At 74.2% G+C, this 112,590-nt stretch carries 112 protein-coding genes, 3 tRNA genes, 3 pseudogenes and 2 riboswitches (1 of these 120 only partly in view); of the genes and pseudogenes, 71 read left to right on the top strand and 47 right to left on the bottom strand.

The features are described from left to right. Together AB1207_RS02810 and AB1207_RS02805 are read right to left on the bottom strand one after the other, a co-directional pair. Positions 1–45: the 5' end (the start) of a sugar phosphate isomerase/epimerase family protein gene (locus AB1207_RS02810; protein ID WP_367636270.1), read on the bottom strand. The gene continues 954 nt to the left of window position 1, outside the view; only the first 45 of its 999 coding nucleotides appear in the window; the start codon lies at positions 43–45; its stop codon lies off the left edge, out of view. Between the two features lie 42 nt (positions 46–87). After that, positions 88–1,305 carry a Gfo/Idh/MocA family protein gene (locus tag AB1207_RS02805; protein WP_367636269.1) on the bottom strand — a complete coding sequence of 406 codons (1,218 nt, stop codon included), beginning with the start codon at positions 1,303–1,305 and terminating at the stop codon, positions 88–90. A gap of 129 nt (positions 1,306–1,434) precedes the next feature. Here AB1207_RS02805 and AB1207_RS02800 point away from each other — a divergent pair, with 129 nt between their 5' ends. Together AB1207_RS02800 and AB1207_RS02795 are read left to right on the top strand one after the other, a co-directional pair. Next, positions 1,435–2,466, top strand: coding sequence for a LacI family DNA-binding transcriptional regulator (locus AB1207_RS02800; protein WP_367636268.1), 1,032 nt, complete (start codon positions 1,435–1,437; stop codon positions 2,464–2,466). Positions 2,467–2,491: 25 nt separating this feature from the next. Next, positions 2,492–2,878: a tautomerase family protein gene (locus tag AB1207_RS02795; protein ID WP_367636267.1), complete on the top strand. Its 387-nt coding sequence runs from the start codon at positions 2,492–2,494 to the stop codon at positions 2,876–2,878. Here AB1207_RS02795 and AB1207_RS02790 read toward each other — a convergent pair. Further along, positions 2,862–4,325: a methyl-accepting chemotaxis protein gene (locus AB1207_RS02790; protein WP_367636266.1), complete on the bottom strand. Its 1,464-nt coding sequence runs from the start codon at positions 4,323–4,325 to the stop codon at positions 2,862–2,864. The genes AB1207_RS02795 and AB1207_RS02790 overlap by 17 nt on opposite strands. Positions 4,326–4,453: 128 nt before the next feature. After that, positions 4,454–4,545, top strand: a riboswitch (glycine riboswitch). Position 4,546: 1 nt separating this feature from the next. Further along, positions 4,547–4,650: riboswitch (glycine riboswitch) on the top strand. 37 nt (positions 4,651–4,687) lie between these two features. On the opposite strand from AB1207_RS02790, the gene gcvT reads away from it, so the two are divergent. Together gcvT and AB1207_RS02780 are read left to right on the top strand one after the other, a co-directional pair. Further along, positions 4,688–5,815 (top strand): glycine cleavage system aminomethyltransferase GcvT, encoded by a 1,128-nt coding sequence (gcvT, locus tag AB1207_RS02785; protein ID WP_367636265.1) that lies wholly within the window; start codon positions 4,688–4,690, stop codon positions 5,813–5,815. 30 nt (positions 5,816–5,845) lie between these two features. Further along, a complete protein-coding gene (locus tag AB1207_RS02780) occupies positions 5,846–7,243 on the top strand; it encodes an L-serine ammonia-lyase (RefSeq protein WP_367636516.1) in 1,398 nt (465 codons plus the stop codon). On the opposite strand, the gene AB1207_RS02775 is transcribed toward AB1207_RS02780, so the two are convergent. Next, entirely contained in the window at positions 7,224–8,120 is an 897-nt protein-coding gene (locus AB1207_RS02775) for a LysR family transcriptional regulator (protein ID WP_367636264.1), read from the bottom strand. The two genes, AB1207_RS02780 and AB1207_RS02775, sit on opposite strands and share 20 nt — an antisense overlap. Positions 8,121–8,207: 87 nt before the next feature. Between AB1207_RS02775 and AB1207_RS02770 the strand changes: the two genes are divergently transcribed. The 5 genes from AB1207_RS02770 to purM are packed head-to-tail and all read left to right on the top strand — an operon-like array spanning position 8,208 to position 12,845. Next, on the top strand, positions 8,208–9,452 hold the full coding sequence (locus AB1207_RS02770; protein ID WP_367636263.1) for an MFS transporter: 1,245 nt from the start codon (positions 8,208–8,210) through the stop codon (positions 9,450–9,452). 4 nt (positions 9,453–9,456) lie between these two features. Beyond that, the gene (locus AB1207_RS02765; protein ID WP_367636262.1) at positions 9,457–9,843 is read left to right on the top strand and encodes a sterol carrier family protein; all 387 of its coding nucleotides are present in this window, start codon (positions 9,457–9,459) and stop codon (positions 9,841–9,843) included. 18 nt (positions 9,844–9,861) lie between these two features. Next, the gene (locus tag AB1207_RS02760; RefSeq protein ID WP_367636261.1) at positions 9,862–10,197 is read left to right on the top strand and encodes a hypothetical protein; all 336 of its coding nucleotides are present in this window, start codon (positions 9,862–9,864) and stop codon (positions 10,195–10,197) included. A 12-nt stretch (positions 10,198–10,209) separates the two neighbouring features. After that, entirely contained in the window at positions 10,210–11,760 is a 1,551-nt protein-coding gene (purF, locus tag AB1207_RS02755) for an amidophosphoribosyltransferase (protein WP_367636260.1), read from the top strand. After that, on the top strand, positions 11,757–12,845 hold the full coding sequence (gene purM / locus AB1207_RS02750) for a phosphoribosylformylglycinamidine cyclo-ligase (protein WP_367636259.1): 1,089 nt from the start codon (positions 11,757–11,759) through the stop codon (positions 12,843–12,845). The genes purF and purM overlap by 4 nt, the downstream gene beginning before the upstream one ends. Before the next feature lie 68 nt (positions 12,846–12,913). Here the strand turns inward: purM and AB1207_RS02745 are convergent, their stop codons facing one another. Beyond that, positions 12,914–13,171 (bottom strand): DUF3073 domain-containing protein, encoded by a 258-nt coding sequence (locus tag AB1207_RS02745; RefSeq protein ID WP_367636258.1) that lies wholly within the window; start codon positions 13,169–13,171, stop codon positions 12,914–12,916. Positions 13,172–13,353: 182 nt separating this feature from the next. Between AB1207_RS02745 and xylB the strand changes: the two are divergent. Then, positions 13,354–14,758, top strand: a pseudogene (xylB, locus tag AB1207_RS02740) (xylulokinase). Between the two features lie 3 nt (positions 14,759–14,761). Here xylB and AB1207_RS02735 read toward each other — a convergent pair. The 5 genes from AB1207_RS02735 to AB1207_RS02715 form a co-directional block, all read right to left on the bottom strand. Then, positions 14,762–15,064 (bottom strand): hypothetical protein, encoded by a 303-nt coding sequence (locus AB1207_RS02735; RefSeq protein ID WP_367636257.1) that lies wholly within the window; start codon positions 15,062–15,064, stop codon positions 14,762–14,764. Positions 15,065–15,146: 82 nt separating this feature from the next. Beyond that, positions 15,147–15,219 (bottom strand) — tRNA-Phe (locus AB1207_RS02730). A 30-nt stretch (positions 15,220–15,249) separates the two neighbouring features. After that, positions 15,250–15,323: transfer RNA gene (locus tag AB1207_RS02725), tRNA-Asp, on the bottom strand. 110 nt (positions 15,324–15,433) lie between these two features. Beyond that, a tRNA-Glu gene (locus AB1207_RS02720) sits at positions 15,434–15,506 on the bottom strand. A gap of 60 nt (positions 15,507–15,566) precedes the next feature. Then, the gene (locus tag AB1207_RS02715) at positions 15,567–16,676 is read right to left on the bottom strand and encodes a DNA topoisomerase IB (RefSeq protein WP_367636256.1); all 1,110 of its coding nucleotides are present in this window, start codon (positions 16,674–16,676) and stop codon (positions 15,567–15,569) included. A 57-nt stretch (positions 16,677–16,733) separates the two neighbouring features. Between AB1207_RS02715 and AB1207_RS02710 the strand changes: the two genes are divergently transcribed. Further along, complete coding sequence (locus AB1207_RS02710) at positions 16,734–17,777, top strand: PHP domain-containing protein (RefSeq protein WP_367636255.1); 1,044 nt, start codon at positions 16,734–16,736, stop codon at positions 17,775–17,777. Here the strand turns inward: AB1207_RS02710 and AB1207_RS02705 are convergent. Then, positions 17,713–18,591, bottom strand: a complete 879-nt coding sequence (locus AB1207_RS02705; RefSeq protein WP_367636254.1) for a helix-turn-helix domain-containing protein — start codon at positions 18,589–18,591, stop codon at positions 17,713–17,715. The two genes, AB1207_RS02710 and AB1207_RS02705, sit on opposite strands and share 65 nt — an antisense overlap. Before the next feature lie 113 nt (positions 18,592–18,704). Here AB1207_RS02705 and AB1207_RS02700 point away from each other — a divergent pair, with 113 nt between their 5' ends. Further along, a complete protein-coding gene (locus tag AB1207_RS02700; protein ID WP_367636253.1) occupies positions 18,705–19,400 on the top strand; it encodes an SDR family NAD(P)-dependent oxidoreductase in 696 nt (231 codons plus the stop codon). On the opposite strand, the gene AB1207_RS02695 is transcribed toward AB1207_RS02700, so the two are convergent. From AB1207_RS02695 to AB1207_RS02670, 6 genes are read right to left on the bottom strand one after another with little or no spacing between them, the layout of a single operon-like run. Then, positions 19,364–19,696 (bottom strand): hypothetical protein, encoded by a 333-nt coding sequence (locus AB1207_RS02695; RefSeq protein ID WP_367636252.1) that lies wholly within the window; start codon positions 19,694–19,696, stop codon positions 19,364–19,366. The two genes, AB1207_RS02700 and AB1207_RS02695, sit on opposite strands and share 37 nt — an antisense overlap. After that, positions 19,696–20,427: an SDR family oxidoreductase gene (locus AB1207_RS02690; protein ID WP_367636251.1), complete on the bottom strand. Its 732-nt coding sequence runs from the start codon at positions 20,425–20,427 to the stop codon at positions 19,696–19,698. The genes AB1207_RS02695 and AB1207_RS02690 overlap by 1 nt, the downstream gene beginning before the upstream one ends. Positions 20,428–20,437: 10 nt before the next feature. Then, positions 20,438–21,220 (bottom strand): SDR family NAD(P)-dependent oxidoreductase, encoded by a 783-nt coding sequence (locus AB1207_RS02685; RefSeq protein WP_367636250.1) that lies wholly within the window; start codon positions 21,218–21,220, stop codon positions 20,438–20,440. Then, positions 21,217–22,554: an MFS transporter gene (locus tag AB1207_RS02680; RefSeq protein ID WP_367636249.1), complete on the bottom strand. Its 1,338-nt coding sequence runs from the start codon at positions 22,552–22,554 to the stop codon at positions 21,217–21,219. Before AB1207_RS02680 ends, AB1207_RS02685 begins: the two co-directional genes overlap by 4 nt. Beyond that, positions 22,551–23,441, bottom strand: a complete 891-nt coding sequence (locus AB1207_RS02675; protein ID WP_367636248.1) for a polysaccharide deacetylase family protein — start codon at positions 23,439–23,441, stop codon at positions 22,551–22,553. The genes AB1207_RS02680 and AB1207_RS02675 overlap by 4 nt, the downstream gene beginning before the upstream one ends. A gap of 48 nt (positions 23,442–23,489) precedes the next feature. Beyond that, positions 23,490–24,461, bottom strand: coding sequence for an asparaginase (locus tag AB1207_RS02670; RefSeq protein ID WP_367636247.1), 972 nt, complete (start codon positions 24,459–24,461; stop codon positions 23,490–23,492). Positions 24,462–24,652: 191 nt separating this feature from the next. Here AB1207_RS02670 and AB1207_RS02665 point away from each other — a divergent pair, with 191 nt between their 5' ends. Then, positions 24,653–25,627 (top strand): LacI family DNA-binding transcriptional regulator, encoded by a 975-nt coding sequence (locus AB1207_RS02665; RefSeq protein ID WP_367636246.1) that lies wholly within the window; start codon positions 24,653–24,655, stop codon positions 25,625–25,627. Positions 25,628–25,654: 27 nt separating this feature from the next. On the opposite strand, the gene AB1207_RS02660 is transcribed toward AB1207_RS02665, so the two are convergent. Beyond that, a complete protein-coding gene (locus AB1207_RS02660; RefSeq protein WP_367636245.1) occupies positions 25,655–26,842 on the bottom strand; it encodes a phytanoyl-CoA dioxygenase family protein in 1,188 nt (395 codons plus the stop codon). A gap of 111 nt (positions 26,843–26,953) precedes the next feature. Here AB1207_RS02660 and AB1207_RS02655 point away from each other — a divergent pair, with 111 nt between their 5' ends. From AB1207_RS02655 to AB1207_RS02645, 3 genes are read left to right on the top strand one after another with little or no spacing between them, the layout of a single operon-like run. Then, positions 26,954–27,988: a LacI family DNA-binding transcriptional regulator gene (locus tag AB1207_RS02655; RefSeq protein ID WP_367636244.1), complete on the top strand. Its 1,035-nt coding sequence runs from the start codon at positions 26,954–26,956 to the stop codon at positions 27,986–27,988. Between the two features lie 39 nt (positions 27,989–28,027). Beyond that, entirely contained in the window at positions 28,028–28,684 is a 657-nt protein-coding gene (locus AB1207_RS02650; protein WP_367636243.1) for a MerR family transcriptional regulator, read from the top strand. Next, positions 28,681–29,625, top strand: coding sequence for a hypothetical protein (locus AB1207_RS02645; RefSeq protein WP_367636242.1), 945 nt, complete (start codon positions 28,681–28,683; stop codon positions 29,623–29,625). Before AB1207_RS02650 ends, AB1207_RS02645 begins: the two co-directional genes overlap by 4 nt. Here the strand turns inward: AB1207_RS02645 and AB1207_RS02640 are convergent. After that, positions 29,585–29,803: a hypothetical protein gene (locus AB1207_RS02640; protein ID WP_366174070.1), complete on the bottom strand. Its 219-nt coding sequence runs from the start codon at positions 29,801–29,803 to the stop codon at positions 29,585–29,587. The two genes, AB1207_RS02645 and AB1207_RS02640, sit on opposite strands and share 41 nt — an antisense overlap. 88 nt (positions 29,804–29,891) lie before the next feature. Between AB1207_RS02640 and AB1207_RS02635 the strand changes: the two genes are divergently transcribed. From AB1207_RS02635 to AB1207_RS02595, 9 genes are all read left to right on the top strand, one after another. Continuing rightward, positions 29,892–30,824 (top strand): LysR family transcriptional regulator, encoded by a 933-nt coding sequence (locus AB1207_RS02635; RefSeq protein ID WP_367636241.1) that lies wholly within the window; start codon positions 29,892–29,894, stop codon positions 30,822–30,824. 97 nt (positions 30,825–30,921) lie between these two features. After that, positions 30,922–32,145, top strand: a complete 1,224-nt coding sequence (locus AB1207_RS02630) for an MFS transporter (RefSeq protein ID WP_367636240.1) — start codon at positions 30,922–30,924, stop codon at positions 32,143–32,145. A 163-nt stretch (positions 32,146–32,308) separates the two neighbouring features. Next, positions 32,309–33,334 carry a VOC family protein gene (locus AB1207_RS02625; RefSeq protein WP_367636239.1) on the top strand — a complete coding sequence of 342 codons (1,026 nt, stop codon included), beginning with the start codon at positions 32,309–32,311 and terminating at the stop codon, positions 33,332–33,334. A 9-nt stretch (positions 33,335–33,343) separates the two neighbouring features. Further along, positions 33,344–34,522 carry an alpha/beta hydrolase family protein gene (locus AB1207_RS02620; protein ID WP_367636238.1) on the top strand — a complete coding sequence of 393 codons (1,179 nt, stop codon included), beginning with the start codon at positions 33,344–33,346 and terminating at the stop codon, positions 34,520–34,522. Next, complete coding sequence (locus AB1207_RS02615; RefSeq protein WP_367636237.1) at positions 34,519–35,511, top strand: cyclase family protein; 993 nt, start codon at positions 34,519–34,521, stop codon at positions 35,509–35,511. The genes AB1207_RS02620 and AB1207_RS02615 overlap by 4 nt, the downstream gene beginning before the upstream one ends. A 26-nt stretch (positions 35,512–35,537) precedes the next feature. Beyond that, positions 35,538–36,680, top strand: a complete 1,143-nt coding sequence (locus AB1207_RS02610; RefSeq protein ID WP_367636236.1) for an FAD-dependent monooxygenase — start codon at positions 35,538–35,540, stop codon at positions 36,678–36,680. Further along, entirely contained in the window at positions 36,677–37,681 is a 1,005-nt protein-coding gene (locus AB1207_RS02605) for a fumarylacetoacetate hydrolase family protein (RefSeq protein WP_367636235.1), read from the top strand. Before AB1207_RS02610 ends, AB1207_RS02605 begins: the two co-directional genes overlap by 4 nt. After that, on the top strand, positions 37,678–38,391 hold the full coding sequence (locus AB1207_RS02600) for a CoA transferase subunit A (protein WP_367636234.1): 714 nt from the start codon (positions 37,678–37,680) through the stop codon (positions 38,389–38,391). The genes AB1207_RS02605 and AB1207_RS02600 overlap by 4 nt, the downstream gene beginning before the upstream one ends. After that, a complete protein-coding gene (locus AB1207_RS02595; RefSeq protein ID WP_367636233.1) occupies positions 38,388–39,023 on the top strand; it encodes a CoA transferase subunit B in 636 nt (211 codons plus the stop codon). Before AB1207_RS02600 ends, AB1207_RS02595 begins: the two co-directional genes overlap by 4 nt. Before the next feature lie 3 nt (positions 39,024–39,026). Here the strand turns inward: AB1207_RS02595 and lplAB are convergent, their stop codons facing one another. From lplAB to AB1207_RS02580, 3 genes are all read right to left on the bottom strand, one after another. Beyond that, positions 39,027–40,076, bottom strand: a complete 1,050-nt coding sequence (gene lplAB, locus AB1207_RS02590; protein WP_367636232.1) for a lipoate-protein ligase LplAB — start codon at positions 40,074–40,076, stop codon at positions 39,027–39,029. Between the two features lie 133 nt (positions 40,077–40,209). Further along, positions 40,210–42,192: an acyl-CoA dehydrogenase family protein gene (locus AB1207_RS02585; protein WP_367636231.1), complete on the bottom strand. Its 1,983-nt coding sequence runs from the start codon at positions 42,190–42,192 to the stop codon at positions 40,210–40,212. After that, entirely contained in the window at positions 42,189–42,857 is a 669-nt protein-coding gene (locus AB1207_RS02580) for a TetR/AcrR family transcriptional regulator (RefSeq protein ID WP_367636230.1), read from the bottom strand. Before AB1207_RS02580 ends, AB1207_RS02585 begins: the two co-directional genes overlap by 4 nt. Positions 42,858–42,950: 93 nt before the next feature. On the opposite strand from AB1207_RS02580, the gene AB1207_RS02575 reads away from it, so the two are divergent. The 3 genes from AB1207_RS02575 to AB1207_RS02565 are packed head-to-tail and all read left to right on the top strand — an operon-like array spanning position 42,951 to position 46,383. Continuing rightward, entirely contained in the window at positions 42,951–44,192 is a 1,242-nt protein-coding gene (locus tag AB1207_RS02575; RefSeq protein ID WP_367636229.1) for an acetyl-CoA C-acetyltransferase, read from the top strand. Then, positions 44,192–45,511 (top strand): 3-oxoacyl-ACP reductase, encoded by a 1,320-nt coding sequence (locus AB1207_RS02570; protein ID WP_367636228.1) that lies wholly within the window; start codon positions 44,192–44,194, stop codon positions 45,509–45,511. Before AB1207_RS02575 ends, AB1207_RS02570 begins: the two co-directional genes overlap by 1 nt. After that, entirely contained in the window at positions 45,511–46,383 is an 873-nt protein-coding gene (locus AB1207_RS02565) for a MaoC family dehydratase (protein ID WP_367636515.1), read from the top strand. The genes AB1207_RS02570 and AB1207_RS02565 overlap by 1 nt, the downstream gene beginning before the upstream one ends. Here AB1207_RS02565 and AB1207_RS02560 read toward each other — a convergent pair. From AB1207_RS02560 to AB1207_RS02550, 3 genes are read right to left on the bottom strand one after another with little or no spacing between them, the layout of a single operon-like run. Then, complete coding sequence (locus AB1207_RS02560) at positions 46,361–47,038, bottom strand: LuxR C-terminal-related transcriptional regulator (RefSeq protein WP_367636227.1); 678 nt, start codon at positions 47,036–47,038, stop codon at positions 46,361–46,363. The two genes, AB1207_RS02565 and AB1207_RS02560, sit on opposite strands and share 23 nt — an antisense overlap. Beyond that, positions 47,035–48,267 (bottom strand): sensor histidine kinase, encoded by a 1,233-nt coding sequence (locus AB1207_RS02555; protein ID WP_367636226.1) that lies wholly within the window; start codon positions 48,265–48,267, stop codon positions 47,035–47,037. The genes AB1207_RS02560 and AB1207_RS02555 overlap by 4 nt, the downstream gene beginning before the upstream one ends. Positions 48,268–48,282: 15 nt before the next feature. Further along, on the bottom strand, positions 48,283–49,062 hold the full coding sequence (locus AB1207_RS02550; RefSeq protein WP_367636225.1) for a class I SAM-dependent methyltransferase: 780 nt from the start codon (positions 49,060–49,062) through the stop codon (positions 48,283–48,285). A 192-nt stretch (positions 49,063–49,254) separates the two neighbouring features. Between AB1207_RS02550 and AB1207_RS02545 the strand changes: the two are divergent. The 9 genes and pseudogenes from AB1207_RS02545 to AB1207_RS02505 form a co-directional block, all read left to right on the top strand. Further along, positions 49,255–50,127: pseudogene (locus AB1207_RS02545) on the top strand (alpha/beta-hydrolase family protein); the annotation flags it as partial. Between the two features lie 58 nt (positions 50,128–50,185). After that, on the top strand, positions 50,186–50,617 hold the full coding sequence (locus AB1207_RS02540; protein WP_367636224.1) for an alpha/beta-hydrolase family protein: 432 nt from the start codon (positions 50,186–50,188) through the stop codon (positions 50,615–50,617). A 90-nt stretch (positions 50,618–50,707) separates the two neighbouring features. Next, positions 50,708–51,613, top strand: a complete 906-nt coding sequence (locus AB1207_RS02535) for an ABC transporter ATP-binding protein (protein WP_367636223.1) — start codon at positions 50,708–50,710, stop codon at positions 51,611–51,613. Then, positions 51,613–52,440 carry an ABC transporter permease gene (locus AB1207_RS02530; RefSeq protein ID WP_367636222.1) on the top strand — a complete coding sequence of 276 codons (828 nt, stop codon included), beginning with the start codon at positions 51,613–51,615 and terminating at the stop codon, positions 52,438–52,440. Before AB1207_RS02535 ends, AB1207_RS02530 begins: the two co-directional genes overlap by 1 nt. Positions 52,441–52,463: 23 nt before the next feature. After that, on the top strand, positions 52,464–53,618 hold the full coding sequence (locus AB1207_RS02525) for a sensor histidine kinase (protein WP_367636221.1): 1,155 nt from the start codon (positions 52,464–52,466) through the stop codon (positions 53,616–53,618). Further along, entirely contained in the window at positions 53,615–54,253 is a 639-nt protein-coding gene (locus AB1207_RS02520) for a response regulator (RefSeq protein ID WP_367636220.1), read from the top strand. Before AB1207_RS02525 ends, AB1207_RS02520 begins: the two co-directional genes overlap by 4 nt. Beyond that, positions 54,253–55,002, top strand: a complete 750-nt coding sequence (gene dprE2, locus AB1207_RS02515) for a decaprenylphospho-beta-D-erythro-pentofuranosid-2-ulose 2-reductase (RefSeq protein ID WP_367636219.1) — start codon at positions 54,253–54,255, stop codon at positions 55,000–55,002. Before AB1207_RS02520 ends, dprE2 begins: the two co-directional genes overlap by 1 nt. A gap of 44 nt (positions 55,003–55,046) precedes the next feature. Beyond that, entirely contained in the window at positions 55,047–55,838 is a 792-nt protein-coding gene (locus tag AB1207_RS02510) for an SDR family NAD(P)-dependent oxidoreductase (protein ID WP_367636218.1), read from the top strand. A gap of 9 nt (positions 55,839–55,847) precedes the next feature. After that, on the top strand, positions 55,848–57,155 hold the full coding sequence (locus AB1207_RS02505; protein WP_367636217.1) for an MFS transporter: 1,308 nt from the start codon (positions 55,848–55,850) through the stop codon (positions 57,153–57,155). 7 nt (positions 57,156–57,162) lie between these two features. On the opposite strand, the gene AB1207_RS02500 is transcribed toward AB1207_RS02505, so the two are convergent. Next, positions 57,163–57,552, bottom strand: coding sequence for a tautomerase family protein (locus AB1207_RS02500; RefSeq protein WP_367636216.1), 390 nt, complete (start codon positions 57,550–57,552; stop codon positions 57,163–57,165). 4 nt (positions 57,553–57,556) lie between these two features. Next, positions 57,557–58,141, bottom strand: a complete 585-nt coding sequence (locus AB1207_RS02495) for a hypothetical protein (RefSeq protein WP_367636215.1) — start codon at positions 58,139–58,141, stop codon at positions 57,557–57,559. 67 nt (positions 58,142–58,208) lie between these two features. Between AB1207_RS02495 and AB1207_RS02490 the strand changes: the two are divergent. Further along, positions 58,209–58,406: pseudogene (locus AB1207_RS02490) on the top strand (MerR family DNA-binding transcriptional regulator); the annotation flags it as partial. Positions 58,407–58,479: 73 nt separating this feature from the next. Beyond that, positions 58,480–58,839 (top strand): VOC family protein, encoded by a 360-nt coding sequence (locus AB1207_RS02485; protein ID WP_367636214.1) that lies wholly within the window; start codon positions 58,480–58,482, stop codon positions 58,837–58,839. 4 nt (positions 58,840–58,843) lie between these two features. Here the strand turns inward: AB1207_RS02485 and AB1207_RS02480 are convergent, their stop codons facing one another. Continuing rightward, on the bottom strand, positions 58,844–59,293 hold the full coding sequence (locus AB1207_RS02480) for a MarR family winged helix-turn-helix transcriptional regulator (RefSeq protein ID WP_367636213.1): 450 nt from the start codon (positions 59,291–59,293) through the stop codon (positions 58,844–58,846). A gap of 68 nt (positions 59,294–59,361) precedes the next feature. Here AB1207_RS02480 and AB1207_RS02475 point away from each other — a divergent pair, with 68 nt between their 5' ends. Next, a complete protein-coding gene (locus AB1207_RS02475) occupies positions 59,362–59,730 on the top strand; it encodes a VOC family protein (protein ID WP_367636212.1) in 369 nt (122 codons plus the stop codon). A 32-nt stretch (positions 59,731–59,762) separates the two neighbouring features. Then, entirely contained in the window at positions 59,763–60,923 is a 1,161-nt protein-coding gene (locus AB1207_RS02470) for a winged helix DNA-binding domain-containing protein (protein ID WP_367636211.1), read from the top strand. Positions 60,924–60,938: 15 nt separating this feature from the next. Here AB1207_RS02470 and AB1207_RS02465 read toward each other — a convergent pair whose 3' ends face one another. After that, positions 60,939–61,556 (bottom strand): MBL fold metallo-hydrolase, encoded by a 618-nt coding sequence (locus AB1207_RS02465; RefSeq protein WP_367636210.1) that lies wholly within the window; start codon positions 61,554–61,556, stop codon positions 60,939–60,941. Between the two features lie 44 nt (positions 61,557–61,600). Further along, positions 61,601–61,837 (bottom strand): hypothetical protein, encoded by a 237-nt coding sequence (locus AB1207_RS02460; protein WP_367636209.1) that lies wholly within the window; start codon positions 61,835–61,837, stop codon positions 61,601–61,603. Between the two features lie 183 nt (positions 61,838–62,020). Between AB1207_RS02460 and AB1207_RS02455 the strand changes: the two genes are divergently transcribed. The 3 genes from AB1207_RS02455 (at position 62,021) to AB1207_RS02445 (ending at position 65,683) form a co-directional block, all read left to right on the top strand. Then, entirely contained in the window at positions 62,021–62,236 is a 216-nt protein-coding gene (locus tag AB1207_RS02455; protein WP_367636208.1) for a hypothetical protein, read from the top strand. A 65-nt stretch (positions 62,237–62,301) separates the two neighbouring features. Continuing rightward, the gene (locus AB1207_RS02450; RefSeq protein ID WP_367636207.1) at positions 62,302–65,187 is read left to right on the top strand and encodes a helix-turn-helix transcriptional regulator; all 2,886 of its coding nucleotides are present in this window, start codon (positions 62,302–62,304) and stop codon (positions 65,185–65,187) included. Between the two features lie 31 nt (positions 65,188–65,218). After that, entirely contained in the window at positions 65,219–65,683 is a 465-nt protein-coding gene (locus AB1207_RS02445) for a YbaK/EbsC family protein (RefSeq protein ID WP_367636206.1), read from the top strand. Between the two features lie 30 nt (positions 65,684–65,713). Here AB1207_RS02445 and argG read toward each other — a convergent pair whose 3' ends face one another. Then, entirely contained in the window at positions 65,714–67,126 is a 1,413-nt protein-coding gene (argG, locus tag AB1207_RS02440) for an argininosuccinate synthase (protein ID WP_367636205.1), read from the bottom strand. A gap of 70 nt (positions 67,127–67,196) precedes the next feature. Between argG and AB1207_RS02435 the strand changes: the two genes are divergently transcribed. Then, entirely contained in the window at positions 67,197–67,952 is a 756-nt protein-coding gene (locus AB1207_RS02435) for a class I SAM-dependent methyltransferase (RefSeq protein WP_367636204.1), read from the top strand. Here AB1207_RS02435 and AB1207_RS02430 read toward each other — a convergent pair. Both AB1207_RS02430 and AB1207_RS02425 read right to left on the bottom strand, forming a co-directional pair. Next, positions 67,930–69,273, bottom strand: coding sequence for an FAD-binding oxidoreductase (locus AB1207_RS02430; RefSeq protein WP_367636203.1), 1,344 nt, complete (start codon positions 69,271–69,273; stop codon positions 67,930–67,932). The genes AB1207_RS02435 and AB1207_RS02430 overlap by 23 nt on opposite strands. Then, positions 69,270–69,539, bottom strand: coding sequence for a helix-turn-helix domain-containing protein (locus AB1207_RS02425; protein WP_367636202.1), 270 nt, complete (start codon positions 69,537–69,539; stop codon positions 69,270–69,272). Before AB1207_RS02425 ends, AB1207_RS02430 begins: the two co-directional genes overlap by 4 nt. Before the next feature lie 42 nt (positions 69,540–69,581). On the opposite strand from AB1207_RS02425, the gene map reads away from it, so the two are divergent. From map to AB1207_RS02405, 4 genes are all read left to right on the top strand, one after another. Then, entirely contained in the window at positions 69,582–70,349 is a 768-nt protein-coding gene (map, locus tag AB1207_RS02420; RefSeq protein WP_367636201.1) for a type I methionyl aminopeptidase, read from the top strand. Next, the gene (locus AB1207_RS02415) at positions 70,346–71,362 is read left to right on the top strand and encodes a GNAT family N-acetyltransferase (protein ID WP_367636200.1); all 1,017 of its coding nucleotides are present in this window, start codon (positions 70,346–70,348) and stop codon (positions 71,360–71,362) included. Before map ends, AB1207_RS02415 begins: the two co-directional genes overlap by 4 nt. 43 nt (positions 71,363–71,405) lie before the next feature. Beyond that, a complete protein-coding gene (locus tag AB1207_RS02410; protein WP_367636199.1) occupies positions 71,406–71,927 on the top strand; it encodes a GNAT family N-acetyltransferase in 522 nt (173 codons plus the stop codon). Positions 71,928–72,000: 73 nt separating this feature from the next. Continuing rightward, on the top strand, positions 72,001–73,029 hold the full coding sequence (locus AB1207_RS02405) for a zinc-dependent alcohol dehydrogenase family protein (RefSeq protein ID WP_367636198.1): 1,029 nt from the start codon (positions 72,001–72,003) through the stop codon (positions 73,027–73,029). Here AB1207_RS02405 and AB1207_RS02400 read toward each other — a convergent pair. Then, a complete protein-coding gene (locus AB1207_RS02400) occupies positions 72,972–73,520 on the bottom strand; it encodes a P-loop nucleotide/nucleoside kinase family protein (protein ID WP_367636197.1) in 549 nt (182 codons plus the stop codon). The genes AB1207_RS02405 and AB1207_RS02400 overlap by 58 nt on opposite strands. A 92-nt stretch (positions 73,521–73,612) precedes the next feature. On the opposite strand from AB1207_RS02400, the gene AB1207_RS02395 reads away from it, so the two are divergent. Continuing rightward, complete coding sequence (locus tag AB1207_RS02395) at positions 73,613–74,500, top strand: cupin domain-containing protein (RefSeq protein WP_367636196.1); 888 nt, start codon at positions 73,613–73,615, stop codon at positions 74,498–74,500. On the opposite strand, the gene AB1207_RS02390 is transcribed toward AB1207_RS02395, so the two are convergent. After that, positions 74,440–75,333 (bottom strand): MurR/RpiR family transcriptional regulator, encoded by an 894-nt coding sequence (locus AB1207_RS02390; protein WP_367636195.1) that lies wholly within the window; start codon positions 75,331–75,333, stop codon positions 74,440–74,442. The two genes, AB1207_RS02395 and AB1207_RS02390, sit on opposite strands and share 61 nt — an antisense overlap. A gap of 94 nt (positions 75,334–75,427) precedes the next feature. Between AB1207_RS02390 and AB1207_RS02385 the strand changes: the two genes are divergently transcribed. Further along, a complete protein-coding gene (locus tag AB1207_RS02385; RefSeq protein WP_367636194.1) occupies positions 75,428–76,468 on the top strand; it encodes an SIS domain-containing protein in 1,041 nt (346 codons plus the stop codon). After that, positions 76,465–77,574 carry an N-acetylglucosamine-6-phosphate deacetylase gene (gene nagA, locus AB1207_RS02380; protein WP_367636193.1) on the top strand — a complete coding sequence of 370 codons (1,110 nt, stop codon included), beginning with the start codon at positions 76,465–76,467 and terminating at the stop codon, positions 77,572–77,574. The genes AB1207_RS02385 and nagA overlap by 4 nt, the downstream gene beginning before the upstream one ends. 86 nt (positions 77,575–77,660) lie before the next feature. Here the strand turns inward: nagA and AB1207_RS02375 are convergent, their stop codons facing one another. Beyond that, positions 77,661–79,205 (bottom strand): APC family permease, encoded by a 1,545-nt coding sequence (locus AB1207_RS02375; protein WP_367636192.1) that lies wholly within the window; start codon positions 79,203–79,205, stop codon positions 77,661–77,663. A 190-nt stretch (positions 79,206–79,395) separates the two neighbouring features. Between AB1207_RS02375 and AB1207_RS02370 the strand changes: the two genes are divergently transcribed. Continuing rightward, positions 79,396–81,381: a primary-amine oxidase gene (locus tag AB1207_RS02370; RefSeq protein ID WP_367636191.1), complete on the top strand. Its 1,986-nt coding sequence runs from the start codon at positions 79,396–79,398 to the stop codon at positions 81,379–81,381. Between the two features lie 52 nt (positions 81,382–81,433). Here the strand turns inward: AB1207_RS02370 and AB1207_RS02365 are convergent, their stop codons facing one another. Next, positions 81,434–82,843: an NAD(P)/FAD-dependent oxidoreductase gene (locus tag AB1207_RS02365; RefSeq protein WP_367636190.1), complete on the bottom strand. Its 1,410-nt coding sequence runs from the start codon at positions 82,841–82,843 to the stop codon at positions 81,434–81,436. 48 nt (positions 82,844–82,891) lie between these two features. Between AB1207_RS02365 and AB1207_RS02360 the strand changes: the two genes are divergently transcribed. From AB1207_RS02360 to AB1207_RS02320, 9 genes are all read left to right on the top strand, one after another. Continuing rightward, positions 82,892–83,359 (top strand): Lrp/AsnC family transcriptional regulator, encoded by a 468-nt coding sequence (locus AB1207_RS02360; RefSeq protein ID WP_367636189.1) that lies wholly within the window; start codon positions 82,892–82,894, stop codon positions 83,357–83,359. A gap of 74 nt (positions 83,360–83,433) precedes the next feature. Continuing rightward, positions 83,434–84,828, top strand: a complete 1,395-nt coding sequence (locus AB1207_RS02355) for an aspartate aminotransferase family protein (protein WP_367636188.1) — start codon at positions 83,434–83,436, stop codon at positions 84,826–84,828. Further along, a complete protein-coding gene (locus AB1207_RS02350; RefSeq protein ID WP_367636187.1) occupies positions 84,825–86,177 on the top strand; it encodes an NAD(P)/FAD-dependent oxidoreductase in 1,353 nt (450 codons plus the stop codon). The genes AB1207_RS02355 and AB1207_RS02350 overlap by 4 nt, the downstream gene beginning before the upstream one ends. Before the next feature lie 153 nt (positions 86,178–86,330). Beyond that, positions 86,331–88,019 (top strand): amidohydrolase, encoded by a 1,689-nt coding sequence (locus AB1207_RS02345; RefSeq protein WP_367636186.1) that lies wholly within the window; start codon positions 86,331–86,333, stop codon positions 88,017–88,019. Next, on the top strand, positions 88,016–89,161 hold the full coding sequence (locus AB1207_RS02340; protein WP_367636185.1) for an ABC transporter ATP-binding protein: 1,146 nt from the start codon (positions 88,016–88,018) through the stop codon (positions 89,159–89,161). Before AB1207_RS02345 ends, AB1207_RS02340 begins: the two co-directional genes overlap by 4 nt. Further along, positions 89,158–90,327 (top strand): polyamine ABC transporter substrate-binding protein, encoded by a 1,170-nt coding sequence (locus AB1207_RS02335; protein ID WP_367636184.1) that lies wholly within the window; start codon positions 89,158–89,160, stop codon positions 90,325–90,327. The genes AB1207_RS02340 and AB1207_RS02335 overlap by 4 nt, the downstream gene beginning before the upstream one ends. Beyond that, complete coding sequence (locus AB1207_RS02330; protein ID WP_367636183.1) at positions 90,327–91,211, top strand: ABC transporter permease; 885 nt, start codon at positions 90,327–90,329, stop codon at positions 91,209–91,211. Before AB1207_RS02335 ends, AB1207_RS02330 begins: the two co-directional genes overlap by 1 nt. Then, on the top strand, positions 91,208–92,092 hold the full coding sequence (locus tag AB1207_RS02325; protein WP_367636182.1) for an ABC transporter permease: 885 nt from the start codon (positions 91,208–91,210) through the stop codon (positions 92,090–92,092). Before AB1207_RS02330 ends, AB1207_RS02325 begins: the two co-directional genes overlap by 4 nt. Before the next feature lie 86 nt (positions 92,093–92,178). After that, on the top strand, positions 92,179–92,982 hold the full coding sequence (locus AB1207_RS02320) for a hypothetical protein (RefSeq protein WP_367636181.1): 804 nt from the start codon (positions 92,179–92,181) through the stop codon (positions 92,980–92,982). On the opposite strand, the gene AB1207_RS02315 is transcribed toward AB1207_RS02320, so the two are convergent. Next, on the bottom strand, positions 92,960–93,745 hold the full coding sequence (locus AB1207_RS02315; RefSeq protein WP_367636180.1) for an SDR family NAD(P)-dependent oxidoreductase: 786 nt from the start codon (positions 93,743–93,745) through the stop codon (positions 92,960–92,962). The two genes, AB1207_RS02320 and AB1207_RS02315, sit on opposite strands and share 23 nt — an antisense overlap. A 101-nt stretch (positions 93,746–93,846) precedes the next feature. On the opposite strand from AB1207_RS02315, the gene AB1207_RS02310 reads away from it, so the two are divergent. Beyond that, a complete protein-coding gene (locus AB1207_RS02310; RefSeq protein ID WP_367636179.1) occupies positions 93,847–94,704 on the top strand; it encodes a helix-turn-helix transcriptional regulator in 858 nt (285 codons plus the stop codon). A gap of 95 nt (positions 94,705–94,799) precedes the next feature. Next, positions 94,800–96,170, top strand: a complete 1,371-nt coding sequence (locus tag AB1207_RS02305) for an MFS transporter (protein WP_367636178.1) — start codon at positions 94,800–94,802, stop codon at positions 96,168–96,170. Positions 96,171–96,178: 8 nt separating this feature from the next. Here AB1207_RS02305 and AB1207_RS02300 read toward each other — a convergent pair whose 3' ends face one another. Next, positions 96,179–96,727 carry a TetR/AcrR family transcriptional regulator gene (locus tag AB1207_RS02300; protein ID WP_367636177.1) on the bottom strand — a complete coding sequence of 183 codons (549 nt, stop codon included), beginning with the start codon at positions 96,725–96,727 and terminating at the stop codon, positions 96,179–96,181. 106 nt (positions 96,728–96,833) lie between these two features. Here AB1207_RS02300 and AB1207_RS02295 point away from each other — a divergent pair, with 106 nt between their 5' ends. Further along, positions 96,834–98,063: an MFS transporter gene (locus AB1207_RS02295; RefSeq protein WP_367636176.1), complete on the top strand. Its 1,230-nt coding sequence runs from the start codon at positions 96,834–96,836 to the stop codon at positions 98,061–98,063. Positions 98,064–98,463: 400 nt separating this feature from the next. Here AB1207_RS02295 and AB1207_RS02290 read toward each other — a convergent pair whose 3' ends face one another. Together AB1207_RS02290 and AB1207_RS02285 are read right to left on the bottom strand one after the other, a co-directional pair. Continuing rightward, positions 98,464–99,099 (bottom strand): superoxide dismutase, encoded by a 636-nt coding sequence (locus AB1207_RS02290; protein WP_367636175.1) that lies wholly within the window; start codon positions 99,097–99,099, stop codon positions 98,464–98,466. 52 nt (positions 99,100–99,151) lie between these two features. Then, the gene (locus AB1207_RS02285; RefSeq protein WP_367636174.1) at positions 99,152–99,646 is read right to left on the bottom strand and encodes a nucleoside deaminase; all 495 of its coding nucleotides are present in this window, start codon (positions 99,644–99,646) and stop codon (positions 99,152–99,154) included. 82 nt (positions 99,647–99,728) lie between these two features. Here AB1207_RS02285 and AB1207_RS02280 point away from each other — a divergent pair, with 82 nt between their 5' ends. The 3 genes from AB1207_RS02280 to AB1207_RS02270 are packed head-to-tail and all read left to right on the top strand — an operon-like array spanning position 99,729 to position 101,559. Continuing rightward, on the top strand, positions 99,729–100,196 hold the full coding sequence (locus tag AB1207_RS02280) for an SRPBCC family protein (protein WP_367636173.1): 468 nt from the start codon (positions 99,729–99,731) through the stop codon (positions 100,194–100,196). Positions 100,197–100,222: 26 nt separating this feature from the next. Further along, positions 100,223–100,609: a hypothetical protein gene (locus AB1207_RS02275; protein ID WP_367636172.1), complete on the top strand. Its 387-nt coding sequence runs from the start codon at positions 100,223–100,225 to the stop codon at positions 100,607–100,609. Then, the gene (locus AB1207_RS02270) at positions 100,606–101,559 is read left to right on the top strand and encodes a phosphotransferase family protein (RefSeq protein WP_367636171.1); all 954 of its coding nucleotides are present in this window, start codon (positions 100,606–100,608) and stop codon (positions 101,557–101,559) included. The genes AB1207_RS02275 and AB1207_RS02270 overlap by 4 nt, the downstream gene beginning before the upstream one ends. Before the next feature lie 19 nt (positions 101,560–101,578). On the opposite strand, the gene AB1207_RS02265 is transcribed toward AB1207_RS02270, so the two are convergent. Then, positions 101,579–103,927, bottom strand: coding sequence for a hypothetical protein (locus AB1207_RS02265; protein WP_367636170.1), 2,349 nt, complete (start codon positions 103,925–103,927; stop codon positions 101,579–101,581). A gap of 280 nt (positions 103,928–104,207) precedes the next feature. Then, positions 104,208–106,610, bottom strand: coding sequence for a putative bifunctional diguanylate cyclase/phosphodiesterase (locus AB1207_RS02260; protein ID WP_367636169.1), 2,403 nt, complete (start codon positions 106,608–106,610; stop codon positions 104,208–104,210). 512 nt (positions 106,611–107,122) lie between these two features. Here AB1207_RS02260 and AB1207_RS02255 point away from each other — a divergent pair. Then, positions 107,123–108,790 carry a methyl-accepting chemotaxis protein gene (locus AB1207_RS02255; protein ID WP_367636168.1) on the top strand — a complete coding sequence of 556 codons (1,668 nt, stop codon included), beginning with the start codon at positions 107,123–107,125 and terminating at the stop codon, positions 108,788–108,790. A 117-nt stretch (positions 108,791–108,907) separates the two neighbouring features. On the opposite strand, the gene AB1207_RS02250 is transcribed toward AB1207_RS02255, so the two are convergent. The 3 genes from AB1207_RS02250 to AB1207_RS02240 all read right to left on the bottom strand — a co-directional run bounded on the left by AB1207_RS02250 (position 108,908) and on the right by AB1207_RS02240 (position 111,023). Continuing rightward, positions 108,908–109,120, bottom strand: coding sequence for a hypothetical protein (locus AB1207_RS02250; protein WP_367636167.1), 213 nt, complete (start codon positions 109,118–109,120; stop codon positions 108,908–108,910). Between the two features lie 184 nt (positions 109,121–109,304). Beyond that, positions 109,305–110,363 carry an isopenicillin N synthase family dioxygenase gene (locus tag AB1207_RS02245; protein ID WP_367636166.1) on the bottom strand — a complete coding sequence of 353 codons (1,059 nt, stop codon included), beginning with the start codon at positions 110,361–110,363 and terminating at the stop codon, positions 109,305–109,307. Positions 110,364–110,408: 45 nt separating this feature from the next. Then, entirely contained in the window at positions 110,409–111,023 is a 615-nt protein-coding gene (locus tag AB1207_RS02240; protein WP_367636165.1) for a helix-turn-helix domain-containing protein, read from the bottom strand. 228 nt (positions 111,024–111,251) lie between these two features. Between AB1207_RS02240 and AB1207_RS02235 the strand changes: the two genes are divergently transcribed. Then, on the top strand, positions 111,252–111,539 hold the full coding sequence (locus AB1207_RS02235) for a hypothetical protein (RefSeq protein ID WP_367636164.1): 288 nt from the start codon (positions 111,252–111,254) through the stop codon (positions 111,537–111,539). A 2-nt stretch (positions 111,540–111,541) separates the two neighbouring features. Here AB1207_RS02235 and AB1207_RS02230 read toward each other — a convergent pair whose 3' ends face one another. Continuing rightward, positions 111,542–111,931: a RidA family protein gene (locus AB1207_RS02230; protein ID WP_367636163.1), complete on the bottom strand. Its 390-nt coding sequence runs from the start codon at positions 111,929–111,931 to the stop codon at positions 111,542–111,544. 41 nt (positions 111,932–111,972) lie between these two features. On the opposite strand from AB1207_RS02230, the gene AB1207_RS02225 reads away from it, so the two are divergent. After that, complete coding sequence (locus AB1207_RS02225) at positions 111,973–112,500, top strand: cysteine hydrolase family protein (protein ID WP_367636162.1); 528 nt, start codon at positions 111,973–111,975, stop codon at positions 112,498–112,500. Positions 112,501–112,590: the final 90 nt, after the last annotated feature.

Raw genomic sequence — 112,590 nt, 5'->3', positions numbered from 1 at the left:
CAGGGGACGGTCGTGCAGGATCGCGTTGTAGACGCCGAGCTTCATCGCTGGTCTCCGGGGGTTCGTGGTGACGGGGGTCGGGCGGGGTCAGTCGACGGGGACGGGCTCACCCGTGCCGGCCGCGGCCCGGGTGACCGCGTCCAGCACGCGGAGGTTGTGCAGGCCGTGGGCCATCGGCGGCACCACGGGCAGGTCACCCAGGGGGGTGCCGACCCCGCCGGCGACCTCGTTGAGGAAGGCGCGGCACTGGAAGGTGAAGAAGTCGCTCTGGCCGTGCCCGACGCTGGGGAAGTCCATCGGCAGACCACCCGCGACGTAGGGGTGCCCGGGGCCGACGAGGACCTGCCGGTAGCCGTTGACCACATCCGGTGCCGTCGCGTCGGCGATGGTGAACTCACCCGTGCGGTTGAGGTCGAAGGCGCCGGCGCCGTTCTCGGTGAAGATCTCGAAGCCGAGGCCGTTGGGCAGGCCGTGCGCGATGCGCGACACCGAGAAGGTCCCCGTGGCGCCGCCCGCGAAGGAGGCGGTGAAGGTCACCAGGTCCTCGTTCTCGACGTCCTCGAACTCGGTGCCGACCTCGGCCATGGCGTGTCCGACGACTGCGCCGACCGGCTTCGGCCGGCGCGCGGTGACCTGGGAGAAGACCGTGCCGCGCACCGACTCCAGCGGTCCGCAGAAGAACTCGCCGAGGTCCACCAGGTGGCTGCCGATGTCGGCCAGCGCCCCCGAGCCCAGTCCGCCCTTGTAGCGCCAGCTGATCGGGGCGTCCGGGTTGGCGGCGTAGTCGCACCAGTAGTGGCCGTTGAAGTGCCGGACCGCGCCGAGGTGACCGTTCAGCACCTGCTCGCGCAGGCCGTTGACCGCGGGGGAGCGGCGGAAGGTGAAGCCGACGGCGGCGACCTGCCCGGGGTGCTGTGCGGCGGCGGCGACCATCGCCTCGGCGTCGGCGACCGAGGGGGCCAGCGGCTTCTCGCACAGGACGTGCTTGCCGGCGGCCAGCAGGCCCTCGACGATCTCGCGGTGCAGGTGGTTGGCGACGACGACGCTGACGGCGTCGACGTCGTCGGCCTCGGCGACCGCCTGCCAGGACGTCTCGGCCCGCTCGTAGCCGTAGCGGGCCGCGGCCGCCTCGGCGAAGGGGGCGTGCGCGTCGGCGACGGCCACGAGGCGGACGGGCGGCAGGCCCTCGCCGTAGGGGCCGCCGGTGAGCGTGGAGGCGGCGCGGTAGCCGGCGAGGTGGGCGCGGCCGGCCATGCCGGCACCGATGACGGCGACACCGAGGGGACGCGAGCTGGTGGAGGACACGGGAAGCCTTCCGGGAGGGCGGCGGCACGCACCGTCGTCGGTGCGCGGTCGGTTTTCAAACCGGTTTGAAAGACGTCGACTAGAATCGGTTCGACACGTTCCGGTGTCAAGCCGTCGCAGGAGGAACCCGTGCCGCAGGGCCCGACCGGCCGCCCGACCATCACCGACGTGGCCGCCCGGGCCGGCATCTCCAAGGGGATGGTGTCGCTGGCGCTGCGCGGTGCCCCCGGTCCGAGCGCCGAGACGACGGCGCGCGTGCTGCGGGCCGCCGAGGAACTCGGCTACCGCCCGAACCGGGCGGCGAGTTCGCTCGCCCTGCGCCGCACCCGCCTGCTGGGGGTGACGTTGACCGTCCGCAACGCCTTCCACGCCGAACTCGTCGAGGAGCTGCAGTCGGCGGCCGAGGACTCCGGGTACGAACTCGTCCTGGCTCCGGTGACGCGCACGCGGGGGGAGCGGGCCGCGGTCGAGACGCTCCTGGACTCCCGCTGCGAGGCGCTGCTGCTGCTCGGGCCCGAGGCCGGGGCGGGGGAGCTGCGGGACTGGGACGCGCGCGTGCCCACGGTCGTCCTGGGGCGCCGCTCCCGCAGCGGGCCGGGGGGTGGGCCGGACGTCGTCCGCGCCTCCGACGAGCGGGGGCTGCGGCTCGTCGTCGAGCACCTCGTGGCACTCGGCCACCGTGACCTCGTCCACGTCTCCGGGGGGTCCGGGGACATCGCGGCCGACCGTCGGGCCGGCTTCGAGGCCGCGGCGGCGGAGTTCGGGGTGCGGGGGCGCACCCTCGAGGCGGGGTTCGACGAGGAGGACGGCGTCCGGGCCGCCCACCGGCTGCTGGCGGAGGGGATGTCGGCCACGGCGGTCGTGGCGGCGAACGACCGGGTCGCGCTGGGGGTCCTCGACGCCCTGCTGCGGGCGGGTACGGCTGTGCCGCAGCAGGTCTCCGTGACCGGCTACGACGACAGCCCGCTCGCCCGGCTCGGGCACGTCCGGTTGACCTCCGTGGGGCAGGACCCGGCCGGTCAGGCGCGCGAGGCCGTCCGCCTCGCCGTCGAGCGGCTCGAGGGGGCCGACCGCGAGGGCCGCCGTGACGTGGTCGTGGAACCCCACCTGGTCGTGCGCGGGACGACGGCTGCACCGGAGGGACCCGTCATGTCACAATGACAGGACAAACTTCGAGGAGGTTCCCGTGCCCCTGCTCCGCTTCGACGTCGTCGCCGGCCGGTCCCCGGCGGAACTGACCGCCCTGCTCGACGCCGCCCACGCGGCCGTCGTGGAGGCGTTCGAGGTCCCCCACGGGGACCGCTACCAGGTCGTGCACCAGCACCCCGCCGGTGAGCTCGTCGTCCACGACACCGGACTCGGCATCGACCGGACCGACGGGGTCGTCCTGCTGCAGGTGACGAGCCGCGCCCGCCCCCAGGAGCAGAAGGTGGCCTTCCACCGCCTGCTCGTGCGCAACCTCGAGGCCGTGGGCACGGCGGGCAGCGACGTCGTCGTGTCGATCGTGGAGAACGGGGACGCGGACTGGTCCTTCGGTCACGGCCGCGCCCAGTTCCTCACCGGGGAGCTCTAGCCGCCAGGACGGCCAGCGCCTCGGCGTGCGAGGCGGCGTAGGCGATCGGCGCGCCCTGCGCCTCGGACGAGCGCTGCATCTGCATCGCGACGAGCAGGTTGTCCAGGACGATGACCGCGAACGTCATCCGCTGGGCGACGGCCTCGGCCATCGTGCTCTCGATGAGCCGCTGCACCTCCGGCGTCGTCGGGCCGAGCTCGCTCATCGTGCAGACGACGGTCCAGCCGGGGCGGTTGTCGCGGATGGCGGCGATGAGCTCGGCGGCGTACGCCCGGGCGAGCTCGACGTCCCAGAGCCCGGCCATCGTCATCTCGAGGCGGTTCCCCGCACGGTCCCAGCCGATCCGGTAGCTGCCGGGCTCGTCGGCGGCGGCGGGCAGCGTCAGGTCCAGCACCGTGGTCTGCAGCCGGCCCACGAGGCGCTTGACCTCCGACACCGCGAGGTGGCTGCGCGAGGCGGCCGTCGAGGTCGCCGCGGCGCGTTCGTGGACGACGGCCACCGACGACGCGATCGACACGGCCTGGCGGGCCACCTCGGACGTGGAGGCGTTGAGGTCGTGCGTGGTGACGTTCTGCTCCACCACCGCCGAGGCGATGGTGTGCTGGTACTCGCTGATGGAGTCGATGAGGCCGCGCACCACGCGGATGGCCTCGATCGCCGAGGCCGTGTCGCCCTGGATCTGCGCGACGGTCGCGCCGATCTCCTCGGTCGCGCGGGCCGTCTGCTGCGCGAGCTCCTTGACCTCGCCGGCCACGACGGCGAACCCCTTGCCGGTCTCGCCGGCGCGGGCGGCCTCGATGGTGGCGTTGAGGGCCAGCAGGTTGGTCTGGTCGGCGATGGCGGTGATCGTCTTGACGACGTCGCCGACGCGGGCGCTGGACTCCTCCAGCGCCGAGATCGTCGTCTCCGCCGACGTCACGGCCTGCACGCCGTGGCCGGCGGTCTCGACGGCCTGGTTGGCGCTGCGGGAGATCTCCGCGATGGCGGCCTGCATCTGCTCACCGGCCGCGGCCATCGTCGAGACCTTCGCCGACACCTCGTCGCTGGCGGCGGCGATGCGGGCCGCCGAGTCGGTCGTGTCCCGGGCGCCGTCGGCGATGGTGCGTCCGGCGACGTCCATCTCCGCGCCCGCGATGCCCAGCAGGTCGACCGACCCGGTGAGCGGACGGACCCGCTCGCCGAGGGCCGCGAGTGCGGCCCGCAGCTCGGGGTCCGCCCCCTGCGACCCCGTGAGGTCCCCGGACCGCAGGCGGGCCGCGTCCCGGCGCGCGGCGTCCTCGGCCTCCCGCTCGGACCGGCCGGCGCGTGCCCCGAGCGCGGCCGTCCCGCCCGCCGCGAGGGCGGCGAGGGCGGCGGTGGCCAGACCCGGCAGGTCGGTCGCGGCGGCCGCCGCGACGGCCAGGCAGCCGGACGCTCCGGCGATCGTGACGGGGAGCACTCGGGACACGGGGGGCCTTCCGCAAGGGGTGCGGGTGAGACGTTCCACCGTCCTCATCGGCAGGGTCCGTGTCCCGTAGAAGCCCTGCCGGGCGTCGCGTGTGCCACGCTGTCCGGGACAACTGAACACTCGGCCGCTCCGCCCCGGCGGGAGAGCTCCGCCGTCCGCGGCGGGCACCGAAGGAGCAACCACCCCGGAACCTCTCAGGTCCACGTACCGCCACGGGCAGGCCGCTCTGGAAAGCAGGACCGCTCCGGTCCTCACCGACGGGGAAAGCCGTTGTCGCGCAGTGCGTGACGGTGAAGCTCTCAGGTCCCACGACAGAGGGGGTCAGCTCGACCGCGACGTGCGGTCGTGACGAGAGGAGCCCCGTGAGCACCAGCACCACCCCGGTCACCACCCCTGCCGTGAGCCCGCTGGCCCAGGCGCACGCCGAGCTGGGCGCGTCGTTCACCGACTTCGCCGGCTGGTCGATGCCGCTGCGCTACGCCTCCGACCTCGCCGAGCACAAGGCCGTGCGCACGAGCGCCGGGCTCTTCGACCTCTCGCACATGGGCGAGATCCGCGTCACCGGACCCGAGGCCGGCCGCGCCCTGGACGCCGCCCTCGTCGGGCGCCCCTCGGCGATGGCCGTCGGGCGGGCGGCCTACGGGATGGTCGTCGACCACGAGGGTGGGATCGTCGACGACCTCGTCACCTACCGCCTGGGCGAGGAGGAGTTCCTCGTCGTGGCCAACGCCGCGAACGTCGAACCCGTCGTCGTCGCCCTGGCCGACCGCGCCCGCCCGTTCGACGCCCACGTCGCCGACGAGACGGCCCGCTGGGGCTTGGTCGCCGTGCAGGGGCCCGCCTCCGTCGCCATCGTGACCCCCCTGCTGGAGTCCGGGCCGGACCTCGCGACGCTGCGCTACTACCGCTCGGTCACCGCGGTGCTGGCCGGGGTCGAGGTCCTGCTGGCCCGCACCGGGTACACCGGTGAGGACGGCTTCGAGGTGTTCGTCCCCGTCGAGCGCACGCGCGAGGTGTGGGACGCCCTGCTCGCCGCCACCCGCGAGCACGGCGGGGTCCCCGCGGGCTTGGCCTGCCGCGACACCCTCCGCCTCGAGGCCGGGATGCCGCTCTACGGGCACGAGCTGAGCCAGGACACGACCCCCTTCGCCGCCGGGCTGGGCCGCGTCGTCGTCCTCGACAAGGAGCCCGGGGCCGTGGGGCTGGAGGCCCTGCAGCGGCTGGCGCAGGAACCGCCCACGCGCGTCCTCGTGGGGCTGCGCGGCGAGGGTCGCCGGGCCCCCCGCGCCGGGTACGCCGTCGTGTCCGGGGGCGAGGCGGTCGGTGAGGTCACGAGCGGGGCGCTCTCCCCGACGCTGGGCCACCCCGTGGCGATGGCGTACGTCGACGCGGCGCTGGCGGAGCCGGGCACGCGCCTCGGCGTGGACGTCCGCGGGACCGAGCTGCCGGTCGAGGTCGTGGCCCTGCCCTTCTACCGCCGGGAGCGCTGAGCCGTGAGCACCCCGCTGTCCGTCTTCGACATGTTCTCCATCGGCATCGGCCCGTCGAGCTCGCACACCGTCGGGCCGATGCGGGCGGCGCTCGCCTTCGCCGAGGACGTGCAGGCCGCCGGGGACCTGAGTCGCGTGGCGTCGGTGACCGTGGACCTGCACGGGTCCCTGGGCGCCACCGGCCGCGGCCACGGCAGCGACCGGGCCGTCGTCCTGGGGCTGCTGGGGGAGCGTCCCGAACTCGTCGACCCCGACGCCGTCGAGGCGCGGCTGGACGCGGTCGCCCGAGAGCGCGAACTCCCGCTGCTCGGTGTCCACCGCGTGCCGTTCGACCCGGACGCCGACGTCCGGCTCCTGGTCCAGTCGCTGCCGGCCCACCCCAACGGGATGGTCTTCACCGCGCGCGACGCCGCCGGTGACGTCGTCGCCGAGCGGACGTCGTACTCCGTCGGCGGGGGTTTCGTCCGGAACCACCCGCTCGAACCCGACGCCCCCGTGGTGGGGACGGGGGAGGGGTTGCCGCACGCGTTCCGCACGGGCGAGGAACTCCTCGAGCACTGCCGCAGCACGGGCCTCGGCGTCGCGGACCTGGTGCGCCGCAACGAGGAGAGCCTGCGCCCGGGCGACGAGGTGGACGCGGGGCTGCTGCGCATCTTCGCGGCGATGGCGGCCTGCGTGGACCACGGCCTCGTCACCGACGGCGTCCTGCCCGGAGGTCTCGGCGTCCGCCGTCGCGCGCCGCGCCTGCACACCCAACTGCTCGCCGAGGAGGGGAACTCCTCCGACGACGCCCTGCACGCGATGGACTGGGTGAGCCTGTTCGCCCTGGCCGTCAACGAGGAGAACGCCGCGGGCGGCCGCGTCGTGACGGCCCCGACGAACGGGGCCGCGGGCATCGTCCCGGCCGTCCTGCACTTCTACCGCCGCTTCGTGCCGGGCGCCGACGACGCCGGGACCGTGCGGTTCCTGCTGGCCGCCGGGGGCATCGGGATCGTCCTGAAGGAGACCGGGTCGATCTCCGGGGCCGAGGTCGGGTGCCAGGGGGAGGTCGGCTCGGCCAGCGCGATGGCCGCCGCGGGCCTCGCGGCCGTCCTGGGCGGAACGCCCGAACAGGTCGAGAACGCGGCGGAGATCGCCGTCGAGCACCACCTCGGCCTCACGTGCGACCCCGTCGGCGGGCTCGTCCAGATCCCCTGCATCGAACGGAACGCGGTCGGCGCGACGACGGCGATCCACGCGGCCCGCACCGCGATGCGCGGCGACGGCAGCCACGTCGTCAGTCTCGACACCGCGATCGCGACGATGCGGCAGACGGGCGCGCACATGCGCTCGGAGTACAAGGAGACCTCGCTCGGCGGGCTCGCCCTGACGGTCGTCGGGCGGGGAGCCCGGCCCGTGACCGTGGGGGTCAACGTCCCCGAGTGCTGAGGCGCACCTCCTCGACGAACGCCTCGACGGCGCGCCGCACCGGCCGGTCCGGGGTGGCGCGCCGCGTCGCGAGGGCGAGCGACCACGGCGGCGTCGGTTCCTCCAGGGCCAGTTCGCGCACCCCCGGCGGCACCGGCACGGTCCCGGGCACGAAGGCCATCCCGAGACCGGCGGCGACGTAGGCGGGGAACGTCGAGACGTCCGGGACCTCCACCGCCACGGTGCGCCGCGCCCCGACCCGGTCGAACGCGGCGTCGACGAGCAGCCGGTTGCCGAACCCCGGCGGCCCGTCGACCCACCGCTCCCCGGCCAGGTCGGCGAGCGCCACCGGCCGGGCGGTCGGCGCCGGGTGCCCGGCCGGGACGAGGAGCCGGAACGGGGTCCGGACCAGCGGCCGCAGTTCGACGCTGCCCGGCGGCCGGAACGGCCACGACAGGAACGCCACGTCGAGCTCGCCCTCCACGAGCGCGCGCAGCAGCCCGCGGGACCCGTCCGCCACGACGCGCATGGACACCGACACCCGCGGGTGCGCGGTGGTGAAGCTGCTGAGCAGCGAGGGCAGGTCGACGGGGTGCATCGTCGTGACGACGCCGACGGTCAGCGGTCCCGCGGGTCCCGCGTCCGCCTCGCGGACCGCGGTCCGCGCCTCGGCGGCGCCCGCCAGCAGCCGCCGCGCCTCGGGCAGCAGCGCCCGGCCGGCGTCGGTGAGGACGGCCTGCCGGGAGGTGCGGGTGAAGAGGGCGACGCCGAGGTCGTCCTCCAGACCGCGCACGACGGTGCTGATCGTCGACTGCGCCGAGCCCAGCCGACGGGCGGCCGCGCTGATGGTGCCCGCGTCGACCACGGCGAGGAACGTCTCCAGCTGAGCCAGCTCCACGGTGCCTCCCATCGGTTCTTCCGATGGACGGTCCCACCACCCACCGATGGAGCGGAAGGGCCGGGTCGACCCCACGTTGCAGCCCCCGTGACCACGACCAGCACCGACCACCCCGTGACCGGCAGGACGACCCCCGGTCCCCGCCGGCACCGGGTGGGCTTCCTCCTCGTCGCCGCCGCGTTCGCGACGGCCATGGCCTTCGCCACCGTGCCCACCCCGCTGTGGGCGCTCTACCGCGAACGCGACGGGCTGCCGACCGTGGTCGTGACCGTCGCCTTCGCCGTCTACGCGGCCGGGGTGGCCGTCAGCCTGTTCACCGTCGGGCACCTGTCCGACCACCTCGGCCGGCGTCTCGTCCTCGTCCCGGCACTCGCCCTCGAGGCCGTCGCGGCCCTGCTGCTGGTCCTCACCCCGGACGTCGTCGTCCTGGTCGTGGCCCGCGTCCTCACCGGGCTCGCGGTCGGCGCCGTGACCCCGACGGCGACGGCCTGGCTCGCCGAGCTGCACGGACGGACGCCCTCGACCCGGCCCGGGACGGCCGCCGTCGTCGCGACCGCCGCCAACCTCGGCGGCCTCGGCCTGGGGTCCCTGCTCGCGGGGTTCCTCGTCGGGCACCTCGGCGACCCGCTGCGCGTCCCGCACCTGCTGTTCCTCGTCCTGCTGGTCGTCCTCGCGGTCGCCGTGCGGACCGTCCCCGAGACCGTCGCCGCTGACGTCCGCGCCGAGCACCGCCCCTACCGCGTCCAGCGCGTCGCCGTGCCGCGCGACGCCCGCGGCCGCTACCTCGCCGCGGCCCTCGCCTCCTTCGGCCTCTTCGCCGTCCTCGGCCTGTTCAGCTCCCTGGCCCCCTCCGTCCTGTCCACGCTGGGCCACGCCGGTGCCGTCCCCGGCGGGGCGACCGCCTTCGCGGTCTTCGGGGCCGCCGCGCTGAGCCAGGTGCTGCTCACCCGGCTGCACCCCGACCACCAGCTCCGGCTCGGGCTCGTCCTGACGTCGGCCGGGGTCCTCGTCCTGGGCGCCGGGGTCCTCGCGGCCTCCGTCGTGCTCTTCGTCGGCGGCGGGGTCCTCGCCGGTGCCGGGGTCGGTGCGCTGCTCAAGGGCGCGCTCGCGACGGCCGTCGCCCTCGCCCCGGCCGGAGCGCGCGGGGAGGCCACGGCCGGGGTGTTCCTCGCCGGGTACCTCGGGATGGCCGTCCCGGCGCTCGCCGTCGGGGTCAGCTCGAGCGCCGGGGTCGCGTTCGCCGTCTCGGTGCCCGTCCTGGCGGGGGTCGTGCTCCTGCTCCTGGGGGCGGTGGCCGTCGCGCTGCGGGCCACGGGGCGGGTGCGAGCATGAGCCCGTGCCACCGCGTCGACGCACCGATCCCACCGAGGGCCTGGCCGCCGTCCGTGCGGTGACGGCGGTCCTGGACGAGGGCGGGAAGCCCGCCCGGCCCGCGCTGGCGACCGCCGTCCGGTACTGCCTGGAGGAGCTCGCCGCGCGCTACCCCGGCGGCAGCGTCGAGGTGCGGGTGCCCCCGTTCGCGGCCGTGCAGGTCATCGAGGGCCCCCGGCACACCCGCGGCACCCCGCCCGCCGTGGTCGAGATGGACGGCCCCACGTGGATCGCGCTGGCCACCGGCAGCCTGACCTTCTCCGACGCCCGGGCGGCCGGTCGGGTGCAGGCCAGCGGCCAGCGGACTGACCTGGGGGAGCTGCTGCCCCTCGTGCCGCCGGCCCCCGTCTGAGCCCGTAGCGTTCTCCCCGTGAGCGAACCCGTGCAGGACCCGACCCCCGAGGCTCCCGAACGCGAGGAGGAGCGCGAGGGGACGGCGTTCGTGCAGGTCACGCGCCGTCGGGCCCCCCGGTTCCGGTCCTTCGCGCTGACCGGTCTGCTCCTCGCCTTCGTCGTCTCCGGGGCCATCGCGATCACCACCCCGCCGTCGGACGGGTACTCCCAGCAGGCCCTCTTCGGGTACCTGTTCTGCTCCCTCGGCCTCGTGTTCGTCCTGCTCGGTGCCCTCGTCGCGGTCCTCGCCGACCGGCGCACCGGGACCCGGGCGCAACCCCGTAGGCGGAGCCGCAAGCGCCCCGGGGTGTGACACACTCGACGCGTGGCCCGCGGTGACGGACGTCTGAACCACGACCTGCTCCCCGGCGAGAAGGGCCCCCAGGACGCGTGTGGCGTCTTCGGGGTCTGGGCGCCGGGCGAGGAAGTCTCCAAGCTCACCTTCTACGGCCTCTACGCCCTGCAGCACCGGGGGCAGGAGGCGGCCGGCATCGCCGTCAGCAACGGCGAGCAGATCCTCGTCTTCAAGGACACCGGGCTGGTGTCCCAGGTCTTCGACGAGTCGGCGCTGGAGTCCCTGCAGGGGCACATCGCCGTCGGTCACGCCCGCTACTCCACGACCGGTGGTGGCGGCTGGCAGAACGCGCAGCCCACGCTCGGCGACACCGCCGGCGGCACGGTGGCGCTCGCCCACAACGGCAACCTGACGAACCAGTTCGCGCTGCGCGACATGCTGGCCGAGCGCTACCCCAGCGCCCCGCAGCCGCCGCTGCGCGGTCGTCCCTCGCCCAGCGAGATCGCCCGCGGGAACACCACGGACACCGCGATCCTCACGGCGCTGTTCGCCGGCGACCCCGACCACACCCTCGAGGCGACGGCCGCCGAGGTCCTCCCGCACGTGCAGGGTGCGTTCTCCCTCGTCTTCATGGACGAGCACACGCTGTACGCCGCGCGCGACCCGCAGGGCATCCGCCCGCTCGTCCTCGGCCGCCTCGACCGCGGCTGGGTCGTCGCCTCCGAGACGCCCGCGCTCGACATCTGCGGTGCGAGCTTCGTCCGGGAGATCGAACCCGGCGAGCTCATCGCGATCGACGCGGACGGCCTGCGCAGCACCCGGTTCGCCGAGGCCAAGCCCAAGGGCTGCGTCTTCGAGTACGTCTACCTCGCCCGCCCGGACACCTCCATCAACGGCAAGGTCGTCCAGGAGTCGCGCGTGGAGATGGGCCGGGTCCTGGCCCGCGAGCACCCCGTCGAGGCCGACCTCGTCATCCCGACCCCGGAATCGGGCACGCCCGCGGCCATCGGCTACGCCGAGGAGTCCGGCATCCCCTACGGCCAGGGCATGGTCAAGAACTCCTACGTGGGCCGGACGTTCATCCAGCCCAGCCAGACCATCCGCCAGCTCGGCATCCGGCTCAAGCTCAACCCGCTCAAGCACGTCGTCGCGGGCAAGCGGCTCGTCGTCGTGGACGACTCGATCGTGCGCGGCAACACTCAGCGGGCCCTGATCCGGATGCTGCGCGAGGCCGGGGCGGCCGAGATCCACGTGCGGATCTCCTCGCCGCCGGTGAAGTGGCCGTGCTTCTACGGCATCGACTTCGCCACCCGCGCCGAGCTCATCGCCAACGGCCTGACCGTCGACGACATCGCGCAGAGCATCGGCGCCGACTCCCTCGGCTACATCTCGGCCGAGGGCATGATCGCGGCGACCGAGCAGCCGACCGAACGGCTCTGCTCGGCGTGCTTCACGGGGGAGTACCCCGTGCCGCTCAACGACCTCGACCGGCTCGGCGAGCGCTCGATGGACAAGCCGCGCATCCCCATCACCCCCGTCACCCGGCACCAGCACGACACCCCCGAGGGAGCTCAGCAGTGAGTGGAACGACCTACGCCTCCGCGGGCGTCGACGTCGTCGCGGGCGACCGCGCCGTCGAGCTCATGAAGGCGTCCGTCGCCCGCACGCAGGGCCCGGAGGTCGTCGGCGGGTTCGGCGGCTTCGCCGGGCTCTACGACGTGTCCGTGCTGAAGGACTACCGCCGGCCGCTGCTCGCCACGAGCACCGACGGCGTCGGGACGAAGGTGGCCGTCGCCCAGGCGCTCGACGTGCACGACACCATCGGTGCCGACCTCGTCGGGATGGTCGTCGACGACGTCGTCGTCTGCGGGGCCACCCCGCTGTTCATGACGGACTACATCGCCTGCGGTCGCGTCGTGCCCGAGCGGATGGCCGCGATCGTCGCCGGCATCGCCCGCGCGTGCGAGGAGGCCGGGGTCGCCCTCGTCGGCGGCGAGACCGCCGAGCACCCGGGGCTCCTGGGCGCCGAGGAGTACGACGTCGCCGGCGCGGTGACCGGTGTCGTCGAGGCCGACGAGCTGCTGGGCCCCGAGAAGGTCCGCGCCGGGGACGTCCTCGTGGCGATGGCCTCGTCCGGTCTGCACTCCAACGGGTACTCGCTCGTCCGCCGCGTCGTCGCCGACGCCGGCTGGGCCTACGACCGGCACGTGGACGAGTTCGGCCGCACGCTGGGTGAGGAGCTGCTCGTCCCGACCCGCATCTACGCCCGGCCCGCGCTCGCGACGCTGGCGACCGGTGGCGTGCACGCGATGAGCCACGTCACCGGCGGTGGCCTGGCCGCGAACCTGGCGCGCTGCCTGCCCGCCGACGTGACGGCAGAGGTCGACCGCTCGACGTGGACGCCGGGTGCGGTGTTCTCCGTGGTCCGCGACCTAGGGCAGGTGCCGACCGACGACCTCGAGCGCACCCTGAACCTCGGGGTGGGGATGGTCGCGGTGGTCGCCGCCGAGCAGGCGCAGGCCGTCGTCGACACCGTCGAGCAGGCCGGGATGCCGGCGTGGGTGTGCGGTGAGGTCCGGTCGCGGACCGAGGAGGACGGCGCGAGCAACGGCAAGGGGATCGCAGGAGGCGTGGCGCTCCTCCGGGGGACTCACCAGGGCTGGTGAGACCGGGGGAACGCCACGCCTCGTGCGGGTGTGCCGCGAGCTACTGCGCGGACCGGTCGTGCGTCGGGTCAAGCCCGGCGCTTGGACGTCCAGTCGTCGTAGTCGTCCGTGGCGGTGTACTTCGACCAGTCCTCGGGGTTGTCGTCCGAGTCGTCGTCTTCCACGTCAGACTCCGGCGCCTCGGGGGCGGCAGGCCGCCCCGTCTGGCGGTACGGGTCGGGCCCGTGAAGCTCACGTTGCAGAGCGTTGTAGTCGGTGTCGGGGCTGAAGTACTTCAGCTCCCGAGCGACCTTCGTCTGCTTGGCCTTCTGACGGCCGCGCCCCATGGCGTCGACCCCCTCGCGCGTCGGCCGGGGCAGTCAGTGCTGACCCCGGAGCAGCTGTCATCTCTCCGTGCCCCCAACGGTACATGTTCTGCAGACGTTCCGGCATCCCGGTCGCGACGTGGCACCCCGGACGGCCCACGGGGGCCGTCCGGCGTGGGTGACCGATGGTGTTGGGTGGGCCCATGACCAGCGGTGGTGCGGGTGGTGAGCCGGGTGCGGGCTCGGGTGTGGTGGCCGGGATCGACTCCTCGACCCAGTCGTGCAAGGTCGTCGTGCGCGACGCGGCGACGGGGGAGCTGCTGCGGTCAGGCCGCGCCTCCCACCCCGACGGGACCGAGGTGGACCCGGCGCACTGGTGGCGCGCCCTGGAGGAGGCCGTGGCGGACGCCGGTGGGCTCGACGACGTCGACGCCCTCGCTGTCGGGGCCCAGCAGCACGGCGCCGTCCTGCTCGACGAGGCCGGGGAGGTCGTGCGCCCGGCGCTGCTGTGGAACGACGGCCGGTCCGCGGCCGCGGCCGACGCGCTCACCGCCGAGCTGGGCGGGCCGGGAGCGTGGGCCGAGCAGGTCGGCAGCGTCCTCGTCGCGTCGCTCACCATCACCAAGCTGCGCTGGATCGCCGAGCACGAGCCGGACGCGGTCGCCCGCACCGCCGCCGTCTGCCTGCCGCACGACTGGCTGACCCACCGGCTCGCCGGCGGCGGTTCCGCGCGCCTGGTGACCGACCGCGGTGACGCGAGCGGGACGGGCTACTTCGCCCCCGCGGACGGCACCTACCGGAGCGACCTGCTCGAACGCGCCTTCGGCGCGGTGCCCGTGCTGCCGGACGTCCTCGGCCCCGCGGAGGTCGCCGGGCACAGCGCCTCGGCCCTGTCGCGCGGCGCCCGCCTCGGCCCCGGGACGGGCGACAACATGGCCGCCGCGCTGGGCGTCGGCGCGCAGGTCGGCGACGTCGTCGTGTCCATCGGGACCTCCGGCGTCGTGAGCGTCGTCAGCGAGGTGCCGACGCACGACGCCAGCGGGCTCGTCGCGGGCTTCGCCGACGCCACGGGCCGCTACCTCCCCCTGGTCTGCACCCTCAACGCGGCGCGGGTCCTCGACGCCGCCGCACGCATGCTCGGCGTCGACCACGCCGAGCTGTCCCGGCTCGCCCTGTCCGCGCCCGCTGGGAGCGGCGGGCTGGTCCTCGTGCCCTACCTGGAGGGTGAGCGCACGCCCGTGCGCCCCGACGCCACCGGTGCGCTGCACGGGCTCACGCTCGCGACGTCGACGCCGGCCCACCTCGCGCGCGCCACCGTCGAGGGGTTGCTGTGCGGGCTGGCGGACGGCCTGGACGCCCTCGAGGCGCAGGGCTGCACCATCGGCCGCGTCGTCCTCGTCGGCGGTGGCGCCCGGTCGGAGGCGGTGCGGGTGCTGGCCCCCGCGGTCCTGGGACGTCCGGTCGTCGTGCCGGCACCGGGGGAGTACGTCGCGGACGGTGCCGCCCGGCAGGCCGCGTGGGTCCTCGGAGACCTTCGAGGCCGACCCGGTCGCGGGCGTCCGCGAGCGCTACGCCGAGGTCCGGGACCTCACCGCGCGCCAGCTCTGAGCGTCAGCGCGACGTGAGCCGGTCCCCGGCTGCGGCGAGGGCGGCGGCCGCGGCGGTCGTCGTGAGCACCGCGGGCCAGGGGCCGGTCCGGCGCGACAGCGGGTGCGAGAGCCCGACGAGGCCGACCGTGCCGGCGGTGAGCGCGGCGGCCAGGACGGGAGACCCGGCGGCCCAGCGGGGCGCGACGACAGCGAGCCCCGCGGCGAGGGCGACCCCGGCGAGCTTCCGGTTCCCCGTCGAGCGGCCGACGGCGTACCCGCCGAGGACGGCGGCGGCGAGGACGACGGGGCTCGGGATCGCGGGCACGGCAGGAGGCTAGTGGCTGCGCCCGGGAACGACGAAGGGCCCCGGTGCGGTGCACCGGGGCCCTTCGGAAGCTGTTTCCAGGTGGCCAGGAGCGGGGTCGAACCGCTGACCTTCCGATTTTCAGTCGGACGCTCTACCAACTGAGCTACCTGGCCGTGCCGGGCCGGACGAACCGGCACGACGAGCGACCCCGACGGGACTCGAACCCGCGACCTCCGCCGTGACAGGGCGGCGCGCTAACCAACTGCGCTACGGGGCCTCAGAGAGGCCTTGCTGTACTGCTCGGTGTTGCTGTCGTGCGCTTGCAGAGAAGACCTTACCCGATCCGCGCGGTGGTCGTGACCACCTCCCGGGCCGGGGACCCGCTCGTACCCCCAACGGGATTCGAACCCGTGCTACCGCCTTGAAAGGGCGGCGTCCTAGGCCACTAAACGATGGGGGCGTGGCGCCCGGCACTGCTGCCGGAGCCCGTCCAGCATAGGGGACGCGCCGGGGTGCTGCGTCACGCCGCCCGGTCGCCGCCGGGCACCGACAGCCGGGGCGAGGCCAGCCGCGGCACTCGCCCGCGCGCGATCGAGCGGGTGACAGCGGCGGGGTCGGTGTGCAGCAGGTCCTGCACGGCCCGCTCCACGACCCCGTGGGTGGCGGGGTGGCCGAAGGAGGCGTCCGCCCCGAGGTCGTCGAGGACGGGGGCGATGGTGACCCCGTCCCCGAACAGGTCGATGACGCGCGGGTCGATGTAGCTGCTGCGGCACACGCTGGGGGTGTTGCCCAGGTACGCGGACACCTCGGCGCAGGCCCTCGTCACCGCCCGCCGGCGGGCCGTCGGGGTGCCCGCGACGGGCAGCGAGACCGCCAGCGCGACGGCCGCGAGCACGGTGGCGTGCCACGTCCGGAAGTCCTTGGCGCTGACGTCCGGACCGATCGTCTCGTGGAGGAACCCGTTGACGTCCTCGGAGGTCACGTCGTGCCAGCGGCCGCGCTCCTTCCACACGAGCAGGTCCTCGCCGCCGCCGCGCCGGCGCTTCAGGGAACGCACGACGTCGCGGACGGCGGGGTCGGCGATCACCGCCGTGCGGTCCTTGCCCGACTTCGCGACGTACGAGAACACCAGTTCCTCGCCGCGTTGGTGCACGTGGTCGCGGCGCAGCGTCGCGAGGCCGTACGAGCCGTTCTCCTCGGCGTAGGAGTCGCCGCCGACGCGGAAGAACCCCAGGTCCAGCAGCCGGAACGCGGCCGCGAGCACGCGCTCGCGGGTCAGGCCGTCGGTGGCCAGCAGGGCCGTGACGCGGTCGCGGGCCGCCGGCAACCGCGCCGCGACCTCGAGCACGCGGTCGTGCTTGGCCCGGTCCTGCTCCAACCGCCACTGCTCGTGGTAGCGGTACTGGCGCCGGCCCCGGTCGTCCGTGCCGACGGCCTGCAGGTGCCCGTTCGGGAACGGGCAGATCCAGACGTCGGTGTACGCCGGGGGGATCGCCAGCGCGCTGATCCGGGCGATCACGTCCGGGTCGACGATGCGTTCCCCGCCGGTGTCGAGGTACGACCAGCCCCTGCCCCGCCGTCGCCGGGAGAAACCGGGGGAGGAGACCGAGACGCGGCGCAGGCGGGGCACGGATCGATGGTGCAGAGTGGGGGGTCGACCCGCATCCGGAGGCTGGGAGGAACCGCCGTGGACCCCGTGCACGCGTTGCGCCGCACCGCGTTCCTGCTGGAACGCGAACAGGCGAGCAGTTTCCGGGTGGAGGCGTTCCGCAAGGCCGCCGCGGTCCTGCTCGCCCTCGACGCCGACGAGTTCGACACCCGCCTCGGGGCCGGCACGCTCACCGACCTCAAGGGCATCGGGAAGTCCTCGGCCGAGATCGTCGTCCAGGCCGCGCAGGGCCGGACGCCGGAACGCCTGGCGAAGCTGGAGGACGCGGCCGGCCCGCTCGTGGAGGGCGGGGAGGAGTTGCGGGCCCAGCTGCGCGGCGACCTGCACACCCACACCGACGCCAGCGACGGCGGCAGCCCCCTCGCCGAGATGGCGTTCACCGCGGCCGAACTCGGCCACGAGTACATCGCGGTCACCGACCACTCCGAGGGCCTCAAGGTCGCCAACGGCCTCGACCGCGGCCGCCGGGAGGCGCAGCTGGAGCAGATCGCGGCGCTCGCCGCCCCGCTGGCCCCGTTCCGGCTGCTGTCCGGCATCGAGGTGGACATCGGCAAGGACGGCACGCTGGACTGCCCGCCGGACCTGCTGGCCCGGCTCGACGTCGTGGTCGCGTCGGTGCACTCCGAACTGCGGATGCCGGCAGACGCGATGACCCGGCGGATGCTGGCCGCGATCCGGTCCGGGCGGATGGACGTCCTCGGCCACTGCACGGGGCGCATGGTCAAGGGCGGTCACGGACGGGTGGGGGAGAAGGGCCGTCCGCCGAGCGAGTTCGACGCCGCCGCGGTGTTCGCCGCGTGCGTCGAGTTCGACGTCGCCGTCGAGATCAACGCCCGGCCCGAACGCCTCGACCCGCCCCGGGCGTTGCTGCGGCAGGCCGTCGAGGCGGGCTGCCTGTTCACGCTGTCGACCGACGCCCACGCGCCCGGGCAGCTCGACTGGCAGCCCTACGGGTGCGCCAGGGCGGAGGAGTGCGAGGTGCCGGCCGACCGGATCGTCACGACGTGGCCGGTGGAGCGGTTGCAGGAGTGGGTGTCGACGCGGCGCGCTGCCCACGCGTGACGCGCAGGAACTCCAGCTTCTCCGCGTCCACCGACCCCGTCGCAGCGCTGTAGACGACGAGCCGGACGTCGGAGCCCGGCACCGTCAGCACGTCGCAGTCGCACGTCACGTCCCCGACGTCGGGGTGCTCGATCGTCTTGCGCGCCGAGACGTGCCGGCCGACGGCCCCCACGTCCCACAGCCGGGAGAACTCGGGGCTGTCCCGGCGCAGGTCGGCCACGAGCCCGGCCAGCGGCCGGTCGCGGGGGTGGTCGGCCAGGGCTGCTCGCAGGTCGGCCACGATCGCGGCCGGCATCCCCGGGTCCGCGTGCCGGACGGGGTGCCGGGCCAGTCCCGTCCCGCCGAACAGGGCCCGGGCGAGGTTGCGGTCCTCCGGCGGCAGCGTCGTGGGGTCGCCGATGAGCGCCTCCCACGACGGTGTCCAGTGCAGCAGCGTCCACGCCGCGTCGAAGACCCCGACGGGGAACTCCTGCAGGCGGGACAGGATGCGCTGGACGCCGGGCGGGACGTGCCGGGACACCGTGCCGTCCGCGGGCGGGAGCAGACCGGCGAGGCGGAACGCGTGGTCGCTTTCGTCGGTGGACAGCTGCAGGGCGCGGGCGAGGGCCGCGACGACCTGCGCGGACGGGTGCTCGGCGCGGCCCTGCTCCAGCCGCACGACGTAGTCGACCGACAGACCCGCGAGGTCGGCGAGCTCCTCGCGGCGCAACCCGGCCGCGCGGCGGCCGGCCCGGACGGGGAGCCCCACGTCGAGCGGGGAGAGGCGGTCGCGCCACCGGCGCAGCGCGCCGCCGAGGTCACCGAGGTCGTCCACGCGACCATCGTGCCCCGCCGGTGACCGTGCGCACGGGTCCGAGCCTGGTACTGCCCGTCCCACCGTCGGGCAGGGCCCTGGCGGGGTTCCCGGGGCGGGGTGAGGGTGGACCCATGACCACCACGTTCATCACCGGGGCCAACAAGTCCCTCGGCTACGAGACCGCCCGACGGCTCCTGCAGGCCGGCCACACCGTCCTCGTCGGCGCTCGCGACCCCGAGCGCGGCCGCGCCGCCGCCGAGGCGCTCGGCGCCCGGTTCGTCCAGATCGACGTCACCGACGACGCGTCCGTCGCAGCCGCGGCGGCCGACGTCGCCGCGCACGAGGGGACCGTCGACGTCCTCGTCAACAACGCCGGGATCTCCGGTCCGCAGACGCCGGCCGAGGACCTGACGGCCGACGACGCCCGCGCCGTCTACGAGACCAACGTGTTCGGGCCGCTGCGCGTCACGAACGCGTTCCTGCCGCTGCTGCGGACGTCCGAGAACCCCGTCGTCGTCAACGTGACGAGCGGCCTGGGGTCCTTCGCCGCCACCCACGACCCCGACCGCGTCGAGTCGCAGGTGACGGCGCCGCTCTACACGTCCTCCAAGTCCGCGCTGACCATGCTCACGACGCAGTTCGCCAAGGCGCTGCCCGACGTGAAGTTCAACGCCGTCGACCCCGGCTACACGGCCACCGACCTCAACGGGCGCAGCGGTCCCCAGACGGTCACGGAGGGGACCGACGCGATCGTGGAACTCGCCTCGATCGGGAAGGACGGCCCCACGGGTCAGTTCCGCGACCGCGCGGGGGTCGTGCCCTGGTGACGCGCGGCTGAGCGCAGGACGAGCTCGACGGCAGGGCTCGTCGCGGTCGCGGGGGGTTCCCAGCCGGCGGCCAGCGCAGCGTCGGTCACGGCGTCCAGGTCGGGGGCCAGGAAGGTCGCCCCGGTCGGTCGGGTGACGGTGTAGCCCGAGACCCCCCAGGGCGCCACCCGCCAGCGCAACCCGGTGAGCAGGTCCTGCAGGGCCCGGGTGCGGGCCGCGAGTTCCCGCGGCCCGCGCCCCGCGACGACGTCCTCCCAGGGACCACGAGCCCGGCCCGTGCCGCAGGCCCCGCACATCAGGGCATCACGTCGCCGGAGTTCGGCCCGAGCGTCTGCCCGACGTACAGGTTCCCGCCGGGGTCGCTCGCCAGCAGGACGGCCGTCGGCGCGATCTCCTCGGGGAGGCCGAACCGGCCGAGGGGGAGTTCGGCCTGCTTGGCCCGCTTCCAGTCCTCGCTGAGCCCGTCGACCAGAGGGGTGCTCACGGGGCCGGGGGCGATCGCGTTGACGAGGACCCCGTGCGGGGCGAGTTCGCGGGCCGCGGCCTTGGTGAACCCGATGACCCCGGCCTTGGCGGCGCTGTAGTGGGTCAGGGACTCACCGCCCTTCAGGCCGAGCTGGGACGCGACGTTGACGACGCGGCCCCACCCCTGCCGGACCATGTGCGGTGCGGCCCAGCGGGTCAGGAGGAACACGCTGCGCAGGTCGACGTCGATCATCCGGTCCCACGTCTCGACGTCCATCTCCACGAGCGGCACCTCGGTGAGGATGCCCGCGCAGTTGACGAGGACGTCGATCCGCCCGTGCTCGGCGGCCACGCCGTCGACGAGCTGCCGCGTCGCGTCGGCGTGCGTGACGTCGACCGTGCGGGCCTGCGCCCCGAGCTCCGTGGCGAGCCCTTGCACGCGCGCGGCGTCGCGGTCGACGAGCACCAGGTCGGCGCCCTCCGCCGCGTAGGCACGGGCGATCGCCGCCCCGATGCCGCTGGCCGCTCCCGTGACCAGCGCGGTCCTGCCCTGCAACTGCACGTTCCCCTCCTCAGCTCGGCCAGCGGACGGTGAGTCCGCCGTCGACGACGATGCTCTGCCCCGTGACGTAGGCCGCGTCGTCCCCGGTGAGGAACCGGATGACGCGGGCCGCCTCGTCGACGGTCCCGACCCGGCCCCGCGGGATGCCCGCCCCGGCCGCGGCGAGGCCGTCCGGTCCGAGGGAGTTCACGGGGTCCAGCGACTGCGGGCTCTCGATCAACCCGGGGATCACGGCGTTGACCCGGATGTCCCGCAGGGCGAGTTCCACCGCGAGGGAACGGCACAGACCCAGCACCCCGGCCTTGGCCGCGGCGTAGTGCGCGTGGTCGTCCCAGCCGTAGACGCCGCCGGCGATCGAGGACACCGCCACGAGCGCCCCGCCGCCGGTCATGGCGCCGGCGCAGGAGCGGAACGTCCGCAGCACCCCGGTGAGGTCGACCGTGAGCATGGCGTCCCAGGCGGCGTCGTCGAGCTCGGCGAGCGGAGCCCGCCGCAGGATCCCCGCCGCGGCGACGCCGACGTCGAGCCGGCCGAACTCCTCGACGGCCGCGGCCGCGAGCGCGTCGACCGAGGCGGCGTCCGCGACGTCGACCGCGACGGGCAGGCAGCGTCCACCGGCCGCCTCGACGGCCGCCACGGTCTCGGCGACGTCGTGCGGGTCGCCCGGGAAGTAGCCGGCGACGCTGTGCGCGCCGGCCCGGGCGTAGGCCACGGCGAGGGCCCGGCCGATGCCGCTGGCCCCGCCGGTGATGACGGCGACCTTGCCCTCGAAGCCGTCGTCGCGGACGGTCACGCGACCGCCTCCTGGTCGAGTTCGACGGTGCGGTTCCCCGTGTTCCGCGCGCCGAGCATGACGATCCCCGACAGCAGCATGAACACCGATCCTGTGACGAGCGCGGCCGTCCGCATCCCCGTGCCGGCGGAGAGCAGCACGGTGAGCAGCGCGGAACCCGCGATGCCGCCGACGGGGCCCATGACGTGGGCGACGTTGGTGCCCATACCGCGGACCTGTGCGGGGAACGACTCGCCCATGTAGAACAGCAGCGCGGCGTACGGGCCGGTGAGGAAGAACAGCGACAGCGAGTACGTGACCATGACCCAGGCGCTGGAGTCCGGGCCGAGCAGCATGGCCGCGGTGACGACGGCGCCGACGGTCCAGCCGCCGATGATCGTCGTACGGCGGCCGATCCGGTCACCCACCCAGCCGTGGAAGATGTAGCCGCAGAACCCGACGGCGTTCGCCAGCACGAGGACGACGAGGGAGTTGTCGAAGCTGAACCCCTTGGCGCCGGTGAGGACGCTCGTGCCGAGCACCGAGAACACCTGGATGGCCATCCAGTTGAACAGCCACGCCAGCGACAGGCAGATCGTGTGCCGGCGCAGTTCCGGGGTGAAGACGTCGCGGACGCGGGAAGGACGGTGGTCGGTGTCCGACAGGCCGTGGGCCCGGGCGATCTCCGAGGCGGCGGACTCGTCGCCCGCGGCCCGCAACCGGCGGACCTCCTTGAGGGCCGCGTAGGCGGGCGACTCGGGGAGCCGTGTGGCGGCGATGGCGACGAGGACCGCGGGGAGCATGGCGACGACGAACGTCCACCGCCAGCCCAGGTGCGGCAGCATGAGTGCGGTGAGCCCGGCGGCGACGAGGGCGCCGACGGGCCAGCCCGACTGCACGAAGCTGTACATGAACCCGCGGCGCTTGGCCTTGGCGTACACCTCGTTGAGGTAGACCGCGTTGACGACCTCCTCGGAGGCGCCGAACCCGGAGAACGCGCGGATGAGGACGAGGGACACCGCGCCGGCGGCCAGACCCGTCAGACCGCTGGAGATCGCCGCGCCGATGACGGTGATGATGAGCGCGCGCTTGCGCCCGAACCGGTCGAGCAGCGATCCGACGACGAGCGAGACGAGGAACACCCCGACGGTGACCCACGTGTTGACCCCGGCGGCGTACGCCGGCGACCAGCCGAAGTCCTCGGCGATGACGGGCAGCAGGGTTCCGAAGAGGGTGAAGTCGTAGACCGAGAACACCCACGCGAAGAAGCAGACGATCGAGACCGTGAGCAGGGTGCGCGGCGTGATCGTCCGGTTCCAGGGTTCGACCGGTGCGGGCCGGGTCGGCGCGCTCACGCGGTCACGTCCGTGCGGGGGAAGCGGGCGGTGAAGTCCTGCGCGATCGCGTCGAACGTCGTCCAGGTGACACCGGAGTGGCCGCTGATGTGCTCGATGAGCCGTTCGAGGGCCATGAGCACCTGCGGCCGGCCGGAGACGTCGGGGTGGATCGTCATCGTGAACACGGCGTAGTCGTTCTCGCGGTAGACCCAGTCGAACTGGTCGCGCCACATCTGCTTGATGTCGCGCGGGTTCACGAAGCCGTGGCTGTTCGGGCTCGACTTGATGAACATCATGGGCGGCAGGTCGTCGAGGTACCAGTTCGCGGGGATCTCGACGAGGTCGGTCTCCCGGCCGCGCACGAGCGGCTTCATCCACTCCGTCGCCGGCTTGTCGTAGTCGATGGGGGTCCAGGAGTCCCCGACGCGCACGTAGTACGGCGTGAAGTCGCGGTGCATGAGGGAGTGGTCGTAGCGGATGCCGCGGTCCAGCAGGATCTCGTTGGTGACGCCGCTGAACTCCCACCACGGAGCGACGTACCCCGTGGGACGGGTGCCGGTGCGCGAGGAGATCAGGTCGATGCAGTGGTCGAGGACCGTCTCCTCCTGCTCGCGGGACATCGCGATGGGGTTCTCGTGGCTGTACCCGTGGACGCCGATCTCGTGGCCGGCGGCCACGCAGGCGTCGAACTGTTCGGGGAACGTCTCGACCGAGTGCCCGGGCCAGAACCACGTCTGGGTGAGGTCGTGGCGGCGGAACAGTTCCAGCAGTCGGGGGACGCCGACCTCGCCGGCGAAGATCCCGCGAGAGATGTCGTCGGGGGAGTCGGCCCCGCCGTACGAGCCGAGCCAGCCGCCGACGGCGTCGACGTCGGTCCCGAAGGCGACGAAGATCTCCTTGGCCATGGGGGTGGGTCCTTCCTGGGGTGGGGGAGGTGCGGGGGTGGTGGTCGGTCAGGTCCGGGCGAACGCGGCCGCGCAGGCCCGGACCGGGTCGTCGGGGTCGGCGGCCAGGGCGACCGCCAGGACGGTGCGCGCCTGCCAGGGGGACAGGTCCCCGGCGAGGACGGCGCCGCCGCGCTGCAGGGCGCTGCCGCCGCTGCCGTAGAGGGGGGCGACGGGTCCCTCGGGGACCCGGGACGTGATGACGACGGGAACACCTGCGGCGCAGGCCTCCTCGACCGCGGTGGTGACGCCGGGCGGGGTGTTGCCCGCGCCCATCGCGGCCACGACGATCCCGGCGGCCCCGGCCGTCCGGGCGGCGGTGAGCAGCGAGCCGTCGGCGCCGAGGTGGGTCGCGACCACGTCGACGCGGGGGAGGTCGACGACGTCGGCGGGCAGGGACCAGCCCGCGCGCCGGACGGAGCGTCGGAGCAGGTCGACGCGGCCTGCGGCGACGCGGTGGGTGGGACCCAGTCCGGGGGCGGCGAAGGCGCCGGCCCGGACGGTGTGCACCTTCCGGACGCCGCGGGCCGCGTAGGCCTCACCGTCGAAGACGACGAGGACACCGCAGCCGCGGGCGTCGGGGTGGGCGGCGAGTTCGAGGGCGGCGGCGAGGTTCGCCGGTCCGTCGGGGGCGACGGCGTCGGCGGCCCGCTGTGCCCCCGTGAGCACGACGGGCCGGTCGTCGTCGTGCAGCAGGTCGAGCAGGAGGGCCGTCTCCTCCATCGCGTCGGTGCCGTGGGTGACGACGACCCCGTCCACGCCCTCGTCGAGGGCGGCCCGCACGGCTCGGTGCAGCCGCAGGAGGTCGCGACCGGTGAGGGCCGAGCTGACGACCGTGGTGAGGTCCAGCGTCCGGACGTCCTCCGCGCTCGGCCGGGTGAGGGTGGCCAACAGCTCGTCCGCGCCGAGGCGTGCCTCGAGAGCGCCCAGACCTCCTGTGCTGGAGATGGTTCCGCCGGTGGCGATGAGTTGCAGGGACACGTCGGACCCTTCCGCGTTCAGGACGGCTGCGTCCGTCGAAATCGATTGCGAGCAACGTACGCAATCGATTTCGAGCCCACAAGACCCGCAACACGGATTTAACGTGCGGGGTCCTGGCGTGGACCGCGCCCGGGATCGGGTACACAGGTGCGGTGACTTCGAGCGGCCGGCGTCCGGCGACCCTGGCCGACGTGGCAGCCGCAGCCGGCGTCCACGCCTCGACGGCGTCGCGGGCCCTCGGCGGGGGTGTCGGCATCTCGCCCCGGACGGTCGAGCGCGTCCGCGTCGCCGCCGCCGAGCTCGGCTACCGTCCCGACCCGGCGGCGTCGTCCCTGCGCACGCGACGCAGCGGTCTCATCGGCGTCCTGGTGCCGCGGCTGACCGACATCGTCCTGGCGACGATCTACGAGGGGCTCGACGCGGCAGCCGCCGAGGCGGGCTACCAGACGTTCGTCGCGAACACCTCCGACGACCCCGACGTCCGCCGTCGCCGGCTCGGGGCGCTGCTGGACCGCCGGGTGGACGGCCTGGTGTTCGGCGACGCCCGACTCGACGACGACCTGCTGCCGGAGATCGCCGCCCGGGGCCTGCCGTACGTCCTGGTGTCCCGGCGCAGCCGCGGGCACCTGTCCGTCACGACGGACGACCTCGCCGGGGGCCGACTCGCGGCCCAGCACCTGCTCGAGCTCGGGCACACCCGGGTCGCCGTCGTGGCGGGTCAGCCGTTCTCCAGCACCGGCGTGGAACGCACGCAAGGGTTCCGGGAGGAGTTCGCCGTCGCGGGACACCCCGTACCCGACGACCTCGTCGTGACCTGCCGGTACGACGTGCCGGGCGGCCACGCCGCGGCGCTGCGGCTGCTGGCGGCCCGACCCCGTCCGACGGCGGTGTTCGCCGTGAACGACTTCAACGCCATCGGGACCATGGGCGCGTTGCGGGAGAGCGGGTTGCGCGTGGGGGAGGACGTCGCCGTCGTCGGCTACAACGACGTCTCGCTCGCCGCGGAACTGCCCGTCCCCCTGACGACCGTGCGGTCCCCGATGGTCGAGATGGGCCGGCAGGGCATGGCGCGCCTGCTCGCCCGCGCCGCCGGGACCCCCGTGCGCTCGCTCCGGCTCAAGCCCGAGCTCGTCGCCCGCGAGTCCTCCGGCGGCCCCCTGTCCTGAGGCGGGGCCGCCGGTCACGAGTGGGTCTCAGTGCGTGCGGCGGCGCGCGGCGTAGGCGTCGAGCTGCGCCGAGACCTCGTCCGCGCTGAGGTCCTGCTCCAGCGCCTGCGCGAGCAGTTCCGTCTGCGACAGCGGGGTGAGGCCGCCGACGTTCGGGTCCAGGTCGAGGTTCGTCGGGAACGGGTACCCCTCGGACGCGGCGGAGACGGCGTTGGCCAGGAACTCCGGCGAGGCCCCGGACGCCTTGCGGGCCAGCAGGGCCGGGTAGACGGCGCGGGCGGTGCGCACCCGGTCGACGGACTCCATCGCGCGGCCGAACGCCGACGACACCTGCAGCAGGTTCGCGCAGCGCTGCACGTCGGCGGACACGTTCGTCCCGGCGCCGTGGAACAGGGCGGGGTTGAAGAAGGCGGCGTCACCCGTGCGCAGCGGGAGCTGCACGTGGTGGGCGGCGAAGTGCTCGCGGAACTCCGGACGCCGCCACGCGAGGTAGCCCTGCGGGTACTGGTGGGAGTACGGCAGGTACATCGTCGGGCCGCTCTCGACGGGCATGTCGCTGTGCGCCACGGCGCCCTGCAGCGTCAGCACGGGGGAGAGCAGGTGGACGTGCGCGGGGTAGCGGGCCGCGACGGAGTTGGAGAGGAACCCGAGGTGGTAGTCGCGGTGCGGGTCCTGCGCCTTGCCGCCGGGGCGGACGAGGTTCACCTGGGACGTCACCTGGTACCCCGGGCCCAGCCACGCCGTCGAGACGAGGGCGAGGACGTCGTTGGCGTAGTAGTCGACGAACGCCTCGGGGTCGCGGACGGCGAGCTTCTCGAGGGCGTTCCAGACGCGGTCGTTGGCGCCGGCGGCGGCGAAGTGGTCCCCCTTGGCCGTGCCCGCCGCCTTCTCGTCGGCGATGACCGCGTCGAACACCGCGCTCACCCGGTCGACGACGGCGACGTCGGGGTAGGCGCCCTCGAACACCACGACGCCGGGCCCGTCGGTGAGGGCGCGGACGAGCTCGGCCTCGACCTCCTCGCGACCCTCGGCGTCCGCGGTCGTCCGGCGCAGCAGGTCGGCGTCGTAGACGAGCACCTCGTGGCGGACGTCGGCGGCGTGCGGGTAGTCGGCCAGGTCCGTGGTGCGGTCGACGAGGCGGGCGAACTCGGCCACGTCGCAGTCGGTCTCGCGGAACCGCAGGGGGGTCGTCCGGGGGGTGGTGGGCGTGCTCACGGCGGTCTCCTCGTCGAGCTCGTGGGGTGGTCCTGCCCTCTCAACGTAGCCCGGGGACGGCGCCGGGTGGCATCGTGAGCACCTCAAGAACACCTCAGCGAGAGGGGCGTCGTGGCCCACCCGTACCGCCTGCGCGAGATCGCCCAGCAGGCCGGTCTCAGCCTCGCCACCGTCGACCGCGTGCTGCACGGCCGGCCGGGGGTGCGGGCGGCGACGGTCGCCGAGGTGCACCGCGCGATCGCCGACCTGGACCGGCAGGCCTCCCAGGTCCGTCTGAGCGGCGCGACGTTCTTCGTCGACGTCGTCGTCCTCGCCCCCGACCGGTTCAGTCGCGCCGTGCGGGCGGCGCTGGAGGCCGAGTTGCCGACGTTGCGCCCGGCCGTCGTGCGGGCGCGCTTCCACCTGCGCGAGGACGGTGGCGTGGCCGACCTCGTCGCGGACCTCGACCGCATCGGGCGTCGGGGGTCGAGCGGGGTGCTGCTCAAGGCCCCCGACGACCGGGCCGTCGTCGCCGCCGTGGCGCGGCTGGAGGAACGGGGCGTCCCCGTCGTCACCTTCGTCACCGACGTCCCGGCGAGCCGCCGCGTCGCCTACGTGGGGATGGACGACCGGGCGGCAGGCGCGACGGCGGCCTACCTGCTGACGTCCGTCGCCCCGGACGCCGGGGGCGTCCTCGTCTCGTTGAGCCGCAGCTCGTTCCGCGGCGAGGGGGATCGCGAGCAGGGGTTCCGCGCCGCCTTGCGCGACCTCGCCCCGCACCTGCCCGTGCACGTCGTCGAGGGCGGCGACGGCCTGGACGCCTCGACGCGCGCGACCGTCACCGCAGCGCTGTCCCGGGACCCGGCCGTGGACCTCGTCTACTCCGTCGGTGGCGGCAACCGGGCCGTGCTCGCCGCGTTCGACGCTGCGGGGCGGCACGTCCGGGGTTTCGTCGCCCACGACCTCGACGCGGACAACGTCGCGCTGCTGCGCGAGCGCCGGCTGACGGCCGTGCTGCACCACGACCTGCGCGCGGACGTCCGGCGCGTGTGCCGGGCGGTGATGCAGGTGCAGGGGGCGTTGCCCGGGAGGCCGAGCTCGGTGCCGTCGCAGATCCAGGTCATCACGCCGTACAACGAGCCGGCGGCCTTCGGCGGGGACGCCTGACGGGTTGACAGTTCCGCTATCGATAGCAATTCTGTCGATGTGCGCATCTCCGAGCTCAGCACCCGCAGCGGCGTCAGCCAGGCGTCCATCAAGTTCTACACGCGTGAGGGGCTGCTGCCCGCGGGGGATCGCACGGGCTACAACCAGACCGACTACTCCGACGACCACCTGACCCGGTTGCGCCTCATCCGCTCGCTCATCGACGTCGGCGGTCTGCCCGTGGCGGCCGTCGGCCGTGTCCTGGCCGCCGTCGACGCTCCCGACCTGCCCCTCGTCGAAGTCCTCGGCGTCACGCAACAGGCTCTGCCGCAGCCGGTGACACCGCCCACAGACTCTTCGCGCCGGCACGTCCTCGCGTTCGCGGCCGAGCACGGCTGGGACGTCCACGAGGAGAACCCCGGCGTGCGCGTCGTCGCCGGCGTGCTCGACGGCTGGAACGCCGTCGACCGCGGAGACCTCGCCGCCCTCCTGCCCGCCTACGCCCGGGCGGCCGACCTCGTGGCCGCCGCCGACCTCGACGCCGTCTCCGGATCGATCGAGGACGCCCGGCAGGGCGGCGACCGCGAGGCCGCCGCGCAGACGGTCGTCGTCGGCACCGTCCTCGGTGACCAGCTCTTCGCCGGCCTGCGGCGCATCGCGCAGCAGGACACCGCCTTCCGCCGCTACGGCCCCTCTCCCGGAGGAGACACCCCGTGACCACCCTGCTGCCCCCCGCCCGGCACGACGTGCCGCTGCCCTCCCGCTGGCACCGCCCGCTCCTGCTCCTGGCCGCGGCGATGGCCGTGCTGACCGTCCTGACGGCCGTCCTGGCCGGTGTCGACGCTCGGCCCGTCCTCGGCCAGGACGCCTGGTTCAAACCCCTGAAGTTCGCCGTCTCGATCGGTCTCTACTCCCTCACGCTCGCCTGGCTCGTGGGTCTGTCCGGGCTGCCCCGGCCCCGGCTGGCCTCGGCGTTGGCCTCCGTCGCCGCGGTCGGTCTCCTCCTCGAGATCGCGGTCATCGGCGGGGCCGCCGCCGCGGGGACGACCAGCCACTTCAACGTCTCCACCCCGCTGCACAGCGCGCTGTGGGCGACCATGGGCACGTCCATCGCCGTCGTCTGGGTCGTGACGGCGGTCATCGGCGTCCTGGTGTTCCGCACCCCGCTGCCCGACCGGGCCCGCACGCTCGCCGTCCGCGCGGGGCTCGTCCTGGGGCTGGTCGGGATGGCGCTGGCGTTCCTCATGACAATCCCCACGACGGCGCAGGTGCAGGACTTCCAAGGCGTCGTCGGGGCGCACGCGGTCGGAGTGCCCGACGGTGGTCCCGGCCTGCCGTTCCTCGGCTGGAGCACGCAGGGCGGGGACCTGCGCATCCCGCACTTCGTCGGGCTGCACGCGCTGCAGGTGCTGCCGCTCGGGGCGCTGCTGCTGGAGCGCCTCGCCCGCCGGTCGGCCGCCCTGCGCGACGGAACCGTCCGGTTCCGCCTCGTCGCTCTGGCCGCCGTCGGCTACGCCGGGCTGATGGGCTGGCTCACCTGGCAGGCCCTGGCGGGGCAGGCGCTGCTGCACCCGTCCGCGACGCTCGCGGTCGTGGGTCTCGCGGCGTTGCTCGGGCTCAGCGTTCTGGCGGCAGGAGCGCTGCGCCGAGGGCGGTGAGGAGCTCGACGACGTCGGCCCGGTCCAGGCGCACGGTCGAGACGCACGTCGCGTCCTGCCAGGTCGACAGGACGACCCGCCCCGCCTCGGGGTGGGTCGTCACGCGCAGCGCGCGACCGGCCCGGTCGGCGTCGCGGACGACGCCCGTGCGGATCCCGCGCTCGACGGCCTTCTCCATCTCCTGAGTCTGCTCCCCGGCCCCGCCCCTGTCCACGTGATCGGGGAAGAGGGGCTGCAGGAGTGGTGGAGGTCCTACGCTCGCCGCGGTGAACCTGCGCTCCCTCGACCTCAACCTGCTGCTGCCGCTGGACGCGTTGCTGCAGGAGCGCAGCGTCACGCGCGCGGCGCAGCGTCTCGGTCTGAGCCAGCCCGCGTTGTCGGCCTCGCTGGCCCGGCTGCGCCGGCACTTCGACGACCCGCTGCTCGCCCGCGTCGGCAACGAGCACGAACTGACCCCGCTGGCGGTCCGGCTGCGCGAGCAGGTGCGGGTCGCGTTGTCCGGCGTGGACCGGGTGTTCCGGGCCGAACCGGACTTCGACCCGGCGGTCTCCGAACGGGACCTGCGCATCGTCAGCAGCGACTACGCCGAGACGGTCCTGGGCGCGCCTCTCCTGGCGTTGCTGGCGGCCGAAGCGCCGCGCATGCGGCTGCGCTTCAGCGTGAACACCCCCTCTGTCGTCGAGGACGCCGAACGGGTGCTCGTCGACGCCGACCTGCTCCTGCTGCCGCACGGTTTCCTCGCCGACCTGCCGCACGCCGACCTGCACCGCGACCGCTGGGTGTGCCTGGTCGCCACGGAGAACCCCGACGTCGGCGAGGAGCTCAGCGTCGACCAGCTGCGCACCATGCCGTGGGTCGTCACCTACCACGGGCCGGTGGCCTCGACCCCGGCCGCGCTGCAGATGCGGATGCTCGGCGTCGAACCCCACGTGCAGGTCGTCACCGAGCACTTCCTCGCCGTCCCCGCCCTGGTGGCCGGGAGCGCGCGGATCGGGTTGCTGCAACAGCGGTTGGCGGACCGCCTTCCCCCGGACTCCGGGGTCCGCGTGCTGCCTCCGCCCGTGGACGTGGGCCTGCTGCTGGAGGCGATGTGGTGGCATCCCGTCTACACCGGAGACCCGGAGCACACGTGGTTGCGCGACGTCGTGCGGCGGGCCGCCGCGTCCCTCCCGGACGTCGGAGGTCATCCACCCCGCTGATGGGGGGCCTCAGCGATTGGCGCTGTGCTGGGGTGCCGGACCTCGCTGAAACTCGCGGTACCCGCCTGCGACGGAGCAGGTGTCCCGAGGAGGTCCCGTGTCCGCATCCCTCTCCCACCCCGTCCCGCAGCCGGACCCGCAGTCCGCGCAGGCGTCCCCGTCGTCCCGGCCGGCCGGCCCGCTGCGCGCCGGCGTCCCGCAGGCCACCCTCCTCGTCGCGCTCAGCACGCTGTCGGTGCTCGGGGCGGTCCTCATCGCCCCCGTCCAGCCCAGCATCGCCCGCGCGTTCGCGGGACAGCCGGGGGTGGACGCCCTCGTGCCGCTCACCCTGACGGTCCCGGCCCTGGCCATCGCCCTCCTCGCCCCCGCCGCGGGCCGGGTCGTCGACCGGATCGGCCGCGTGCGCGTGCTGACCGGTTCCCTCGTCCTCTACGCGCTCGTCGGCACGGCGCCGCTGTGGCTGGACTCGCTGCCGGCGATCGTGGTGAGCCGCGCGCTCGTCGGCATCGCCGAGGCCGGGATCATGACGTGCTGCACGACACTCCTCGGGGACCTGTTCGAGGGGCAGCGGCGGCACAGGTACTTCGGCCTGCAGACGATCGCGACGAGCTTGTCCGCGGTGGTCTTCATCGCGGCCGGCGGCGCCCTCGCGGCCCACCACTGGCGCACGCCGTTCTGGCTGTACGCCGTGGGCGTCGTCGGTGCGGTCCTCGTCCCCGTCCTGCTGCGCGAACCCGTTGCCGTGCAGTCCGGTCCGCTGCCACGCCTGCACCGGCGAGCCCTGCGCACACCGCTCCTGGTGACGCTCGTCGGAGGGGTGGTGTTCTACACGCCGATCGTCGAGCTGTCGTTCGCGCTCGACCGCCTGGGGGTCGAGTCGACCGCCACGATCGGCGGGGTGAGCGCCGCCGCCGCGGTCGCCACCTGCCTCGGGGCCGCGTCCTTCACCCGGTTGGTGCGCCGCGGCGCGGGATCGCTGCTGCCCGTGGCCTTCGGCCTCGCCGGGGTCGGGCTCGTGGTGGTGGCCCTGGCGGCGTCGGTCCCCGTGCTGCTCGCCGGGGCCGCGGTGGCCTCGGCGGGAACGGGGCTGCTGCTCCCGGCCCTGCTGACGTGGGCCCTCGGCGGCACCGCCACCGACCAGCGCGGCCGGGTCACGGGGTGGTGGACGTCGGCGCTGTTCGCCGGGGAGTTCGTGTGCCCGCTGCTCGTCCTGGCCCTGACGGGGGCCCTCGGGGGGTTGTCGGCGGCCCTGGGGGTCGTCGCCGCCCTCTCGATCGTCCTGGCGGCGGTGCTCCTCCGTGCCGGTCATCGACAAGGGTGATGCCAGGTATCGCCAACTCGCTCTTCCCTGATGCGGCGGGTGGGCGGAGAGTTCTCGCAGGCTGCGGCGCAGCGCCTCCGGGACGGCCCCCGGTTCCCGCGCCGCCACCCCACCCGACGATCCGGCCCGACACCCGGAGCAGACCGACCGAGAGGACCGTTCGATGACGAACCTGCTGGCCCACCTCGCCCACCTGGAGATCTCCTCGCCCGACGTGGAGGCGTCGGTCGCCTTCTTCGAGAAGGGTTTCGGTCTGCGTGAGGTCCACCGCGACGACGAGGGCAGCGTCTACCTGCGTTGCTGGGGCGACTACTACCCGTACAGCCTCGTGGTGACGCCGGGCGAGCAGCCGGCCCTGCTGACGATGGCGTGGCGCACCACGAGCGAGGACGCGGTGGAGGAGGTCGCGCGTCGCGTGGCCGCCAAGGGTGTCGAGGGCTCGTGGTCCGACAAGCGGCAGGGCCACGGCCGCTCGTTCCGGTTCACCGGTCCCTACGGGCACACCATGGAGGTCTACTGGGACGTGCCGAAGCACTCGGCGCCGGCCGAGCTGCGCTCGGTCTTCCCGGACCGCCCCGAGAAGCGTTCCTCGCACGCGGCCGCCCCCCGGTTCCTCGACCACGTCACGGTCGCGGCCACCGACGTCAGGGGTTTCGCCGCCTGGTACTCCGAGGTCCTCGGGTTCCGCACCATGGCCTTCACCGAGCTCGACCACGCCCCCGTGACCGTGTTCGGCGTGCTCACGACGAACGAGAAGTCCCACGACCTCGGCTGCGTGCTCGACTCCTCCCAGCTCGGCGGTCGGGTCAACCACATCGCGTTCTGGACCGACAGCCACCAGGAACTCCTCGTCGCCGCCGACGTCCTCATGGAGAACGGCGTCGACATCGAGTACGGCCCCTCCATCCACGGCGTGGGCGAGCAGACGTTCCTGTACTTCCGCGAACCCGGGGGCATGCGCGTCGAGCTCAACACCGGCGGCTACCGCAACTACGTGCCCGACTGGGAGCCGAACGCCTGGAAGCCGTCGCTGGGCTCGAACAGCATCTACCGCAACGGCGCCATGCCGATGTCGATGACGGAGTCGTTCCCGCCGGACCCCGGCCACCCCACCGCCACGGAGGAGGGCGTCCTGCCGGGCACCGAGGACGCGCTGCTCAACCCGTACGCCCTCCAGGGCCAGGGCTGAGGGGGCGTCGTGTTCCAGCACTTCCCCGGGAACTACGTCTGGAACCTCTCGGTCAACCTCGCCATGGAGATGGGGGCGCGCATCGGCGAGGTCGACCGCGTCTGCCGACCGTTGCTGGAGGCCGCCGCCCGCGGCGAGGACGCCGGGACGGCCGACCTCATGGCCGGCTGGGAGGCGCAGGGCGACACCCTCGTCGGACTGGCCGCCGAGGACGAGGCCGCCGGCCGACTCCTGTCGGCGGGGGAGAAGCTGGGGCGCGCGGCGACCTACTTCCTCACCGGTGAGCGCATGCAGGCCGCCGGGTACGCCCCGCGCGTCGCGCTCTACGCCAAGTTCCGGCGCACCTTCGACCGCGGGGTGGAACTGGCGCAGGAGAACGCCGAACGCGTCGAGATCCCCTACGAGGGGGCCGTCCTCTCGGGCATCCTGACCCGGGCGCCCGGTGACGGGCCCAAACCCCTGCTCGTCATGGTCAACGGCCTGGACTCGACCAAGGAGATGCTCTTCCGCACGGGACCGGGCGCCAAGCTCGCCGCCCGCGGCATCTCCTCCCTGGCCCTGGACCAGCCGGGCACGGGGGAGGCGCTGCGGTTGCACGACCTGCACGCCGTCCCGGAGTCCGAGCGCTGGGCCACGCCGGTGTACGAGTTCCTCGCCGCCCGCGACGACGTCGACGCCGACCGCATCGGCCTGCTCGGCGTGTCCCTCGGCGGGTACTACGCGCCGCGGGCCGTTGCCTGCGAGCCCCGCTTCGCCCTCGGCGTGGCGTGGGGTGCGAACCACGACTGGCGTGCGGTGCAGAAGGCCCGCCGCGACCGCGAGGGCGAACGCCCCGTTCCCCACTACTGGGACCACGTGCAGTGGGTCTTCGGGACGAAGGACCTCGACGACTTCTTCGAGGTCGCCGAGCGGATGCACCTCGACGGGGTCGTGGAGAAGATCCGGGTGCCGTTCCTCGTCACCCACGGCGAGCACGACCGGCAGATCCCGCTGCAGTACGCGCACCGCACGTACGAGCAGCTCGTGAACTCCCCGTACCGCGAACTCGTCGTCTTCACCGACCGCACGGGCGGCACGGCGCACTCCAGCGTGGACAACGGGTCGGTCGCCACCGACCTCATCGCCGACTGGGTCGCCGAACGTCTCGGTGGGCACCCCGACGGCCATCTCGACGGGCACGCCTCGTGACGGCCGAACCCGTCACCCTCGACCGCACCGACCCCGAAGGGGCCGTGGCGGCGACCGTCGCGCGTGTCTCGAACTGGGGTCGCTGGGGCCCCGACGACGTGAAGGGGACGCTGAACCTCGTCACGGACGAGCACCGCCGCGCCGCGGCCGCGCTCGTCCGGCGGGGACGGGTGTTCTCCCTGGCCCAGCAGTTCTCGATGGACGGGCCGCAGAAGGGCTGGCGCCGCAGGACCAACCCCGTTCACACCATGCTGGACACCGGGACCGACGCAGAGGCGGGGGTCCAGGGGTTCCCGCACGGCATCGGCGGCGCGGACGACGTCGTCGCCATGCCGCTGCAGTGCTCGACGCAGTGGGACGGCCTCGGGCACATCTTCGACCACGGCCACGCCTGGAACGGCCGGCGGGCCGGGGAGGTCGTCACGTCCCTCGGCGACGGGGTGACGGGCATCGAGACCGTCGCGGCGGACTTCGCCGGACGGGGGGTGCTGCTCGACGTCGGACGGGTGTTCGGCGACGACCCGGCGGGCACGGGCGGGGAACTGCCCGACGGTTTCGCGATCCTGCCCGAGCACCTCGACGCCACCTGTGCCGCGCAGGGGGTCGAGGTGGGACCGGGTGACCTGCTCCTCGTCCGCACGGGTCAGTACGGGCGGGTGCTGCGCGAGGGGTGGGGCGACTACGCGGGGGGCGCCGCGCCCGGGATGTCGTTCGCGACCGCCGACTGGCTGCACTCCCACGACGTGGCGGCCGTCGCGACCGACACGTGGGGTTTCGAGGTCCGCCCCAACGAGTTCGACGTGGCGTTCCAGCCCCTGCACCAGGTGGTCATCCCCAACATGGGGTTGTTCGTCGGGGAGATGTGGGCGCTGGAAGAGCTCGCCGCGGACTGCGCCGCGGACGGGATCCACGAGTTCCTGCTCGTCGCCGCCCCGCTGCCCGTGACGGGGGCGGTCGGTGCACCCCTCAACCCGATGGCCCTGAAGTAGTCCGACGATCCTCTGGAGGTGGGGCGATGACGCCCGCCGTTCGTTCCGTCCTCGTCGTGGGGGCCGGCGTCGCCGGCTGTGCGGCGGCGATCTTGCTGGCCCGGGCCGGCGTCGAGGTGGACGTGGTCGAGGCCCGACCGGGCACCACGGACACCGGGTCCGGCATCACCCTGCAGGGCAACGCCCTGCGCGTGCTGCGCGACCTGGGCGCCTGGCCGCAGGTGTCGGCCCAGGGGTTCGCCTTCGACTCCCTCGGGCTGCGCGCCCCCGACGCCCACGGGACCCTCCTGGCCGAGGTGCCGGACGTCCGCACGGGCGGTCCCGACCTGCCCGCGACGCTCGGCATGTCGCGCCCCGCCCTGGCGGGCATCCTGCTCGACCTCGCCGCCGAGGCCGGGGCGAAGGTGCGGCTCGGCGTCGCGGCCACGGGGCTGGACCAGGACGCCGACGGTGTCGACGTGACGTTCTCCGACGCCTCGACCCGTCGCTACGACCTCGTCGTGGGCGCCGACGGCATCCGCTCGTGGACGCGCCGTACCGTCGGGATCGACGCCGAACCCGAGGGGACGGGCATGGGGATCTGGCGGGTGAGCCTGCCGCGCCCCGCGGACGTCGTCCGCACCGACCTCACCTACGGCGGCCCCTGCCACATCGCGGGGTACTGCCCGACCGGCCCGGACTCCGTGTACGCCTACCTCGTGGAGGACGTGCAGGACCGGTCCGGGCTGACCCCGGCGGAGCAGGTCGAGGTCGTGCGCGGGCTCGCGGCGGCCTACCACGGCCCGTGGGACGCGTTGCGGGAAAGCCTGTCCGCTGACACGCCCGTGAACTACACGCGCTTCGAGACGCACCTCGTCGAGGGTCCGTGGCACCAGGGGCGCGTCGTGCTCGTCGGGGACGCCGTGCACTCCTGCCCGCCCACCATCGCCCAGGGTGCCGCGCAGGCGCTCGAAGACTCCGCCGTCCTGGCCGACCTGCTCCTCGGGACGTCGGGGTGGGACGAGGACGTCCTCGTCCGCTACGCCGACCGGCGGCGGGACCGGGCGCGCCAGGTCGTCGAGGCGTCGGTCCAGATCGGGCGCTGGATGCTCGACCGGACCCCGCGCGAGCAGGCTGACGTCCCGGGTCTGCTACGCCGGATCTCCTCCCTCGTGGAGGTGCCGGCGTGAGGTTCGCACGAGCCCTGGTCCAGGGCCAGGAGGTCACCGCCGCCGTCGCGGGGGAACCCGGTGCGGAGGTGCTGCACGCGTTGCGCGGCACGACGACCGTCGTCGACCTCGCCGGCGCGCCGCGCGGTGCGGCTCGCGAGGCGACCGACTGGGCGCTGCGGTCCAGCGACGCCGTCCCGGTGTCGTCCGTGCGGTTGCTGCCCCCCGTCACGCCCCTGGCCGTCCGCGACTTCGTGGCGTTCGAGGAGCACGTCGAGGGAGTCCGGCGCAGCATCGACGGCGAGGGCGGGGTCGTCGCCGAGTGGTACGAGGCGCCGGCGTTCTACTTCACGAATCCCCACGGCCTGATCGGGGCGCACGACGACGTGCCCGTCCCTCCGGGGTGCGGGGCGCTCGACTTCGAGCTCGAGGTCGCGGTCGTCGTGGGGGCGCCCGGCCAGGACGTCGACCCTCGGCACGCCGCCGACCACGTCTTCGGCTACACCGTCTTCAACGACTGGTCGGCCCGGGACCTGCAACGGCGGGAGATGAAGGTCAACCTCGGCCCGGCCAAGGGCAAGGACTCGGCGACGACGCTCGGCCCGTGGATCGTCACGCCCGACGAGCTCGAGGAGTTCCGTGACGACGACGGGTTCCTCGCGCTGCGGCTGGAGGCGTCGGTCGACGGGGAGCGCGTGGGGCACGACCTGTTGTCGAACGCGGGCTGGACGTTCGAGGAGCTGATCGCCTACGCCTCGCGCGGGACGTGGGTCCGCCCCGGGGACGTCCTGGGGTCGGGGACCTGCGGCAACGGGGGCTGTCTGGCGGAGCTGTGGGGCCGGCGGGGACGGGAGGACCCGCCGCCGCTGCGGCCGGGCAACGTCGTCCGGCTCGACGTCGAGGGCATCGGCAGCGTCGAGAACCGCGTCGTCGCCGGCAAGGACCTGGCGCACGTGCCGGTCGTCCCCCCGGCGCGGGCCCGGTCGCGGCAGCGGGAACGCGGCGGGAGGGTGGCCTCGTGAGCACGGTGCTGGGAAGTCCTGCGCAGGCGCTGGCCGGTGTCCTGCGCGACGGCATGACGATCGCGGTAGGGGGCTTCGGGTTGTGCGGTGTGCCGTTCGCCTTGGTGGACGCCGTGCGCGACTCCGGGGTCCGTGGTCTGACGATCGTGTCGAACAACATGGGGGTCGACGGTCAGGGGCTCGGCGTCCTGTTGGAGAACGACCAGGTGACGAAGGTCCTCGCCTCCTACGTGGGGGAGAACAAGCTCTTCGCCCGGCGGTTCCTCGACGGTGACCTCGACGTGGAGTTCGTGCCGCAGGGCACGCTCGCGGAACGGTTGCGCGCGGGCGGCGCCGGCATCCCCGCGTTCTACACCCCCACGGGTGTCGGGACGCCGGTCGCCGAGGGCAAGGCGACGGCGGAGTTCGACGGACGGACCTACCTGCAGGAGCGTGGGATCGTCGCCGACCTCGCCCTGGTGCACGCCGCGACGGCCGACCGGGCCGGGAACCTGCGGTACCGGCTCACGGCCCGGAACTTCAACCCCCTCGTCGCGACCGCCGCCCCGGTCGCGGTCGTCGAGGCCGAGCACGTCCTGGACGAGGGTGAGTTCCTGCACCCTGACGACGTCCACACCCCGGGGGTCTTCGTGACGTCCGTGGTGCGGACCGACCGGGACCGGCCTGTGGAACAGCGCACGGTGCGCCCGCGCGAGGAGGTGGGCGTGTGACCTGGTCGCGCGACGAGATGGCCGCCCGCGCCGCCGCGGAACTGCGCGACGGCGACCACGTGAACCTCGGCATCGGCATCCCGACCCTCGTGGCGAACCACCTGCCGCCCGGGGTGCACGTGGTGCTGCAGAGCGAGAACGGTCTCCTCGGGATGGGGCCGTACCCCTACGAGGGGGAGGAGGACGCCGACCTCGTCAACGCGGGCAAGCAGACCGTGACGATCCTGCCGGGCGGCAGCGTCTTCGACTCCGCGACGAGCTTCGGGATGATCCGCGGCGGTCACGTCGCGGTGGCGGTGCTGGGCGCACTGCAGGTGTCCGCGTGCGGGGACCTCGCGAACTGGCAGGTGCCGGGGAAGATGGTCAAGGGCATGGGCGGGGCCATGGACCTCGTCGCCGGGACCCCGCACGTGGTCGTCGTCATGGAGCACGTCGCCCGCGACGGGTCGCTCAAGCTGGTTCAGGAGTGCGACCTGCCGCTGACGGGTCAGGGCGTCGTTGACCGCGTCATCACCGACCGGGCCGTGTTCGACGTGACCCCGGACGGGCTGGTGCTCGTGGACCTCGCCGACGGGGAGGACGTGGAGTCCCTGCGGGCGTTGACGGGGACGGAGTTCACCGTCGCGAGGTAGCCGTCAGGGGACGCGGCCGATCCACTCCGGCGTCGCGAACTTCGTCCGCACGAGCTCGTCGGCCGCGGCGAGCTCGGCGTCGGTCAACGGCGCGTCGGTGAGGCCGTACTGGCGGCGGAACGTCGCGACCATCGAGTCGATGACCTCCTCGCGCGGCAGACCCGTCTGTCGGCGCAGGGGGTCGACGCGCTTGGCGGCGCTGGCCAAGCCCTTGCCCGACAGCTTCTCGCGGCCGATCCGCAGGACCTGCACCATCTTCGCGGCGTCGATGTCGTAGGACATCGTCACGTGGTGCAGGACGGTGCCGTCGCCGAGCCGCTTCTGCGCGGCGCCGGCGATCTTGCCCTGGTCGGTCGTGATGTCGTTGATCGGCTGGTACCAGGCCTTCACGCCGAGGTCGCCGAGGGCGACGAGCACCCAGTCGTCGAGGAACGCGTAGGACTCGGTGAAGCTCAGACCCTCGACGAGCGAGCCGGGGGCGTAGAGCGAGTACGTGATGGTGTTGCCGGGTTCGACGAACATCGCCCCGCCGCCGGAGATGCGGCGCACCACCTCCACGTCGAACCGGTCGGCGGCCTCGCGGTCCACCTCGTTGACGACGGACTGGAAGCTGCCGAGCACGACCGCCCGGCTCGCCCACTCCCACACCCGCAGCGTCGGACCGCGCCGGCCGGCGGCCACCTCCCTCGTCAGCACCTCGTCGAGGGCCATGTGCGTCAACGGCGACTGCGGACCGGTGTGGACGAACTGCCAGTCGTGGTCGAGCCAGCCCGTGGCCCCGCCGACCGCGCGTCGGACGGTCGTGGCGACGGCCTCGGGGGTGAACCCGAGGAGCACCGCGTCGCGGGGGAGGGCCGAGCGGACGCGGCCCGCGACGTCCGCCGCGTCGGCGTCCGCGGGCAACCCGGTGAGGGCCGCGTCGATCGCCTCGAGGGCGTCGTCGGGTTCGAGGAAGAAGTCCCCGCTCAGCTGGACGTCGGCGAGCCGGCCGTCCCGGACGTCGAGGTCGACGACGACGAGCTTGCCGCCCGGAACCTTGTACTCACCGTGCATCCCGGCAGGCTACGTCCCCGCGGTCTCGGGACGCGGACGGGATGTCTGCACGCTGAGGCCTGACACGCCGGTGCAGCGTCGTTCCGGGCGTCGGGGTGCAGACATCCCGCACACGGATGCCGATCCGCAGGGCTCAGCCGACGAGGCGCGACCCCAGCCAGTGCCGCGGAGTGCCGAACCCGGCGAGGAGTTCCTCGGTGCGGGGACGGAGCTTGCGGCACAGCGCGTTGACGGCGCTCGTGATGGCCTTGGCGCGCAGCGTCGTCATGCGGCGGTGCTCGAGGTACCAGCCCTTGTCGGCCTCCAGCAGCCCCAGGACGTGCAGGTCGCACACGTCGGCGAGCAGGGCCGCGACGGCCGGGTCCTCGCACCGCGCGATGGCGGCGGCGAACGCCTCGGCGACGATGCGGTCGGTGTGGGCGCGACCGGCGAGCAGCAGGTGGTCCTGCAGGTCGTCGATGGCGGCGAAGCGCTCGGCCTCGGGCTTGCTGCGGGCCTTGCGCATGCGCTTGGCCAGCGACTCCACGACGTGGCGTTCCCGCTCGGCCAGCATGCGGATCTGCCAGGCGCGGTCGTGCAGGTCGTCGGGGATCCGGCCGGCCTCGACGACGTCGGCCACGAGCGAGGCCGCGGGGCTGCGCCCGGCGTAGGTGGAGATGAAGTCCCGCGTCGCGAACCGCGCCATGCCGAGGGTGTCGAGGTCGGAGAACTGCTGGGCGTAGCTCGTCAGCAGGCCCTTGGCCACGAGCTGCAGCAGGACGGTGTTGTCCCCCTCGAAGGTGGTGAACACGTCGGTGTCCGCCTTGAGCAGCGGCAGCCGGGAGTCCGCGAGGTACCCGTTGCCACCGCACGCCTCGCGGCACGTCTGGATCGTCCGCGTCGCGTGCCAGGTCGACGCGACCTTGAGCGCGGCCGCGTGGGCCTCGAAGGCGCGCTGGCGCGCGGAGTCGGCCTCGCCGCCGGTGAGTTGCACGCGGAGCAGGTCGTCCATCTCGCCCATGAGCTCGTCCTGGGCGAACGACAGCGCGTACGTCGTGGCGAGGGGGATCAGCAGCCGACGCTGGTGGGCCAGGTAGTCCAGCACCGTGACCTCGTCGGACCCGCCCGGGCGCTTGAACTGCTTGCGCTCGGCGCCGTACCGCAGCGCGATCTCCAGGGCGACCTTCGTCTGCGACTGCGCGCCCCCGGAGACGCTGACGCGGCCCTTCACCAGCGCGCCGAGCATCGTGAAGAACCGCGCGTTGGCGCTGGCGATGGGGGAGGAGTACGTCCCGTCCTCGGCGACGTCGGCGTAGCGGTTCAGCAGCGCCTCGCGCGGGATGCGGACGTGGTCGAAGGCGAGCCGTCCGTTGTCGACGCCGTTCAGGCCCATCTTGCGGCCGTCGTCGCCCCGCCAGATCCCCGGCAGGTCGACGCCGTCCCGGCGCAGCGGGACGACGAACGCGTGGACCCCGCGGCCCTCCCCGCCGGTCACGAGCTGCGCGAACACGACGGCGACCTCGGCGTCCTCGGCCGCTCCGCCGATGTAGTCCTTGCGGGACAGCTCGTCCGGGGTGTTCACCACGAACTCCTGCGTGGCGGGGTCGTACGTGGCCGTCGTCCCGATCGAGGACACGTCCGAGCCGTGCCCCGACTCGGTCATGCCGAAGCAGCCGACGAGTTCCAGCCGCAGCAGCGGGCCGAGGAGTTCGGCGTGGTGGCGCTCGGTGCCCAGGGCCTGCACGGCGCCGCCGAACAGCCCCCACTGGACGCCGGACTTGATCATGAGCGAGGCGTCGCCGAAGCCCAGCATCTCGAACTGGGCGACCTGCCCGCCCGGGCTGTCCCCGCCGCCCCAGCGCGAGGAGAACCCGAGTTCGTGCCCGCCGAGCTCGGCGAGCGTGCGCAGGCGGGCCCGTGTCACGTCGCGGTGCTCGGAGGTGCTCAGGTCGTAGGACGCGCTGAAGAGGTGGTCCGGCGCCTCGGCGCGGAACTGCTCCTTCACGTCGGCGAAGCGGCCGTCCAGGACGCGGCGCAGGACGTCGGTGTCCACCGGTACGCTCGGCGCGGCGGCGGCAGCGCTCGTCTCGGCGGGGGCCTCGACGGGAGTTCCTGCGGGCAGTTCGACGGTGGTCACTGAACCTCCTCCGGGGTCAGGACGGCCTGCAGGCCGCCCCAGGCGAGTTGCGTGAGATCGGAGACGAGCGTGTCGGCGGAGACGCGGTCGGGGCTGGAGATCCACCGGTCCGCGGCGGTGCGGATCATCGCGATGATCCCGTGCGCCAGGACGTCCGCGGATGCTCCGCGGGCGCCGCCCACCCGCAGGTGCGCGGTGATGGTGCGGGCGGTCTCGGCGGCGATGGTGCCCGAGATCCGCTGGACGGGGTCGGTCGTGAGGGGACGTTCGAGGAACGGGTGCGAGACGACGAACCGGTAGACCTCCGGGTCGGCCTCGACCAGGCGCACGTAGGCGCCGATGATCGCGACGAGGCCGTCGCGGGGGTCGCTCGCGCTGTCGACGGCCTGGGCCAGTTCGCGCAGGATGCGCGCGTTCACCCGTTCGGCGACGGCGAGGTAGAGGTCCTCCTTGTCCGCGAAGTGGCGGTAGAGGACGGTCTTGCTGGTGCCGGCCACGGCGGCGACCTCGTCCATGCCCACCCCGGCCCCCTTGGCCGTGATGGCGCGCAGGGCGGCGGTCACGAGTTCCTCGCGGCGACGACGGCGGTGCTCGGCCCAACGGGTCCGGCGTCCGTCCTCGGTCGCGGCGGGTGCGACGGCGGTGCCGTCCTCGATGACCTCCACTCCTCGAAGGTACCTCGGACGACGGGTATCGGGTACCCCGAGTACCTGTTAACTTCGGAGAACTTCGCCCACTCGGACCGCACGGGGGACCACGTGACACGCAGAGCCGCGATCGTCGGAGGCAACCGCACACCGTTCGTCCGCGCCGGACGGCGGTACGCCCACGTCTCGGCGCAGGACCTCCTCGTGGCCGCGCTCGACGGCCTCGTCGCCCGCTACGGCCTGGCCGGCGAACGCCTCGGGGAGGTCGTGGCGGGTGCCGTCCTGAAGCACAGCCGCGACCTCAACCTCACGCGCGAGGCCGTCCTGTCCACCGCGCTGGACCCGGCCACCCCGACCTACGACGTGCAGCAGGCCTGCGCGACGGGTCTGGAGACGGCCGTCCTGGTCGCCAACAAGATCGCCCTCGGACAGATCGAGGCGGGCATCGCCGGCGGGACCGACTCCGCGAGCGATGCACCCATCGCCGTCGACGACGGCCTGCGCCACGTGCTGCTGGAGCTGTCCCGGGCCCGCACGGTCGGCCAGCGGCTGGCGGCCGTCTCGAAGCTGCGCCCGGGCCAGCTGCGCCCGCTGCCGCCCCGCAACGCCGAGGCGCGGACGGGGTTGTCCATGGGTGAGCACGCGGCCCGCACCGCCCTGGCGTCCGGCGTGAGCCGCGTGGCCCAGGACGAACTGGCCCTCGCCAGCCACCGCAACCTCGCCGCCGCCTACGAGCGTGGCTTCTTCGACGACCTGCTGACGCCCTACCTCGGAGTGCGCCGGGACGACCTGCTGCGGCCCGACACCACGCTGGAGAAGCTGGCCGCGCTGAAACCGGTGTTCGGGCGCGACCTCGACGGCGAGGCGACGATGACGGCGGGGAACTCGACGCCGCTCACCGACGGGGCCGCCGCCGTCCTGCTGGCCTCGGACGAGTGGGCCGCGCAACGCCGCCTGCCGGTCCTGGCCCACCTCGACGACGCCGAGACCGCGGCCGTGGACCACGTCCACGGCGAGGGGTTGCTCACCGCGCCCGTCGAGGCGGCCCCGCGGCTGCTCGCACGGCACGGACTGACGCTGGCCGACCTCGACCTCGTCGAGGTGCACGAGGCGTTCGCCTCGACGGTCCTCGCGACGCTCTCCGCGTGGGAGGGCAAGGGCCTGGGCACCGTCCCGCGCGAGAAGCTCAACGTCGCCGGGTCCTCGCTGGCGACCGGCCACCCGTTCGCGGCGACCGGGGCCCGCCTGCTGGCGACGACGGCGAAGCTGCTGCACGAGCGCGGCGGCGGCAAGGCGCTCATCTCCGTCTGCGCCGCAGGCGGTCAGGGCATCGTCGCGCTGGTGGAGGCCTGATGGCCGGCGCGCCGGCGGGCGACCCCTACGGCACCTTCGTCCGCACCGGACCGGGCAGGTTCCTCGCCGCCCGCACCGGCCTGCCCCGCCCGCCGCGGTTGCGCCGGTACGAGGAGGGCCAGGACCTGCTGACCGGACCCGCCCTCGTCACGGGCCTGAGCGGGGCCCGCCACGTCGACACCGTCCGCGAGACGTTGCGGGCCGCCGGAGCGAGCCTCGACGCGGGCACCGGGAACCTGGGCGCGCTCGTCGTCGACGCGTCCGGACTGCGGACGGTGGACCAGCTCGGCGAACTCCTGGCCACCGCGCCGGAGTTCAAGCGCACGCGGGGCCGCGTCCTCGTGCTGTCCGCGGTGCCGGCGGACGTGGAGGACCCCGAGGCGCGCGCCGTCCAGCAGGGTCTGGAGGGTTTCGTCCGCAGCCTCGGCAAGGAGGCCCGCGGCGGCACGACCGTGAACCTCCTGCGCGTCGCCGACGGCGCGACGACGTCCCTGCGCAGCGCGGTGCAGTTCTTCTGCTCGGCCCGCTCCGCCTACGTCGACGGGCAGCCGCTCGTCGTCGGCCCCGGTGAGCCGCGGCCCGTGCGGGACCAGCGCGTCGCCGTCGTCACCGGTGCGGCGCAAGGCATCGGCGCCGCGACCGCCGAGGTGCTGGCCCGCACGGGGCACCACGTCGTCTGCGTCGACATCGCCGCGTCGGGGGAGAAGCTTGCGGCCGTCGCGAACCGCGTCGGCGGTTCCACGCTGCACCTGGACGTCACGGCCGACAGTGCGCCGCGGACCCTCGCCGAGCACCTCGCCGACCGGTTCGAGGGCGCCGACGTCGTCGTGCACAACGCCGGCATCACGCGCGACCGGTCGTTCGTGAACCTCGACGAGGCCGCGTGGGGTTCCGTCCTCGCCGTCAACCTCGGCGCGCCGATCCGCCTCACCACCGCCCTCCTGGACCACCCCGGCGCCCTGGCACCGGGGGCGCGGTTCGTGTGCCTGTCGTCGATGAACGGCATCGCGGGGGCGAAGGGGCAGACGAACTACTCGACGAGCAAGGCGGGGCTGATCGGGCTCGTCCAGGCGCTCGCCGGCCCGCTGTCCGAGCGGGGTTTCGCCGTCAACGCCGTCGCGCCGGGTTTCATCGAGACGCCGATGACGGCCGCGATGCCTCCCGTCCCGCGCGAACTCGGGCGCCGCACGTCGAGCCTGCAGCAGGGCGGGCTGCCCGTCGACGTGGCCGAGACGATCGCGTGGCTCGCCCAGCCCGACGCGGCGGGGGTCGACGGCCAGGTGCTGCGGGTGTGCGGCCAGAACCTGCTGGGGGCGTGATGGACACCCGCGAACTCACCGCGCCGCCGTCCTTCCCGGCGCTCTACGCCCGGTCGGTGCTGAGCCGCCCCTCGCGGCGGCTGGACTTCCCCCGCACCCGGGTCGTGCTGCGGGACCAGCGGTTCGACTCCGGCCGGCTGACGGAGTTCTGCCGTCTCACGGGGTTCCCGGTGCGCGACGAGGTGCCGCTGCCCTTCCCTCAGGTCGTCGCGTTCGGCCTGCAGGTGGACCTCATGGTCCGCGAGCCGTTCCCGTTCTCCGTCGTCGGTGTGCTGCACGTGCAGCAGGAGTTCGAGCAGACCCGCGCCCTCCACGCCGGCGAGCGGTTCGACCTGTCCGTGCGCGCGGTGGGGATGCTCCCGCACCGCCGCGGGGCGACCGTCGAACTGCGCACCGAACTCACCGTCGCCGGGGAGCGCGCCCCCGTCTGGACGGGGCGGAGCAGCTACCTCGCACGGGGCGTGGACTGGCCGGGGATCCCGCGCGACGCCGCCCGGCTCGACGCGCCCGCGGGGGAGGGCACGGTCTGGCGCGTCCCGGCCGACCTCGGCCGCCGCTACGGCGCGGTCAGCGGCGACGTGAACCCCGTCCACGTCTCCCCGCTGACCGCGCGGGCGTTCGGGTTCCGCCGGGCCATCGCGCACGGGATGTGGACCGCCTCGCGGGCCCTGGCCGACCTCGGCGGCCCGGCCCTCGGCGCGGCGCGGTACGAGGTGGACTTCGGCTCCCCCCTTTACCTGCCCTCGACCGTCCGGCACGTCGCGCGCCGCGAGGCCGACGGGTGGAGCAGCGCCGTGCGCAGCCGGGACGGCGAGAAGGTGCACCTCGCGACCCGGTTGCGTCGGGAGGTCACTGCTCCGCGAGGTAGGTGAGGACGGCCAGCACCCGGCGGTGCTCGGTGCGGGACGGTTCCAGCTGCAGCTTCGTGAACACGTTCGCGATGTGCTTCTCCACCGACCGTTCCGCGATGCCGAGGGTCCGCGCGATGGCGATGTTCGTCGCCCCCTGCGCCATCCGCTGCAGCACCTCGAGCTCGCGGTCGCCGAGCCGGGCCAGGGGTGAACCGTCGGCCGGACGGCGACCCACGAGCAGCTGGATGACGCTGGGGTCGATGACCGTCCCGCCCGCCGCGACCTGCTCCAGGGAGCGCACGAACTCGCGGGTGTCCGCCACGCGGTCCTTCAGCAGGTAGCCCACCCCGGTGCTGGAGGCCTGCAGCAGCCGCTGGGTGGTGCGCCACTCGACGTACTGCGAGAACAGCAGCACGGGGAAGTCGGGGACGGCCGTCCGGCAGTCGAGGGCCGCCTGCACGCCCTCGTCGGTGAACGACGGCGGCATCCGCACGTCGAGGAGGGCGACGTGGACCGTCCCGGCGACGACCGCCTCCACGAGGCCGGCGGGTTCCGGGTCCGACAGCACGACCCGGTGCCCGTGGGCCGTGAGCAACCGGACGAGGCCGTCGCGCACGACCCCGCTGTCCTCCACGACGGCGACGGCGAGACCTCGCGGCTCGGTGTCCTCGGTCACGGCGACCTCCTCCCGGCGTCGTGCACCGCTCGTCCCACCCGCACGGGCAGCACGACGTCCACCGTCGTGCCCCGGGCCTGCGGGCTGTCGACGACCATCGTGCCGTCGACGGTGGCGACGCGGTCCCGCAGCCCGCGCATTCCGCTGCCGCGCCCAGCGTGGGCGCCCCCGCGGCCGTCGTCGCGCACCTGCACCTGCAGCACCCCGTCCTGGGTGCGGGCCCGGACCCGGGTGCGGGTCGCGCCGGCGTGCCGGCGCGCGTTGGTGAGGAGTTCGGCGACGCAGTAGTAGGCGATGAGCCCGACCGTGTCGTCGGGTTCCTCGAACGGTTCGCCGATCTCGAGCTCCACCCCGCCCCCGGCGGTTCCGACGAGTTCGCGCAGGGCCGCCCCGAGGCCGTCGTGCAGTGCGGGGGGCCGCACACCGTGGACGATGGTGCGCAGTTCCTCGATCGTCGTCAGCGTGGCGGCGTGGGCCTCGTCGACCAGCCCCGCCGCGGCCGAGGCGGGTGTCAGGCCGGGGGCGTTGCGGGCCAGGTCGAGGGTCAGGACGAGCGCCGTGAGCCGGGCCTGGGTCCCGTCGTGCAGGTCCCGTTCGAGGCGGCGACGACCCGCGGCGGCCTCGGCGAGGAGGTCCGCCCGCTGGGTCTCCAGCAGCGCCGCGCGGCCGACCTGGCGACGGGCGACCCCCGCCAGGGCCCGGCCGGTCCGCAGTTCGAGGACCGTCAGCCCGGCCCCGAGGGCGAACGCCAGCAGCAGGACGACCACCCGGGACGCCACCGCCCCGGCGTCCAGCGTCGCCGGGTCCGTGCCGTCCAGGAGGAGCGTCCCCACGACGAACGCCGGCAGGTACACCGAGGCCAGACCCAGCGGGATCTTCACCAGGAGGTAGCCGCCCGCCCACCAGCCGTGGGGGTCGCCGACGAGGCGCCACACCCGCGCCCACCCCCGGACCGGTGGCCGGCCCGCGTCCGGCCACTGCCACCGTTCACCGAGGACCTGGGCCACGAGCCAGGTGTCGAGGCGGGCGACGAGCCGGGCGGCCCGCAGCGTGAGCACGAGCAGCACCACGCCCAGGACGGTCACCGACGTCACGGCCGAGACGATGAACAGCCCCACGACGCCGACGGCCAGCAGCAGGACGGGGATCGAGGCGAGGCGGTACGCCACGAGGCGCAGCACCCGGCGGCGGGCCGTCCCCGCCCGGGCGCCGGTCGGACCGGTGGCCACGGCGCTCACCACTCCTCACCGGTCGGGACGGACCTCGTCCAACGGGTCCGACGGTGCTCCCGACGGTAGCGGCCGCACCCCCGGCAGGGTGAGCCACACCATGGGGTCGCGGCCGGTCCCGCGGGCCCCGGTGATGCCCGCCTCGCGGCGCAGGTCGTGCAGGGCGGCCCGCAGCCAGGGTGCCCGGGCGCGCGCGACCGTCAGCAGACCGACCCCGCCGCGCAGGGCCCAGTCCTCCAGCACCCGACCCTCGCTCACGGGCAGCGTGGTGCGGTGCCGGTACACGTCGTGGACGCTCACCGGGGTCCCCGGCGGCACCTCGGTGAAGAGGGTCGAGGTCACCCACCGCCCGAAGGCGCGCGTGTGCGCCGCGTCCACGAACACGAGGTCCGGGCGCAGCTCCCGGACCATGGCCGTGCGGTCGCGCACGTCCGCCCGGTGGAAGGTCCACCGCGGACGCAGGGCCGCCTCCACGACCCGTTCGACGTGCGGCACCCGGTCGACGCTGTGCAGATGGCCGGACCCGTTGTCCCGCAGCGCTGCCAGCAGCCACGTCGTCGACCACCCCCAGTAGCAGCCGATCTCCAGCACCGTCCGCGGCCGCAGGTGCCGCACCAGCGCGTACGTCAGTTCCGCCTCGAGGTCGTCGAGCTGGGGCCGCAGGGCCGGCGTCGTCCCCAGCCGTCGGCGCTGCTCCTGCACGACGCGGGCGACGTCCTCGACGTGGTCGCGGTAGGCGGTGAGCAGGACGTCGTCGCTCAGTGCGGTGGAGGGACGCCGGGACGTGAGGGTCATGGCCACGAGCGTGTCCGCCGCGGGGCCACCCGCCCAGCGTGCTGGCCGTCCCCGTCCGCACCGTGCTGGCACGGTGTGGACGGCCCCCGCACACGGGGCCGGTTCCCCCTCCGCCGCAACGGGTCAGCACGGTTCTGCCCGACCCTCTCCGCGACGCACGCTCGGTGACGTGCCCGTTGCAGGAGGAACCCGGTGAGCGTCCTCGAGACCCCACCCCGCGCTGAACCCCGCGCTGAACCCCGCGTCGAACGCCGCGTCGAACCCCGCGCCGAACCCCGCGCCGTCCGCGGGGCGCGGGTGCACCGGCCCGCACCCGGGCCGGTCGGGGCGCTCCTCGCGGCGGCGGTGGTGCTTCTGCCGTCCCTGTTGCCGCGCGATCCCGTCGTGCAGGCGGTCCTCGTCCTGGTGGCCGCGCTGCACGGGCACGTGGCGGGTGTGCTGGTGGGGAGGGTCGCGGGTCGGTGGGGGCGGAGCGGGAGCCGGCTCGCCGTCCCGTTCCTGCCGGGAGCCCTCACCCTCCTCGTGGTGAGCACCGCGGTCAGCTTCCACCGCCAGGTCGCAGACGCCCGCACCGTGCACGCCCCGGCGCCGGACCTGTTGCAGCACAGCGCCTCCGTGGCGGCGGGCCTGCTGCTGGCCGCGGTGGTGGTGCACATGCTGCGGCGCGTCCGCCGCCGCACCGCGGTCCTCGCCGCGCTGATCGCCGTCGTGCTCGGGGCGGGTGCGGCCGTGCACCTCGCAGCTGTCCCGTCCGGGCTGAAGGGGGCGCAGTTCCTGGCCGCGACCCCGACCGCGGCGCGCATCGAAGCCGCTACCGGACGCCCTGCGGTGCAACCGGTCCGCGTGTACGCCGGGCTGGACGCGGCGCCCACGGCCCGGGGCCGCGCGCAGCGGGCCGTCGCCGACCTCGTGCGCGAAGGGGGTTTCGACCGCTCGCTGCTCCTCGTCGCCGTTCCCACCGGCACCGGCTGGGTGAACCCGGCGGCGCCGGCCGCCGTGGAGTTCCTCCACGACGGCGACACCGCGGTCGTCGCCCAGCAGTACGCCGCGTCCTCCAGCTTCGTCGCCTACGTGGGGGGGGACGGCCGCTGTTCAGGAGTCCACCCGCGCGCTCGTCGACGCCGTGACCGGCGAGGTCCGGCGGCGGCGGGCCGAGGGACGCCGGGTCCCGGCCGTGGTCGTCACGGGGGAGAGCCTCGGGGCTCTGGGCGGCCTGCGGGCGCTGGCCGGACGCCCCGACCGCCCGCGAGGTCTCTGGGTCGGCGTCCCGGCACCTGCGCGCCACCTCCTCGGAGCCGGCGACCACGTCCTCCTGCACCCCGAGGACCCCGTCGGGGCCTGGTCCCCGGACCTGCTGTGGCGCCCCACACCCACGCGGGACCTGCCGTGGGTCCCCCTGCTGTCGTTCTGGCAGGCCACGGGGGACCTCGTCGGCGCCGCCCGGGTGCCGGCGGGGCACGGGCACCGCTACGACGCGGAGTACCTCGACGCGTTCGCCGCCCTCACGGGCACCGCGCCGACGCCGGGCGGCGACGCGTCCACGGGTGGACCCTGAGGTTCCTCACGGGTGACCCGTGCGCCACGGGCGCGAACTCGTGACGGCGGGCACGGGACCGGGCGCCGGACCGGCGGCAGCCTGGAGGACATGGACGCAGTCGAGGTCGAGAACCTGCAGCGCACGTACTCCGGAGGGGTCCGGGCCGTGCGTGGCATCAGCTTCACGGTGGGGCGCGGGGAGGTGTTCGGGCTCCTCGGCACCAACGGGGCCGGCAAGACCTCCACGGTCGACGTCGTCACCGGTCTCGCCCGGCCGAGCGCGGGCTCGGTCCGGGTCCTGGGGCACGACCCGGTGCGCGAGCGCCGGCTGGTCCGGCCGCGGACGGGCGTGGTCCTGCAGTCGGGGAACCTCCCGGGCGAACTGACGGTCGCCGAGAGCCTGCAGATGTGGCGCGGAACCCTCAGCCGCAGCCGCCCCACGGCCGAGGTCGTCGAGGTGGTCGGCCTGCAGTACAAGCTCGACGCGACCGTGAAGTCCCTGTCCGGCGGGGAGCGCCGCCGCGTCGACCTCGCCGTCGCCCTTCTGGGCCGTCCGGAACTCCTCGTGCTGGACGAACCCACCACGGGTCTGGACGCCCAGTCCCGCCGTGCCGTCTGGGGACTCGTGCGCGACCTCGTCGACGCCGGCACCGCGGTCCTGCTGACGACCCACCACCTGGAGGAGGCCGAGGAACTCTCCGACCGCCTCGCCGTCATGCACCGCGGCGTCGTCGCCGCCGAGGGCACCATCGCCGACGTCGTCGCCGGGTACCGGTCGGAGGTCCGCTGGGACGCCTCCGCGGGACGGCCCGACCCCACCCACCTCGACCCCGGCGACACCGTCACCGTCGACGGACGGCACGTCGTCGTCCGCACCGACCACCTGCAGCGCAGCCTGTCCCGCGTCCTGGCCTGGGCCGACGGGCAGGACCTGGCGCTGCCCGGTCTGCAGGCCGTCCCGGCCTCGCTCGAGACCGCGTTCCTCGCACTCGCCGCCACGGAGGAGGCCGCCTGATGTCCACCACCACCAGCACCAGCACCAGCACGACGGAACCCGTCGTCAGCACCACCAGGGGAGCGGGAGGCCGGTTCGCCGGAACCCTGCGTCGCACCTGGTCCCTGTCGCACGCCGAACTGCTCCTGCTGCGGCGCAACAAGACCCTCATGTCCATCGCGCTCGTCATGCCCGTCAGCGTCATCGGGCTGTTCAGCACCCTGGAGGGGGTCGGTGACGGCGGCGACGCCGCGGCGCTCGCCACCGCGTCCCTGGTCGGGATGCTGCTGCTGTTCGTCGTCTACTACACGGTGCTGTCGACGGCCGTCGCCCGCCGGGAGGAGGGCGTGCTGCAGCGGCTGCGCACGGGGGAGGCCGCCGACGGCGAGATCCTCACGGCGCTCGCCGTTCCCGCGGTCGCCATCACGCTCGTGCAGACACTGGTGCTGGCCGTCGCCGGGGCCGCCGCCATCGACCTGCCCCTGCCGCAGAACCCCCTGCTCAGCCTCGCCGGCGTCCTCGTCGGCTGCGTCGTCTTCACCGGGCTGGCCCTCGTGACCGCGGTGGCGTCGAAGACCCTCGAATCGGTGCAGGTCACGAGCCTGCCGGTCATCGCCGTCGCCGCCCTGGGCGCAGGCGCCGCCCTGCCGCTGGACCTGCTGCCGGGGAACCTGTCCCGCATCGCGGAGTTCACCCCGCTGAGCCCCGTGCTGACCCTCGTGACGGCCGGCTGGACGGGCGACCCGTCGGGTGCGGACGTCTGGCGGGCCGCCGCCGTCGCGACCGTCTGGGCGGTCGCGGTCCTGGTCGCCGTCCGCGCCTGGTTCCGCTGGTCGCCCCGGGTGTGAGGGGCTCTGGCAGAGTCGGGTCCGTGGACCTGCTGGGACGCTGGCGCGCCGCGGACGACCCGCGGCGCGTCGAGCTGTACACGCACTGGTCGCTCGTGCCCATGGCGTTCCTCGGCCCGCTCGTCGTCGCCGGTGTCACCGCGGGGACGGTCCCGGACGCGGGGGCCGCGGTCGCCGTGGCCGTCGCCGGCTCGCTCGTGCAGGCGCTGGCCCTGGCCGTCCTGCTCAGCCGCGCCGTCCGGCGCCGGCCCACCGGTCGCACCGTCGAGGGCGCGTGGGTCCTCACGTCCCTGCTCGCCTGGGCGTCCGGCGTGCTCGCGCTGCGGAACGCCCCCGGCGGCGGCGAGGTCGTCGACGTCGTGGCCGCGGTCGCCGCGGTCGCCGCAGTGGTCCCCCTGGGGCGGGGACGCTTCCGCCGCTACGCCCCGCACGTGGTGCTCGTCGTGGGGGCGGCGACGTTCCCGTTCACCGACCGGTTCCCCATGGTCCTCACCTACGCCTTCTACGGCGTGTTCCTCGCCGCCGTCGTCCAGATGTCGTTGTGGATGCTGGAGGTCGTCCGCCGCCTGGCCGACGCCGAACGCGACCGCACGCGGCTGGCCGTCGCGGAGGAGCGGTTGCGCTTCGCCCGGGACCTGCACGACGTCGTGGGCCGCGACCTGTCGGCGATCGCCGTGACGAGCGACCTCGTCGCCGAACTGGCCCGCCGGGGTCGTCCCGAGGCCGTGGGGCGCGCCGAGGAGGTCCGCTCCATCGCCCAGGGTTCCCTGGAACGCATCCGCACCGTCGTCCGCGGCTACCGCGCCGTCGACCTCACCACCGAGCTCGAGGGGTCCGTGGCGCTGCTGGAGTCCGCCGGGATCGCGTGCACCGTGGAGCACCTCGACCAGGACGGCCCCCTGCCCGAGGACCTGCGGTCGGCCGCCGCGTGGGTCATCCGCGAGGGCGTGACGAACGTGGTGCGCCACAGCACCGCCACGTGGTGCCGCATCTCCGTCCGGCGGGAGGCGGCCGAGCTCGCGGTCAGCCTCGTGAACGACGGTGTGCCCGACCGGCCCGCCGGCCGAGGTTCGGGGCTGCTGGGTCTGGCCGAACGCCTGCAGCCCGTCGGTGGCCGCCTCGAGACGCGAGGGACCGACGGGACGTTCACCCTCCACGCCCGCTGGGAGCTCACGTGACCACCTCTCCCGTGCACCGCGTCCTGCTCGCCGACGACGAGCACCTCGTCCGCAGCGCCGTCGCCGGCCTGCTCGACCTGCAGGACGACCTCGAGGTCGTCGGTCAGGCCGCCAGCTGCGCGGAGGCGCTCGCGGTCGCCCGCAAGGTCTCCCCGGACGTGGCCGTCCTGGACCTGCAGATGCCCCCGGGCGGCCCGCAGGCCCCCGCGGACGGGATCGCGCTGGCCGAGCGCCTGCACGCCGAGGTGCCCGGGACGACGACCCTGCTGCTCACCAGCCACGGGCGCCCCGGCCACCTGCGCCGGGCGCTGGAGGCGGGCGTACGGGGCTTCCTGCCCAAGACGTCGTCGGGGGCCGTGCTGGCCGACGCCATCCGCACCGTCGCCGGTGGCGGCCGGTACGTCGACCCCTCGCTCGCCGCCGACGCCATCGCCGCCGGTGCGAGCCCCCTGACGGCCCGCGAGGCCGACGTCCTCGAACTGGCCGCCGACGGGGCCGGGGTGGAGGAGATCGCGGTCAAGGTCTCGCTGTCCCCGGGGACGGTGCGCAACCACCTGTCGGCCGCGTCGGGGAAGCTGGGGGCGGCGAACCGGCACGAGGCCGTCGCCATCGCGAAGAAGGCGGGCTGGATCTGATGGCGAACGGTGCACCGGACCCCGTGCTCGTCCTGGGCGGGCGCAGCGAGATCGGTCTGGAGGTGGCCGAACGGCTCGTCCGCGCGGGCGCCCGCACGGTCGTCCTGGCGGCACGCCGGGCCGGGGAGCTGACGGCGGAGTCGGCGCGGCTGCAGGCCCTGGGCGCCACCGTCGAGACGGTGGAGTTCGACGCCGACGACCTGCCCTCGCACGGTGCGCTGCTGGCCGGTCTCGTCGCCCGGCACGGCGCGCTGGACGTCGTCGTCGCGTTCGGGGTCCTCGGCGACCAGGCCCGCGCGGAGGTCGACGTCGCGCACGCGCTCGCCGTGGTGCACACGGACTTCGTCGCCCAGGTCAGCGTCCTGTCCCACCTCGCGACGCTGCTGCGCCCCCTGCGGGGCGGACGCCTCGTCGTGTTCTCCTCCATCGCCGGCGCGCGGGTGCGGCGGGCGAACTACGTGTACGGCTCCGCCAAGGCAGGCCTGGACGGATTCGCCTCCGGCCTCGCGGACGCGCTGCACGGCAGCGGGGTGCGGCTGCTGCTCGTGCGCCCGGGGTTCGTCGTGGGCCGGATGACGGCGGGCATGTCGCCCGCGCCGCTGTCCTGCACTCCGGCCCAGGTGGCCGACGCCGTCGCCGCCGGGCTGGCCGCCGGGCGCGGGGTGGTCTGGGTGCCCGGATCGTTGCGCGCGCTCGCCGCGGCCATGACGCTCACCCCGCGTCCGGTGTGGCGGCGCGCACCCCGCTGAGTTTCGCCGAGCGGTGCCGCTGAGGCGTGCCTAGCGTGAGCGGCATGGATCTCGAACTCACGGGACGCACGGCCCTGGTCACGGGCGGCGATTCCGGGATCGGCTGGCACACAGCACGTCTGCTCCTCGAAGAGGGGGCGAAGGTCGCGGTCACGGACGTCGACGAGGAGTCGCTGCGGGCCGCGGCGGCGAAGCTCCCGGGTGAGGTGCTGGCCGTCGCGGCCGACCTCACCGACCCCGACGACGTCGCCCGGCTGCACGGCGAGGTCGTCGCCGGGGTCGGCCACCCCGACGTCCTCGTCCACGCCGCCGGCGTCACCGGCGCCCAGGGCCTGTTCCACGAGATCGACGAGGACGGGTGGCGCTCGACGCTGGAGATCGACTTCTTCTCCGCCGTCCGCGTCGTCCGCACGTTCCTCGACGGCATGCGCGGCAAGGGGTGGGGCCGCATCGTGCTGCTCGCCTCCGAGGACGCTGTCCAGCCCTACGCCGACGAACTGCCCTACTGTGCGGCGAAGGCCGCCGTCCTCAGCCTCGTCAAGGGGTTGTCGAAGACGTACGGGAGCGAGGGGATCCTCGTCAACGCCGTCTCGCCCGCCTTCATCGCGACGCCCATGACCGACAAGATGATGGAGAAGCGGTCCTCCGAACTCGGCGTGGGCGTCGAGGAGGCCATCTCCAGCTTCCTCGACGAGGAGCGCCCGTTCATGGAGCTCAAGCGGCGCGGGGAACCCGAGGAGGTCGCGGCCGTCATCGCGTTCCTCGCCTCCGAGCGCGCGAGTTTCGTCAACGGCAGCAACTACCGCGTGGACTCGGGGTCCGTCGCCACGATCTAGGCTCCTCCTGTGAGCCAGCCCGCCACCGTCTCCGAGCGCCTCGACGCCCTGCCGTTCACAGCGCGGCACCGCCGGTTGCTGCTGGGGTCGGGGGTGGGGTGGGCGCTCGACGCCTTCGACGTCGGCCTCGTCGCGTACGTGCTCGTGGCGTTGAAGGCGCAGTGGGACCTCAGCGCCACCGAGCAGTCCTGGATCGCGTCGGTGGGTTTCGCGGGCATGGCGCTGGGGGCGACCCTCGGCGGGCTGCTGGCCGACCGGATCGGCCGGCGGCAGGTGTTCGCGATCACCCTCGTCGTCTACGGCCTGGCGACGGGGGCCGCGGCACTGTCGTGGTCGTTGCTGGCCCTGCTGGTGTTCCGGTTCCTCGTCGGGCTGGGCCTCGGCGCGGAACTGCCCGTCGCCTCCACCCTCGTCAGCGAGTTCGCGCCGCGGCGGATCCGGGGCCGGGTCGTGGTGGTGCTCGAGGCGTTCTGGGCGGTCGGCTGGACGTTGGCCGCGCTCGTGGGGTTCTGGCTCGTGCCCACGTCCGACGACGGCTGGCGGTGGGCGCTGGCCCTGGGGGCGCTGCCCGCCCTGTACGCGGTGGTCGTGCGGTGGGGACTGCCGGAGTCCGTGCGGTTCCTGCTGGCCCGCGGCCGGACGCAGGAGGCGGAGCGCGTCGTCGCGCAGTTCGAGGCGGCCGCCGGTCGCAGCTCGGACGTCCCGCTCGTCCCGGACCCGCCCGCCCCTGTCGCGCAGGGGATCTGGTCGGACGGCCTGCGCCGCCGCACGGCGGGTCTGTGGCTCGTCTGGTTCTTCGTGAACTTCAGCTACTACGGTGCGTTCACCTGGATCCCGAGCCTGCTCGTGGCGGACGGTTTCACCCTCGTCCGCTCGCTGGAGTTCACGCTGCTCATCACGCTGGCGCAGCTGCCCGGCTACGCCGTGGCGGCCGTCCTCGTCGAGGCGTGGGGCCGGCGGCGGACGTTGTCGGCGTTCCTCGTCGGCTCGGCCCTGTCCGCCCTCGCCTACGCCGCGGCGGACACCCCGGGGGCGGTCCTCGCCGCCGGGGCCGCGCTGTCGTTCTGCAACCTCGGGGCGTGGGGTGCGCTGTACGCGGTGACCCCGGAGGTGTACCCGACGAGCGTCCGCGGCCGGGGTGCCGGGGCCGCGGCGGGGTTCGGTCGCATCGCCTCGATCCTCGCGCCGCTGTCCGTGCCGTTCCTGTCCTCCGGGGGCGGGACGGCCCTGGTGTTCGTCGTCTTCGGGGTCGCCTTCGCCGTCGCGGCCTCCGCGAGCTTCCTGCTGCCCGAACGGCGGGGGATGGCGCTGGACTGACCGGCCCTCAGACGTCGACGCGGTAGCTCAGGTCGAGTTCGTCGCCCGGCAGGCCGCGGATGCCCCAGTCGTGACGAGGGATCTCCACCAGCACGATCTCCAGGTCCACCGGCTCCAGGCCGAGCTGTGACCGGGCGTCGGCGAACAGCCGGCGCAGGAACGCCTTCTTCGTCGCGACGCTGCGGCCGGGGAACAAGAGGACCTCGACGACCGTGTACCGGTGCGAGCGGCCGGCGGGGGTCGGGAAGTCCTCGGGGTCCATCGGGAAGAACCGGTGGAAGCGCTTGTCCTCCGGCAGACCGAGGACGTCGACCGCCGCGCGGTGCAGCAGGTCGGACAGTTCCCGGCGCACCGGGCGCAGCACGTCGGCGCGGCCGTGGACCTTGACCTGGGCCATGACGTCAGCGCCCGACGAGGCTCGCGGCGGCCTCGGCCTCGAGGGCGGCGAGGTCGACGAGCAGGCTCGCCGCCCCGTACAGCCGGTCGCTCAGGGCGCTCGTCCCCGGTGAGAGCAGGGTGAGGTCCCCGCGCTCGGCGAGGTCGGCGAAGATGCCGTCGTTGCTGACGACGACGAACTCGACCGGGTCCGGCACCTTGCGGGCCGCGGCGAGCAGCGCGAGGTCCGCGACGTCGGCGCCGTCGGGGACCGGCTGCGCGCGGTCGGCGAACTCCTCCAGCCACGGCCGGGACCGCGCGACGGCCCCGACCTGTCCGGCCAGGGAGACCCGGTCGGCCTGCCGGGCCAGGTCCAGGACGACCGAGAGCCGCGCCCGCAACCGGGCCGGGCCCGCCCGCAGGTTGTCGAGGTCGACGAGCAGCACCCGCGTGGCGCCCTGCCCGGCCCACACGGGGTACCCCGCGACGAGCTCGCGCAGGGCGTCGCTCAACGGGTCCGGCCCCGCACGCACCACCTCGGCGGCGGGCACGTCCTCGAGGCGGAACCACTCGTAGTCGGCGTACTCGCCCGGCCCGCCGCCCAGTCCCATGGACCCAGGTTCCCATCCCCGCTCCACGTCTTGACCCTCGGGCGACCCGAGACTCGAGACTGGCCGCGTGCTCACGATCGGGACGTTCTCGTTGGTGACCGGACTGTCGGTCACCTCCTTGCGGCACTACGCCGACGTCGGGGTCCTCGTGCCCGCCGACGTCGACCCCAGCACCGGCTACCGGCGCTACGACCTCGGACAGGTCCGCGCCGGCCGCACGGTGGCCCTGCTGCGGCGCCTCGGCGTGTCCGTGGACGGGTTGCGGCGGGCCGTGTCCGAGGGACCCGACGCCGTCCTGCGCGAGCACCGTCGACCGCTACCTCCAGGAGGGACTGCCCGTGTCCGCTGTCCGCATCAGCCAGGTCACCGTCGTCGCCGACGACCTCGACACCTGCGTCGCGTTCTACCGCGACGCCTTCGACGCCGTCTGGCAGCCCGAGATCGGCTCGCTGCAGTTCGGCCGCTACCCCGACGACGACTTCTTCCTGCTCACCGTCGCGGACCCGGCCACGCACCCCTGGGCCGGGGGACCGGTGAAGTTCGGGCTCACGGTGCCCGACGTCGACGCGGCCCACGCCCGGGCCCTCGTCGCGGGCGGCGTCCAGGTCGCCGCGCCGGTGGACCGGCCGTGGAAACCCCGGTCCAGCACGGTCGCCGACCCGTCCGGCAACCACGTCGACCTGTACGCGGGCGGTTGACGGGTCAGGGGGTCGGTGGCGGCCGGAGCGACAGCGTCATGCGCTCGAGCACCGAGAACGCCTGCCGCTGCTCGGACGCGCTCAGCTCCTCGAGCATGCGTCGTTCGACCTCCCGCACGGCCGCCGAGGCGGCCGTCAGGCGCCGCCGCCCCTGAGCGGTCAGCGAGGCGGGCAGCACCTTCCCGACGCACGGTGCGGCCGGCCGCTGCACGTCGCCGTCGCGTTCGAGCTGCTGCAGGAGGGTGTTGACGGACTGCCGGGTGATGAAGGTGGCGCGGGCCAGGTCCGACCCGGACAGCCCGGGGCGCTGGGCGAGCAGTTCGAGGCAGGAGTACTGGGTGACGGTGAGACCCAGCGGCCGGAGCGCGTCCTCCATCGCCGCGCGCAGCGCGCTCGACGCCTGCTTGAGCAGGTAGCCGAGCGACGTCCCGAGGTCGATGCCCTCTTGACTCATGTCAGAATTCTGACACACTCTTCTGTGTCAGCTTCCTGACACACACACAAACTCCCCGGAGGTTCCCCGTGCCCGTCACCGGTCCCGACTTCGTCTCCCTGCAGGTGCGCGACCTCGCTGCGTCACAGGCGTTCTACGAGCAGTACCTCGGGCTCGTCCGCTCGCCGGCGGGCCCCCCGCACGCCGTCGTGTTCTCCACGACGCCCATCGCGTTCGCCCTGCGCGACGTCGTGCCCGGCACGGACCTGTCGGCGGGGGACCACCCGGGCGCCGGGACCGCGGTGTGGTTGCACGCCACCGACGTCCAGGAGGTCCACGACGCCCTCGTCGCCGACGGCCACCCGGTCGTCGCCGCGCCGGTCGACGGCCCGTTCGGGCGGACCTTCACCTTCGCCGACCCCGACGGCTACCGGATCACGCTGCACGACCGGCACTGACGGCTGTCGTACCCGCCTGCCACGATGGCTCGGTGCGCCACGTGAGCGACGACGAACGCCGGGCCCGTCTCGCGGTCCGGCACGCCCTCGCCCCCGCCCACCGCGTTGGAACCCCGGAGGCGGCGACCCGCGCCGTCGGGGTGCTCCACGCGACCGAACCCGCCACCGTCCACCTGTCGTGCCGGGCCCGGGTTCCCGACCTCGAGGTCGGGGACGTCGTGCGGGCTCTGGAGGTCGACCGCTCGCTGGTCAAGCAGCTCGGCATGCGCCGCACGCTGTTCGTCGTCCCGCGCGACCTGCTGCCCGCCGTCCTGCCGAGCGCGTCGGCGCGGGTGGCGGCCACCGAGCGGGCCGTCATGGCGAAGGAGGCGGCGAAGTGCGGTGTGGCGGACGGGAACGCCTGGGTCGACGCGGCGCGCGCCGAGGTGCTCGCGCTCCTCGCCCGGAACCCTGGTGGCTTGACCGCGCAGGCCGTCCGCGAGGCCGTCCCGATGCTCGACGGCAGCGTCTCCGTCAGCCCCGGGACGTCCTCGGCGTCGCGCATCCTCACGCACCTGGGGCTCACGGGTGACGTCGTGCGCGGGACGAACACGGGGCACTGGCGGGTCTCCCGGCCGCGCTGGACGTTGACCCGGGACTGGATCCCCGAGCCCGTCACGTTGGGTGCGGCCGACGGCTGGCGCGAACTCGTCCGGCGCTGGCTCGCGGCGTTCGGGCCCGGCACGGAGGACGACGTCGTGTGGTGGCTCGGCGCGACGAAGGGGATCGTCCGCGCCGCCCTGGCCGAGCTGGGCGCGGTGCCCGTCACCCTCGACGGCGGGGGCACGGGCTGGCTGCTGCCCGACGACCTCGACGCCGCCCCCGACCCCGGACCGTGGGTCGCGCTGCTGCCGGTCCTGGACCCGACGGTCATGGGCTGGAAGGGACGGGAGTTCTACCTCGGCCCGCACCGGGACCAGTTGTTCGACCGGAACGGCAACGCCGGCACCACGGTGTGGGTCGACGGCCGGATCGTGGGGTGCTGGGTCCAGGACCCCGCCGGTGGGGTGCACCTGCGCCTGCTCGACCGCGTCCCGGCGCGGGCGCGCAAGGCCCTGGAGGCCGAGGCCCGGCGGCTCACGGACTGGCTGGGCGGCACGAAGGTGGGGACCGTCTACCCCTCGCTGGCGATGAAGGACCCGGTCGTGCTCTGAACCCCCCCCGCGCGGTCACCAGCCGCGCTCGCGCCAGGAGGCCAGGTGCGGCCGCTCCGCACCGATCGTCGTGGGTGCCCCGTGGCCGGGGTGGACGACGGTGTCGTCGTCCAGGACGTCGAACAGGCGCTCGGTCACGTCGGCGAGGAGCTGGAGGAACGCCTCGGCGCTGCCGAAGGTGTTGCCCACCCCGCCGGGGAAGAGCGAGTCGCCCGTGAACACGTGGTCGGGGCCGTCGGCGTCGCGCAGCAGCAGGGCGACGGATCCGGGAGTGTGGCCGCGCAGGTGGACGACCTCCAGCACGACGTCGCCGACGCGCAGGACGTCCCCGTGCTCGAGCCGTTGCTGCACCGGCAGCGGCAGTTCGTCGGCGTCCAGCTCTCCCGCGGCGGTGCGGGCCCCGGTGGCCTCGACGACGGCCGCGAGCGCCCCGACGTGGTCGTGGTGGCGGTGCGTCGTGACGACGACGTCGAGTTCACCGTCGACCAGCGCCAGCAGCGTCTCGGGTTCGGCCGCCGCGTCCACGAGGAGCCGGCGCCCGGTGGTGCGGCACCGCACGACGTAGGCGACGTTGTCCATCGTGCCGACGTGGGCCTCGTCGAGGACGGCGGTGGCGGTCGTGGTGGTGGCCATGGCGCGACGCTACCGAGGGGCCTGCGGACCCTCGCCGGTGGAGGTCAGTGCCGCTGGGCCATCCGGGCGGGGGCCTCGTCGCGCAGGTCGATCACCACGGGCCGGCGGGCGGCGTGGGTGGGCCAGCGCCGGGCCAGTGCGACGGCGAAGGCCATCGTGCACAGGCCGTAGAACACCGCGCGGGCGGCCTCGCCCTCGGCGGCGAAACCCCCGGTCAGCGCGAGGCAGCCGAGGGCACCGATGAGGTGCACGAGATCGATGAACGACTTCCAGACGGCCACCCCACGATGGTGGCGCGCGGAGGGGCCCGTCGCAGCGCGGGAGGCCGGAGTCCACCGGCCCGGTCGACGCGGTCTCACACCCCGTTCCCCTCAGTCACGCTCCGTGACTAAGGGGAAGGGGCTCCGAGGACCGGCGTGAACTCCCGATGCCCGGGTGTGCCCCTCAGCAGCAGCGTTCCCGCCATGGAGATGCACGGGAACACGTACGCGGTCGACTGGGAACTGCGCGAAGGGCTCGCGCTGCGCGTCGCCGAGGCCACGGCCGCGGCCGAACGGGAGCGGCTGGTCCGCGAGCTGCGCGCCGCCCGGCGCGCCCGTGGGGCCGGGGCGGCACGTCCCCGCTGGTGGGCGCGCTGGTCGCCGCGGGCGGGCGTCCGGCGCCACCCGGTGGTCCGCTGAGCGCCGGCCCGGGCCTGGCGCGCGGGACCGGCGCCGTGTCGGGACCCGGTGCCACGATGACGGGCGTGCCCGTCCTGCCGCCCGCGCCCGCCGGCGCCGCTCCCGCCCTCGTCGGGCGGGACGAGGAGCTCGCCGCGCTCGACGCGGCCCTCGCGGCCGCCTCCCGGGGGACGTCGGGCGGAGTGCTGGTCGAGGCCGACGCCGGTGTGGGCAAGTCCCGCCTGGTCGCCGAGCTCGTCGAGCACGCCCGCTCGGCGGGCGGCACGGTCCTGCTCGGCCACTGCGCCTCCGGGGGTGGGGAGGCCCTGCCCTACCTGCCCTTCGTCGAGGCGCTGGAACCGTTGCGGGGCAGCGGGTCGGCGCCGGCTTTCTGGTCCGCCACCGCCCCCGGCGAGGCGGCCGTGGACCTGTCGCAGCTGCAGCTGTTCGACACCGTCGCGGCGGCGCTCGTCGCGGCCTCCCGGTCCGCGCCGGTGCTGCTCGTGCTCGAGGACCTGCACTGGGCCGACGCGGCCAGCCGCGACCTGCTGACCTACCTGCTGCGGCGCGTGCGCGACGAACGGCTGCTCGTCGTGGCCACCGTCCGCACCGACGACCTGCACCGCCGGCACCCGCTGCGACCGGTCCTGAGCGAACTCGGCCGGCTGCCCGGTGTGCAGCGGGTGCTGCTCGAGCCCTTCTCGGGCGAGGAGACCGCGCACTTCCTGCGCGCCCTGGCCGGTCGCGACCTCCCCCCGGCGACGGTCCGGCGCATCCACGGCCGTTCGGAGGGCAACGCGTACTACGCCGCGGAACTGCTCCTCGCCGGACCCGCGCGGGGCGGGCGGCTGCCCAGTGGGCTCGCCGACGTCGTCCTGACCCGGTTGGAGACCCTGCCGTCGCCGGTGTCCGACCTCGTCCGCACCGCCGCCGTCGGGGGCCGTCGCGTCCGGCACGACCTGCTCGCCGCGGTCACGGGACTGCCCGCGCCCGAGCTGGAGGCGCGGCTGCGGGACGCAGTGGCCTTCCGCGTGCTGGAACCGGACGGTGACGAGGGCTACGCGTTCCGGCACGCCCTGCTCCACGAGGCGCTCCTGGACGACCTGCTGCCCGGGGAACGGGTCCGCTGGCACGCCGCCTACGCCGACGCCATCGCCACCCACGGGCTGGCCCCCGCGGCCCGGCTGGCCCACCACGCCCGCCAGAGCAACGACCTCCCGCGCGCGCTGGTCGCCGGGCTCGCGGCCGCGGACGAGGCCGAACGGCTGCGGGCACCGGGCCAGGCGTGGCGGCACCTGGAGGAGGCGTTGCCGTTGTGGCGCAGCGTTCCCGACGCACACGAGCGCACGGGGACGACCCTGCTCGCGGTCACCGTCCGGGCGTCCCGGCTGGCCGCGTCCGCGGGGGAGGTGGCCCGGTCGGCGCTGACCGCCCTGGACGCCGTCGACCTCCTGCCCGACGACGCCACCCCGGCCCAGGCCGCCGAGGTGCACCAGCAGTGCGCGTCGGCGCTGTGGGCGTGCGACCGCTTCGAGGAGGGCATCGCGCAGGCCCGGCTCGCCGTCGCCCGCGGCGGCGACGACCCGCAGGCCCGGCACGCGGTGGCCTGGGCGGCCGCGGTCGCCGCGCGGTGCCTGCTGGGGCTCGACCGGTTCGCGGAGTCGCAGGCCCAGGCGCAGCTCGCCCTCGACCTGGCCCGCGCCGACGACCTCGCCTCCGCCGAGGCGGACGCGCTCATCACCCTCGCCGGCCTCGACAACCTCGCCGGCCGCCTCGCCGACGCCGACGCGCTGTTCACCCGCGCCGCCGCCACCGCCGAGGCGGGTGGGCACCTCGGCACCTCGCTGCGCGCGCGCTACAACCTGGCCGCCGACCGCTACGACCGGGGCGACCTGCGGGGAGCGGCGCAGGTGCTCGACTCCTCGTGCGCGTGGGCGGCCACGGTGGGGCTGTCGTGGTCCCCCTACGGCCTCACGCTCCTGTCCCTGCAGGCGCGGACGAGCTTCGTCACCGGGGAGTTCGACCGGGCGCTGGCCCAGGCGCGGGCCCTCGGTCCGCAGGCCCCCGTCCTCGCGGCCCTCCCGGTCGGCATCGTCGCCGCGGAGGTGCTGGCCGCTCGCGGCGCCTTCGAGGAGGCGGAGGCGGTGCTGGAACCGGACTGGTTCGACGACGTCGAGGAGGGGTTGCCCGCGGCCGCGGCCCGCGCGGAGGTGCTGCGCGGGAGGGGTGACGCGGCGGGTGCGGCGTCGGTGCTGCTGGAGGCGCTCGGCAGCTTCCCGGGGATCGAGCACCCGCAGCACCTCCTGGGACTGCGCCTCGGTGCGCAGGCTGTGGGGGCGCTGGCCGACGCGGGATCGCGCGACGACGCCCTGGTGCGCGGGGTGCAGGAGCGGGTGGCCGAACTGCTCACCCTGGGGCAGCCCCGGGCCGGTGTCCTCGGGCCCGAGGGACGTGCCTGGACGGACGTCCTGGGCGCCGAGGTGGCCCGCTTCCGCGGTGCCCCGCCTGCCGAGCAGGTCCTCGCGTGGGAGCGGGTCGTCGAGGCGTTCGGCTACGGCAACGTCCCCGAACGCGCCCGGTCCCGGTGGCGGCTGGCCGAGGCGCTCGTGGCCGCCGGTCGCCGGGAGGACGCGCTGCCCGTCCTGCAGGAGGCCCGGCGCACGGCGGAGCGGTTGCACGCGAAGCCCTTGGTCGCGGTGCTCGACGACCTCGCGCGGCGGGCCCGCGTGGCGGGCCCCGCACCGCTCCCGGGTCGCGGACCGTTGACGCCGCGGGAACTGCAGGTCCTGGAACTCCTCGCCGCGGGCCGGACCAACCGGCAGGTGGGGGAGGCGCTGTTCATGGCCGAGAAGACCGCCAGCGTGCACGTCTCGCGCATCTTCGCCAAGCTCGGAGCATCGTCCCGCGCCGAAGCGGTCTCGATCGGTCTGCGCAGCGGGATCCTGACCGGTCCGGACCCCGACGGCGAGTGACGGCGATCGAGCCCCGAGCGGAGGAGCCGCCGTGCACCGCAACGCAGTCACCGTGGCCCGCGCGTTGCGCGAGGCGGGGGCCGAGGGGGAGGTCGTCGAACTCACCGCGTCCGCCCGGACGGCGGCCCAGGCCGCGCAGGCCCTCGGCTGTCCCGTCGGGGCCATCGCCAACAGCCTGGTGTTCCTCGCCGACGGCGAGCCGGTCCTCGTGCTGACCAGCGGCGGGCACCGCGTCGACGTCGACGCGACGGCCGCAGCCCTCGGCGCGTCCGAACTCACCCGGCCCAAGGCGCCGGCGGTCCGCGCCGCCACCGGGCAGCCCATCGGCGGGGTGTCGCCCGTGGGTCACCCCCGCCGCCTGCGCACGGTCATCGACGTCGACCTGCTGCGCTACGACGTCGTGTGGGCCGCCGCCGGAACACCGCACGCGGTGTTCCCCACGAGCTTCTCCGAACTCGTCCGGCTCTGCGACGCCGAACCCGCCCGCGTCGGCTGACGGGGCGGGTCCGGTCCGCGCAGCCGGGGCTCAGTCGGTCCCGGACTCCATGGCCGCGCGGTCCAGGAGTTCGTCCTCGCTGGTCTCGCCGCGGGACGCGATCGCCTGCGCCCCACCGGACTCCAGGGCGCCGATGAGGCTGACCTGGGCGTTGCCGACCATGCCCAGGCCCGCGTACTGCTCGAGCTTGGCGCGGGAGTCGGCGATGTCCAGGTTGCGCATGGTCAGCTGGCCGATGCGGTCGACGGGCCCGAAGGCGGAGTCCTCGGTGCGTTCCATCGACAGCTTGTCCGGGTGGTAGCTGAACGCCGACCCCGAGGTGTCGAGGATCGAGTAGTCCTCCCCGCGGCGCAGGCGCAGCGTGACCGACCCGGTGACCGCGTTGCCGACCCAGCGCTGCAGCGACTCGCGGAGCATGAGGGACTGCGGGTCCAGCCAGCGGCCCTCGTACATGAGGCGGCCCAGGCGCCGCCCCTCGTTGTGGTAGCTGGCGACCGTGTCCTCGTTGTGGATCGCGTTGACGAGGCGCTCGTAGACGGCGTGCAGCAGCGCCATGCCGGGGGCCTCGTAGATGCCGCGCGACTTGGCCTCGATGATGCGGTTCTCGATCTGGTCGGACATGCCGAGCCCGTGGCGGCCGCCGATGGCGTTGGCCTCCAGGACGAGGTCCACCGCGCTGTCGAAGGACGCGCCGTTGATGCGGACGGGTCGGCCCTGCTCGAACTCGACGGTGACGTCCTCGGGCGCGATCTCGACCTCGGGGTCCCAGAACCGGACACCCATGATCGGCTCGACGAGTTCCACGCCCACGTCGAGGTGCTCGAGGCGCTTGGCCTCGTGGGTGGCGCCCCAGATGTTCGCGTCGGTGGAGTAGGCCTTCTCGGTGCTCGCGCGGTACGGCAGGTCACGGGCCTGCAGCCACTCCGACATCTCCTTGCGCCCGCCGAGCTCGGTGACGAACGCCGCGTCGAGCCAGGGCTTGTAGATGCGCAGGGCCGGGTTGGCCAGCAGGCCGTAGCGGTAGAACCGCTCGATGTCGTTGCCCTTGTAGGTGGAGCCGTCGCCCCAGATCTGGACGTCGTCCTCGAGCATCGCCCGCACGAGCAGCGTGCCGGTGACGGCGCGGCCGAGCGGGGTGGTGTTGAAGTAGGCGCGGCCGCCGGAGCGGATGTGGAACGCGCCGCAGGTGAGGGCGGCCAGGCCCTCCTCGACGAGGGCGGCGCGGCAGTCGACGAGGCGGGCCAGCTCGGCGCCGTAGGCCTCGGCGCGGCCGGGGACCGAGGCGATGTCCGGCTCGTCGTACTGGCCGATGTCCGCGGTGTAGGTGCAGGGCACGGCGCCCTTCTCCCGCATCCAGGCTACGGCGACGGAGGTGTCGAGACCGCCGGAGAAGGCGATGCCGACGCGCTCGCCGGCGGGCAGGGAGGTGAGCACCTTGGACATGCGGAACAGTATGCACACGACTGCATGAACATGCAACGCGGTCACAGCGTCCAGGGGTAGCGTCGCAGGCGTGAGCGCCGAGGACGACATCAGCCGCTGGAACGCCGTCGCCGACGCCTACGCCGACGCCACGGGACCGGCCGGGGACAGCTTCTACCGGCGGCTGCGGCCCTTCCTCGACGAGCAGCTGCCGGACCTGCCCGGTGCCCGCGTCCTCGACCTCGGCTGCGGGCACGGCTGGCTCGCGGGGGAGCTGGCCGCCCGCGGGGCGGACGCCGTCGGGGTGGACGGGAGCGGCGCCCTCCTCGACCGGGCGCGGACGGAGCACCCCGGGGTGCGCTTCCTGGAAGCCGATCTCGTCCAGGGCCTGCCCGCAGGACTGGTGGCGGAGGGCTTCGACGCGGTCGTCGCGCACATGGTGGTCATGGACGTGCCCGAGCTCTCGGCCCTGTTCGCCGACGTCGCCCGCGCCCTCGCCCCGGGCGGGGTGTTCGTCGCCTCGCTCCTGCACCCGGCGTACTTCAGCCACGACGTCGACGGGCCCGACCAACCGCGGCCCTGGCGGCGACACGTGAGCGGGTACCTCGACCACGAGGAGCGGTGGATCGCCGCGTTCGGCGGTCACCGGCACTACCACCGGCCGCTGTCCTGGTACGTCGCCGAACTCGCGGCGGCGGGGTTCGCCGTGACCGGACTCGTCGAACCGCCGTCCCTGCCGCAGCACGGGCGCCCGGAGGGGGAGTGGACCGAGCACGAACGCTGGTTCAGCCGGATCCCGACGATGCTCGCGTGGAGCGCCGAGCTCAGATCCCCTTCCCGGGGTTGAGGATCCCGAGCGGGTCGAACACGGCCTTGATGCCGCGCTGCAGCCCCAGGGAGTCCTCCCCGAGTTCCCGGGCCAGCCACGTCCGCTTGAGCAGGCCAACGCCGTGCTCGCCCGTCAGGGTCCCGCCCAGCTCCAGCGCCAGGTCGAACACCGCGCACGCCGCCTCCCAGGCCGGGCCCTCGGTCACGGTGCCGCCGCGCTCGACGACGACGATCGGGTGCAGGTTCCCGTCGCCCGCGTGCGCGATCGTGGCGATGCGCACGCCGGTGCGCGCGGAGATCGCCTGGATCCCCGAGACCGCGGCGGCGAGCCGGGAGCGCGGGACGGCGACGTCCTCGATGAACACGTCGCCGGTGGCCTCCAGCGCGGGCAGCCCCGCGCGCCGGGCGGCGAGGAGTTCCTCGGCCTCGACGGGGTCGCTCGTCGCGCGCCACGACGTCGCGAACGAGGCGACGACCTCGGCCACGGCGTCGATGTCGGCCCGCGCGCCCCGGCCGTCGCACTGCACGACGAGCGCCGCCGCGCCGAGGGAGCGCAGCGCCGAACCCCGTGCCGCGTCGACGGCCTCGAGCGTCACGGCGTCGACCAGTTCGAGGACGGCTGGCTGCAGGCGGGCCGCGGTGATCGCCGCGGCCGCGGACGCGGCGGCCACGACGTCGTCGAAGTGCGCCGCGAGCGTCGCCGTCTCCAGGGGTTTCGGACGCAACCGCAGCGTCGCGCCGACGACCACGGCCAGCGTCCCCTCCGATCCCACGACGAGCCCGGTGAGGTCGTAGCCGGCGACGCCCTTCACCGTCTGGCGGCCCGTCGACACGCGGCGGCCGTCGGCGAGCACGAGGTCGAGCCCGAGGACGGCCTCGCGCGTCACGCCGTACTTCGCGCAGCGCAACCCACCCGCGTTGGTGGCGATGTTCCCGCCGATCGTGGAGATCGCAGCGCTCGCCGGGTCGGGGGCGTAGAACAACCCGTGCTCGGCGGCGGCCGCGTCGAGGTGGGACGTGATCACACCGGGTTCGACGACGGCCACCTGGTCCTGCGGCCGCAGGTCGAGGATGCGGTCCATGCCCGACAGGTCCAGGACGACCTCGCCGGCGCTCGCGCTCGCCCCGGCCGCCAAACCCGACCCGCCGCCGCGGGTCACGACGGGGGTGCGGTGCGCGCTCGCCCAGCGCAGGGTCTCCACGACGTCCTGGACGTCGCGGGCGCGCACGACGCCGTCCGGCAGGGTGACCGGGCGGTGGCCGGAGCGGTCCGTCGCCACGGCGTCCCGGCTGTCGTGGTCGGTCAGGAGTCCCGGGAGCAGGCCGGGAAGCGTGCTCACGCCACGCCCTCGACGGCGGGGACAGGTGGCGTGCAGTGCTCCACGACGTCGGTGAGCGGGAGGTCGAGCGCGGTCGCGAGCGCGACGACGGTGAAGAACGCGGGCGTCGGCACGCGGCCCGCCTCGATCTTGCGCAACGTCTCGGCGGGGACGCCGGACAACGCCGAGACCTGGGGGATCGTGCGGTCCCCGCGCGCCGTGCGGAGGAGTTCCCCGAGGCGGCGGCCGCGGGCGCGCACCTCGTCGGGCAGCGGAGGACGGACCATGGCGTGATACTAATACCGGGATAACTTTCCCAGGAGGTTCTCGTGGTGGAACTCAAGACCCCCGGTGAGGTCGAGGCCATGCGCGCCGCCGGCCGTGTCGTCGGCCAGGCCCTCGTCGCCGTCCGTGAGGCCGCCGCGGTCGGCGTGCGGCTCGACGAACTGGACGCCGTGGCGCGCGAGGTGATCTTCGGCGCCGGCGCGACGTCACCCTTCCTCGGCTACCAGCCGCGGTTCGCGGACTCCCCGTTCCCCGGCGTCATCTGCGCCTCCGTCAACGACGCGGTGCTGCACGGCATCCCGGACCGCTACGCCCTGCGCGACGGCGACCTGCTGAGCGTCGACTGCGGCGCCGTGCTCGACGGCTGGGCGGGTGACTCCGCCACGACGTTCAGCGTCGGCACCCCCCGACCCGAGGACGAGGCCCTCGTCGCCGCCACCCGCGAGGCCCTCGCGGCCGGCATCGCCGCCGCGGTCGTCGGGGGCAAGATCGGTGACGTCTCCGCCGCCATCGGGGCCGTCGGCCACGCGCACGGCTGCGGCGTGAACACCGAGTTCGGCGGCCACGGCGTGGGCCGCACCATGCACGAGGACCCCTCCGTCCCCAACGACGGCCGGGCGGGGCGGGGACTGACGCTGAAACCCGGTCTCGTCATCGCGATCGAACCCTGGTTCACCGCCGGCGGGAACTCCTCCTACCGCACCGACCCGGACGGCTGGACCATGCGCAGCGTCGACGGCAGCCGTGGCGCGCACGAGGAGCACACGGTCGCCGTGACGGCCGACGGGCCCGTGGTCCTCACGTTGCCGTGACCCCCGCACCGCCCGAGGTCTGGGGCGTTGCCCGGTACGGGAACCCCTGCGCCGAGTGCGGCTGGAGCTGGCCCGCCGCCGAGGAGGCCGTCGAGTTCGTCGAGGGCGTCGCCGACGAGTTCGCCCACGCGCTCGCCGGCCGGGACGGCGGCACCCGGCACCCCGACCACGGCTGGACGGTCGCGGGGTACGTCGCCCACGTGGGGGAGAACCTGCGGCAGTGGGCCGAGCGCCTCGTCGAGGCCGTGGCCGGGCAGGAGCGCCTCGTCGACGCGTACGACCCCGACGCCCTCGGCCGCGCCCGGGGCTACGACCGGATCGGCGCGGCCGGAGCGCTGTGGTCGTTGCGGGGCAGCGCGTCCGCGTGGGGCGAGGTGCTCCGCGACGCGCTGCTCCACGACGTCGTCCTGCAGCACGCCACCCGCGGCGAGCAGCGTGCCGCCGACGTCGCCGGCAACAACGCCCACGACGCCTTCCACCACCTGCACGACGTCCGCCGCGCGCTCGGCCTGACCGGGCGCTCGGTTCCCCGGGGGCTGCGGTCGGGAACCGTGGCGCTGCGGCCGAGCACCCCCGACGACGCCGACGCCGTCACGGCCTGGTTGGCCGACCCGGCCGTCCACCGGTGGTGGGGAGGACGTCCCCTGTCCCGCGAGGAGGTCCTCGCGAAGTACTGCGGCGCCCGCGAACCCGACGTCACCGTCTTCGTCGTCGAGGTGGCGGACCGGCCCGCCGGCGTCCTGCAGGTGTGTCAGGACGCCGACCGCCCGGGCAGGGGAGGAGTGGACCTGTTCCTCGCCGCCGCCGAGCAGGGTCGCGGCACCGGGCCCGCCGCAGCCCGGCTCCTCGCGACCCACCTCCTGCGCCGGGGGTGGACGTCGGTCACGGCCGATCCGGCGCAGGAGAACGTCCGCGCGATCGCGGCGTGGCGGCGGGCGGGTTTCGTGCCGACCGGGGCCACGGGGGAGGACGACGGCCACCGCACCGTCCTGCTGGAGTTCCGGCCCGGCTGAGCGGGGGTGGACGACGCGCGGGGTCTGCGCTGCACTGGTCGCCGTGGAGGAAATCGCGACGCCCCGGTTGCGGCTGCGGGCGTTCGCGCCCGGCGACGAGGAGGCCGTGCACCGGTACGCCGGCGACCCCGAGGTGTGCCGGCACGTCACGTGGGGACCGAACTCGCCCGAGGACACCCGGCGCTTCGTCGCTGACGCCGTGCGGGCGGCGCGGCACGACGGCCCGCCGGACTCCTGGACGTGGGCCGTCGTCCTCGACGCGGACCTGGTGGGCAGCGTGGCACTCACCGTGCGGAGCCGGGGGAACGCCCGCGGCGAGATGGGGTACGTCCTGCGCCGCGACCGGTGGGGTCAGGGCATCACGACGGAGGCCGCCGCGGTGGTGCTGGGGTTCGCACTCACCCGCGCGGGTCTGGCCCGGGTCGAGGCGACGTGCCGACCGGAGAACTCCGGGTCGCGGCGGGTCCTGGAGAAGATCGGGATGCAGCACGAGGGGTTGCTGCGCTCCCACGTGGTCGTCGCCGGCGAACGCCGCGACAGCCTGCTCTTCGCCGCCGTCCGCTGATCTTGGGCGGTGGTCCCGTGCGATGCTCGGGCGCGACGACCACCCGCACCACACTCGACGAGGAGTCCCCACCGTGCACGCAGCGTTTCTGCCAGGGAACCGCGAGGTCGACCTGCGCGAGGTGCCCGATCCGAGCCCCGGCCACGGCCAGGTCGTCGTGGCCACCCGCGCCTCGACGATCTGCGGGTCGGACCTGCGCGCCATCTACCGCGAGCACCTCGGGGAGGGCCCGGAGGCCTACCAGGGTGTCGTCGGCGGCCACGAACCCGCCGGCCGCGTCGTCGCGGTCGGGTCCGGGGTGGACCGCATCGCCGTCGGTGACCGCGTCGTCGTCTACCACATCAGCGGCTGCGGCCAGTGCGACGACTGCCGCCGGGGCTACCAGATCAGCTGCAGCGCACCGTCCCGCAAGGCCTACGGCTGGCAGCGCGACGGGGGCCACGCCGACCTGCTGCTCGCCGAGGAGCGCGACCTCCTCGTCCTGCCCGACGAACTGACGTTCCTCGACGGCGCGTGCGTCGCCTGCGGTTTCGGGACGGCGTACGAGGCGCTGTGCCGGCTCGCCGTCTCCGGTCGGGACCGGCTCCTCGTCGTCGGGTTGGGCCCCGTCGGGCTCGCCGCGGGGTTGCTGGCCAAGGCGATGGGCGCCTCCCGTGTCGTCGGCACCGACCCCAGCCCGGACCGGCGGGCCCTGGCCCTCGAACTGGGCGCGGTCGACGCAGCGCTCGCGGGCACGGACGAGGAACTCGACGCGGCCCTCGGCGACGGGGCGGAGGCGTCCGTCGACTGCTCCGGGAACGGGCGGGGTCAGCTCACCGCGCTGCGGCACACCCGGCGCTGGGGGCGCGCGGCCCTCGTGGGGGAGGGCGGGCAGTTGTCCGTCGACGTCAGCGAGGTGCTGATCCACCGCCAGCTCACGGTCCACGGCTCGTGGGTGACCTCGACCGTCCGGATGGGCGAACTGCTCGAGAACCTCGCGCGCTGGGGCCTGCACCCCGAGACGGTCGTGACCCACCGGTTCCCGCTCGCCCAGGCGGCGGAGGCCTACTCCGTCGCCGACTCCGGGGTCGGCGGCAAGGTCGGCATCGTCTGGGAGGACTGAGCACGGCTCAGGACCCCCGCGGCGGCCTCGGCGGGGGACAGCCTGCCGAGGTCGACGCGTACCCGGTCCGTCGTCCAGGGCGTGAACTCGACGCGTTCGACGTCCGCCCACGTGGGTTCGGGGTGGCCGGGGATGTCGGCCACCCGGTCCTGCACCCGACGTCGGTGCAGGACGGTGTCGCCGCAGACGACCTCGACGTCGAGCCACGGACGGTCCGCCGCGCGCGCCACGTCCCACCACAGCTCCCGCGTCACGGGCAGCGGGTTCACCCCGTCGGCCACGACGAGGTGCCCCTGCCGCAGCAGGTCACCCGCGACGGCGCGCGCGACGTGGTGGCCGACGGGGCCGACCGGGTGGGTCGCGGTGCCGGCGTCGACGAGCGCCTGCTCGACCGTGTCGAGGCGCACGTGCACGGCGCGGGCGGCGGTGACGAGGGCGCGGGCCAGGGAGGTCTTCCCGCTGCCCGGCAGGCCGGAGAGGACGATGAGCACCTCGCCAGTCAACCCGTCCCTGTGGACGGTCGGACATGGCTGCCTCGCTCGTCGGCATGTCCTGCCGTCTCACCACCGCCTAGCCTCGACCCGTGCTCAGCGACCTGTTCGCGGGGACTGCCACCGACGTCACGCTGTCCCACCTGCGCGACCCCTGGGGTCTGCGGTTCGAGACGCCGGCCGTTCTCGTCGTCCACGTGCTCGTCCGCGGTGCGGCCCGGTGCGCGGACCACCCCCTGCGCCCCGGGGACGTCGCGCTGGTCCGGGGACCGCACGAGCTGACCGACCCCGCCGGCACGACGCCGGGAGCGGTCGTCGACGGACCGGGCCGGTCCCGGGAACCCCACGAACCGGCCCACCTCGCAGGCGACCGCTGGCGGTTGCCGGGGGCGCGCAGCTACGGCGACGCGCTCGACGCCCCGACACTCCTCGTCCACGCCGCGTACCTCGCCGGGGACCCCGTCGGGCGCCGTGCCCTGGCCGGGTTCCCACCGGTGCTGACCGGGCGGGCGCCCGAGCACCTGCTGGCGCTGCTCGCGCAGGAGTCCGTCCGGGACGGACCCGCGCAGCGCGCGGTGCTCGACCGGCTCGTCGACCTGCTGGTCCTCACCGTCCTTCGTGGGCGCCGCGACGTCGGGTCGATCAGCGCCGCAGCCGATCCGGTCGTCGGACCGGTGCTGGACCTGCTGCACTCCCGGCCCGCGCAGCGGTGGACCGTGGCGGCGCTCGCGGAACGGGCGGGCGTGTCGAGGGCCACCTTCGCCCGGCGCTTCGCCGAGGTGGTGGGCAGCCCGCCGCAGCGCTACCTGACGGAACTGCGCCTCGACCTGGCCACCGACCTGCTGCGGCGCACCGACCGGACGCTCGCCTCGATCGCCGCCGAGGTCGGGTACGCCGACGCGTTCGCGTTGAGCACGGCCTACCGGCGGCGGCGCGGCCGGCCGCCGTCGGCCGAGCGGGGTTCCTCCACCGCCCGGTAGGTCCGTTGCAGCGCGTCCCCGGCGCGGTCGCCGAGGCGTTGCACGACCGCGACGTACAGGCAGTCCAGGACGAGCGCCGTCGCGGCCCGGCTCGCCATCGCGCCTGCGCGGTAAGCGGTCTCGCGTCCGGTGGCGAGGAGGACGTGGTCGGCCGTCCCGGCCAGCGGGGACCCCGCCGAACTCGTCACGGCGACGACCGTGGCGCCCCGGTCGCGGGCGCGGCCGGCCGCCGCGACGACGTCGGGGGTGCGGCCGGAGTGGCTGACGACGAGCGCGGTGTCGTCCGGACCGAGGGTCTCGGAACTGACGAGCGCCGCGTGGCCCTCCGTCCGCAACCGCGTCAACAGCCCGACGCGGACGGCCTTGTGGTCGAAGTCCGCGGCCAGCAGGCCGGAGGCCCCGATGCCCCAGCAGTCGACGGCGCGCGCGCCCTGGACGGCGTCGGCCGCTGCGCCGAGGGCGGTCAGGTCGATCGTGCGCGCCGTGGCGTGCAGGGCCTCGCTCTCCAGGGCGGTGAGCGTCGCGACGACGCCGGCGAGGTCGGGCGCGTCCTCGGGGGACTCCGTCAGCAGCGCGGCCGGAGCCGGGGCGGGTCCGGCCGCGGCGAGGGCCAGGCGCAGCTGCGGGTACCCGGCGAACCCCAGGGAACGCGCCGTCCGCACGACGGTCGCCTCGCTCGTCCCGGTACGGGCCGCGAGGTCGGTGACGGTGAACTGGGCGGACGCGACGGGGTCCTCGAGCAGGGCGGTGAGCACCCGGGCGCCGGACGCCGTCGCCGCGGGGACGGCGGCGAGCAGGTGGGCGCGCAGGGCGTCGGGGTCGGGTGCGGTCACAGGGCTCCGTCCAGGGTCTGGCGAGAACTTTCGCCGGGCGCTACCGTCGTGTCAACTTCCTTCACCGGAATCCCACCTCCCGTCTGGAGACCCGTTGAGCCCCGCCCGTGGCCACCTCGTCCGTTCCGAGATCGCCGAACAGCCCGCCGTCGCGGACCGGATCCTCACCGCCGCGGACGGTGAGCTCGCCCGGATCGCCGGTGTCCTTCGGGACAAGGCTCCGCGCGCCGTCCTCCTGACCGCGCGCGGCACGAGCGACCACGCCGCGCTCTACGCCAAGTACCTGCTGGAGATCGGCCTCGGCCTGCCCTGCGGGCTCACCTCGACCTCGACGCTCACCGTCTACGAGGCGACGCCCGACCTGCGCGACGTGCTCTGGATCAGCATCAGCCAGTCCGGCGGGTCCCCGGACCTCGTCGAGTCCACCGCCGCGGCCCGCCGCGCCGGGGCCATCACGCTCGCCGTGACGAACAACCCCGCGTCGCCGCTCGCGCAGGCCGCCGAGCACCACCTCGACGTGCACGCCGGCCCGGAACTGGCCGTCGCGGCGACCAAGAGCTACACGGCCCAGCTGCTGACGCTCTGGCTGCTCGTGACCACCTGGCGCGGCGGCGACCTCGCGCCCGCGAAGGCCCTGCCCGGGTTCCTCGAGCAGGCCGTCTCGGCCACCGACGTGCCCGACGTCGCCGCGCGCTACCGGTTCGTCGACCGCCTCGTCGTCACCGCCCGCGGGTACTCCTACCCGACGGCGCGCGAGGCCGCGCTGAAGCTCATGGAGACCTCATACCTGTCGGCGCAGGCGTTCTCGGCCGCCGACCTCATGCACGGCCCGCTCGCCATGGTCGACGCGGACCGGCCCGTCATCGCCGTCGTCCCCCAGGGCCGCGGCGGGGAGGCCATGGCGCCCGTGCTCGACGCGCTGCGCGACCGCGGTGCCGACGTCTGCGCCGTCGCCCCCGAGGGCCTGGCGCCCGACGCGACCGTCCGCCTCGGCCTGCCCGGCGGGATGCCCGAGGAACTGGCCCCCGTCGTGCAGATCGTTCCACTGCAGCGGCTTGCGCTCGAGATGGCCGTCGCGCGCGGGCTGGACCCGGACGCTCCGCGCGGGCTGCGGAAGGTCACCGAGACCCGATGACCGTCCTGGCGCGGGGCACCGTCCACACCGGCTCCCGGGTCCTGCCCGACGGCTGGGCCCTGCTGGACGGCCGTGAGGTCGTCGCCGTGGGGGCGGGCCCCGCGCCGGACGCGGACCAGACCGTCGAGGGGGCCCACGTGGTCCCCGGTTTCGTCGACGTGCACTGCCACGGCGGGGGCGGCGCCAGCTTCGGTGGTCGTGGGGACGAGGCCGTCGCGGCCGCCCGCACCGTCGCCGCGACCCACCGCGCGCACGGGACGACGACCCTCGTCGCGAGCCTCGTCACCCGCCCGGTCGACGAACTCGCCGCCACCGTGGACGCCCTCGCCGACCTCGTGACCGACGGGGAACTGGCCGGTGTCCACCTCGAGGGGCCGTGGCTGAGCCCGGACCACCGCGGCGCCCACGCCCCCGGCCTGCTGCGCGCGCCCGAGCCCGTCGACCTCGACCGGTTCCTGCGCACGGGGCTCGTGCGGATGGTGACCATCGCGCCCGAACTGCCCGGGGGACTGGCTGCGGTGCAGCAGATCTCGGCCGCCGGGGCGATCGCCTCCATCGGCCACACCGGCGCCGACGCCGACACCACCCGGCGCGCCGTCGACGCCGGTGCCCGGTGGGCGACGCACCTGTTCAACGCCATGCCCCCCGTCCACCACCGCGAACCCGGCGCCGTCCCCGCGCTGCTCGACGACGACCGCGTCACCGTCGAGCTCATCGCCGACGGCGTGCACCTGCACCCGCTCGTCGTCGCGCTCGCCGCCCGGCGCGCCGGCCGCGGACGCGTCGCCCTCGTCACCGACGCCATGGCCGCGACCGGGTCGGCCGACGGCCGCTACCGGCTGGGCGACCTCGAGGTCGACGTCCTCGACGGGGTGGCCCGGCTCGCCGACGGCGGGTCGATCGCCGGCAGCACCCTGACCCTGGACCGCGCCCTGCGGTTCGCGGTGACGGAGGCGGGGCTGGCGTTCGAGGACGCGCTCGACGCCGTCACCGCGACCCCGGCGCGGCTCCTGGGCCGGGCCGACGTCGGCCACCTCGAACCCGGCGCCCGCGGCGGCGCCGTCGTCCTCGACGCCGACCTCGCGCTCCGCCGCGTCCTCACCTGACGCGCGCCTGGCGGGTCGGTGTCGTTGACGCGAAGCACCGGTAGGTTCGGCGCTTCGCGTCAACGACACGAACGGGGGAGGGCTCTTCAGAGCCCCCCGACGGGCGGCTGCCCGGTGTCGGGGACGAGGACGGGGGTGTCCGCGTCGAGCGTCTCGCCGCGGAAGAACGCGCCCAGCCGGGCGGCGCACAGCAGCATCAGCGGCACCCCGAGGGCCAGCATCCCGACGCCGATGACGAACACCCCGCCGAGGGGCCCGAACGTCGTGAACCCGTAGTCCGGGGCCAGCATGTCGACGCTGCTCTGGACGAAGGCCCACAGCATCGCCAGGCCGCCGAGGGCCGGGAACACCCCGCGCAGCAGCAGGTCCCGGGCCGAGCGGGTCAGCGTCCGGCGGAAGAACCACACGCACGAGAACGCCGTGATGCCGTAGTAGAACGCGACGGCCAGCCCGAGCGAGGCGATGGAGTCCTGCAGGGCGTTCTGGCTCACCAGACTCAGCACGAGGTAGAACGCGACCGCTGCCGCGCCCATCACGACCGTCCCGTAGGACGGCGTCTTGAACCGCGGGTGGACCTTCGCGAACCGTTGCGGCAGAGCGCCGTAGACGGCCATCGACAGCGTGCCGCGGGCCGTCGGCAGGATGGTCGTCTGCGTCGAGGAGGCCGCGGAGATCGCGACGGTCACCAGCAGCAGACCGGACAGGACGGCCCCGCCGACGGGAGCGCCGAGGGTGGACAGGACGTCGTCGGCGTTCTCGGGGTTGTTCAGCCCGATGCCCGTCGTCCCGAACCCGGCGTAGGCCTGCACCGCGACCGCGACGAGGACGTACGTCACGACGAGGATCACCGTCGCCAGCAGTGCGGCCCGGCCCGGGGTCCGGTCGGCGTCGCGGGTCTCCTCGCTGACGGCCAGGCACGCGTCCCAGCCCCAGTAGATGAAGATGCAGAGGATCACGGCCTCGGCCATGGCCGACCCGCTGACCCCGAACGGGGAGAACCAGTCCCACTGCGGCCGGACGGCCTGCTCGCCGGCGCCGCCGCTGTAGACGAGGTACAGTGCACCGAGCGACACGACGCCCAGCACGAGGAACTGCACGACGATGAGGACGTTCTGGACGCGTTCGGAGATCACGATCCCGCGGTAGCTGACCCACGTCATGCCGACGATGAACACGAGGCCGAGCGCGACCCGCAGCGGCAGGTTCTCGGCGGCTCCGTCCAGGCCGAGGAACCGCAGCGTGTAGACGGCGGAGATCTCGGCGACGTTGGCGAGCACGATGATCGCCGAGACGGCCACGCCCCAGCCGCCCATCCAGCCGACCCAGGGGCCGAACGCCTTGGTGCCCCACGTGAACGTCGTCCCGCAGTCCGGCGCCGCGCGGTTGAGCTCGCGGTAGGCGACGGCCACGAGCAGCATCGGCACGAACGCCACGAGGAACATCGCCGGCGCCTTGTCGTGCACCGCCAGGACGATGTAGCCGAGGGTGGCGGCGAGGCTGTAGACGGGGGCGGTGGCGCCGAGCCCGATGACCGTGTTGCCCCACAGCCCGAGCGCTCCGGACTGCAGTCCCTTGCCGGCCGCGGGTGAGGTGGGCAGCGGCGAGCTCGGGGGGTGGTCGGCACGTGCCATCGGGGCTCCTGACGTCGAGGGGGGTCCAGAACCGGGCGACCCTAACAGCGCGAGATGACGTGCTCGCGGAATCCGTCGTGACCGCCGTGCAACGCGACGGAAAACGTGGGTCCCGCTGGACGGGTCCTGACCTCTCGGTCAGACTGGCCGTCCATCAGCCGATGGAGCCCACCGATGGAGGAGGACTGCCGTGCCGGCGCACCCGCTGGTCCCGTTGGACGCCGAGGAGTTCGGCCGCAACCTGGAGGTGCTGCGGGGGAGCGGTCGCCTGGTCCCCTCCATGCGCTTCGCCGGCGTCGTGCTCGCCGAGCCGCCCAAGGCCGACGTCCTGGCGTGGCGGACCGGTGACGACGTCCCCCGGCGTGCGCGTTCCATCGTCTGGGACCGCGCCGACGGCCGGACGTACGACGTCCTCGTCGACCTCGTGGCCGGGGTGGTCGAGCGCTTCGAGCACCTGCCGGGGGTGACCCCGAACTTCACGCTCGACGAGTTCCACGAGGCCGAGGAGGCGCTCAAGCGCGAACCGCGCGTCGTCGAGGCGCTCGCCGCCCGTGGGCTGACCGACCTCGACCTCGTCCTGTTGGACACCTGGACCTTCGGCGCGGCCGTGATGCCCGAGCAGTGGCGCGACCGCCGCCTCGGCTGGGTCGACGTGTGGCGGCGGGAGATGCCCGGCGGCAGCCCGTACGCCCACCCGGTCAGCGGCCTGAAGTTCATCCTCGACATGAACACCTACGAGCTGCTCGACGTCGAGGAGGCGCCCGCCGCCCCCGACGCGCCGACGCGGGGCGAGTACGACCCGGCCTTGACGGGCATCGCCGGTCGCACCGACCTGCGGACCCTCGACATCACCCAGCCCGACGGGCCCTCGTTCACGATCAGCGACGACGGCGAACTGCGCTGGGCGAACTGGTCGGTGCGCCTCGGGTTCACCCACCGCGAGGGGCTGGTCCTGCACCAGCTCGCCTGGCACGACGGGGACGAGCGCCGCGAGGTCGGCTACCGGCTGTCGTTCGCGGAGATGGTCGTGCCCTACCGCGACCCGTCCTTCGACCACCGCCGCCGCACCGCCTACGACATCGGCGAGTGGGGCCTGGGGTACATGACGACGTCCCTGGAACTGGGCTGCGACTGCCTCGGCGAGATCCGCTACGTCGACGCCGTCCTGACCGACTCCCGCGGCGAGGCCTACACCGTGCCGCAGGCGATCTGCCTGCACGAGGAGGACGACGCCGTCCTGTGGAAGCACGTCGACGAGCGCGCCGGCGCCCAGGTGCGGCGTTCGCGGCGCATGGTCGTCTCGTTCCACGCGACCGTCGCGAACTACGAGTACCTCGTCTACTGGCGGCTGTACCTCGACGGGACCATCGAGTGCGAGGTGCGCGCGACGGGGATCATGGTGACGACCCCGCTGCCCGAGGGTGCGCCCACGCCTGCGACGGGGGTCCTCGTCGACGAGCGCACGTACGCGCCCATCCACCAGCACTTCCTCGTCGCGCGCCTCGACCTCGACGTCGACGGGCAGCACGCCACGGTGCACGAGGTCGACACGCACGTCGCACCGACGGGACCGGACAACCCGCACGGCCTGGCCCTGACGACGACCTCGACACCGGTCCGGTCCGAGCGCGAGGCCGGTCGCGACGTCGACTGGCAGAAGCAGCGCGTCTGGAAGGTGGCGAGCACGCGGCGCACCAACGCCGTGGGCACGCCGACGGCCTACAAGCTCACGACGCCCGACGCGATCCCGCACCTGTTCGCCCCGGACGCCCCGCAGTTCCTGCGCGCCCCCGTCATCGGCCACGACGTGTGGGTCACCCGGCACCACGACGACGAGTTGTGGCCGGCGGGCGACCACCCCACGCAGAGCAGCGGGGACGAGGGCATGACCCGGTGGACCGCCGACGACGAACCGCTGGAGGACACCGACGTCGTGCTGTGGCACGTCTTCGGCATCCACCACGTCCCGCGGGTGGAGGACTGGCCCGTCATGCCCCAGGACGCGGTCGCGTTCCGGCTCAAGCCCGCCGGGTTCTTCGACCGCAACCCCGCGCTCGACGCGCCCGCCCCGGGGGGCCACCACGGCCGGCACTGCCACTCCGACCACGGGTCGGGGACCGCGTCGGGGGCCGCGTCGGGGGCCGCGTCGGGGGAGGTGGGCGGCAAGACGGGCTGAGGGACCGGTCGCTGCGCAACGGGTCCTCGCGGACCCGTTGCGCACCCAGGGGCTAGGAGTCGAAACCCAGCCCCAGCCGGTCCAGGGTCCGCAACCACACGTTGCGCTGCCCCTCGTGCCGGTCGGCGTGGTCGAGGGACCGGGTCGTCACCTCCACCCCGCCCCACGCGATCGGTTCCGGGGGGAACGGCACCGGCGGGGTCCGCACGAGGTCGAGCTCGGTGAGTTCCGTCGGGCCGTCCTCCGCCCGGGCCAGCAGGTCCAGCAGGACGTCGGCGGCGAACCGCGTCATCCCGACCCCCAGGCCGGTGTACCCGGCGACGTGCGCGACGCGGCCGCCGTGGCCGGTGCCGAAGAACGGGAAGAACCGCGTGCACGTGTCGATCGCCCCGCCCCAGGCGTGCGTGAACCGCAGCCCCTCCAGCTGCGGGAACGTCTGCTGGAAGTGCGAGGCGAGCGTCCGGAACGAGTCCGCGTTCTGGTCGTACTCCGCCGACAACCGCCGGCCGTAGTGGTAGACGGCGTCGTAGCCGCCGAACAGGACGCGGTCGTCCGTCGTGCGGCGGTAGTAGTGGAAGCGGTTGCCGAGGTCGCCGATGCCCTGGCGGTTCCGCCAGCCGATCGCGTCGAACTGCGCCGTCGACAGCGGTTCGGTCACCAGCGCGTAGTCGTAGACGGGGATCGTGTGCCACCGGTACCGCTGCAGCAACGACGGGAACACGTTGGTGCCCAGCGCGACACGGCGCGCGCGCACGTCGCCGCCGGCCGTCCGCAGGACGACGTCGCGGCCGTCGGAGGACAGACCCCGCACGGCGGTGTGCTCCGCGATGCGGACGCCGAGCTCGAGGCAGGTGCGCTTGAGCTCCCAGCACAGCCGGGCCGGGTTCACGAGCGCGGTGTCGTCCGGCGTCCACGCCCCCGCCAGGTAGGTGGGGGAGTCGACCTGCGCGCGGACGGCGGCCGCGTCGAGGAAACCGGGTTCGGCGCGCAACTGGTCGACCTGGTACGCCTCGGTCGCGACCGACAACCCGCCCGTGCGCTCGAAGTCGCAGGCCCAGCCGTACCGGGCGACGTCGTCCTGCAGACCGTCGAGGTTGGCCAGCCCGAGGGCGTCGAGCCGGTCGACCTCGTCCGGCAGGTGGAGTTCCCCGTTGCTGCGGCCGTGCGTCAGGCTCGCGTCGACGAACCCGCCGTTGCGCCCGGAGGCGGCCCAGCCGATCCACGCGCCCTCCAGCAGCAGCACGTCGCGGTCCGGGTCGCGTTCCTTCGCGCGCAGGGCCGTCCACAGCCCGGTGAAACCGCCGCCCACGACGACGAGGTCGGCGCGGGTGCCGGTGATGAGGGGAGGTTCCGGGTCGGGCCGACCGGGGTCGTCCAACCAGTACGGAGTGCTGGCGACTCCCCGCAAGGCGTCGTCGACGGCCGGTGAACTCGACGTGAGGAACGGCACCCGCCGAGTCATACCCCGGATCGTCGGTGGGCGGCAAGGGGTTCCGCGTAGCATCGGCGGGTGCCCAGCCGACAGCCCGCCCTCGCCCTGGACGACGTCTCCAAACGCATCATCGAGGTGCTCCAGGAGGACGGCCGCATGTCCTACGCGGCGATCGGCAAGGCCGTCGGGTTGTCCGAGGCGGCCGTCCGCCAGCGGGTGCAGCGGCTCCTCGACAGCGGGGTCGTCCAGATCGTCGCGGTGACCGACCCCGTCCAGGTCGGGTTCGCGCGCCAGGCCATGATCGGCATCCGTGCCGAGGGGGACACCCGCATCGTCGCCGACCGGCTGGCCGAGGTCCCCGAGATCGACTACGTCGTGGTCACGGCCGGCTCCTTCGACGTCATCGTCGAGGCGGTCTGCGAGGACGACGACGGGCTGCTCGAGCTCATCAACGCCAAGATCCGCGCCATCCCCGGGGTGGTGGCGACGGAGACCTTCGTCTACCTGAGCCTGCGCAAACAGCTCTACAACTGGGGCACCCGCTGACGGATCCGCAGTCCTGACCCTTTTCCGCGACGGAATGCTTGTGGCAACTGTACCGGCCGGTCTAGTGTCCGGGCATGTCCAGCCACCTCGCGACCACTCCGCGCGGCACCGACCGTTCCGTGGCTGCGCGTGACCACCTGTGGATGCACTTCACGCGGCACGCGCCCTTCGACGCCGGCGACGACGTCCCCGTCATCGTCCGCGGTGAGGGTGCCCGCATCTGGGACTCCCGCGGCCGGGAGTACCTCGACGGACTCGCCGGCCTCTTCACCGTCCAGGTCGGCCACGGCCGCACCGAACTGGCCCAGGCCGCCGCCGAGCAGGCCTCCACCCTGGGGTTCTTCCCGCTGTGGTCCTACGCCCACCCCGCAGCGATCGACCTCGCCGAACGCCTCGCCCACGAGGCCCCGGGCGACCTGGACCGCGTCTTCTTCACCACCAGCGGCAGCGAGGCCGTCGAGACGGCGTGGAAGCTCGCCAAGGCGTACTACAAGCGGACCGGGAAACCGGGCAAGCACAAGGTCGTCAGCCGCTCCATCGCCTACCACGGCACCACGCACGGGGCGTTGTCCATCACGGGCATCCCGGGGGTGAAGGCCGACTTCGAACCCCTCGTCCCCGGCACGTTCCGCGCCCCGAACACCAACCAGTACCGGGCGCCCGAGCACCTGCGCGAGGACGCCAAGGCCTTCGGCCGCTGGGCCGCCGACCGGGTGGGGGAGGCCATCGAGTTCGAGGGTGCCGACACCGTCGCCGCGGTGTTCGTCGAACCCGTCCAGAACGCCGGCGGGTGCTTCCCTCCCCCGCCCGGGTACTTCGAGCGGTTGCGGGAGATCTGCGACGAGCTGGACGTCCTGCTCGTCAGCGACGAGACGATCTGCGCCTTCGGCCGGATCGGGGAGCTGTTCGCCTGCAAAGACTTCGACTACGTCCCGGACATCATCACGTGCGCGAAGGGGCTCACCAGCGGGTACTCCCCGCTCGGTGCGGTCATCGCCTCGGAGCGGATCTTCGAACCGTTCCGGGCGCCGGGTGAGGTGTTCGCGCACGGCTACACGTTCGGCGGACACCCCGTCTCGGCGGCCGTCGCGATGGCGAACCTCGACATCTTCGAGCGCGAGGGTCTCGTGCAGCACGTGCACGAGAACGCGCCGCTGTTCCGGGCCGCGTTGGAACGACTGCTGGACCTGCCCATCGTCGGCGACGTCCGCGGCGCCGGGTTCTTCTACGGGATCGAACTGGTGAAGGACCAGGCGACGCGGGAGACGTTCGACGACGCCGAGTCCGAGCGCCTCCTGCGGGGTTTCCTGTCCCCGGCGCTGTGGGAGGCTGGGTTGTACTGTCGCGCCGACGACCGCGGCGACCCCGTCATCCAGCTCGCGCCGCCGCTCGTCATCGGCCCCCCGGAGTTCGACGACATCGAGCAGCGCCTGCGGTCGGTGCTCACCGAGGCGGGCCGGCTGCTGTGATCCGGTCGCTCTGGGAGGACACCGCTCCGCCGGGCCCGGCGCGCGACCCGCTCGACGGGGACACCGAGGTCGACGTCTGCGTCGTCGGCGCCGGGTACACCGGGTTGTGGACCGCGTACCACGTCCTCGAGCACGACCCGTCCGCGTCCGTCCTCGTCGTCGAGGCCGAGCGGGTCGGGTTCGGGGCCAGCGGCCGCAACGGCGGCTGGTGCTCGGCCCTGCTGCCGCAGGGGGAGGGCGCCCTGGCCGCCGAGCACGGTCCCGCCGCGGCCCGTGCCATGCGGGAGGCCATGCGCGGCACGATCGACGAGGTCGAGCGCGTCGTGCAGGCCGAGGGGATCGACTGCCACTTCCGCCGCGGCGGCACCGTCGTCGTGGCCCGCAGCGAGCCGCAGCTGGCCCGGGCCGCGGCCGAGGTCGCGGCGGACGAGCGCGCCGGGTCGCCGGAGCGGCTGCGGCTGCTGGACGCCGAGCAGACCCGCAAGACCGTCGGCATGACCCGCGCCCTCGGCGCCACGTACACCCCGGACTGCGCCCGCATCCACCCCCTGCGTCTGGCGCGGGGCCTCGCGGAGGCGGTGGAGCGCCGCGGCGGGCGGATCGTCGAGGGCACCCGGGCCACGGAGGTGGCCGCCGGGCGCGTCCGCACCGACCGCGGCACGGTCCGGGCCCGGCACGTCGTGCGCGCCACCGAGGCCTGGACGGCGACGACGGGCACGCGCGAGGTCGTCCCCGTCTACTCGCTCATGGTCGCGACCGAACCCCTCCCCGCCCGGTTCTGGGACCAGGCGGGGCTGGAGGGCGGGGAGACGTTCTCCGACCACCGGCACGTCGTCGTCTACGGCCAGCGCACCGCCGACGACCGCCTCGTCTTCGGCGGACGCGGTGCGCCGTACCACTTCGGCTCCTCGATCAAGCCCGAGTTCGACGGGGACGAAGGGGTCTTCCAGGGTCTGCGCGCCACGCTGCGGGACATGTTCCCCGCCGTCGCCGGCGCCCGGTTCACCCACGCCTGGGGTGGCCCGCTCGGCATCGCACGCGACTGGCACGCCTCCGTCCGGCACGACCCGTCCACCGGTCTCGGCAGCGCCGGCGGCTACGTCGGCGACGGGGTGGGGACCGCGAACCTCGCCGGCCGGACGCTGGCGGCGAGCATCACCGGACAGGACTCCGACCTGCTGCGGCTGCCGTGGTTCGGTCACGTCCCGCCGCGGTGGGAGCCCGAACCGCTGCGCTGGCTCGGCGTCAACGCCGGGCTGCTCGTGGCGCGGGCCGCGGACGCCGCGGAGACCGTCCTGGGGCGGCCCACGCCCCTGTCGACCGCCCTGGCCCGGCTCACGGCGCACTGACGCCGCGGGGGTGGGGCCACCACCCGGAGTGGCCCCGTCCTCACCCGGCCGGTCCGTCAGGGGGCCGGTCGAGGGGCGGAACCGGTGGTGGCAACACGATCGAAACACCGAATCCGTTGTCACGGAGGCGATCTGCTTGTACCTTCCGATGCCATGAGCGGTACTGCGGACCTCGTCCTGCACTCCGGACGGGTCTTCACCGGCTCCGGGCTGCACCCGTCGGCGACGGCGGTGGCCGTCAGCGACGGCCGCGTCGCCGCCGTCGGGACCGACGCCGAGGTGAGGTCCTGGGCCGGGCCGGGCACGCAGGCCGTCGACCTCGCCGGCCGGCTCGTCCTCCCCGGCTTCACCGACGCCCACGTCCACCCCGTCATGGGCGGGCTCGAGCGCCTCGGCTGCGACCTCAGCGAGGTCCACGGCGCGCAGGCCGCGCTCGACCGCGTCGCCGCGTACGCCGCCGCCCACCCCGGGGAGTGGATCTCCGGCGGGGGCTGGTCGATGGCCGACTTCCCCGGCGGCACACCGCGCCGGGAGGACCTCGACCGGATCGTCCCCGACCGCCCCGTCCTGCTGCTGAACCGCGACCACCACGGCGCCTGGGCCAACAGCCGGGCGCTGGAGCTGGCCGGCGTCGACGCCCGCACCCCCGACCCCGCCGACGGCCGCATCGAACGCGATCCCGACGGCACCCCGACGGGGACGCTGCACGAGGGGGCCATGGACCTCGTCAGCCGTCTGCTCCCGCCGGTCACCGAGGACGACCTCGCCGCGGGACTCGCCGAGGGCCAGCGGTACCTGCACTCCGTGGGCGTGACCGGCTGGCAGGACGCCATCGTCGGCAGCTACGCCGGCCACTCCGACACCACGCCCGTCTACCTGCGCGCGGCCGCCGCCGGCACGCTCAGCGCCCGCGTCGTGGGGGCGCTGTGGTGGCCGCGCGGCCGCACCGTCGAGGACGTCGACGACGTCGTGGCCGGGTTCGTCGCCCACCGCGAGCGGGTCGCCGCCGCCGGGTCGGACCGGTTCCGCACGACGAGCGTCAAGATCATGCTGGACGGGGTGGCGGAGAACCGGACCGCCTCGATGCTCAGCCCGTACCTCGACGGCTGCGGCTGCAGCTCGGGGGAGACGGGACTGTCGTACCTGGACCGGGACCTGCTGCTGGCGGCCGTGCCCGCGCTCGACGCGGCCGGTTTCGACGTCCACGTGCACGTCATCGGGGACCGCGCCGTGCGCGACGCCCTCGACGCCGTCGCCCTGGCCCGGCGGTCCCCGAGGTCGCGGGGCGGCCGCCACCACCTGGCGCACCTGCAGGTCGTCCACCCCGACGACGTGCCCCGGTTCGCCGCGCTCGACGTCACCGCCAACGCCCAGGCGCTGTGGGCCTGCGAGGAGGAGCAGATGACCGCGTTGACCACACCCCTGCTGGGGCCGGAGCGGAACTCCTGGCAGTACCCCTTCGGGGGGTTGCTGCGCACCGGAGCCCGGCTCGTCATGGGGTCGGACTGGCCCGTGTCCAGCCCCGACCCGTGGCAGGCCGTGCACGTCGCGGTGAACCGCACCCCGCCCGGGGTCGACGCGCAACCGTTCTTCCCCGAGCAGGCCCTGACCCTCACGCAGGCGCTGCACGCGTACACGGAGGGTTCGGCCTGGATCAACCGCCACGACGACGCCGGCACGCTCGCGCCCGGGGCCGTCGCCGACCTCGCCGTCGCCAGCGCGGACCCGTTCGCCCTGGAACCCCGCGACCTGCACGAGGTGCGGACCGACCTGACGTTCGTGGCGGGTGTCCCCGTCCACGACGCGTCGGAGCCCGCGGACCTGACGGCGGTGGGACGGTGAGTGTGCTCGCCCCCGACACGTCCTCCCTCGCCGGCACCGGCGGCGGGTCAGTCGACATCACCGGGGTCGTCAAGCGGTTCGGCGCTGCGACGGCCGTCGACGGCGTCGACCTGCACGTGCGGTCCGGGGAGTTCCTGTCCCTCCTCGGCCCCAGCGGCTGCGGCAAGACGACCCTGCTGCGGATGCTCGCCGGGTTCGAGCAGCCCGACGCGGGCGACCTCGCCATCGACGGGACCTCCGTCCTCGGGCTGCCCCCGCACCGGCGGCCCGTCAACACGGTGTTCCAGGCGTACGCGTTGTTCCCGCACATGACCGTGGCCGAGAACGTCGCCTACGGCCTGCGGCAGAAGGGACTGCGGCGCAAGCGGGTCGAGGCGCAGGAGATCCGTCGCCGGGTGGGGGAGGCGCTGGAGATGGTGCGCATGAGCGCCTTCGCCCAGCGGTCCCCGAGCGCCCTGTCCGGCGGTCAGCAGCAGCGCGTCGCCCTCGCCCGCGCCCTCGTCAACCGGCCGCAGGTCCTGCTGCTGGACGAACCCCTGTCCGCCCTCGACCGCAAGCTGCGCGAGGAGATGCAGGTCGAGCTCAAGCTCCTCCAGACCAGCCTCGGCACGACGTTCGTGTTCGTCACGCACGACCAGGAGGAGGCCCTGTCGATGAGCGACCGCATCGCGGTCATGCTCGACGGCCGGGTCCAGCAGTTCGGGGTTCCCGAGGAGGTCTACGCCGAACCCGTCAGCGCGTTCGTCGCCGGGTTCATCGGCAAGCAGAACTTCCTGCCCGGGACCCTCGTGCAACCCGGGGTGGTCCGCTGCCCGGAGGGCACGCTGGCCACCCGAGCGGTCGACCTGCCCGAGGGGTCGGCCGTCCTCGCGGCGGTGCGGCCCGAGGCGGTCCAGGTGACCACCGGCGATGCGCAGGCAGCGACCAACCGCGTCCGCGGCCGCCTCGCCGGTGTGGCGCACCTCGGCGACGTCGTCCAGCGCGTCGTCGTGACCTCCTCGGGCGTCGAGGTGCTGGCCCGCGCCCCGCGCGGCGCCGCCGGGCCCGGCACCAGCGAGGTCGGCGCCGAGGTCTGGTGCGGTTTCGCCCCCGAGAACGTCCACGTCTTCCCCGCCCCCCTGACCCCCGGGAGCCCCGCGTGACCGACCACCCCACCGCCCTGGTCCCCGCCGGGACCGCCGGCCGTCTCGACCGCGCCCTCACCCGGCGCCGCAGCGTGCTCGCCGCCCTCGCCTCGACCGCCGCGCTCGCGGCCTGCGGCGGGGGGAAGGACAGCGGTGGCGGGTCCGCGGTCACGCCCGACGGGAAGGTCGAGGACAGCCTCAACGTCTACAGCTGGGCCGACTACGACGACCCGGACAACCTCAAGGAGTTCGAGGCGACGGGCCCCAAGCTCCAGGTCGACAGCTACGCCTCGAACGAGGAGATGATCGCCAAGCTCGTCGCCGCGAACGGCGCCAGCGGGTACGACATCGTCGTCCCCACCGGGTTGTTCATCCCGCAGATGGCCCAGAACGGGCTGCTGGAGGAACTCGACCACAGCAGGCTGAAGAACTTCCCCAACCTCGACCCGGCCTACCTCGGCCGCGACTGGGACCCGGACAACAAGTGGTCGGTGCCGAAGGACTGGGGCACCACCGGGTTCGTCTACGACAACACCGTCGTCAAGCGGCAGCTCACCTCCTGGGCCGACTTCCTCGACGCGGCCAAGAAGGAGGCCTCCGGGAACACCTCGATCCTCGAGGACCCCTGGGAGGTCACGAGCATCTGGTTCGCCGCCAACGGCGTGGACCCGAACACCGAGGACCAGGCGAAGATCAAGGAGGCGCGCGAGGCCCTCGTCAAGGACCTCGCGCCGCACCTGAAGGGTTTCGAGTCCAACCCCGGCAGCAGCGCCATCGCGCAGTCGACGTTCGCCCTCATGCAGTGCTGGAACGGGGACGCCCGCCTCGGGATCGACGCCTCGAGCACGCCCGACAAGTGGACGTACGTGTACCCGACGCCGACCGCGAACCTGTGGATCGACAACTGGTGCATCGCCAAGGGCGCCCAGCACCCCGACGCGGCGTACGCGTTCATCGACTTCATGCTCGAGGAGGACAAGGCCGTCAAGGAGGTCCTCTACACCGGCTACCCGTCGGCCATCAAGGACATCGGGACCAAGGCGGCCGCCGCCGGGCTCGACCGTCCCGAGCTCGTGTTCCCCGACAAGAGCATCGTCGACCGCCTCACCGCCAGCGTCCTCAACAGCGGGCACCAGGCCATCGTCGAGGCCGTGGACGCGATCCGCGCCGCGGCGGGGAACTGATGCTCCGACGGCTGCGCACCCCCTACGGTGCGCTCGCCCTGCCGGCCTGGGTGTTCCTGCTCGGGTTCTTCGTGGCTCCCGTGGCGCTGGTCGTCTGGTACAGCTTCGGCTACAAACCCGGCCTGTTCGGGACGCACGCCAACGACGTCCTGTCGCTGGACCGGTACGGGGAGGCCCTGTCGGGCACCTTCGTGCGCACCTTCTGGAACACGCTGCGCATCGCCGTGGTGGGCACGCTCGTCTGCCTCGTGGTGGCCCTGCCGTTCGCCTACTGGCTCGCGGTCAAGGTGTCGCCGCGCTGGCGCGGGCTGGTGCTGGCCCTCGTCATGGTGCCGTTCTGGACGAACTTCCTCGTCCGCACGCTCGGGTGGCAGATCGCGCTGTCGCCGCAGGGGCCGTTCTCGACGGCGTGGCAGGCCCTGGGAGGGGACCCGTTCGAGGTCCTCTACACCCGCGGTGCCGTCCAGCTCGGCGTGGTCTACAACTACCTGCCCCTCATGCTGCTGCCGCTCTACGTCGCGCTGGAACGCACGAGCCAGGCGCTGCGCGAGGCCAGCCGCGACCTGGGCGCCGGCCGCTGGCGCACCTTCGTCGACGTGACCCTGCCGCTGGCGTTCCCCGGGATCGCCTCCGGCAGCCTGCTGGTGTTCGTGCCGCTCATGGGCGACTACGTCACGGCCACGGTCCTCGGCGGGGCGAAGGGGAACATGGTCGGCCAGCTCGTGGCCGGGCAGTTCCAGTCGGCCCAGAACTGGGCGCTCGGGTCGGCCATGGCCGTCGTCCTCATCCTGTTCACCGGGGGCACCGTGCTGCTCACCGCCCTCGGGGTGCTCGTCGTCCGCCGGGTGCGGCGCGCCCGTCGCCACGTGGAGGTCGCGCTGTGATCGACGAACGTCCGCCCACCGTCGTCCGGTCCCGTCCTGCGCGGCGCCGCAGCCGGTCCGACGCCCTGCTCGGTGTGTGGGGCGTCCTGGTCCTGGCGTTCCTGTTCCTGCCCATCGCCGTGATCGTCGTCTACTCGTTCAACTCCGGGCGCCTGCTGACCTCCTGGGGCGGGGCGGGGTTCGAGGCGTACACGGCCGGGTTGTCCCGGCCGGTCATCCGCGCGGCCGTCGCGACGTCGCTGCAGAGCGCGGCGGGGGCGGCGCTGCTGTCCGCCGTCATCGGCTCGCTGGCCGGCCTGGCCCTCGCGCGGGTCCGCGGCCGCTGGGCCGGCGCGCTGACGCTGCTGCTCGGGCTCACGCTCGTCACCCCCGAGATCGTCGACGCGATCTCGCTGCTCGGCTGGTTCGTCTCCCTCGACACCGAGGCCGGGCTGCCGCTGTTCGGCAACGGCATCGCCCGTCTCGTCATCGCGCACTCGGTGCTGTCGACGGCCGTCGTGACGTTCATCGTCCGGGCCCGCGTCGCCGGGCTGGACTCCCGGCTGGAGGAGGCGGCGGCCGACCTCTACGCGACGCCGTGGCGGCGGTTCCGCGACATCACGCTGCCGCTGGCGGCGCCCGGGGTGCTGGCCGGCGGGCTCATGGCCTTCACGCTCAGCCTCGACAACACGATCGTCGCCAGCTTCGTCTCGCTGCCGGGGGCGAGCCCCTGGCCCGTCTACGTGTTCTCGGCCCTGCGCGCCGGCCTGCGACCGGAGATCGCCGCCGTCTCGACCCTCATGCTGCTGCTGACCCTCGTGGCGCTCGGTGTGGTCGCGCTCGTGCTGCGCCGTTCGGGTGACTCGGCCTCGGACATCGCGCGCACGATGGCGGGGGGCTGACCTCTCACCCGTTGTGGGCGGCGGCGTCCGGGGGCACCATCGGAGGGCCGGACGACGAGCCCGGCTCCCGACCGCGAGGAGGCGGCGTGCGAGCGACGACGGTGGGTTTCTCCGGCTCGGGCGCGTCCCGGCGCGCGCTGCGGTGGGCCGTCCAGTCCAGTGCCGCCGCGGGGCGTCCCCTGCACGTGGTGGTGGGTCCCGGTGGCACGCACGCCGACCTCGACGAGCTGCTGGCCGAGGAGCTGGAACGCGTCCCGGGCCGTGAACCCGCCGTCGACGTGACCCTCACCACCGACGACCCCGTCCGCACCCTCGTCCACGCGGCGCAGGAGGGGGCGGACCTCGTGCTGGGGTGCGGCCGCGACGTCGGCCCCCGGGGTCCGGGGGAGGGGGTCCTCGCCGCGGTCCTCGCCGCCTCGCCCGGGCCGGTCGTCCTCGTCGGTCCCCGCGCGGTGCTCACCCCACCGCGTCGGCTGCTGGTCGTGGGCTCGCCCGAGGACGCGGTGGCGGACTGGGTCCTGCGCCGCGAGCGCGAGCTGCCCGTCCACCTGCTCACCGTCTGGCGGTCGCCGTCGGGTGACGGCGGGAGCGGGCGGCGGCACGCGCACCTGCGCGCCGTCGCCGTCCACCACACGGTGCGGGCGCGCCTGTCCGCCGGGACGCACCGACCGGTGAGGGCCGAGGTGGCCGAGGGTGAACTCGCCGACGTCCTGCCCCGCCGCCTCGCGGTGGGGGACCTCGTCGTGATCGAGGCCGGGTCGGTGGGCGCACTGCCGCTGCGGACGCTGCGGGCTCCCGCCGTCGTCCTCCCGACCCGCCTGCGCGTGTCGCGCCGCGTCGTGGACCTGCGCGAGGACGTCCGGGAGCTCAGGCCCGCGCGACCGACGTGATGCCCCCGTCGACGGCGATCTCCGCGCCGTGGACGTACGCCGCCCGCTCGGACAGGACCCACGCGACGGCGTCGGCGACCTCCTCCGGCCGCCCCGGTCGGCCCGCCGGGGTGCCCAGCGTCATCGCGTCGACGACGTCGGCGGCGGCGTCGTTGACCGGGGTGCGGGTGGCGCCGGGGGACACGGTGTTGACCCGGACGCCGCGGGGCCCGAACTCGGCGGCCCAGGACCGGGCGAGCTGGACCTCGGCGGCCTTCGTGGCGGAGTAGAGGCCGACGAACGGGTGCCCGACGTGGGCCATCCACGACCCGAGCACCACGACCGCGCCGTGCCCCCGCTCCGCCATCGCGGGGGCCAGGGCGGCGGTGAGGACGTGCGGGGCGCGGACGTTGACGGCGAGCGTCGCCTCGAGGTCGGCGTCGGTGAGCCCGACGGTGTCGACGGCCGGGCACAGAGCCGCGTTGTGGACGACGGCGTCGAGCCGGCCGCCCGCCGCGTCGACGGCTGCGGCGGCGAAGGTGCGCAGCGCCTCGGGGGAGGCCGCGAGGTCGGAGGGCACGAACCGGGCGGTGCCCCCGCCGGCCCGCACGTCGGCGACGACGGCCTCGCCGCGGGCGACGTCCCGGCCGGTCACGACGACGGTCCAGCCGTCGGCGGCCAGGGCGCGGGCGGTGGCGGCGCCGATCCCGCTCGTGGAGCCCGTGACGAGGACCGTGCGGTGAGCCCCGTCGGAGTTCTGGGAGGTGGTGGTCTGCGTGGTCATGGCCCCACTCCACGCGGACCCGGGACGGGCCACCAGGGTGCGTCCTGCCCGGGCACGGCGTGACCAGGTCCGGGCCCGCGCCGGCCTCGTACGCTGCGGCAGTGCCTGCCGACCGTGCCGCCCTGGGGGCGTTCCTGCGCTCCCGGCGAGACCGCCTGACCCCGGCCCGGGCCGGCATCACGGCGTTCCCCGGGCCGCGGCGCGTGCCGGGGCTGCGCAAGGAGGAACTGGCCGTCCTGGCCGGGCTGAGCCCGGACCACTACAGCCGGCTGGAGCAGGGCCGGCAGTCCACCGTCAGCGAGGACGTCGTCCACGCCCTCGCCCGGGCCCTGCAGCTCGACGACCTCGAACGCGCCCACCTGCTCGACCTCGCCGCGCCCACCTCCCGGCGCCGACGTTCCGCTCCCGAGGCGCCGCAGCGTGCCGACCCGGGGTTGCTGCGGCTGCTGGACACCCTCGCGCACGTCCCCGCGCTGCTGCTCGGGCGGCGCTCGGAGGTGCTGGCGCGCAACGGTTTGCTGAGCGCGGTGCTCGGGACGCCCATGGAGCCCGGGTCCTCGTTCGCGCGGTGGTTGTTCCTCGACCCCGGCGCCCGCGTCCGCATCGTGAACTGGGCCGACTTCGCGGCTCCGGCGGTCGGCGCCCTGCGCTACGAGCTCGGCCGCCGCCCCGACGACCGGCGCCTGGTCGCGCTCGTCGAGGAGCTGCGCGCGCAGGACCCCGACGTCGCCCGGTGGTGGGCCGACCAGGGCGTCACGTTCCGCACGTCGGTGACCAAGCACGTCGACCACCCGGAGGCGGGGGCTCTCACCTTCGGGATCGAGTCGGTGGTGGCTCCCCTCGACCCCGACCAGCGTCTCGTCGTCTACACCGTCGAGGCCGACTCGCCCACGGCGCGGGTGCTGCCGCTGCTCGCGAGCTGGGGCGCCCCGGAAACGGCTGTCGCCCGCGAACGGTGACGTGGGACGCTCGGCGATGAGTTCGGGCGCCCGGACGGGTCGGAGGAGGAGACGCCGCGCCCCGCAGCGTCCTGACGCCGACGACAGGAGACGACGTGCCCACCTCCGACGCCCCCAGCCCGCGGCTGGACCTCCGGCACGGCACCGAGCGGACGTTCCTGCACCTGCTCGTGAACCACGGTGTCGTCAACGTCCTGAACTACACGGTCTGGTTCGCCCTGACGTTCTGGGTGTTCCTGGCGACGCGGTCGGTGTTCGCGACCGGCATGATCGCGGGGATCTTCGTGGTGGCCACGGCGGCGACGGGGATCTGGTTCGGCAGCCTCGTCGACGGCCACCACAAGCGGACCGTCCTGCAGGGGTCGGCCGTCGCCTCGTTCCTGGTCTACGGGCTCTGCCTCGGGCTGTACCTGCTGACACCGCCGGCGGTGTTCGCGGACGTCGCGTCCTGGCAGTTGTGGGCGTTCATCGTGCTCCTCATGGGCGGGGTCATCGCGGGGAACCCGCGGGGCATCGCCCTGCCCACCCTCGTCACGCTGCTCGTCCCGGCCGACCGGCGCGACCGGGCCAACGGACTGCTCGGCACCGTGGGCGGGGTGTCGATGCTCGTGACGTCGGTGATCAGCGGCGTGCTCGTCGCGGCCGGGGGGATGCTGTGGGTCCTCGTCCTCGCCCTCGTCGTGCTGGTGGCGGCCGTGGTCCACCTCGCGACCGTCCACGTGCCCGAGACGCGGGTGCTCAGCACGGACGAGGAGGGGCCCGCGGCGGGGGGAGTGGACCTCCGGGGGACGTGGCGGCTCGTCCGGTCGGTGCCGGGGCTCGTACCGCTCGTCGCGTTCAGCTGCTTCAACAACTTCATCGCCGGCGGGTTCATGGCGCTCATGGACGCCTACGGGTTGTCCCTGGTGTCCGTGCAGGCGTGGGGTCTGCTCTGGGGCGGGTTGAGCGCACTGATGATCGTCGGCGGTCTGCTCGTGGCCCGCGTCGGGCTGGGCAGCCGACCCGTCCGCGTCCTGCTGCTGGTGAACGTCGCGTCGTGGGCGGTGACGTTCGCGTTCCCACTCGTGTCCTCCGTGGTGACGCTGACCGTCGCGATGGCCGTTTTCATGCTGCTCATGCCGTTCGCGGAGGCGGCCGAACAGACGGTGCTGCAACGGGTCGTGCCCTACGAACGGCAGGGCCGGGTGTTCGGCTTCGCCCAGAGCGTCGAACAGGCGGCCTCCCCGGTGACGGCGTTCCTCGTCGGGCCGCTCACGCAGTTCGTCGTCGTCCCCTTCATGACGGACGGCGCGGGCGCCGACGCGATCGGAGGGTGGTTCGGCACCGGGCAGGCCCGGGCGATCGCCCTCGTGTTCGTCGTCACGGGGATCCTCGGCGTCGTCGCGACGCTCGTCGCGCTGTGCAGTCCGCAGTACCGGTCGCTGTCGGCGTCGTTCGCGCGCTCGAGGGACGTCGCGTCGGTGTGAACCCCGCGTCACCGCCCGGCCAGGAGTCGCAACGCCGTGCGCGTCTGCTCGCGCGGCTGGGGGTCGGGGTCGAGGGCGATGTGCAGGGCCGCGCCCTCGACGTAGGCGTCGAGGCGGCGGGCGGTGACGGGGTCGAACACGCGACCGAGCACCTCGCGGCTCGCGTGCATCCAGGACTGCGTGATCTCCCGGAACTCCGGCCGGCGGGCGGCGAGCGTGTAGAGCTCGTAGGTGAGCACGTGCTCGGCCCGCGAACGCTGCAGGTCGACGTGGACGAGGTCGACGACCGCGTCGAGCACCTCGTCGGCCCCGCCCTGCCCGAGGCGTTCGGCGAAGGCCGCCTCGATGCGCCGGGCGAACGTGGTGAACGCCTCCCGCAGGAGTTCGTCCATCCCCGCGAAGTGGTAAGTCATCGACCCCAGCGGGACGTCGGCGAGCTGCGCGACCCTCCGGTGCGAGGTGCCCGCGACGCCGTGCTCGGCGATGCACTCCACCGTGGCCTCGACGATGCGTTCGCGCCGGTGCGGATCGGTGCGGCGGGCCCGCTGTTCCGTCACGAGGTGCCTGCGAGCGCGGAGTGGAGGTTCGTGTGCCGTTCGCCCGCGAAGTGGTCCGTCACGCGATGAGTGTACGACCGTCCGCATCATGTGTACGCTCGTACGCATGTCTTCGACGCCCGCCGCCGCCACGGCGGCCCCCGATCGTTCCGCGCTGTGGCGCCCCCGCGTCGCCGTGGTCGGTCTGTTCCTCCTGACGGGTCTCGCCCTCGCCACGTGGGTGGTCAACATCCCCGGGGTCCAGGAACGCCTGGGCATCTCGCACGGCGTCCTCGGGGGTCTGCTGCTCCTGCTCGGCGCCGGGTCGGTCGTCGCGATGCAGGCCAGTGGGCCGCTCGTGGACCGGGTCGGGAGCCGGCCCGTGGCGGCGGTCGGGGCCGTCCTGCTGGTCGTCGGCGTGCTGCTGCCGGGGCTGGCCACAGTTCCCTGGCACCTGGGTGCCGCACTGTTCGTGCTGGGGTTGGGCAACGGCGCCGTCGACGTCGCCATGAACGAGCAGGCCGTCGTCGTCGAGCGGGCGTGGGGCCGCCCGATCATGTCCAGCTTCCACGCGTTCTTCTCGGTCGGTGGCGCGCTCGGCGCGGGCCTGGGAGCCGTGCTGCAGGCGGCGGGTCTCGCGCTGCTGCCCACGCTCGCCGTCGGGGCGGTCGTGGTCGCGGTGCTCGCGCTCGTCAGCCTGCCCTTCGTCCTCACCCGCAGCACCGGGTCCGCAGACCCGGCCCCCGAGAACCCCGCCGCGGTGCCGACGGCTCCCCGTCCCACCGGGCGGCTCCTCGCCCTCGCGCTCATGGCGTTCCTGCTCATGCTCGCCGAGGGCACGGCGAACGACTGGAGCGCCCTGCAGGCGGTGGAGGACCTGGGGCGCTCGGCCGCCTCGGCCTCGCTGGCCTACGCGGCCTTCGCGGTGGCGATGACGGCCGGGCGGTTCGCCGCCGACCCCGTCGCCCACCGGTTCGGCCCCGTGAGCGTCGTGCGGGTGGGGTCGGCGCTCGCGGCCGTCGGCATGCTCGTCGTCGTCCTCAGCCCCACCGCCGGGGGTTTTCCGCTGACGTTGCCGGGCTGGGTCGTGTTCGGGCTCGGGTTGTCCGGGATCGTGCCGCAGATCTTCACGGCGGCGGGAAACCTCGGCGTCGCGAACCCGGGCGTCACCATCTCCCGGGTGGTGAGCGCCGGGTACGTCGGGCTGCTCGCCGGTCCCGCCGTGATCGGTTGGCTCGCCGGTGGCGTCGGGTTGACGACGGCCCTCGTCCTCCCGCTGGTGTTCTGCGGCGTCGGGATCGCGCTCGCGGGGGCCGTCGCCCCGCGGGCCGCCGACCGGGGCGGCGTCGTGGGGTGAGGGTTCCGAACTGGCCGATCCGGCGACGAGCGGAGGGCACCCACGGGTGTTCCCGCGCCCGGTCCGACACCCGGTCCCACAGCCGGTTCGACGTCGTTGCAGCCGTGGGACCGGCGCGCCGGTCGCCCGGACGACGCTCGCGCCGGTCCCACCTCCGGTCCGATGCCGCGCCGCGCGGGACACCCACGGGGGCACCCACGCGGACACCCACGTGGAGTGAGACGTGGGTGTCCCGAACCGGTCGCCCCGACGACGCCGAACGGACACCCACCGGTGTTCCCACGCTCGGTCCCACCTCGTTGCAGCCGTCGGACCGGCCCGCCGGTCGTCAGGACGACGCCCGCCCCGGTCCCATCCCCGGTCCGAAGACTCGCTCACCGCCGGTCGGCGCGGCTCCTCATCAGGGGAGGATGAGGCCGTTCGTCTGGGTGCGGGCGCGGTCGAAGCGCTGCTGGGCGTCGGCCCAGTTCACGACGTTCCACCAGGCCTTGACGTAGTCGGGCTTGACGTTCTTGTAGTCCAGGTAGAACGCGTGCTCCCACATGTCCAGCACGACGATCGGGACCAGGCCCAGGGCGATGTTGCCCTGCTGGTCGTACAGCTGGACGTTGATGAGCTTCTGGCCGATGGAGTCCCAGGCCAGGATCGACCAGCCCGAACCCTGGATGCCCAGGGCGGTGGCGGCGAAGTGCTTCTGGAAGCCGTCGAGGGAGCCGAAGTCGGCGTCGATGGCGGCGGCCAGCTCACCGGTCGGCTTGTCGCCGCCGTCGGGGGACAGGTTGGGCCAGAACACCGAGTGGTTGACGTGACCGCCGAGGTTGAACGCGAGGTTCTTCTCGTGCAGGTTGACCGTCGCCAGGTCGTCCTTGGAGCGGGCCTCGGCCAGCTCCACCAGGGCGGTGTTGACCCCGGCCACGTAGGTGGCGTGGTGCTTGTCGTGGTGCAGCTCCATGATCGCCCCGGAGATGTGGGGCTCGAGCGCGGAGTAGTCGTAGGGCAGATCCGGAAGGGTGTACGTGGTCGGTGCGTCGGTCATGGCGGGAACCCTTCCACCTGCAGTGCACTGCAGGTCAACCCCGAGAGTCGCGTCAGTCGCGGTGCCGGGCTTCGTGGCGGCGGAACGGTTCCTGCGGGTCCGGGTGCGGCCCCTGGCCCATCGGCAGGCGGCGGTCGGCCTCGGCCTTGGCGTACTCGCCGTAGAAGCTGTCGAGGGTGAAGTAGCGGCCCCCGTCCTCGTAGTGCTCGCCCTCCTGCTCGCGCGTCGCGGCGTAGACGACGCGGTCGGGGGCGGCGTAGTACAAGGCCCCCAGGCACATCGGGCACGGCGACGCCGTCACGAAGACGTCGCACCCGTCGAGCAGCTTGCGCCCGCGGGAGGCCAGTTCGCGCAGGGCGGTGATCTCGGCGTGCGCCGTCACGTCGCCGTCCTGCACGGTGCGGTTCACGGCCTCGACGAGCACCTCGCCGGAGGCGCGCTCGACGACGACGCACCCGAAGGGCTTCCCACCCTCCTCGACGTTCGCCGACGCCAGTTCCACGGCGCGGGCGAGGTGGACGCGGTCGGCGTCGGGGCTGTCGGTCACGGGTTTCTCCTGGGGTGCGCGGGATGTCGGGCCGACCCTAGGTCCGCTCCCGCGCAGCCGCACGGGCTGGCAGGCTGAGGAGGTGAGCGCGCACGCGGTCGTCCGCCAGGTCCTGCCCGTACCCGCCGCGGTCGCCTTCGACGTGGTCCACGACTACCCCCACCGGCTGGCGTGGGACACGTTGCTGCGCGAAGCGTTCACCGTCGACGGCGCGTCACCCGCCCGCGGCGTGGAAGCCGTGTGCCGGGCGCGCTGGTCGCTCGGGGGGCTGTCCTTCCGCACCCGGTACGTGACGTTCCGCCGTCCCGACCTCGCCGCGGTGACGCTCACCTCGCGGTCGCCGTTCTTCGCGGTGTGGGCGGCCTCGATGCGCCACCGCGACCTCGACGACGGTCGCAGCAGCGAGGTGGTCTACACGCTCACCTTCACGGGCGCGCCGGCGGTGTTGCGCCGCCCCGTGGAGTTCGTGGCCCTGCGGGCGTTCCGGTGGGAGACCAGCCGCCGGTTGCGAGCTCTCGCCGCGCACCTGAGGCAGTTCCCGACGGGGTGAGGCGCGGCGCCTGAGACCATCGGCTGGTGTCCTGGAAGCCCCCGGAGCGGAAGAGGCCCCCGCGCGACGAGCGGGTCGAGGCGTGCCGGGACCGCGGTGCCCTGCTGCGGCGCGCCGACGGACGTCTCGCGGTCCTGTACTGCCGGGTCGACACCGAGTGGACGTGCACGGGCGGGCACCTGTGGTGGCGGTCCTGGTCGGCGGCCCGGTACCGGCTCGGAGGGCTCTGGTTCGAGGGCGGCGACGTGGTCAGCGACTTCGTCTCGACGGGGCAGGACCTGCTCACGATCCTCGACGACTTCGACCGTGGCGTCTTCGTCTTCGTCGGTGAGCAGTGGCACGTGCAGTGGATGAGCGAGGACGGGTCCCGCTCGTTCCGCCGGGAACACGACATCGAAGAGTACCGGCCGTGAGCTCCGCGGGCGGCGGGATGGACAGGCCCGACCCGGTGCTCGCCCAGTTGCGGGCCCTCGGCCACCCTGGTGCGCACTGGCTCGGGGCAGGCATGGAGGCCGACGTCTACGCCCTCGACGAGAACACCGTCGCACGGCTTCCCCGATCCGGGACGACCACCGGGCCCCTGGACCGACTGCTCGAGGAACTGAGCGGACGTGGTCTCCCATTCGCCGTCCCGGCGACGCTCGGGCGGTTCGCACTGCCCGACGGCCGTGTCCTGCAGCGGCAACCGTGGCTGCGCGGGCGGAGCATCGGCGACTTCCACGACCCGTCCACCGGGTACCTCGACGTGCGCGCCGAGGAGGTGCTGGTCGAACTGCTGAGCGCGCTGCACACGCTCGGTGGACAGCAGCCGGTCGCGGCGCCGGAACTGCCTCTGCTGGGTGGCAGAGCGAGGACCACCGCGCAGAACTGGTCGACGCCCTTGCAGCAGTTGCTCGCGGGCCGCGGCCGGGGTTCGGTCGACCTTCTGCGCTCGCACGTCGACGGTGTCGACGACCTGCGCTCGGCCTGCAGTGCCTTCCTGGAGGCGCGGCAGGACGTCGTGACCTCGCTGCAGCACGGGGACATCTGCCCGGAGAACGTCCTGGTGGACGACGACTGCCGCCTCAGCTCCGTGCTGGACTGGGGTTTCCTGACCATGCCGGCGGACCCCGTGCTCGAGATGGCCACGACGTCGAGCTTCTTCGACATGTACGGGCCGCACGCCCTGCGCACGGACCGGCGCCTGACCGACCTCTTCGTCGAGGCGTTCAGTGTCGACCGGGCGGACGTCCTGCGGTACAAGGCGGTGTACGCCCTCGTCGGCGCCGACGCCTACAGCTCCGACGCGGACGGCCACTTCCTCTGGTGCGCCGCCCTCCTGGGGCGGGCCGACGTCCGTGCTGCCGTCCTCGGGTGGGTCTGACCCTGGCCGAGGACCGTCGTCAGTCCACCGCCGGTGCCGGGTCCGGCAGGAGTGCTGCGGGAACCTCCAGCACCCGCGTCAGGAGGGCGATGAGGAGGGGGACGGCGAGCATCGCGCCGACGGCGGGGACGACCGTCCCGGAGTCGTTGGCGGCGAAGCCGATCGCCAGCAGCACCAGCAGGGACGCCAACCCGGGTCTCAGGACGGGGTGCTGGTCGTAGGCGCGCTGCAGCACCGCGGCGCCCGAGGCGCCGAGGACGGCGGGGCGGGCCAGGGCGACGGCGAGGAACACTGCGGCGGGCCCCAGGAGCAGGACGAGCAGCCAGCTGTCGGAGAGGATCTGCGCGTTCTGCACGGCCTTGCGCCCGATGACCAGCCACGCCCCGCCGTCCAGGACGCTCTGGACGAACCGGCCCAGGTGCGTCTGGTCGTCGGCCGGTCGCAACCAGTCCGCCACCGAGATCGCCACCAGGACGAGGACGGTCGCACCGAGGAGGAGCACCACGCGCCGTGCGGTGGCGCGGACCCCGCCCACGACCAGGGCGAGCAGCCCGAACGCCGGCAGCAGCGCCGGGGGACCACCGAAGTCGCTGCCCAGGACCCCGTCGACGAAGGTCGCCGCCACCCCCACGACCGCGACGACAGCCACAGCCGCGCGCCGCCGCCCGGCGCGGACGAGGTGGTCGGCGACCGCGACGGCGAAGAGCAGGGAACCGGTGGCGAAGAGGGCGAACTCCTGGTTGCCCAGGCCGTAGAAGCGCCCGGCCACCACCGGCTGCTCGCCGTTGAGGCTGGAGGTGATGAGCCGGGAACCCGTTGCGCAGTCCACCGCCAGCACCGCGGCGGTGGTGAACCCGACGAACCCCACCGGACCGAGCGCCCCCCTCCGCCACGGTCCCAGCAGCGCCAGGGCGGTGACGAGGGTGGCGTACAGGGCGACGGCACCGGTCACCGCCAGCAGGTGCGCGCCCACCGAGCTGCCCGCCCGCCACCAGGGGATCGTGTTGGCCAGGAACGTGGATGCGCCGACCGAGCCGTACAGGACGGCCACGGTGCGCAGTCCGCGGAGGATCCGCCGCCGGCCCGCGGAGCCGCCCCACCCTCGGCGCAGCGCGAGGGCCCCGACGGCGTACAGGACGAGCTGGGTGGCACCCCAGAGGACGAAGAAGGGCGCGACGAGCGGCTGGACGGCCTGCGCCGCCGCGTCGAGGTCCTCGACCTTCTCCCGGCGCTGCGCCGCGGACAGGCCGGCGTCGGTGCTCGTGACCGGCGCCCCCACCAGGCCGGCGGTCCCGTGGTCGGAGCCGAGGGCCAGGGCCAGCACGGTGGGGGTCAGGTCGGTGGTCTGGACGATGCCCTGCTCCCGGGTGGCGCGGGAACCGAGCAGTCCCCGGTAGTCCCCGCGGGCCGAGTCGGAGCTGGAGCCGGAGGCGGGTCGTGGTCCGGTCGCGGCCGCGTACTGCAGGTGGGGGGTCTTCCCGGAGTCGGCGAGGGAGACGGCGAGCACGGTGGTGGCCTCAGCTCCCGTGGAGTCGTCCACCGCCTGCTGGACGGCGGCGACGGCGGCGTCGACGGCGGCGACCTGCGTGGCGCGTGAGGTCGTGGGGGCGGACTCCCGGGCGGGCAGGTCGGCGGGGTCGCGGACCGTGCCGGCGTCGACGACGACCACGTCCGTCCCGGACTCCAGGGCGCGCTGGACGTCCTCGCCGACCACGGCCGGGGCGGTGTACTTACAGCTGCTCAGCGACAGGTGGTCACCCAGGGACCCGTCGGTGCGGGCCAGGGCGATCCCGGCCCCGGGCCCGATCGACAACGTCGTCGCACCGCCGTCGGCGAGGGCCTGTCCCAGGGTCCCCGGCACGGCGTCGAAGGTCCCGTCCTCGGCGATCTGCCGGTACCGGGTGAAGTCGGGCTGCACCCCGCCCACGGGGTCGGCGACCGGTGCGCACGCCGCGTCCTCGTGCTCGTGGTCCGTCCCGTCGAAGGCGGTCGCCCGCCGGCCAGCGGACAGGCCCAGCCACCCGTCGACGGGGCAGGCGGCCGTGAAGACGCTGCGGACGGCGACCGTGCCGATGGCCCCCGAGGTCATCGACGCCAGCGCCGGCGTCGCCGTCGTGGACACGTCGGTCCAGCGGACGCCGGAGAACCCGACCAGGACCACCGGTGCCCGCCCGGTGCCGGTGTCAGAAGCCGCCTGCGCCGGGGCAGCCGCGACCACGAGGACCAGCGACAGCAGGAGGAGCAACCCCAGACCCCGTCGCAGGAGCCACGCCGCGTGCAGCGCCAGGCGGTGGGCGCCGATCCGGTCGGAAACGGCACGTGCTCCTGCGGTCGAGGCCGAGCCGGTGTCCGGCAGGACGGGTCCCACGTTGTTCAGTCCTCACGATCGCGCTGGTCTTCCCCGGACCGGTGCCCGGCGGCCCGGGGGTCGCGGCCGGGTCACGGGCCATCGTGACCGACCGGCTCGGGGGAGTCTGCCCTGCTCGCCTGTGTCCGGTGCTGCGCCGGTCACGTCGAGGCGACGGTGCCCCACGTCGGCGAAGTGCCGGACCTGGTCACCTCGACGCAGGCCGCCACGCGGACCCCGTGTCTCCGCTGGTCCTGTCCTGGTCCTGTCCCGGTCCTGGTGCCCGCTCAGCTGCTGGAGCTCAGCGGGCGTCAGCGGCGAGTTCGACCGGTCGGGTCGTCCCGGCAGTCGTCAGCCAGGCGTGGCAGGCGTCGGCGCTCATGGGGCGGGCGTGCAGGTAGCCCTGGGTCTCGTCGCAGCCGAGAGCGTGCAGCTGGGCGAGCGTCGCGGTGTCCTCCACGCCTTCGGCGATGACGCGCAGGCCCAACCGGTGCGCCAGTGCGACGGTGCCGGCGACGATGTCCGCGGTGCGGGGGTTGGTGGTGACCTGCTCGGTCAGGGAACGGTCCAGCTTCAGCTCGGTGGCCGGCAGGTCGTGCAGGTAGGCCAGGGACGAGTAGCCACTGCCGTAGTCGTCGATGCTGATGTCGACTCCGCGTGCGGCCAGGTCGCGCAACCGGGCGATGGACTCCTGGGGGTCTGCCATGAGGGAGGTCTCGGTCACCTCCACGACGAGGTTGGCGGGGTCGAGCCCGGTCTCGGCGAGCACGTCGTCGACCATGACCAGGAGTCGGGGGTGGGACAGGCACGAGGCGGACAGGTTGACGGACATCCGCAGGTCGTGACCGTCGTGCTGCCAGCGCTTCGCCTGGTGGACGGCAAGCCAGACCACCTGGGCGGTCAGGTCGGGCATCAGGGCGTGTTCCTCGACGAGGTCCAGGAAGCGGTCGGGGGTCAGCAGACCCAGGCGCGGGTTGTCCCAGCGGACGAGGGCCTCGGTTCCGGCGACGTGCCCGGCAGCGCTCAGTTGCGGTTGGTAGTGCACCACGACGCGGCCGGCCTCGAGGTCGTCGGCGGCGTCGGGGGAGTGCAGCAGGACCTTCAGCTCCTCGACCAGCTGGGCCCGCTGCTCGTCGGCCAGGGCCGCAGCCTCGTCGTGCACGCAGAGTCGGGCTCCGCCGGCGGACTTGGCGCGGTACATGGCCGCGTCGGCGTGGCGGAGCAGTTGCTCCGGGGCATGCCCCGGGGCGGCCGTGGCCACACCGACGCTGGCGCGGACCACCAGTCGCCGGCTTTCGATGAGGACGGGCTCGGCACTCGCCTCGGCCAGGCTGGTGAACAGGGCCTGCGCCACCTCGGAGGAGGTTTGCGTGGAAGTGTCGGACAGCACGATGGCGAACTCGTCGCCCCCGAGGCGGGCGCACACCGACTGCGGTGGGCTCAACGTCTCGAAGAGGGCACCGGCCCGGCGCAGGAGTTCATCGCCGACGGCGTGGCCGAAGCGGTCGTTGACGTCCTTGAAGCCGTCGAGGTCGATGAGCATCAGGGTGACGGGGCCCTCCGGGGCGACGTCGTCGCTGGGCGGGTCGCTGAGAGCACTCGCCAGCGCACGGTCCAGGGCGCGTCGGTTGGCCAGCCCGGTGAGGTCGTCGGTGAGGGCCTCGTGGCGGCTCGTGACCAGGTCAGCCAGCAGACGCACGAGTTGCACCCCGCGCACCGCGACGCTCACCGCCCCGAGGGCGCCGGCGACCGCGGCGGCGTGCACCCCGTGGTCAGGGAAGCCGCCGCTGGTGAGCCCCGCTGCTGCGAGCACGGCGATGGAGGCCAGCAGGACGACGAAGGCACCGGTGGTGGGGGCCGTGGTGGTGGCCGGCCGCGACGACGGCGGGTCGGTGCGGACCACGGCGGCCACCGCCAGCACCGCGATGGCGAGCGTCCAGCCCACCTCGGAGAACCGGCCGTTGCCCGCCGCGGCGGCGACGTCGTGCACGGCAGCCAGGTCGATGACCACCACGAGGCCGAAGGAGAGCAGCAGAGCCCACGCCCGCGCATCGCGCACCAGGCCGCCGAGGTGCAGGACCGTGCCGGTGCTGCCCAGCAGCACGATCTCCGCCGACGTCCGCAGCAGCCACAACTGCTCCTGCCACAGGGGCCACTGCGCGATCGGGGAGCTGAGTGCGGGCAGGAGGAGGTTGCCGATGGCGGTCAGGGTGAAGACGGCGCCGACCCCGTTGAGCCAGTCGCCGGGCTCGGACATCAGCGTTCCGCGACGGTTCCAGCGCACGAGCCCCTGGTAGAGCAGTGGGCACGCACCCAGGACGCCCAGCCCCAGGAGCAGCCCGCCGCCGCCGGCGGCGCCCGAGGAACCGCACAGGGAGAGCAGGTCGAGGACGCCGGCCCCGGCAGCGGCAGCGGTGGCCACCCAGGCAGCGGCGGCGAAGTAGCGCCACACACGGCTTTCCGGTCCCAGCACCCGGGCTCGCCACGACAGGACCACGGCTGCGGCCGCGAACATCAGGACCCGGCCCACTCCCCGCCCGACCAGCGAAGCCGTGGGGACCGGCCCCCCGAGGGACGATGTCAGCAGCGTCGCCGTCGGGTGGAGCACCTGGCTGGTGATGGCGGTGACCGCCGTCACCGCGCAGAACAGCACCAGTGTCCGCGGTGCCTGCTCGAGCAGGCGGCGCTGTGCCGGAGAGTCCACCCAGGAACCTTCGGTCGGTGAGCGTGTGGGCCTGAGGGCTGATCGGGGCGCGGTGGCGACGACCCGCGGGGCTCCGCCGGGGTGGGACGGGTCGGGAACGAGCACGAGCTGGGGCCCACCAGCCCGGACTGGCTGCAGCCGAAGTGGTCCGGCACGTCATCACCGACCTGCTCGACCTCGCCGGAGCGGACGGTCCGGAGGAGGACGCCACCATCGTCTGCGTGGACCTCTGATCGTCGACGCCGGTGACCGCCTGGCAGTAGTGCGCAGGTGGCACGTCCGGGCGTACGGCTGAGGATCGACCGGGTCTCGTCTGGGCGGCACCTGCGAGTCCGCGTTCCGTCGTCGGCGATCGGGTGACCTGGCCTCCGGGAATCGCGGTGTACCTCCGATGAGGGACACGGCGCGTGACCCGCGCCGCTGCCCGAGACGTCTCCGCTCCTGGCCCATCGGCCGAAGTCCAGCAGTCGACGCCACGGACATCCCACACCGATGTCTCGAGGAGTTCCGCCATGCCCCGCCCGACGACCCAGCCCTTCCACCCGACATCCCCGCTGACGTCCGAACCGGTGTCCCAGTCGGCGACTCGCAGCGGTTCGATGCGCCTGCGCGACTGGCCGGTGGGTCGCAAGCTGACCGCCGGCTTCGCTGCGATGGGGGTGTTGATGCTGGCCGTCGGGGGGACCGGGGTGCTGGAACTGGGGAAGGCGCAGGACCGGTTGGAGGCGATGTACGCCACCAGTGTCGTCTCGGTCGCCGACCTGGGGCAGGCCCAGGCCTCCTTCATCCGGGTCACCAAGGACCTCAGCGGCTACGCCCTGGCCGTCGACGACGCCGGCCGGGCCAAGGCCGCCGAGGCGGAAGCCGCTGACGACAAGGCCCTGGACGCCGAGTGGGCGGCCTACCTGCGCACCGACCCGGCGCAGACCCCGGCACAACTGCAGAGCTTCCAGGGCGACCTGACCGCCTTCCGCGCCGCGCGCGACGCGATCTTGCCGCTGGCCGCCTCGGGGAACTACGCCGCACTGGCCACCCAGCGCGCGGCCACGACCGTGCCGCTGGACCAGAAGGTCAACGCCGAGTTGACCGAGATGGTCGGGCGGGAGAACGCCGACGCCCGGGCCCTGCAGGTCAGCGGTGCCGCGGACTACCACCGAGCGCTGATCCTGATCGCTGCTCTCATCGCCGTCGCCCTGGTGGCCGCGGTCGTCATCGGGACCGTCATCTCCCGGGGCATCGCGGGGCCGCTCAGCGCGGTGGTGACCGTTGTCCGTGGACTGGCCGAGGGACGGCTGGACCAGCGGGTCGGTCTGGACCAGCGCGATGAGATCGGGCAGGTGGCCGCCGCCCTGGACGCCTCCACCGAACGCCTGGGTGACGTGATGGCTCAGGTCGTCGGCAGCGCGACGACGCTGGCCGCCTCCTCGGAGGAGCTCACCGTCGTGGCCACCCAGATGTCGGCCGGGGCCGAGGAGTCCGCGGCGCAGGCGCAGGTCGTCTCGGGGGCGACGGAGGAGATCACCGCGAACATCGGGACGGTCGCGGCGGCCGGGGAGCAGATGAGCGCCGCCATCCGGGAGATCTCCGCCTCCACCGCGGACGCCTCGGGTGTGGCCGCCACGGCGGTGGCCACCGCCGCGTCGGCGGACGAGACGCTGACGCGACTGGCGGCCTCCAGCGAGGAGATCGGTCAGGTCGTCAAGCTGATCACCTCGATCGCGGGGCAGACGAACCTCCTGGCGCTGAACGCGACCATCGAGGCCGCCCGGGCCGGGGAGGCCGGGCGCGGGTTCGCGGTGGTGGCCGGTGAGGTGAAGGAGTTGGCGATGCAGACGGCGCGGGCGACGGAGGAGATCACCTCCCGGGTGGCGGCGACGCAGTCCGACGCGGCGGCCGCGACCGCGGCGATCGCGCAGATCTCCGAGGTCATCGCCCGCATCGACGGGTTGCAGGGGACGATCGCGGCGGCGGTGGAGGAGCAGTCGGCCACCACGGCCGAGATGGTCCGCAACGTCACCGAGGTGTCGGGGGGCGCTCAGGAGATCTCGCTGAACATGACCGGGATCGCCGGGGGCGCCCAGCAGTCCGCGACGTCGGCGCAGCACACGGCCAGCACCAGCCAGGACGTGTCGCGGGTCGCGGCGGACCTGAACCAGCTGGTCGCCGGCTTCCGGTACTAGACCCGTCGGGCCCACGGCCACCTCCCCCGGGGTCGACCTGCGTGCCGTGGGCCACGGAACTGTCTGCACGCCTCGAGTTCGAGCGGGGTGACGAGTTGCGTCACCGCACCCTGCCGGTCACGTCCGCGAGGCTGAACCGCTGCGGAGCAGGGGGAGTTCTCGGTCGGTGGTGGCCACTCGTGTGAGCCGGGCCGTCAACGGACGCAGCAGCGCGGAGGTGAGGACCTCGTCTGCGGCGCGGCGCGCGGCCAGTCCCAGCCGGGTCCGCGGACAGGCGAACCCCACGATGCCGCGGGGCAGGTCCTGCACGTCCTCGACCAGGGGTCGCATCCACTCCTCGTGGCGCCGCAGTGCGGTTGAGGTGCCGGTGGGCGTGGCCTCGGCGCCCGAGAGCTCGTCGGGCCGTGCTGCCGCATCCCCGGCCACGGGCTCGGCGCCGGAGCCACCACCGTCGTGGTCCAGGTCCGCCCGCCCTCCGGCGGCGTCGAGCGTGCCGCGCGGAGCGCTACGCGGGTCAGCGCGCGGAGGCCAGGACCCGGGCGGCCTCGCGCACCGCGTCGGTGTTCTCCTGCAGGTCGCGAGAGCCCGCCAGCTTCGCGGAGATGTGCTCCCCGATGGTGACTGGCGGGTACAGCGGTTCCTCACCGTCCTCGACCGTTCCCGGCAGCGCGGTGACGACGGCGTCGACGTCGCCGTCGTGGAAGAAGGCCACGGACCGGCGCCGCTGGATGGAACCGTCCACGACGGGGGGTTTCACGCGGTGCAGCGTCGACATCCAGCGCTCGTTGGTCCAGCGCGCCATGGCGTCTCCGAGGTTGACCAGCAGCGCACCGTCGGCGGGCACGACGTCGTGCCAGTGTCCGTCGCGTCCCAGCACCTGCAGGCCCGGGACCTGGTCCGCCCACAGCACCGTGACGATGCCGTAGTCGGTGTGCTCACCCATGCCGGTCAGGTCCCCGTCGAGATCGACGGTGCCCGGCGGCAGCGCGTAGTTGTTCATGCGCAGCACGTCGAGGCTGTGTCCCGTCACTCCACGGAACCAGTCCGGCTCCAGGCCGAGGGCGTCGGCGAAGACGGCGGTCAGGGTGCGAGCGACGCGGCCGGCCTGGGCCTCCCACGTCTGGACGCGCTGCCGGAAGCCGGGGACCAGCGACTCGGCAGGCCACAGGTTCTCCGGGTAGAGCGCCGGGTCCAGGGGCACGGAGGCGTCGGGGTAGTCGGCGACGGCGGCTCCGGTGTTGAACGCCTCGAAGAAGTCGTTCATGCGGTCGGCCGCCTGGAGACCCAGCGACAGCGACAAGTTCTCGCTCTTCGGTGGTGTGTAGCCGCGGTTGACCCCCTTCGGGGCGCACAACTGCTTCTTGGTCTCCAGTGGCAGTGCGAAGAAGTCGTCGACGGCGCTGGCCAGGTCGGCTGCTGCCTCGTCCGGCACCGCGTGGCCCACCACCTGCACGAAGCCGACGGTGCGGCAGGCGGTGTCCATGGCGTCGGCCGTCACGGCGCGCTCGGCGTCGGTGCCGCCACGGACGTAGGGAGAGATGTCGACGACGGGGACCTCGAAGGGTGCGTTCATGCCGCCACCGTAAGTGCTGCTTACGGCTTCTGGGTGACGACCGTGTTACGGCTTCTTCGAGGCGGTGACGACGGCGAGGGCCTCGACCAGGCCGTCGTCGTCACCAGAGCCGTTGCGAACCACCCACCGGTGAGGCACCTCGCCCTCGTGGTGCAGGGAGTCGCCAGCGTCGAGGTCGTAGCTGCTGCCGTCGGCGAACTCCACGCTCAGGGCTCCTCGCAGCACGTGCACGAACACCTCTCCCGGCTGGGAGAACCAGTCCTGCTCGGCCTCGCCGGGGTGGATGACGTAGTGGTGGGCCTCCAGCAGCACCCCTTCCCCGGCCCGCGTGAGCAGTCGAGACCGTTGCGAGGGCCGGCTCTCGTCGTCCTCGCTCACCCGGTAGCGGGGTCCTTCTCCCGCACGCGTGGTGCGGCGCGAGCCGTCCGTGGGCGGCAGGAGGTCGTTGGCGGCGCAGTCCAGCGCCGACGCCAAGCGGTACAGCACCGGGATGCTGACCGACGAGCGACCGCTCTCGAGTTGGCTGACGAACGGCCCGCTCACCTGCGCGCGGCGAGCCAGCTCGGCCACCGAGAGACCGGCAGCCGTGCGGCGTGTGCGGACTGCGGTGCCGACCAGTGCTCCCGGATCACCGGGCGGCGCGGGCGTGGGGGCGGTCACCGGCCCATTCTGGCGTCCGCGTCGCTGCGACCCGGCCCGGGCGCCGACCGCCGCTTCCCCTCGGGCTCGTCCACAGCTACGTGGCCTGGGGAACGCTCCCAGCACCGGCTGGTCGGGGTCTCGCTGAGTGCTGTTCCGCGACCACCTCGGGTGACCCGTCGTGCTCGGCCCGCGGGTGACGGACGCTCGACATTCGTACACCTGTTCGATCTCTGGCACAGTGGTCGGGTGGCGGGGGGACAGTTGCGCAGGAACGGGCAGCGGCCCCTCTACGAGGTCGTGCGCCGCCAGCAGGTCCTGCGCGAGCAGCAGTCACGCGGCGAGCGGCCGGCCGTCCGGCACTGCTGGGTGCGGGCGCCCGACGGCGGGGACCCGTGGCCGGGCATCGTCGTCGCGTGGGTCCGCGGCCCGGCAGGCTGGCGCGGGCGGGTGGTCTACGTCGTGCCGGGGGAGGAGCCCGTCCTCGTCGAGGCGTGGGTCGAGGCCGAGCACCTGCGCCCGGTCGGTGGTCGGTGACGTCAGCGCACGATGACCGCGTCCGCCTCGATCTCGACGAGCAACCGCGGGTCGATGAGGGCGCTCACCTCGACCATGGTCGCGGCCGGCCGGACGTGCCCGAGGAACTCGCCGTGCACACGACCCACCTCTTCCCAGCGGGAGATGTCGGTGACGAACATGCGCGTGCGCACGACGTCCTCGAGGGTCGCGCCCGCCTCGAGCAGGGCGGCGCGGATGCGCGTCAGGCACACGCGCGTCTGCTCGGCGAGGTCGTCCCCGCCCGCCGGGCCGTCGGGGGTGGCGGCGGTCGTGCCGGCCACGCTCACGTGGTCGCCGACGCGGACGGCGCGGGAGTAGCCGACGACCGCTTCCCACGGTCCGCCGCTGGAGATCAATCGCCGAGTGCTCACGACAGCACTGTGCCGCACCCGGCGCGGGTAGCGTTCCGCGCGTGACCGACCCGTGGCTCGTCCTCGTCGACCTGCAGCGCATCTTCGGCGCCCCGGACAGCCCGTGGGCCGCCCCCCGCTTCGACGCCGCGGCCGCGGCCTGCGCCCGGCTCGCCGAGCGCTTCGCCCCGCGCGTCGTGCTGACCCGCTTCGTCGCCCCCGAGCGGCCGACCGGTGCCTGGGGTCCGTACTACGAGCAGTTCCCCTTCGCCCTCGTCCCGGCCGACGACCCGCTGTACGACCTCGTCGACCCGTTCGCGGGCAACGGGTTCGAGGTCGTCACACGGACGACGTTCGGCAAGTGGGGACCGGAGCTGGCGGCCCTGACCGGCGGCGCACCGCTCGTCGTCGGCGGCGTGTCGACGGACTGCTGCGTCCTGTCGACCGTGCTGCCCGCGGCGGACGACGGTGTCGGGGTCACGGTCGTCGCCGACGCCTGCGCGGGGGCGAGCGACGCCGACCACGCCCGCGCCCTCGACGCGATGCGGCTCTACGCGCCGCTGCTGGAGGTCGTCGACTCACTCCCGTGACGTGCGCGTCACGATCTCGCGCACGAGCTCACCGGCCGTCGCGCCCTCCCCGGCGGCGCCCGCGCGGGCCCCGGCGGGGGGCCAACCCCC

It is taken from the genome of Kineococcus endophyticus, assembly GCF_040796495.1.
Lineage (GTDB): Bacteria > Actinomycetota > Actinomycetes > Actinomycetales > Kineococcaceae > Kineococcus > Kineococcus endophyticus.
Note: the sequence above shows the minus strand (reverse complement) of the source record. Positions and strands in the feature narration are given on the sequence as shown.

Bases quoted from the DNA above. Each gene is read 5' to 3' on its own strand.
- AB1207_RS02480 (WP_367636213.1), bottom strand. From the start codon at position 59,293: ATGAGTCAAGAGGGCATCGACCTCGGGACGTCGCTCGGCTACCTGCTC.
- AB1207_RS02675 (WP_367636248.1), bottom strand. From the start codon at position 23,441: ATGGCCAAGGAGATCTTCGTCGCCTTCGGGACCGACGTCGACGCCGTC.
- nagA (WP_367636193.1), top strand. From the start codon at position 76,465: ATGACCGTCCTGGCGCGGGGCACCGTCCACACCGGCTCCCGGGTCCTG.
- AB1207_RS02640 (WP_366174070.1), bottom strand. From the start codon at position 29,803: ATGGAGAAGGCCGTCGAGCGCGGGATCCGCACGGGCGTCGTCCGCGAC.
- AB1207_RS02495 (WP_367636215.1), bottom strand. From the start codon at position 58,141: ATGGGACTGGGCGGCGGGCCGGGCGAGTACGCCGACTACGAGTGGTTC.
- AB1207_RS02625 (WP_367636239.1), top strand. From the start codon at position 32,309: ATGACGAACCTGCTGGCCCACCTCGCCCACCTGGAGATCTCCTCGCCC.
- AB1207_RS02330 (WP_367636183.1), top strand. From the start codon at position 90,327: ATGCTCCGACGGCTGCGCACCCCCTACGGTGCGCTCGCCCTGCCGGCC.
- AB1207_RS02375 (WP_367636192.1), bottom strand. From the start codon at position 79,205: ATGGCACGTGCCGACCACCCCCCGAGCTCGCCGCTGCCCACCTCACCC.
- AB1207_RS02315 (WP_367636180.1), bottom strand. From the start codon at position 93,745: ATGACCACGCAGACCACCACCTCCCAGAACTCCGACGGGGCTCACCGC.
- argG (WP_367636205.1), bottom strand. From the start codon at position 67,126: ATGTCCAAGGTGCTCACCTCCCTGCCCGCCGGCGAGCGCGTCGGCATC.
- AB1207_RS02780 (WP_367636516.1), top strand. From the start codon at position 5,846: ATGTTCTCCATCGGCATCGGCCCGTCGAGCTCGCACACCGTCGGGCCG.
- AB1207_RS02500 (WP_367636216.1), bottom strand. From the start codon at position 57,552: ATGGCCCAGGTCAAGGTCCACGGCCGCGCCGACGTGCTGCGCCCGGTG.
- AB1207_RS02290 (WP_367636175.1), bottom strand. From the start codon at position 99,099: ATGACCGACGCACCGACCACGTACACCCTTCCGGATCTGCCCTACGAC.
- AB1207_RS02700 (WP_367636253.1), top strand. From the start codon at position 18,705: ATGACCACCACGTTCATCACCGGGGCCAACAAGTCCCTCGGCTACGAG.
- AB1207_RS02255 (WP_367636168.1), top strand. From the start codon at position 107,123: ATGCCCCGCCCGACGACCCAGCCCTTCCACCCGACATCCCCGCTGACG.
- AB1207_RS02535 (WP_367636223.1), top strand. From the start codon at position 50,708: ATGGACGCAGTCGAGGTCGAGAACCTGCAGCGCACGTACTCCGGAGGG.
- AB1207_RS02510 (WP_367636218.1), top strand. From the start codon at position 55,047: ATGGATCTCGAACTCACGGGACGCACGGCCCTGGTCACGGGCGGCGAT.
- AB1207_RS02530 (WP_367636222.1), top strand. From the start codon at position 51,613: ATGTCCACCACCACCAGCACCAGCACCAGCACGACGGAACCCGTCGTC.
- AB1207_RS02365 (WP_367636190.1), bottom strand. From the start codon at position 82,843: ATGACTCGGCGGGTGCCGTTCCTCACGTCGAGTTCACCGGCCGTCGAC.
- AB1207_RS02345 (WP_367636186.1), top strand. From the start codon at position 86,331: ATGAGCGGTACTGCGGACCTCGTCCTGCACTCCGGACGGGTCTTCACC.
- AB1207_RS02610 (WP_367636236.1), top strand. From the start codon at position 35,538: ATGACGCCCGCCGTTCGTTCCGTCCTCGTCGTGGGGGCCGGCGTCGCC.
- AB1207_RS02465 (WP_367636210.1), bottom strand. From the start codon at position 61,556: ATGGCCACCACCACGACCGCCACCGCCGTCCTCGACGAGGCCCACGTC.
- dprE2 (WP_367636219.1), top strand. From the start codon at position 54,253: ATGGCGAACGGTGCACCGGACCCCGTGCTCGTCCTGGGCGGGCGCAGC.
- AB1207_RS02565 (WP_367636515.1), top strand. From the start codon at position 45,511: ATGGACACCCGCGAACTCACCGCGCCGCCGTCCTTCCCGGCGCTCTAC.
- AB1207_RS02455 (WP_367636208.1), top strand. From the start codon at position 62,021: ATGGAGATGCACGGGAACACGTACGCGGTCGACTGGGAACTGCGCGAA.
- AB1207_RS02295 (WP_367636176.1), top strand. From the start codon at position 96,834: ATGTCTTCGACGCCCGCCGCCGCCACGGCGGCCCCCGATCGTTCCGCG.
- AB1207_RS02695 (WP_367636252.1), bottom strand. From the start codon at position 19,696: ATGTGCGGGGCCTGCGGCACGGGCCGGGCTCGTGGTCCCTGGGAGGAC.
- AB1207_RS02245 (WP_367636166.1), bottom strand. From the start codon at position 110,363: ATGAACGCACCCTTCGAGGTCCCCGTCGTCGACATCTCTCCCTACGTC.
- AB1207_RS02355 (WP_367636188.1), top strand. From the start codon at position 83,434: ATGTCCAGCCACCTCGCGACCACTCCGCGCGGCACCGACCGTTCCGTG.
- AB1207_RS02250 (WP_367636167.1), bottom strand. From the start codon at position 109,120: ATGCGACCCCTGGTCGAGGACGTGCAGGACCTGCCCCGCGGCATCGTG.
- AB1207_RS02550 (WP_367636225.1), bottom strand. From the start codon at position 49,062: ATGACCCTCACGTCCCGGCGTCCCTCCACCGCACTGAGCGACGACGTC.
- lplAB (WP_367636232.1), bottom strand. From the start codon at position 40,076: ATGCACGGTGAGTACAAGGTTCCGGGCGGCAAGCTCGTCGTCGTCGAC.
- AB1207_RS02570 (WP_367636228.1), top strand. From the start codon at position 44,192: ATGGCCGGCGCGCCGGCGGGCGACCCCTACGGCACCTTCGTCCGCACC.
- AB1207_RS02425 (WP_367636202.1), bottom strand. From the start codon at position 69,539: ATGGTCCGTCCTCCGCTGCCCGACGAGGTGCGCGCCCGCGGCCGCCGC.
- AB1207_RS02745 (WP_367636258.1), bottom strand. From the start codon at position 13,171: ATGGGGCGCGGCCGTCAGAAGGCCAAGCAGACGAAGGTCGCTCGGGAG.